The sequence below is a fragment of the Streptomyces sp. NPDC043685 genome, assembly GCF_056436585.1.
Map to the genome: position 1 here is coordinate 107,988 of NZ_JBWKCH010000009.1, position 110,630 is coordinate 218,617.

The window sequence follows — 110,630 nt, forward strand, 5'->3', positions numbered from 1 at the left end:
CCGGCCTGGTCATCGCCTTCGCGCAGGTCATCGTCGGCGTCCTGACGGTCCTGGGCTGCTGGCAGCGCGTCGCCGCCTGCCTGGGCGCGCTGCTGTCGGCCGCGCTGCTGGTCACGGTCAGCTGGAAGAGCGTCCCCGCCTACGAGACGCCCGACATCATCTACCTCGCCGCCTGGTCCCCGCTGATCATCGCCGGCGCCCCCGTGTACTCCGTCGACGGGCGGCTGGCCGGCAGCGCCTGGCGCCGTCTCGGCCCCCGCGCGGACATCTGGGACCTGCGGCGTTACGTGCTGCGCCGCGGCGCCCTCGTCACCGCCATCGCCACCGGCGTCACCCTGCTCGTCGGCTCGCTGCTCGGCGGTGCCGTCCGGGACGCCGACCGGGTCGTCGTCCCGGGCCCCGGCGAGGCCCCGCGCAACGAACTGCCCGGCTCCCCGCTCCCGGGCGAGCCCGGCAAGCGCAAGGAGAAGCGGACCCCGTCGGCGTCCTCCTCGCCCACCCAGGGCGCCACGGCCGGCTCCGCGAGCCCCAGTGCGGGCACCACGACCAGGCCCGATGCCACCCGCGACACCGGCACCGTCACCGGCGGCGGCTCCCCGAGCCAGACCCAGGGCACCGCGGGCCAGGCCCCGCCCCAGCAGTCCTCCCCGGCCGACCAGGCCCCGAGCACCACGACCGGCCCCACCTCCGGCGGCAGCACGGCGACGGGCGGCACGGGCTCGACCGGCGGCACGGGCGGCGGCGGCTCCTCCTCCACGGGCCGTCCGGGACTCGTGGGCGGCCTGCTGGGCTGACGGCCGGCCAGCACAACAGAAGGCCCCGCACCGGGAAGGTGCGGGGCCTTGTGCATGCGGAGGGGGACAGGGGCCTCAAGGGGCGCGGGGAACTGCGCGGCAAGCCACGACGAGCGGTCAGTCGCCGACGGGAAGCAGCCGGACGAGCGCTCGGCGCCGCGAACGCCGCCAGTTTCCAGGGCCTCAAGGGGCGCGGGGAACTGCGCGGCAAGCGACGACGAGCGGTCAGTCGCCGACGGGGCGGCAATCGGACGAGTGCTCAGCGCTGCGGACGCCGCCAGGGGCCTCAAGGGGCGCGGGGAACTGCGCGGCAAGCGACGACGAGCGGTCAGTCGCCGACGGGAAGCAACCGGACGAGCGCTCGGCGCCGCGAACGCCGCCAGTTCCTCGAAGGGAGGCAGGCCCTTAGCCACCGCACGACCGGCGGAGCTCTCAGCGTCCCAGCGCCGCCAGTTCCTTCGCGGCCTCGGTCAGGTCCTTCGCCGTGTCGATGGCCCGCCAGTACGACCCCTGCGGGATCGTGAACCCGGCCAGCCGCCGCTCACGGGCCAGATGCGGGAACGTCGTCCGCTCGTGGTCTCCCCGGTGCGGCAACAGCCCGGCGAACTCGGGGGAGAAGACGTACACGCCGGCGTTGATCTCGAACGTCGACGGCGGCGCCTCGATGAAGTCGGTGATGCGCCCGAACCCGTCGGTCCGCACCGCGCCCCACGGCAGCCGGGGCCGCGCCAGCGCCAGCGTCGCGAGGGCGTCCCGCTCGGCGTGGAAATCGGCCATGTCCCGCAGCGAGAACCGCGTCCAGATGTCCCCGTTCGTCGCGTACCAGGGCTGGTCGGGGTGCGGAAGGTGCGCCGCCGCGTACTTGAGGCCGCCGCCGCGCCCGAGGGGCTCCGGCTCGACGACCGTCGTGACGGAGACCGGCAGCTCGGCCGTCTCCAGCCACTTCTGCAGCACCTCGGCGAGATGGCCGCAGGAGACCACGACGTCCGTCACGCCCTCGTCGGCGAGCCAGGACAGCTGATGGCCGATGATCGGCGTCCCCGTCCCGGGGATCTCGACCATCGGCTTGGGCCGGTCGTCGGTGTACGGACGCAGCCGGGAGCCCTGGCCGCCGGCCAGAACGACGGCTTGAACGGGGCGGGACGCGGCGCTCGGATCGCTCATGGACACGAACTGTACGGGGCGTCCCGCCCGGGACGGCGGCCGACGACGGTTTCCGTCAGCCGTGAAGGACCTCCCACCCGGTGGCAGGGCGGTGTGCTCAGCTGTGCGCGGCGGCGACGCCGGTGGCGAAGGCGGTGTCGCACACCGGGCGCGCGTAGGACTGGGCGCGGGTCGGGCCGTAGACCCGGACGGCGGCCTGGCCGAGGGCGCGGGCGATGGACGCGCAGTGCTTCGCCAGCGAAGGGCGGCCGTTGACCGCCTGCTGGAGGTGGGTGAGGGCGACGCCCGGGTCCTCCTCCTGCAGTTCGGTCAGCAGCTTGTCGCGCAGGACGTCCTGGGGGGCGCGCTTGGCGGCCCGTGGCGTGCCCACGGAGGTGTCCGCGGCGGTGAGCACCGGGTCGGTGGAGTTCCCCGACCAGTTGACTCGGGTGACCGCGAGGGTCCCGGAGAGCACCAGGACGACGGGCAGGACGAAAGCGAGGGTGCGGCCGATCCGGCGGGCGGGGCCCCGGCCGCGTCGCGTCTGTTGGTTCATGGAGTGCTTCACGCGTGTGAGGGTAGCGCCCGGTAGTGGTTTGTAGACATTTAGTCACCGGTTCGGGGGATGAGAGAGTGCCACTTTCCGGGTAACGCGTTGACGCACACTGCTCGAAACGTCCGGTCTGCCGGGGTATTTGTCGACAACGGTGAGGGCCCCGCAGCATGCTGCGGGGCCCTGTTCGTCAACCTGGGTGAATCACCCGGGGTTGTGCGTGCGCGAGTTGATCAGTCGGACAGCCGCGCACCGGTCGACGTCGAGAACACGTGGGTCTCGCCGGAGCGGGGCACGACGTGCAGCTGGCTGCCCTTCTCCGGGACGTCACGGCCGTTGACGCGGACGACGAGGTCCTTGGAGTCGTCGCCGACCTTCGCGGTGCCGTAGACGTACGCGTCGGCGCCGAGCTCCTCGACGACGTTGACGGTGACGGCGAGGCCCTGCTCGACGTCCGACACCTCGAAGTGCTCGGGGCGGACGCCCACGGTGACGGTCTTGTCGGTGGCGGCGGCGATCGCGTCACGCTGCACCGGGACGACCGACTTGCCGAACTTCACGCCGCCGTCGGTGATCGGCACCTCGACGAGGTTCATCGCGGGGGAGCCGATGAAGCCGGCCACGAAGAGGTTGGCGGGCCTGTCGTACATGTTGCGCGGGGTGTCGATCTGCTGGAGCAGACCGTCCTTGAGGACCGCCACGCGGTCGCCCATCGTCATGGCCTCGACCTGGTCGTGGGTGACGTAGACGGTGGTGATGCCCAGGCGGCGCTGGAGCGAGGCGATCTGCGTACGCGTGGACACACGCAGCTTGGCGTCCAGGTTGGACAGCGGCTCGTCCATGAGGAACACCTGGGGCTCACGCACGATGGCGCGGCCCATGGCGACACGCTGGCGCTGACCGCCGGAGAGGGCCTTCGGCTTGCGGTCCAGGTACTCGGTGAGGTCGAGGATCTTCGCGGCCTCCTCGACCTTCTGCCGGATCTCCGCCTTGTTGACGCCGGCGATCTTGAGCGCGAAGCCCATGTTGTCGGCGACGGTCATGTGCGGGTAGAGCGCGTAGTTCTGGAACACCATGGCGATGTCCCGGTCCTTCGGCGGCAGGTGCGTGACGTCGCGGTCGCCGATGCGGATCGCGCCCGCGTTGACGTCCTCGAGCCCCGCGAGCATGCGGAGCGAGGTGGACTTGCCGCAGCCGGAGGGACCGACGAGGACGAGGAACTCGCCGTCCTCGATGTCGATCTCCAGCGCGTCGACGGCGGGCTTGGTGGAACCCGGGTAGATCCGGGTCGCCTTGTCGAACTGCACAGTGGCCATGGTGAATGAACCCCTTCTACCGGCAGGAACGTGCCGGACGATCCGAGTAGGAAGGTGGTGCCACGACGGTGTTCCGTTGTGGTGTAGTCCACGCGCGTGAACTGGCTCAGGACGGTACCTGGCGTTCACACGTCTGTCAGTAGTTCCGGGCCTGTGAACTTCGCGGAAATTTTCGAAGCGGCACACCTCGGGTCCGGTGGTCAGCGGGAGCACGCCTGCGCCACCTCGGGTCCGGTCGGTCAGGGGGAGCACGCCCGCCCGTACCGGTCCGCCAGTGCCGCGACCGCCCGGGCCACGGCCTGCCGAAGCCCGGGAGGGCCGAGCACCTCCGCCTCCGGGCCGAGCCGCAGCAGGTCGCCCACCGCCACCGCCTCCGACTCCACGGGCAGCTCCACCTCGACCCAGCCGTCCCCGTCGGGCGGGCCCGCTCCCTCCAGCGCCCGGGCGCCCGCCGCACCGAACTGCATGGGGAGCAGCCGCCGGGCGCGAGGGGAGATCCGCAGCCGTGCGGTGTCCTGGTGCAGGGCCGCCTCCAGACGCCGGGAGGACTCGGCCCAGTAGGCGGCCAGGTCGAAGCCCGCCGGCCGTTCGAAGACCTCCCCGGTCTCCTCCACGGCCAGCACACGCGACACCCGGTAGGTGCGTACGGCCTCCTCCGCCAGCGCGACCAGGTACCAGATGCCGCCCTTGAGGACGAGCCCCAGCGGCCGCACCTCCCGCTGTACCTCGCCGCGCCAGCGCCGGTAGTGCAGCAGCAGCGCCCGCCGCTCCCACACGGCCGCCGCCACCGCCTCCAGACACGGCACCGGATCGGCCTCCCGGAACCAGGCGGGCGCGTCCAGGTGGAACCGCTCCTGCACCCGCCGCGCCTGCCCGGCGAGCTCCGCCGGCAACGCCGCCTGCACCTTGAGCTGGGCGCTGGCCAGCACCGCCCCGAGCCCCAGGTCCCGCGCGGGCCCGGGCATCCCGGCGAGGAACAGCGAACCGGCCTCGGCGTCGGTCAGGCCGGTCAGCCGCGTCCGGTACCCGTCCATCAGCCGGTAGCCGCCCTCGGGCCCCCGGTCCGCGCACACCGGCACACCGGCCGCGCCCAGGGCCTCGACGTCCCGGTAGACCGTCCGCACCGACACCTCCAGCTCGGCGGCGAGCTCGGGGGCGGTCATCCGCCCGCGGTTCTGGAGCAGCAGGAGCAGGGAGAGGAGCCGGTCGGCGCGCATGGAGCCATTGTCACGGCGCATCCCGCCGTACCTGACAGGAGATGTCAGGTACGGAGTCCAGGCTGGTCGCGGACATCAGGCCGACCGAGAGGACCATCCATGCCCGGCACCACCGGCACCACCCGCACCACCACCACCGGTCACTTCACCTACGCCGACTGGCAGGAACGTGTGATCGGCCCCGGCGAGGACGCGAACCCGCGCCTCGCCCACGCCTCCGTCCGGAACACCTTCACCGGCGGCATCGAGGCGGCCGGGACCACCTGCGAGTACACGATCGTCTACGTCACCGCGAAGACCGGCTCCTTCACCGGCATGGAACTCCTCACCGGCCGCGTCGACGGCCGCGAGGGGAGCTTCGCGGTCGAGGAGCGGGGGTTCTTCGGCGAGGACGGAACCGTGCACTGCACCTTCGAGGTGGTGCCGGGCTCGGGCAGCGGCGGGCTGACCGGCATCCGGGGAGAGGGCGCCTTCACGGCACGGCACGGCGAGACGGCTGTGGAGTATCGGTTCGCCTACGAGGTGGAGTAGACGGCAGCCCGCACGGAACTTCGTGGCTCGGCGTGACGGGCTCTGTGTACAGTGGATCCGCCCTCGCCCGCGGCAACGCGGTACACGGCGCCCGCCTCCTTAGCTCAGCTGGCCAGAGCAACGCACTTGTAATGCGTAGGTCGTCGGTTCGAATCCGACAGGGGGCTCGGTTGAAACCCCAGGTCGGATCTGCTCTGACCTGGGGTTTGTCGTCAGCGGATCCGGCGGCGGCGCCGGGCGCGGGCCGCGCGGCTGTCGGCGGTCTCAGTTCTGGTCTCAGTGGGGCCCGGATCCGGGGCCGACAGAGGCGCCGGCGACGGTACGAAGAACTCGCCCATCCGCCGCATGGCGTCCTTCGAGAGATGCGACCGGCCCTTGACGTACCGCCGGGTCTGGCTGATCTGGGTGTGCCGCAGGATCTCCATGATCGTGGGCATGTCGACTCCCAGCTCGTTCAGGATCGTGCCGGCGGTGTGGCGGCTCCCGTCGTACAGGCGGCGGTCGTCGATCCCGGCCTCCTTGAGCAGCTCCTTGAACTCCTCGTAGTCGGCACGCGGGTCCAGCGGCCGGCCGTCCGGCCTCGCGAACACGACGTCGTGCTCCTGCCACAGCTCTCCGGCGGCTTGCCGTGCCGCTTCCTGCTGAGCCTTGTGGTCCTGCAGGAAGGGAATGAAGACGGGCGGGATCGGCACGGCGTTCCGGCTCTTCTTGGTCTTGGGCCGGGTGAAGGTGAGTCCGCCCCCTTTCCGCTGCGGGCAGGTGCTCGCGTGCTTGGTGCACGTCTTGGTGCACGGCTTCGGGCAGCCGCGCTTGTAGCTCTTGTGCGCGGTGCAGTCCGGCGGGCACGGCTCGAAGCGGTGCAGGCGTCCCCCGCAGGCGTGCGGGTCGGCGCAGCCGTGCCGCCACGTGAGCCGCTGTAGCTGCCACTCGGGGCGGAACAGCTCCGCTTCCAGGTCGACGTATGACCATCGCAGTCCGAGTGTCTCGCCCTGCCGGAATCCCATGCCGACGCCGACGATCCACCGCATGAAGCTGGGGCGCTTTGCTGCGGCTTCGAGAAAGGCTCGGGCCTCCTCTTTGGTGAAGGGGTTGGCCTCGATTTCGTCGATGCTCGGAGGGTCGACGAGCGTGGCGACGTTCTCAGCGACGATGCGACGACGGTGGGCGATCTTGAGGGCGCGCGACAGGATGCGGTGCACCTTGAGGACGTGCGAAGGGGCGTGGCCGGCGTCGAGCATGGCCCGGTACATCCGTTCCAGGTGCTCGGGCTGCAGCTTGTCGATGCGGTGCTTGCCGACGCCGGGGATGATGTCGTTCCGGGTCTTCGACCAGTAGTCGTCGAGCGAGCGCGGCTTGAGCTTCAGGCTGGCGATGTCGGTGAGGTAGGTCTCCATCCAGGCCGCGACGGTCGGCTTGCGGCCCGCTGCGGGGGCGCGGCCCTGGTCCCGCTGGCGCTCCAGCTCTCTCACCTTGCGCCTGACCTCGGCTTCGGTCCGGGCCCGGCGGTGGCGCCGGTCGGGGCTGCCGTCGCTCTTGACGCCCATCGTCACGCGGCCGTGCCACCAGCCATCGGCGCCGAAGTAGATGGACGATTCCATATTGGCCTTGCGGGGGCTCATGTGCTCCTCCATGCGGGAGGCGCCCCGAGCGGGATGCTCAGGGCGCCTCAGGGCTTGCGTGACTCAGTTGGGCAAGGGAGCGAGATTCGCTACGTACGCTTCGAGGTCCACGCGCCGTATCCGGCGGGTGCGGCCCAACTTGATGTACTTCAGGGAGCCGTCGGCCATCAGCTCGTAGACGGTGGATCGTCCGATGGCGAGCGCTTCGGCGGCTTCCTCGGGCTTGTACAGGAGGCGGTCGACGGGGGCGGTTATCGCGGTGCTCATCCGGGGTGTCTCCTCGGCAGGCGTCCAGGGACCTTCTGAGAGCCGCTACTTCCGCTACCGCCGCTACCGCGCAGGTCAGGGGCCTGCCGGGGTAGCGGGAAGGGGTAGCGGTAGCGGATGGGTAGCGGGGCGGTAGCGGCAACCGGGGTCGCTTGCCGCTACCGCGTTTGTGCTGGTCAGGCAGCGTTTTCGGTGCCCGGTAGCGGAGGTAGCGGACTTTCCGGGGGTGGGGGGCAGTAGCGGGCCCACGCGTCGGTGAGATCGGCGGCGTAATAGCCCTTCAGCACGCTCCCGCCCGTCTTGATGTTGCGGGACGTGATCGGCTCGTTGTCGACCGTCATGTACTCCGCGAGCATCTTGGACAGGCGCCTGTTGTCGAGCGGTTTGCCGTGGAGGTCGGCCCACGGGGCGTCGTCCAGGGCGTTGAGCCGGTCCAGGATGGCGACGGTGGGCAGGCGGTCGATGCCGACCATGACGTGGTCGCGCAGGTCGGTCAGCAGCCGCACGCCGAGACTGCCCTTGTCGTTGGCCTTCGACGCGGTGACCAGTTCCACGCAGGCAGCGCGGGCCCGCTCGGGCCACTCGTCCCCGGCGGCGTCGGCGACCGCGATGAGCGGTTCCCACACGTCGGCCGGCCGGTCGGTCACTCCGTCCGGCATGGTCGGCCACGCCCCCATGACGGCATCGCGGACCTGTTCCGCCCACGTGGCGAGCCGGTCACGGAGCTTGTGCCCCTCGGCCTCGTGGACGCGGGCCCGGAAGGGTTCGACCTTCTCGTTCCTGGCCCGGCGCCGCATGCGGATGATGACCGAACGGGACAGGATCGTGTCGGGCAGGGAGCCGAGACCGGCGACCGCGACCGCGCAGTACGAGGGGAACGCCTGCACGCTCTGCTGCCCACCGTCGCCGATGCACCGGTAGGTCACGCCGGTCCGGCGGTGCCCGGCATTCAGAAACCCGCGCAGTTCCTCGTTGTCGCCTGCCTTGGGACCGAAGACTGTGTCGATCTCATCGAACAGGATGGTCGGCTTGGCGGTGCCGGCGGATACGGACCGGAAGAGGGCGGCTGCGGAGGCGTTGACGGCTGTCATGGGCTGCGGGACGAGGGTCTCTACGATCTCCAGCGCGCGGGTCTTGCCCGAGCCCGGCTCGGGGGACAGGAACGCCAGCCGGGGGGTGGAGTCGAAACAGTCGAGCAGGTGGGCGTGGGCATCCCACAGGGTGACCGCCACGAACGCGGCGTCGGTGGGGAAGACGTTGAAACGGCGGTGGAAGTCTTCCACCTCCTCGAGCAGTGCGGCGCCGTCGATGGGCTCGGCGGTCATGCGGCGGCCCTCCCTTCGGGGGTTGCGGCGGGAGCTCCCGTGCAGCCGGACTTGTGGGCGTCGTACTCGGAGACCAGCGCGGCCACGGACTTCGGACCGGTGGCGCTGTCGGTCTGCCCGCAGTGGCAGACGTAGGCGGCGGTGGGGGTGTCGCCGTAGCGCTTGGACCAGCGGGCCCCGTCGTAGTGGTGGCGGTAGACCGGCGGGGCGTAGATGCGCAGGCCGGGTCGGGCCCGTGTGGGGTCGTCCGGGTCGGCGGTGTGCGGGTCAGAGCTTGTTCGGACGCCCTTGCGGGCGGCGCCCTTCGGCTCGCCCACGGCCGCCGTACCCACAGCCTGTGGAGCGGGGTACGGCCGGATGGGGCGGACTGTGGGGCAATCCAGGGCGGGGGGAGTCGGGGTCGTCATGCCGCCTCCCGTGGGGTGGCGTGGGCAATGACCCAGTCCAGAGCGCTGGCGATGGTGGTGCGGCACTCGGCCGGCGGCAGGCCGGTAGCCTCCCCCGCCGCCTGGATTGCCTGCTCCACCAGGTTCCGGGGGATGTCGCCCCATGCCACGAACCGCCCCACCTTGCAGGCGCTGCGGTGAAGGGTGTTGTTGCGGCCGTTCGGCCCGCCCTCCGTCGCGGCGGCAATGACGGCGCACTCACGTTCCAGGGCGACACGGGCTGCGCGGGTGCCGTCGTGGACCCGCACGGGCGCCGCGGCGGGCTTCAGCGGCTCGGTGAGCATCTCGGTGAGCCAGGCGGGCAGTTCGGCCAGGGGCGCGTCACAGACGACTTCGTAGGTGCCGTCGGGGGTGGTGCTGCCGGGGGCGACGATGTAGCCGCCCCAGGCACGGGTGTCGATGTGCGGCCCGAGACGGTTCGCACTGCACTTCAGCCGAACCCCAGCAGGGGCGGTGAAGTACAGGTGCTCCCCGCCGCGCGCGGTCCGCACCCGGTAGGTGGCGGGGAACATCTGGCCGGCGCGCTCGCAGAGCGCTTGCAACGAAGTGGCGCCGTTAGGCGCTCCTTCTGGTTCTTCGGGCTTGCACACGTCCAGGTCAACCACCAGCAGGCCGGCCGGACCGGTCGCGATTCCCACGTTGTACGGGCGCGTCGCCCAGGTGGCGTGGATCAGGTCGGGGTTGGTGGTGGCGCGCTGTTCCGGCTTGCGGTGCCCGCCCGCGCACCTGCCCGTCCGAGGGCAGTCTCGTTCGGCGTGCCCGGCCGGTCGCTTCGCGCGCGGATGCAGGGGGATGACCGGCCAGCCTCGCTCTGCGTTGGTGAGGGCGGAGGCGAGCAAGGGCAGGCAGGCCAGGTCGGCGGTCAGGATGCCGCTCACGCTGCCACCTCCGGGACCGGGGCGAGCATGGCCAGGGCGGCGCGGCCAATGTGCTCCGCGTAGGCGGGAGGGATGGCCTCGCACACGCCCCGGATGGTGGTGATCCACGGCGTGCCCATGGCCTCGGCTGCGGCGCGCTGCCAGGCCCGGGAGTGCCGGCCGCCGGTGATGGTCATGAACGGCCGCTCCGGGGTGGGCAGGTAGCCGTTGCGGATACACCGCGCGACGTGCGCCGGATGGGGCGGCGGCATGATGGGGAACGATGCCTCGAACAGTCGGTGGCGGTACATGCGCAGCCCGAACATCGGGCCGCACAACATCACCGGGTCGACCATCTGCGGGCGTGCGGCCTCCACGTTCTCCATCACGTAGGGGCGGCCGACGGCGCGCATCGCGGCGCGGGTGGGGGCGATCAGGTCGGGATAGGTCTTGTGGTTGTAGGCGTTGAGCGGCGTGTACGCCTGGCAGGGCGGGGAGCCGTGGACGAGGTCGTACTCGTGGCCGTGCGCGAGCAGGTACTCGATGGCGTCGCCGTGGACGAACGTGAACGGGTACTCCTCGCCGCAGTCGGCGTCGAGGTCGACGCCGACGACGTCGAAGCCGGCCTGGTGGTAGCCCATGGCCATGCCACCGCGGTGGCAGAACAGGTCCAGCACCCGGGGCCGTGGGAAAGCGTGTGGTGGGCGAATGGGGGTGGGGTGGGTCATGCTGGAGACCTCCATCAGGTCAGTCCCGTGACGGGTGGAGAAAGGGCGGCCGCCGTCTTGTGGTGAGGGGCGGCCGCCCACCAAAGGCCCCGGGCCTGCGCGTGACACGCGCACGCGGACGCCCGGTGCGCGGGGGATGTCCGGCTTATTCGGGGGGCGTTGTCAGTGGTGCCCGATACGTTGATCACGAGCGTGCGCGCGTGTGTGTCCGTGCTCGCTCGGGTGTCGTTCGGTGTGTCCTATGGGAGGGCTTGATGACGGCGTGGCTGGTCTTGGCGAAGGCCGGGAGCAAGCGAATCAGTGAGGGCTACGACGACAGCCCCGCCACCCACTACAGCTGGGACAGCACCGTCCCCAATCACGCGACCTTGAAGGTCGGTGACGTGATCGCTCTGTGGGACAGCGTCGAGCTGCTGGGCCTGTCCGTGATCGAGGCCATCGAGGTCGGCCAGGGCGAGAAGGAGACCCCGTACTGCGTCAAGTGCGGCAAGGCGGACGTGGCCGAACGGAAGAAGAAGCTGCCCCGCTTCGTGTGTTGGAACCAGGACTGCAAGCATGAGGACGACAAGGCCGGGTGGAAGACCAAGCAGGTAACCACCTACCGCAGCCAGCACGAAGCCGGATGGGTCGACGCCCGCGGCACCCTGACCGCCCCGGAGTTGCGGGCCCTGTGCGTGCAGCAGGCCTCGCAGAACTCCCTGCGGGAACTGCGCTGGGACGACTTCCACCACGCCCTCACCCACGGCGGCGCGCCCCTGCCGCTGCGGGTCGTCGACACCGCCCGGCAGGTGATCGCCGAAGGCCACGGCACGGCCACCATCCGGGTCCGCAAGGGACAGCCCGCCTTCCGCAAGCACCTGCTGGAAGTGTTCGGCGAGGTGTGCGCGTTCACCGGCCCCGCGCCGGTCCAGGCGCTGGAGGCCGCGCACCTGTACAGCTACGCGGCCAACGGCAAGCACCACAAGGGCGGCGGCCTGCTGCTCCGCCGCGACCTGCACCGTCTCTTCGACCTCGGGCTGATCGCCGTCAGCCCGAAGACCAAGACTCTGCACCTCGCCGACGAGCTGAAGACGTACCCGGACTACGCCAAGCTGGACGGGGCCTCGCTCACTGTGTCGGTGACGGCCGACCACACCAAGTGGCTGACCAAGCACTGGGACATGCACCGTCCGGGAGTGCCGGTTGCGGCGATTCCCGGGCAGGGAAGCCAGCAGATGAGCGTCGCCTAGGCAGGAGGCTCAGCTGCGGAAGTGGTTGCGCTTGATCACGGCCTTGCGGATGTTGACCGTGGTCCCGCCGCAGCGGCTGCTCGCGCTGAACACCTGCACGGCGATCCAGCCGCCGAAGACGACGGCGGCGAGGGTGATGAGCTGGGTGACGAAGGCGGTCAGGGCCGCGATGAACGACGTGAGCAGCAGCAGCCCGCCGCACACGGCGAGGAACCCCACGCCCCCGAGGGCGACGTTCACCGCCGTGCGGGAGACCGGCGACTTCGTCGTGACAGGTTCAAGCTGGACGGGGTGGACGGCGTAGCCGGTGACGACACGGCCGTCGGGCAGGACGATGCTCGCTACGGTCGGGATGTGTCCCGGGTGTGGCAGCGGCGGGGCCGCCGTGCCGGGGGTGTAGGGGATAAGCGGTATGGGCTGGTGGACTTCGATCGGCGTGGGCTGTTCGGGGTGGGTCATGGGTGCCCCTTCGGGGAGGCTACGGGCCCGCGCCGGTGGGTGGCGCGGCCCGTTCGGGTGAGGTGTTAGGCAGGTGTCAGAGCGGTGTTACGAGAGGCTGTGAGGGCGCGTAACACCGTTTCTGCCTAGGGGTTTGGGTGTTAGGGGCCGTAACACCGTTACGGGTGTTAGGGCGTGTCAGGCGGCGGCGAGGATGGGGACGATGCGCCACCGGCCGGTGGTGTTCGTCGGCTCCAGCCGGCCGTCGATGGCGGCTTCCTTCAGGCGCAGGGAGACCCAGGAGCGGGAGAGCTGGTTGCGGTCGCACCAGTCGGTGAAGTCGACCGGGCCCACGATCATCTGGCCGTTGTGCTCGAACTCCTCCAGCGCCTGGGCGAACAGCTCCCGTGCTTCCTCCGGGGAGGGCTTGCGACCGGTCTCCTGCCCGAAGATCGGCGCATCGTCGCCCTGCTCGGGCTCGGGCAGGTCGGCTTCGGGGTCGATGTCCGCGTCCTCGGGGTCCACGTGCCTGCCGTGGGGCATGTCGTCCTCCTGCTGCACGACGGTGAGCTGAGGCGTGCTCGCCGCTTCGGCGGCGCGGCTGGTGTAGGCGTTGCCGGCGATGCACACCGCAGCGCCGGCGGTGACCGGGTCCGCGATGGCGCCGTTGGCCAGGGCCCACGCCGCCAGCTGCTCCATCAGCGCGGTGGCGCGGTGGGTAAAGGCCCGGGTGCGACCCGGGGAGGCGTAGCGGTCCTCGTCGATGCCAGGGCTGACGAGGTAGCAGTAGCCGGGGCGCCGGTTGCCCCACGCTCCAGGGTGCGCGCCGGCGTCGATGACCGACTCGGGGAGGCTGAACCCCTCGTCGCGGGGGTCGCAGCCCAGAGCGATCACGGACGGCAACGAGGCGCGGGTGCTGGTGGACATCTGGTCGTACGAGGGACGCTGAAGGGAGACGATCAAGGAGATACCCGCGGAGCGGGCTTCCTGAGCGATCCCGGTGAACGCGTCGTCCCCCAGCGCACGCAGGGTGTTGGCGGCCTCCTCCATCCACGCGACCAGGAACGGCATCCCCTCACAGCCACAGGCACGGCCGCCGGGCCGGCAGGAGTGAGCCGGGTCGTTCTGCGTCTGTGCGCAGGACGGGACCCACTGCCGGTAGTGGTGGGCTCCCAGCCACCTGGTCCGGGCCGGAATCGCCGCTTGCAGGGCCTCCACCATCAGCTCGGTGGGGGCTCCACCCTCGACGGCCCAGTCGATGCCGGGCAGCAGCGGGCGGAAATCCTGAAACGCCTTGGGGTCCGACAGCCACAGGATCACATCCGTGCGGGACAGGATCTCGGTTTGGAGGTTCAGGGCGGTGTCGCCCTTGCCGGATCCGGTGCCACCGGCCACGAGGACGTGGGTGGAGTTGCGCTTTGCTTCCGGGTCGCCGGGCAGCCACAGCAGCATCGGGGCGCCGTCGTCGTAGCGGCCGATGACCAGCGGATCAGCGATCGAGCCACCCAGGTTCGACGGCCCGTCCCACTCCACCACGTCCGCCAGCATGTCCTCGGGGACGATGACCAGGTCGCCGCGGCGAGAGGAGTTGGGGTCGGGCCGGTAGCGCACGGCGGAGGTGGGCAGGTCCAGGGCGGAGGCGATCCGGCCCAGGGCCTTGGACACGTCGTCGTTGGTCTGCTCACCGGCCTCCACCGCGAGCGGGGCGGTGACCCGGTTGCGCTCCACCTTGGCGTTGCCGATCTGCGCCCGCGCCAGGCCGACCTTCTCCAGCAGGCCCTTGTCGCCGTTCTGGCCGGCGGGGTCGTCGTTGCGGCGCAGGATCATGCGGATGTTCCACGACAGCGCCACCACAGGGGCGCCCATCAGGTACAGGTCGGGCAGCGGGCCCGCGGTGGGTCCGGCCAGGCACGCGGCCGTGGTCCAGGCCGACGCCGCGGCCACGGTGATGGCGGAGTGTAGGCGCCGCTGTTGGGTGGTGGACTTGCCCATCCACCACGTGGCGCCGGTGAGCCCGACGGAGGCGAGGGTCAGGCCGACCCCGGCCGCCGCGCTCTCGGCCCACTGGAGGCTGCCGAGCCCGCCGGCGATGCCGATACCGGCCGCGGCCACCCATGGCGGCAGGTGCGGCATGGCCCGCTGGACGAGGTAGGCGCCGATGCTGCCCCCGCCACCCTCACCGGGGAGCAGGCCGGAACCGGTGTACTGGGCGACCATCCCGTTGTCGAGAAAGTCGGTGTGCCGCACGCGGCGGCCGGAGCTGTTCCTTGCCATGGCAGGCGACCTTCCTTACTGCTGGGCCCAGTTCATGACCGGCTGTTGCGGCTTGCGGGCGCGGTGACGGACGCGGTTGATCTCCTCCTCGAACTCTTGCTGGAAGGTCGAGTAGCAGGCGGCGGCGTTCTTCGCTGCGTCCCGCAGATCATCCGCGGCGCGCTGCATCTTCCGCGTCACCTTCGCGGCGCGGATCCGCGATCCGAACGGCCGTCCCTCGGGGTCCGGCACGGCCGCGAGCACGCCCTTGAGGATCTCGGCACCCATCGCCACCTCGATGGACAGCGTCACCGCGGCAGCCCGCAGGGTGTTGCAGTAGTTCCGCACCTGCGCCGGAGAGGTGAACTCCGGCGCAGGCAGCAGCGATTCGGCGTGCGCGCGGCGCCCAGCGGAGCTGCCGGCCTGCTTGGTGTTGTTCACGGTGACGTTGATCGGCGGGACGATCGAGCCGCCCAGCGCCCCGACGAACCCGCCAGCCGCGGCGCCGGCGTTGGCGAACTTGCCGGTCTTGGGGTCGTTCACGGGCCCGCGCGCACGCCGGCCGTGGGTGTTCTGCGCCATCAGACGATGTCTCCTCGGGTCAGCGGGACGGGCGGATGATGAGCCAGGCGGTCTGCGCGGCGATCAGGATGAGCAGCCACAGCAGCACGAGCGGTCCGGCGAGCGGGCCGAACCCGGCGGCCAGCGCCAGCCACACCGCGGCGAGCGTGGCGAGCGCGGTCAGGCCGATGCGCCAAGCGAGCGCGGCGGCGCGGGCCGGGCGGCGGCGCTGCATGACCAGCACCCACCCCACCGGTGCGGCCGCCACGGGGGCGATGACAAGGGAGGACCACCAGGCGATCAGGTGCAGCAGCCCGGCCACCAGGAACGCGAGCACGGACAGGCCGGTGGGAGCGAGGGCGCTGCGGAACGTCCACAGGCCGCGGCCCACAAAGCCGAGCGCTTCGCGGGTCAGGGACGGACGCTCGGGGACGACGATCACGAACGGGTCGGCGCCGCGGCGGCCACGCTGGCGGGGGATGCGGACGGTGTGGATGCCCGCGGCCGTCTTCACGGTGCGGGTGCGGGTACGGCTGGACACAGCGAAACTCCCAGGTCGAAGGGGTTCAGGCGGCGCGCTGTTCTTCGGCGGCCAGGCACCGGCCGCACATACCGTGCGAAGTGGGGATGCAGTAGCCGACGTCGAGCCGGCAGCGCGGACAGGTACGCCGGGCGGCGTTGGCTTTGGCCAGGGCCGCCCAGCGGGCCGGGGTCATCGCACGTACCGGCTTCGCGGCGTCGATGCGGTAGAGGTAGGCGACCAGCGGGCCCCGCCGTCGGCGGGGCCGTTCGATCTGTGCCGCCACCTCCTGACCACCCGGGCGCAGCCCGAGGGCGCGGAGCTGGCGGCGGGTGGCCAGGCCGTCCGGGGCGAGCCGCCACCGGTAGACGGGGATGGTGCCCATCACCGGCCTGCGATGGCGAGTTCAGCGCGACCGCGGGCTGCGGGGTCGCGGTGTTCGGCGTAGCGGTGGGAGACCCAGCCGACCGACCAGCCGCACAGCTCCGCCGCCTGCCGCACCGACAGGCCCGACGCGAACCCGGCGGCCACGATTCGGCGCGCCTCATCCTCTGGCAGCTTTACCTCCGCGGGGCCGCGCTCCAGCAGCGCGGCGCGTTCACGCTCGGCCCGCTCCTCGCCTTCACGGCGTTCACGCTCCGCCCGCTCGGCACGCTCGCGGCGCTCGGCCTCGGCCCGCTCCCGAGCCTGCTGTTCACGGTGCAGCCGCTCCTGCTCAAGCTGTTCACGCTCGCGTTCACGGCGTTCACGAGCCTCTCGCTCGGCAGCCTCCGCCCGCTCCCGGGCCTCACGCTCCTCGCGCCGCTGCCGCTCCTCGCGCTCGGCCTGCTCGCGCGCCAAGCGGGCTTCGTGTTCACGCTGTTCACGCGCCAGCATGGCGGCGTGCTCGCGCTCCTCGCGGGCCTCGGCTCGGGCCTGCGCGGCCCGTTCCCGGGCTGCCTGCTCGCGCCGCTCCCGCTCGGCCTGCTGCTGGGTTTCCAAAGCCGCCACTGCGGAGGCGATGGCCCGGCGGTAGGCCAGGCTGGTCTCCGCCGTGACGATCAGCAGCAGCGGCGCCACCGCATGGACAGCCACGCCGACCAGGTCCTTCTTCAAGGCTGAGTCGGCCGTGTTGAGCGCGAGGGTCATCAGGCCGGTCATCCACCGCAGCGTGATGGGCCAGCGTCCGCCGTGCCCGCCCAGGCGGGCCAGCACGTCATCGAGCTTGACCACGATGACCACCGCGGCATCCACCACCAGGGGCAGGATCGGTGCCGTCCAGTCCCATTCCTCGGCCGTGTGCTTGGCCATCAGCGGCGTCACGGTAAGGATCGAGTACAGCATTGCGCCGGACACGATCAGCCACGTGCCGCCCGACAGGGCGCGTTCTGCTGAACGGGTCTGAACGCTGTTCACGCCGCCCCCTCGATCGGCTTCGGGGTGGGCATCTGAGCGCGGCGGAAGCCGTTGGAGGCGGGGTTGTAGATGAACGCCTCACACCGCCACTTGAACGCGGAGGCCGGGTGTTCACCGCAGGGCTTCCACACGTGGTCCGCCGGCATGCCGTGCGTGGCGGTGTCGGCGTGGGCCTCCTCGCGGGTCGCGTAGATGGTGTGCGGCTCGCCGTAGTGCAGCAGCACCGTCAGGGTGCGTCCCTCCAGCGACTCGCCCTCACGCTCCTGCCGGAGCCGGCGGATCTCGATGTCCCGCAGCAGCAACTCCTGCTGCGCGGCGGACAGCTCCTCCATCGCACGGGCCAGGAGTGCGCCCACCTCGGCCGTGGTCGCTTCCGCCCGCTCCGCGCGGTCGGTGACGGCGTACAGCTCGCGGACGTGCCGGCCGAACACCTCGTTCGCCGCGGCGCTGGTCTGCCGTGCCTGCGCAACGGCGGCACGAGCCTCGTTCTGAAGCCGGGCAATGCGGGCCCCGGTGACGATGCGGATCACGCGGCACCGCCCGTCTGCTCGGCCAGGCCGTTGACGAGGTCGCGGTGCGCGGCCAGCACGCGCCGGCGGGCCCGGCGGATGCGCCGCTCGTCCAGCACGGTCGGGGTCCGGTCGATGACGACGATCTGCGCGTCCAGCAGCTCCATCTCCGCACGGATCACGGGCATCTCCGCCGCGATGGCGTCCAGCTCCGCATCCGTCGGTTCCGCCCAGTCGGCGAACGCGGTAACAGCGTCCTGAACAGTGACGATGTGGTTCATGGGTCGTGGTCTCCCTAGCAGGTGAAACGGCCCGAACGCGGCTCCCGGGTGGCACCCCGGGAGCCGCTCGCCGTTGAAGTCGGTAGATCCGGCTCCCCACGCCCCGCCCGTACGGCCCCCGCCACGTGCGCGGGCTCGGACGGACGAGGGAGGCAACCGGCCGCAGCTTTATCCGCTGCGATGGCAGGAAGAGGCGGACCAGATGGGGCGCGAGCGCATGTTCCGCTCACAGGCCGGGATACAGCAGCGGCGCCCGCCGGCCGGTCCATCGCGGGGGCGCCGAGAGTCTTCGTCGATGCACTGGAATGCCTCTCAGGCGAGATCAACAGGGGTGAATCACTGCAAGGGGGACCACGTCCCCACCCTCCGGCCGTTGCTCGCGGTCGCCGGGCCACCTCGCCAGTACGGGCCGGAGCCCTGTTCTGCCTGGCCTTCAGCGGGATTGCAGCGTCCCCGCCTTCTGCGCATGCGGCATGAAGCCGCCTCCCGACCGAGGTGTTGCGTTCGGTCGATGCAGTACCTGTTTTACAGGTACTGCATATGGGTCCGTCAAGGGCACCGACGGAACCTTTGGTTTTCGCGCCGGGACTTCCTGGCGCACATTCAGGATCGCTGCAGGTCAGGGGAGTTGGTTACCCCGCACCTAGACAGCTAGCGGCCTTCTGGCTACGGTCAAGAAGTCCCTAGAAGTCCCTACGGGGGTGCAGATGTCGAACGAGCGCTTACGGTCCGCCCTCCTCGCCCGCGGCATGACCGTGCAGAGCCTCGCCGAGGAGATCGGCGTCATCCCGAAGACGGTCGAACGCTGGATCACGCAGGGCAAGGTCCCGTACCGGCGTCATCAGTACGCAACGGCGGCGGCGCTGAACGTCGACGTCACGACGCTGTGGGATGACAGCCGAGCTGTTGAGAGCGCAGCGGACCTGACCAAAGCCGAAATCGTGGCTGTCTACCCCCATCGGCACGTCGTGCCGTCAACCCTCTGGCGTCAGATGTGCGAGCGCGCCACGGAGCGCATCGACATCCTCGTGTACGCCGGCATCTACCTGGCAGAGGACCCGCTCTTCTTCTCGACCTTGAAGGAGAAGGCTGAGAGCGGTGTCCGCATCCGGGTTCTCATGGGTGATCCAGAGTGCGAAGCCGTCATCCGACGCGGCATCGACGAAGGGCACCGCATCATGGATGGCAAGATCCGAAACGCGCTGGTCAACTACCGCCCGCTGTTCACCAGCCACCCCGAGATCGCCTTCCGCCTGCACGACACGGTGCTCTACAACTCGATCTACCGCGCTGATGACGAGATGTTGGCCAACACGCACGTGTATGGCATCGGGGCCTACATGGCGCCCGTGTTCCACCTGCGGCGACTCCCCGGAGCTGGTCTGTTCGACACCTTCGCCAATAGCGTTCAGCAGACCTGGGAAGGCGCCAGGCCAGTAACAGAACGCGACTTCACGGGAGCTTGAGCATGGGACGCATCGACTACTTGCACGACCCGGACGCCCCGCCGGCTAACTCGGTCGTGCCGTCCGTCGTCGCGTTCGTGCAGAACGACGCGGGACAGGTGCTGATGATTCAGCGCTCCGACAACGGGCGCTGGGCACTGCCCGGTGGTGGTCACGACGTGGGGGAGTCGATCAGCGACACCGTTGTGCGCGAAGTCTGGGAAGAGACGGGGATCAAGGCCGAAGTCGTCAACATGTCCGGGATCTACACGGACCCTGGGCACGTGATGCAGTACGACGACGGCGAGGTGCGCCAGCAGTTCAGCATCTGCTTCCGCGCGCGGCCGGTCGGTGGTGAGCTCCGTACGAGCAACGAAACGACTCAGGTCCGCTGGGTCGACCCAGCGGACCTGACGACGTTGGACGTGCACCCTACGATGCGGTTGCGGATCGAGCACGCCATGGACCGGGCGCGCACGACTCCCTACATCGGCTGACGCTTGGCCGCGGCGACCCGATCGAGTACGCGGGACGTGCAGGCGAGGATCTCCGGTTCGGCCCGGCGGATGAACTGCCCGATCAGGCTGTCCGGCCCGTACCGGCCGGCGATCTCGTTGATCCGGTCGATGGGGTTCGTGGACGTGCCGTCCGGCGTGGTGTTCATGTCGCAGTAGCAGAGCGCGTCGTTCAGGTGCGCGCTCTCGCGCGGGAACTCGCCCTCCAACTCCTCGCGCATGCCGCGCGCTTCCGCTTCCATCCAGGCGCAGGAGTGGTGGGCGACCAGGTTGATGACGCGGTTGTCGGCGCCGGCCACGTCCCGGAGGTAGCGGGCCCCGTCCAGCGGGTGAAAGCCCGTCTTGGCCAGGTCCGGCGCGTAGCCGATGTCATGCAGGACCGCCGCGGCCTCCAGGAGATCGGCATCCTGGTCGAGTACGAGCGCGATCGTGCGAGCCCTCTCGGCGACTCCGAGGCAGTGCTTCCACCGCCGTGGCAGCGGCTCGGCAAGCAGTGACTCAGCCAGCGGATAGGCCCACTCCGTCAACTTCGGCAAGCTACGAACGCTCCTCTCGCGTCGGCACAGCGCGGACCGTCCGCACCCTGCCCTGTCCACCCCCTGCCAGCACGCCAGCACTCTCCAACTTCTCCAGTGCCTTCGCCACCGTGGGACGTGAGACCCCGAACCGGTCGGCCAGCGCGGAGGCGCTCGGGAAGGCTTCCCCCACTTCGAGCCCTTCAGCCGTGATGATGTCGGCGAGCCGCTGATCGAGCGGACGTCGGTCGACTTGCGTACCCGCGCGCACGACGCGCCACCGTCCGCCCGGGGCCGGTTCGGCCACACCTTCCTGCCTCAGCACAGCGAACGCCCGGAGCGCGACACCGCGCGAGACGTTGTGATCGCTCATGACCGCAGCTAGGGACGGGAGCTCCGTCATCTCCTGGTTCGTCTCGATCCGTGTTCTCAGCGCGTCGGCGACCTTCAGGAAAGTCCCCCGAGGGTTGGCCTGCTGCGACACTCGCCCTCCTTCTCCGTTCCCTGCCAATCGGTACCAGCCTCGCATGCCGCGCCCAGCCCGGAGGTGGCTATGTCCTCCTGAGCAGCCTGGCCCGTCAAGCCCGCTGCCCCGAGGTCTACGGGAACAGTGACACGCAAAGGCCTTGGCCTGATGGATGGCGGGATAGCGGCACTGTAGGTCGCCGTGGTCGAACTTGTGAGGGGAGGCAGGGGGCGGGAATCCTCATGCGGGCCCCGCGGTGGCTCGAAGCAGGCACAAACCCTTCAGGGAGCGGCACTCCCCGACGTGGCATAGCCCCTTAAACTGAAACCGCTGGACGCACGGCCCTGTCAGTTTGCGCCAGGGGTGTTTCGTGTGTTTCCAGGGCCTGGACGTCTTCTTTGGGGAATTGCGACGGCTGGGGATCGGCGCGGCTCCGTTACGTCCTGGTCAGCTACATCAATGAGCATACCAAAAAGCCAAATCAGGCGGACGGCGCGCAACGCGGCCAGAAGGAGTGCTGCTTCGACTAGCCAACCTGTGGCTCCGGGGCTTTTGTTTGTATCGAAGATCAAGGCAATCAGGCATACCCCAGTGACGACCAGCATGGATGATAATACCCCAGCCCAGTTGCGTCGTAGGCTTGTGCCGAATCGGCGTCGGATTTCGAGCATCCTTCTGCCGCTCGCCGTAGCGTATTGGCTGATTGCGGCAGTGCCGAAACCGCCAATCAATGCAGACGCGGAGGCGGCGGTTGTGTAGATATCTTTTCGGCGGTCCGCTGTGATTGTGGTGAAAAGTGCCTCGGTAGCGCTCACGCGGCAGTACATAAGATGGGTGACCAATAACACTGCGACTGCGAGCCAGTCGATCCCGGGTCGTTCGCCCCATAGATCGCGTATACGCCGTGCGAGGACACTCAAAGACGCCATGTGGCTACCCCCCTGGACTGAGGCTTGCCACTGTAGACCTAGCCACTGACAGCGCCTCGGAGGTCGCTCATGTGCTCCTGGGCAGCTTCGAGGATCGCCTCCACTGCTGCGGTGTACCTCGGACGCGCGTCTTCGCTGCTGCGTACCTCTACGCGCTTTTTCGCGGTCACGTGGTGTTTGAGGAAGTCGAGTGGTTCCTCTTTGACGTGGCCATCATCGGTGGGGAGGGTGACTAGCGCTCTCGCGCGTTCGATACCGCTCGGACCGATAAGGTAGCCCAACTCGGACATGAAATGCATGGCGTCTTCTTGGAGGCGCCTGTGTCCTCGGGCGCGAGAGGTGGCTTGCCCTCGCTTCGGCACTTCGACCTTGAAAGTGATGCGATGGTCTGGGTAACGGTCTCCCGCCTGCTTGAACCCGAAGATAGAAGAGCTTTCGGGTGGCATGAACGCCGGGTTGGGGCGGAAGGTGAACTCGAAGTTGTGAACCGCTTTCGCGTTCTGGAGTTTCGTCCACACGTCTTGACTGATTACGGGCCAAAGTGCGATCTCTTCAGCGGCTAATCCGCAGGCGTTCATCCATCGCTGGATGGCTGTGGCACGAGGAGATGCCTGGCTGCTGCCCATCATTCCAATAATGTTTGAATGCTCCAGGAAGCAGACTGTTGTCGTGTCCACGAATCCTCGATTGCCGTCAAGGCGCAGGTCTTCGATATGGCCGTGGTCAAGGTCAACGGTTTGAAGTTCGCCGGACCCGATTCGTCCAACTAGCAAGTGCATAGCGCCTGACGAAAACACTGACTCGCCGATGTATCGGTCGCCATCGGGCGTGACAAACTTGCGCTCCTCGTACGGTTTAGCTGACATCTCTTCGAGCGCCCTTTGCCAGGGCACCTCATCCATACGCGGGTTGTAGTCGTCCTTGGCCCGTACCACTTCATAGAAGTAGACAGTCCTGACACGCCTTGCTGTCACGAAGCCCCCCTCGCACTGCACAGATCGGGAAGGTGATGTTATCGCCTGCGCGCCGCACTGATCGGTGCATGTGTCAACTCTGTGACACTCCGAAGGTCGTCAGGTGGTGCGCCTCTAGCATCGCGCTACGGGAACGAGGGCGAAGCCGACGACATCACACCGTTGAGCCGGGCACCGTGCCGGTGATGGCAGCGGTGCCCGGCTTACGTGTTCGCCCCTTACTCGTGGCGGATCGCCCGCCGTGAGCCATCCGGGTCGTTGCCGGACGACCTCCGAAAAGCCCTGCGCACCTTTCGCCACTCCCGGGCCAAATCCGGGAGCTGGCGCAGGAAACCGACGAGCAGGATGACGAAGAGAGCCAGGAGGCTGAAACCTTCGATGATGAATTTAGTGACTGAGTTCCAGTCCACTGAGCCGAATGCTTGCACGATCGTCCTCATAGTGGGGCCGCAGCCCCATCATGAAGGGCTAAGCGGCAGTGGCCATGACTTCCTGCTGGGGAGTCGGCCGAGGGGAGGGTGCCCCTGGGACAATCGGGGAGGCGAGCCCTAGTACGCCGCAGGGTGAAGTGTCGTTCGGAGGGACGCAGCCTAGGAATCCGTATTGAGAGCTGACGCGCTGATTAAGAGCACGCTGAGCGGCAGCCTTGATGCCGCGGACCGTGCTCTCGGCTCGCCCAAGAGCCTCAAGGGCTTGGTGACGCTCGACCGGCGAGAGGTGTCGCACGGACAGCCAGGAATCCCACAGATCGCGGAGTACCTGCTGTCCAATGCTGGCGAAGGCGACGCCCCAGTCATCCCTCAGCAACGCGATAGGGGAGGGGCGCGGGTCGAGCCCGTAAATGATCCCGGATGTTACGGAGGGGAGCCGGGTGTCTCGCTCAGCGCCAGCGAGCAGGTCCTCCGTGAGTTTTACGGCGGCCTGCGAATCGTCGGTGACGAGGCGAGTGAGATCTTTGATCGCTGCGAGGATGTGGTCAGCTCGAAGCGTGACCTGCAAGTGCCGACTCGCGCGACCGAGTCCCGTGTAGTTGGACGTCGCCGTCAGGCCAGCATGCCCAAGCCCACCGGGCGTTGAGACTGAGTCCTGTTCGTGCGACATGGCCACAGACTAGTCCACTGGCAGGCCCGGCGTCTTGGTGTCGCGCGGACAGCCTGACGACACGAATAGGTCTCAGACGTGGTCTCAGTAACTCCTCAGCTTGGGGGAGTCCGTTGGCGTCCGTCGACGTACGTCAGGAGCGATGACCTCGCCCTTGCCTCACCGGACGGACTGCACCGGATGCCCTCGGAACAAGATCCGACAACTTGTAATGCGTAGGTCGTCGGTTCGAATCCGACAGGGGGCTCTGCTGAAACCCCAGGTCGGACCCTTCCGACCTGGGGTTTCGTCGTGAGGTGGGGGAGGGGGTGCGGTCAGTCGTGGGTCGGGCTCGTGCGGTTGATGCGGACGATGTCGCCGGGGCGCAGCAGCTCGTAGCACCATTTCGCGTCCGCCGAGCGCAGTCCGATCCAGCCCTGTGTGACGTCGCGCTCGCCGGGGGCCTGCTCGTTGAAGGACAGGGCGACGAGGTAGTTGGTCGTGCCGTCGGCGGCCCGCAGTTCGACCACCCAGCGCAGGGCGATGTCGTACTCGTCGCCCAGCCCGACCGTCCCGGCCGTCATGCGCCGTTGGGCGTACTTGGCGACGACGGTCATCCGGCCGGTCGGCGTGGGGTGCTGCGCGGTGCCGCCGGACACGGGCAACCGGCGTCCGGACAGGGCGAGTTCGTGCTGCGTGAGGTCGATCGTCGCCGTGGCCTTCGCCCGGTGCGGCCGGGGCGGTGACGGCTGGAGCGGCGCGCTGGCGCTCGCCGCGGCGGGGGGCGCCGGGCGGGTGCCGTCGTCGGTGAACGCCATGGCCAGGCCCCCGGCGAGGGTCAGTGCGACGGCGGCGGCCCCGCCCGCGTAGGCCGCACGGCGCCGGCGTCCACGGCGGTCGGCAAGCCGCCTGATCTCCTGCCCCGGCACGTGCGGGGGGACCCGGTGACGGTCGGCGACGTCGTGCAGCAGGTCGGTGAGGTCATCGGACACGGTCGCCCTCCTTCTCACCGCTGTCGTTTCGCAGGCCGGTCCGCTCGGGGGCGAGATGCACGGCGAGCGCGGCCCTGCCGCGTGACAGGCGGGCCTTCACCGTACCCACGGCCGCGCCGGTCTCGGAGGCTACCTGCTCCACGCTCAGGTCGCACAGGTGGTGCAGGACGATCGCGGTGCGCTGGGCCTGCGGCAGCCGGCGCAGGGCCTGGACCAGCGCGGCGTGCTCCGGGCCGGGCCCGGGGACATGCTCGGGGGGCGCGTTGTGACGTACCAGTTCCAGCCAGCGCCGGGCACGGCGCCAGCGGCTGATCGCGAGCCGTACCGCCACCGTGCGCACCCACGCTTCCGGCGCCTCGTCGGCCAGCATCTCGCGCCGCCGGTCCCAGGCGCGCACGAACGCCTCCTGGACTACGTCCTGCGCCTCCGCCAGATCCCCGGTCACGGCGTAGACCTGCCCGACCAGCCGTGGGAAGGCGGAGGCGTAGAAGATGTCGAACTCCTCCTCCGTCATGGCCCGTTCGCCCCCGTGTGGTCCTCGCCCCGAAGTCCCGCGAAAAAAGAGTTCGCATCCGCTGCAACCCGGCTGCCCTGCCGTGCGTACAGGTGGCGTACATGGAAACACAACGAGAGGGTTGCGCGTGATCACGGGGGAAGAGCGTGGCCGGGCCGGGTGGACCGCATCCGTATGGGCGGTCATCACCGTCTGCGTCATGGGGGCCGTGACGGCGTGTTCGGGGCCGGTCGCCTCGGACGCCACGGCCCGGCAGGACGCGAGGACGGGCACCGCGGCCCCGTCGCCGGACACGGCCAAAGCGCCCGAACGGCCGGAGCCCGAGGCGCTGCGGACCGCGCGCCTCAACGTCCGGGACGGGCAGGTCGTGGGGGTGGGCATGCCGCTGTCGGTGACCTTCGCCCGGCCGGTCCCGCCGGCCGAACGAGCCCGGGTGGAGCGGGCCTTGAAGGTTCGTACCGCGCCCGCGGCGGCCGGGGCGTGGAGCTGGGTGAAGGACCGGAACCTGCCGGAGGGGCAGCGGATCGACTACCGGCCCCGCGCGTTCCACCGACCGGGCACGGACATCACCGTGCGCGTCGGCTCGCGGCTGACGCGCCATGTCACCGTCGGGCGCTCGCTGGTCGCCACGGTCGACGTCCGCCGTCATGAGATGACGGTCGTCACCGCCTCCGGTGAGCGTCGTGTCCCGATCACCGCGGGCGCACCGGGCATGGACACCTGGAACGGCACGATGGTGGTGTCCGACAAGCAGCGCAGGGTGTGGATGGACTCCCGGACCGTCGGCTACGGCGACGCCTACAAGGGCTACTACGACTACGCGGTCCATCTGACGGCCTCGGGCACCTACCTTCACCAGAACGCCAAGGCCGACACCTACGCGGGCCGCGGCAACGTCACCCACGGCTGCATAGGCCTGGCCACCGACGGCACGGCGCGCCGTTTCTACGAGCAGGTGATCCCCGGCGACGTCATACGGGTCGTCGGTTCCAAGGAGACCGTCGCGCCCGGCAACGGGTACGGGGACTGGAACCTGTCGTGGGAGCAGTGGCGGGCCGGAAGTGCCCTGACCTAGGGCCTCCCACCTGCCCTGGCGCCCCTTCCCTCACCTGACCGCGTGTCACACATGACCGCACGGCGAGGACGCCGTCCCGCCGGGACAGCGCCTCGAAGACAACGGAGGAGACAGACAACGATGCAGCGCCTTACGTCACGTTCGAAGACCGGGCTCATGACTGCGGCGGCCGCCGCCGCGGTCCTGGTGGCGGCCGGTACGGCCGCTCCCGCGGTCGCCGCGCCGGCCCAGCGGGCCGAGGCCGTGAGTGTCCAGTCCCAGACGGTCACCACCTGGATCAACGGCAACGTACGGATCGGGCCGGCGACGGGTTACCGGATCGCCTACACCGTCGCGCCGAACCAGAGCCTGAGCGCCGAGTGCTGGCTCGTGGGCGGCTTCGTCAGCGCCAACGGCGTCCACCACGACAAGTGGGTGCTCCTGTCGGACGGCAACTACATCTGGGGCGGGCTGCTCCAGGGCAACGAGGTGGGCAACGTCTCCAGGCCCTGTTTCTGAGGGCAGCACCGGACCGGCAGCGTGCCGCGGCACGACGAGGGGGTATCGCGGCACGCTGCCCCTCGCCCTCCCCGGTCAGGCGCCGTGGACGCGCAGACGGCGGGCGATGTCCAGCTGGTCGTCATCGAGGGGGCGGCCGTCCTCGATGTCCCACAGGGCGTTCTGGAGGAGGCGGCCCAGGGTCCAGGCGCGGGCGCGGGGGCGGTCCAGGGCGAGGATGTCGGTCATGGCGTCGAAGCGCCAGAGGACGTCGTCGGGGTCGTAGCGGTTGTCGAGGGCGGGCCACAGCTCGAAGCCGGGGTCGCCGGCGAGCGGCTTGGGGTCGATCGCGAGCCAGGGGGCACGGCCCGAGGCCAGGACGTTCTCGTCGTGGAGGTCCCAGTGCAGGAGCCGGTCGCCCGGTTCGCCGACGACCTCGCGCACGGCGGCGGCGCAGTCGGCGACGAGGCGGCGGACCCCGGGGTCGGGGATGCGGCCGAGGGCCCAGGGGGTCCGGTCGAGCATGGCCCGGGCGATGTCACCGAGGCGGCGCAGGCCGGGCGGGGCCGGGAAGGACGTCAGGTGGGCCAGGAGCTCGGCGATGGTGACGACGGCCCGGTGCGGGTCCGGCTCCCGGGACAGCATGCGGGTCTCGTCGAGGCGCTCCAGCAGCATGGTGCAGGTGGGCTCGTGATGGTCGAGGAGGCGTACGGCTCCGTCGCCGTCCCAGACGCGCAGCGCGACCGGTTCGCCCTCGCTCTCCTCGTCGAGGATCTGGAGCTTGAGGACCGCCGGGGTGCCGTCGGCGGTCCGGACGACCGGGAGGACCAGGGCGGAGACGCCGTGCATCGGGGGGCCGTCGGGTTCGAGGGCCCAGTGGTCGAGGAAGCGGGCCGTCCGCTCGGGCAGTCCCGCGATGAAGGCGCGGCCCGCCTCACCGTTGAACTTCTCCTGTGATTCCGCCAGTTCCCGGGGAATGTCGATCACCCGCGGCACGGTAGCGGGGCGGGCCGGGGCGGGTCATGCGAATTTCGCCCTCGCCCAGGGCCGCCACGCCCTCAGGCCTCCGCGCATGACGCCGACGGCCCACCGGACGCCGACGGCTCGCCAGATGTCGACGACCGACCAGACGCCGACGGCCCGCCAGTCGCCGACGGCTCACCAGATGTCGACGACCCACAAGACGCCGACGGCGCACGGCGTGGTCGTCGCCCTCATGGCTCCAGAACCACCTTTCCGATCGTGCGGCGGGACTCCAGCGCCCGGTGCGCGGCCGCGGCCTCGGAGAGCGGGAAGCGCTGTACGGCCGGGGTCAGCCGGCCCGCCGCCGCCTCGGTGAGGGCGCGCAGTTCGAGGGTGCGCAGAGGGTCGGGTCCGCCGGCCTTCCCCAGCATCACCGGGCCGAGGACCTGCTCGGAGACGCCGTCGACGAGGTAGGGGCCGCCGTCCTTGATGCCCTCGCCGGACCAGCCGAAGACGATGTGTCTGCCGCCCGGGCCGAGGAGGGCGACGGCCTCGCGGGCGACGTCGCCGCCGACGCCGTCGAAGACGACGGTCGCGCTCCGGCCGCCGAGGTGGGCCCGGACCTTGGACGGCCAGGCGGGGTCCTTGTAGTCGACGGCGAGGTCGGCGCCGCCGGCCTGCACACGGGCGGTCTTCTCCGGCCCTCCCGCGAGGCCGACGACGGTCGCGCCGGCGTGGTGGGCGTACTGCACGAGCAGGGTGCCGATGCCTCCGGCGGCGGCCGGCACGACCACCACGGAGTCGGGGCCGAGGTCGGCGAACTGGAGGATGCCCATCGCCGTACGGCCTGTGCCGATCATGGCGACGGCCTCGGCGAAGTCCAGGTTGCCGGGGATCTCGTGCAGGCGCTCGACCTCGGTGACGGCCAGTTCGGCGTAGCCGCCGGGGACGAAGCCGAGGTGGGCGACCACCTGCTTGCCGAGCCACAGCCCGGCGACGCCCTCGCCCAGGGCGTCCACGACACCGGCGACCTCCCGGCCGGGGACGGTGGGCAGCGGTGTCGGCTCGGCCGCCGGTCCGCCCCGCATCCCCTCGCGCAGGGCGGCGTCCAGGAGGTGGACGCCCGCCGCGCGTACGGCGATCCGGACCTGGCCGGGACCGGGCCGGGGGTCCTCGACCTGCTCGTAGGTGAGGTTCTCGGGCGGGCCGAAGGCGTGCAGGCGCACGGCGTACATGGCAGCTCCTCTGGTGGGGCGTTCGGTGCGACCAGCTTTCAACCTCAAGCATGCTTGAGGTCAAGCTCCCGTCGGCCGAAGGCCAGGGACACGGCCGTCAGGGCGCTGTTGAAGGAGACCTCCGACAGCACACCGGGAGCCGCGACCTGGTCGCCGGCGAGGTAGACGCCGTCGCCCCGGTCCACGGCCGGGCGGTCCCGCCAGCTGGTGCCGGGCGGATCGACCGCGCCCGTACGGCCGCTCGCCACCGCCTCGCGCCGCCAGGTGACGCGCTCGCGCCAGCCCGGGAAGCCCAGGTCGAGCAGTTGCTCGGCGCGGGCGGTGCCGTCGGCCTTGGACTCGTGCGGGGCGAGGGGGAGCTGTCCCTGGATCAGCTGTTCGCCGGCCGGGGCGAGGGTGCGGTCCTGGGCGGTGAAGCGCTCCAGCCAGCCGGGCGCGTCCAGGTCGGAGATGACGAAGGGGTCCCCGCGCCGGGTGCGCACGGCCAGGTCGACGAGGGCGGTGCGGCCGCTCGGCCAGGTCAGGGAGTCGTCGCCGAGCAGGCGGCGGGCGGCGTCGAGGGAGGTGGCGACGACGACGGGCGTGCCGGTGGGGAGCGTGTCGACGCGGGACAGGGTCTCCATCCGCACGCCCAGGTTCCAGGCACGGGCGGCCATCCGGTCGATGAGGCCGGCCCACCCGCCGCGCGGGTAGTGCGCCTCGGGCGGCAGCTTGGTGGCGCGGCGCAGCCGTTCCTGCACGAACGCGGCCGACAGCGACCCGGGGTCGTGGTGGAACAGGGCGACCGCGGAGTAGTGGGCGGCGGCCCGGGCCCCCTCCTCGCCCGCGATGCCGGTCGCCCAGGTCAGGAAGTCGGCGTCCACGGGCGCCTGCCGGACCGTCCGGCGCAGCAGCTTCAGCATCGGGAAGGGCGGGGTGCGGCGCAGCACGCCCCGGTGCCGCAGCCGGAGCCGGGCCGCCTCCAGGGGCGGGAGCGGGGCGAGCGGCCCGATGAGGTCGCGTTGCTTGAGCCAGGCCCAGTGCGGGCCGCCGTTGTAGAGGGCGTGGGGGCCCTCGTTCGTGCGGTAGGGGCCCTCGGCGGTGCGCGCCCGGCCGCCGAGGGTGTGGTGGGCCTCGTGGAGGGTGACCTTGGCGCCTGCCTCGGCGGCGGTGATGGCCGCGGTCAGGCCGGCGAAGCCACCGCCGATGACGGTGATGCGGTGCATGGGTGGGAATCTCCCTCGGGTCGGGGTCGCCTTCTGCACGTACGACCGATCCGGGGCGCCGGAATGTGACATGGCCGGTGTTCTCGCAGCTCGGGGCCGGTTGTCAGTGGCCGGGTGCAGCATGGGGGCATGGCGAGGAGAGCGGCGGGCGGTACGGGTGTGAAGGGCGCGCGGCGACCGGAGGTGCGGCTGCCGGTGCTGGAGCCGTACGAGGGCGCCGCGCTGGAGCCGGACGGGGACTACGACGGGCTGGACTTCCGGGAGGCGGACCTCTCCGGTCAGGACGGCTCGGGCGCCCGCGTCATGGACTGCGCCCTGACCGGCTGCGCGCTGGACGAGTCCCGGCTGCGGCACGCGCGTGTCCTGGACTCGGTCCTCACCGGAGTCCGGGGGGTGGGCACGGACCTCGCCGAGGCGACCCTGCGGGATGTGGAGCTGGTGGACGCGCGGCTCGGCGGACCGCAGCTGCACGGGGCGGTGCTGGAGCGGGTGCTGATCCGCGGCGGCAAGATCGATTATCTGAATCTGCGCACGGCCCGGCTCAGGGACGTCGTCTTCGAGGGCTGCGTCCTGGTCGAGCCGGATTTCGGCGGGGCCCGTCTGGAGCGGGTGGAGTTCGTGGACTGCGCGGTGAAGGGCGCCGACTTCCACGCGGCGACCCTGGCGGACGTCGACCTGCGGGGCGCCACCTCCCTGGAGATCAGCGGTGGGCTCGACCGGCTGTCGGGGGCGGTGATCAGCCCGGCCCAGCTGCTGGATCTGGCGCCGGTGCTGGCGGCGCAGTGGGGGATCCGCGTGGAGGGCTGAGACCCGCCGCCCGGCACCTCGGCAGCGCTCAGGCCTCGTACCAGCCCGGCGAGCCGGTCCCCTCCGCCGGGTCGTAGGACCGGTGCAGCGCGATGAGGGCGTTGACCAGGCGCGGGTCCAGCTCGTGCCGCAGCATCCGGTAGTCCTCGGCCACCGCGCGGAAGACGAGGTGGGCGTTGCGGGAGGAGTCCCGCCAGATGATGCCCCGGGGCGGGCGGAAGCCGAGGTCGGCCTCCGCCATCAGGACCCACAGCAGGAACAGCAGGCGCAGGGGCAGTCCCAGGGGCCACCACAGGGCCCACCACACCAGACGGCCCGCGTAACCGTGGAGGACGGGTCCGGCGGCAGGCTCCACGGTCCAGCGCTCGCGTCCCCAGCGGAAGGCGCGGCGCCGCCGGAAGGTGATCCGTCCGAGCGGGGCGCCCCGGGGATCCAGGACGTGGTAGACCGCCGGGCGCCCGCTCAGCCGGGTGCCCAGGGGCTGCCGCGTGACCACGCGGGCGACCGGTGTGCCGTCCTCGGCGCGCAGCTGGAAGGCCCGCAGCGAGCGGAGCCGGTCCGGGGCCGGAGCGTCGGGGTCGCGGCAGAGCCGGACGGACGTGCCCCGCCCCGCGCCGTCGTCGCCGACCACGGCCGGGGGGTGCACCTTGTGGTTCAGGTCGTACGTCACGCGCCCCGTGGTCATGCTCCCGCTCTCCCCGTGTCAGGTACTGAACACCGGTGATGGTGTCACCGCGGTCGCCCGGTGCCTCAGGAGACCCGGGGGAAGCGGGCCTGGAGGGTCCAGATCGCCGGGTTCTCCGCGAGGTCGTCGTGCAGGTCGGTGAGGTCGGCGATCAGGTCGTGCAGGAAGTCCCGTGCCTCGCGGCGCAGTTCGGCGTGGGAGACGGTCAGGGCGGGTTCCTCCGGGCGCATCCAGTCGGCCTCGATGTCCACCCACCCGAAGCGGCGCTCGAAGAGCATCCGGTCCGTCGACTCGGTGAAGTCCAGCTCGGCGCGCTGCGGCCGGGACGCCCTGGAGCCCGCCGGATCCCGGTCGATGCGTTCCACGATGTCGCACAGGGCCCACGCGAAGTCGAGCACCGGCACCCATCCCCAGGCTGTGGACACCTCGTGATCGGTCTTGGTGTCCGCCAGATAGACGTCCCCGCAGAACAGGTCGTGGCGCAGGGCCCGGACGTCCGCGCGGCGGTAGTCGGTCTGCGGCGGGTCGGGGAAGCGGTTGGAGAGGGCGTAGCCGATGTCGAGCACGGAGGTGATGGTGTCACGTGATCGTAGGATCACGGTCGTGGCCCGTTCTGTACGTCTTGTCCCCGTCCTGCTGGCCTCGGCCCTGGCCGCCACCGCCTGCGGCGGCGGAGTGCACGGCACCCCCGGCGGCTCCGGCGTCCGCGACCCCTACTTCCCGAAGGCCGGCAACGGCGGCTACGACGTCACCCACTACGGCCTGCGCCTCGCCTACGACCCCGGCGCCCACCACCTCACCGGCACGGCCACCCTCACCGCCCGTGCCACCCAGGACCTGTCCGCCTTCGACCTCGACTTCCTCGGCATGGAGGTCGAGAGGGTCACCGTCGGCCGCGAGGTGGCCCGCTGGAACCGCGCCGGGCAGGAGCTCACCGTCCGGCCGCACGACGACATCGACCGGGACGAGACGTTCCGGGTGACCGTCCGCTACTCCGGAGCCCCCGAGACCGTCACCGACCCGGACGGCTCCCGGGAGGGCTGGCTGCGCACCGCCGACGGGGCGCTCGCGCTCGGCGAGCCGACGGGGTCGATGGCCTGGTTCCCCGGCAACCACCACCCCTCCGACAAGGCGGCGTACGACCTGACGGTCACCGTGCCGCGGGGCCTGCGGGCCGTGTCCAACGGGGAGCTGCGCGGCGAGAGGACCGAGCGGGGGCGTACGACGTTCGTGTGGCACTGCGGTGAGCCGATGGCCGGCTACCTCGCCACGCTAGCGATCGGCCGCTTCGACGTCGGCCGCTCCGCAGCCGGGGACCTGCCCGTGTACACGGCCGTCGACCCGGCCGAGGCGGCGGCGAGCCGGCCCGTGCTGAAGAGGATCCCGGAGGTGCTGCGGTGGGCGGAGCGGCGGTTCGGTCCGTACCCCTTCTCCTCCACCGGGGCGATCGTCGACCACGCCGCCGAGGTCGGCTACGCGCTGGAGACCCAGACCCGGCCGGTGTTCCCGGGGGCGCCCGATCTCACGCTCCTCGTGCACGAGTTCGCCCACCAGTGGTACGGCGACTCCGTCACGCCCGAGAGCTGGCGGGACATGTGGCTCAACGAGGGCTTCGCGACGTACGCGGAGTGGCTGTGGGAGGAGGACCACGGCGGGCGGAGCGCGCAGGAGACCTTCGACGCCCTGTACTCCGGCGCCCACTTCGACACCGAGGAGGCCGGGGAGGAGATCTGGGAGTTCCCTCCGGCGGACCCGCCGAGCGCCGCGCGGATCTCCGACCCGCCCGTGTACTGGCGGGGGGCGATGGTGCTGCACAAGGTGCGGCAGGCCGTCGGGGACGACCGGTTCTTCTCGATCCTCAAGGGATGGGCGGCGACGTACCGGTACGGCAACGCCGGCACGGCCGACTTCACGGCGTTCGCCGAGAAGCAGGCGCCCGGCGCGGACTTGCGGCCGGTCTGGGACGAGTGGCTGTACGGGGACGGCAAGCCGGAGCGGGCCTGAGGCCTACGGCGTGGACAGGTCCTTGCGCAGCACCGAGCAGGGGCGCCGCCGCAGCAGATCCTCACGGTGGTCGATGACCCGGTAACCCAGCGCCGTCCAGAAGGCCGAGGCCGTGTGGTTGCCGTCCAGGACGGCCAGACGCACCCCGGTGCGGCCGGCCGCGCGGAAGCGGTCCTCCACGAGGGTGGCCAGACGGCGGCCGTGGCCCTGGCCGTGCAGGTTCGCGTCGACCATCAGCAGGCCGATCCAGGGGTCCGGATCGGCGGGGTCGGGGTGGTGGGCGAGGGTGACGGCGATGCCGATCAGGCGGCCGAAACCGCGGGCGAGCAGGATCTCGGTGCCGGGGTGTTCCCGTTCCTCCGCCAGGGCGGCCGCGACCTGCTCGGGGCGGATGTCCTTCGGATCGGGGAAGTCGCCGCCGAGGGTGTGGAACGCGTGGTTGGAGGCGTAGAGGGCGGTCAGCTCCGCGAGGAGGTCGTCGCCCAGGGGGCCGGGGGGCAGGGGGTCGAGGATCACGTGGGGAACGTATCCCGGGGTGGGGCGGATAGCGGCGCGCCGTGGGGGCTCGGGAGCTCGGGAGCTCTGTGCGGTGCGGGCCGGTGGTGGCTTGCCGCGCGGTTCCGCGCCCCTGCGGGAGGAGCCCCCGGGCCGGATGTCCGGCCCGGGGGCTCCTCCCTGCGCTCAGGCGTCCGTCAGACGTTGACGCCGAAGTCCTGGGCGATGCCCACCAGGCCCGAGGCGTAGCCCTGGCCGACCGCGCGGAACTTCCACTCCGCGCCGTTGCGGTACAGCTCGCCGAAGACCATGGCCGTCTCGGTCGCCGCGTCCTCCGACAGGTCGTAGCGGGCGATCTCGGCGCCGCCGGCCTGGTTGACGATGCGGATGTAGGCGTTGCGGACCTGGCCGAAGTTCTGGCTGCGGTTCTCCGCGTCGTAGATCGAGACCGGGAAGACGATCTTGTCGATGTCGGCCGGGAGGGCGGCGAGGTTGACGTTGATCGCCTCGTCGTCGCCGGCGCCCTCACCCGTGCGGTTGTCGCCGGTGTGGACGATGGAGTTGTCCGGCGTCTGCTTGTTGTTGAAGAACACGAAGTGGGCGTCCGAGTAGACCTTGCCCTGCGTGTTGACCGCGATCGCCGAGGCGTCGAGGTCGAAGTCCGTGCCGGTGGTGGTGCGGACGTCCCAGCCGAGGCCCACGGTGACGGCGGTCAGGCCCGGAGCCTCCTTGGTGAGCGAGACGTTGCCACCCTTGGACAGGCTTACAGCCATTGTTGGGAGTCCCTTCCCTCGTTTTACATGCGGCGAAGAAGCTGCGGCACCGAAGCTACCGCTACCCCCATGAACGTGGAGAGGGGTACGCGAGGTTCCAGGTCCTTTACTTTCTTTACTCGCCGTTATTGGGATGACGTGGACGGGACAGAAGCGGGAACATGGACGGCATGTCCGGTCACCACGTCATCCGCGGCTCCGTCTCCCTGCCCGAGGCCGAGCTCATGTGGCGTTTCTCGCGGTCGTCGGGGCCGGGTGGGCAGCACGTCAACACCAGCGACTCGAAGGTCGAGCTGAGCTTCGACCTGGCGAAGACCGAGGCGCTGCCCGCGGTGTGGAAGCAGCGGGCCCTGGAGCGGCTGGCCGGGCGCCTGGTCGACGGGGTCGTCACCGTGCGGTCCTCGGAACACCGCTCCCAGTGGCGCAACCGCGAGGCCGCCGCCGTACGCCTCGCCGCACTCCTGGCGGAGGCCACCGCACCCCCGCCCAAACCCCGCAAGCCCACCCGGATCCCCCGGGGCATCAACGAGCGGCGGCTGCGCCAGAAGAAGCAGCGCTCGGAGACCAAGCAGGGGCGCTCCCCGCGGAACTGGGGCTAGGCGCGCTAGACCAGCGTCAGCACGCCCACGGTCTGGCCTCCGCTCTGCTCCCCGTTCGTGCGGAAGCCGAGTCCCAGGTAGAACCGTTCCGGGCCGTCGGGGCCCGGGTGCCAGGTGACGTAGAGCTCTTCGCTGCCGCGCCGGCGCAGTTCGGCCGCCACGGCCTCGACGGCGAAGCGGCCGTAGCCCTTGCCCTGCTCCCCGGCCGCGATGTTCAGCCGCCACAGGCCCGAGCGGCGGACGCTGCCGTCCTCGAACCAGTCGATGTCGAGGCAGGCCATGAGGAAGCCGACCGGGCGGTCGCCGTCGACGATCAGGCGGGGCCAGGCGACGCCGGGATGGACGTAGGCCTCGGCGAGCGACTTCACCACGGGGGCGACGGCGTGTTCCTGGTCGGGGCGGACGTGGATGCCGAGGGCGGCGTCGAGGTTCGCGGGAGTGATCTCCTCGAGGCGGAGGCCGGTCGTCGTCATGCGCGCACCCTAGGCGGGCGGCTCGGCGCCCGGCCAGCGATTTCCTCAGCCCGACCGCCTCAGCCCAAGTGCCGGTACCTGCCGTGGAAATACGTCAGAGGGCCGCCCTGCGCGCTGGGGACGGAGGCGGTCAGGACACGGCCGATGACCAGGGTGTGGTCGCCGGCGGGCACCCGCTGCTCGGTGCGGCACTCCAGGACGGCCAGGGCGCCGCCGACCAGCGGGGCGTGGGTGTACTCGCCGCGGGTGTAGGGGATGTCGGCGAACAGCAGGCGGTCGCTGACGCGGCCCTTCATCGCGAAACGGCCCGCGATGTGCCGCTGGCTCTCGGAGAGCACCGAGACCGCCCACAGCTCCTGCTCCTCCAGCAGCTCGTCCATGCGGGAGCCCTCACGCAGGCTGACCAGCACCAGGGGTGGGTCCAGGGACACCGACATGAAGGCCGTCGCCGTCATGCCCACGTCCTCGACGTCCGGCGCCGAGGGGTCGCCCGGGTCGAGCGAGGGCTCCTGCGCGGTCACCAGGACCACACCCGAGGCCAGCCGGGACATGGCGGCGCGGAACTCGTCGTTGCTCACCCCCTCAGCATGCCCGGCGGCGGGCGACGGAAGGACCGGGGACGTGGCAGCGGGAGTGTTCGGCACACGGCAACGCTAATCGCCGCTTCCCGCGCACCGCATCGGACTCCCGCCCGATCACGGTCTTAGGACTCCCGACCGACGTCAAAGGGTCCGCAGACGGGCGTGACGGAAATACATGTGCGCAACCTGACAAAGTTTGCGTTCGGTAGCCGCACGTGAAGAACGCAGAAACTCCACTCAATTGTTCAGCTTTGCCTGTGACTTGAGTCACAAGGGGCAGGAATTGTTGACCCTGTGTACCGAGTGGGCAGCGCGCTGTGATTCAGTGGCGGGGAAGCTGCCAGGACCGTACGCCGATGAGAACCCTTGATTCTTGATTCGCTGCGAGGTACTCGGGGGGAGGGCGAGCATGGAGACCGAGTCGGAGCCCTACGTCCGTCTTGCGTCCCTGCGACAACTGCACCAGGTCATGGCCGACATGAACACGGCCCGCAGCCTGGCGGACACACTGCAGACGGTCGCGGAGGGCGTCGTCGCGGCCCTCGGGTACGAGCTGGCGTGCGTGAACCTCGTCCGGCCGGACGGCGACCTCGTCGTCGCCGCCTTCGCCGGGAACCCCGCCGCCGAGGCCCTCATCACCGGCCGGGTCGGCTCGCGTGACTCCTGGGAGCGCCGCCTCGGCATGGGCGAGCACTGGGGCGACCTGGTGTTCATACCGCACACCGAGGGCTGGGTCCTCGACGACGACGACGTCCCGCAGTGGTACACCGACGGCCCCGCCCCCCGCTTCGAGGACGAGTGGCACCCGGCCGACCGGCTCTTCGCCCCCATGTACGCACCCGCCCCGAAGGGCAGCGGTACGTGCGGCGAGTTGATCGGCGTGCTCTCCGTGGACCGGCCGCGCAACGGCCGCCGACCCGGAGCGTGGGGCCGTGAGGCGCTGCAGATGTACGCCTTCCAGGCCGCCATCGCGATCAGCAACGCCCGGCTCCGGGCCAACATGCAGCGGGCGCTCGTCCGTCTGGAGCGCGAGCAGCAGGCGCTGCGGGCGAGCGAGGAGAGCTTCAGGCAGGCCTTCGAGTACGCCCCGTCCGGCATGGCCATCGCCGAGATGGGCGGCGACCAGCACGGCCGGATCCTGCGCACCAACGACGCCCTGTGCCGGCTGCTGGGCCGCCCCGCGTCCGCGATGCGCCGCTACTCCTTCTCCGACCTGGTCCACCCCGAGGACATAGGCACCCTGCTGCGCACCTCGGCGGAGGGCGGGCGCGCGGAGCTGCGCCTGGGCCGCCGCGACGGCACGTACGTGTGGGTGTCGCTGCGCAACAGCGTCGTCGCGGACGCCGCCGACGGGCCGCGCTTCCTCCTCACCCACGTCGAGGACATCGAGGAGCGCAAGCGCCGCGAGCTCCAGCTCGCCCACCGGGCCTCGCACGACTCGCTCACCGGCCTGCCGAACTCCGCGGAGCTGCGCTCCCGGCTGTCCGCCCGGCTCTGTCAACGCGCGTCGTCCCCGCACGCCGCCGCCGAGTCCGTCGACGCGGCCTACGGCCATCCCGCCTTCGACGTGGTCGGCCCCGGCTTCGACTTCCGGCAGGGCGCCGAACCGTACGACGCCTACGACCACCATGTGCACACCGTCGCCCCGGACGGGGACCACGACGACGGCACCAAGGGCCTCGCGGTGCTCTTCTGCGACCTCGACGGCTTCAAGTCGATCAACGACCGCTTCGGGCACAACGCGGGTGACGCGGTGCTCATCGAGGTCGCCCGGCGGCTGAGCAACGGCGTCCGCGACGGCGACACGGTCGCGCGGCTCGGGGGTGACGAGTTCGTCATCCTCGCCGACGGGCTCGGGCGGGCCGACGCCCAGGACCTCGCGGTCCGGCTGCGCAACGAGATCATCCAGCCCATCCGCGCCGAGGGGCGGGCCGTCCGGGTGGGCGCGAGCTTCGGCATCGGATGGGCACACTGTGGAATGACGGCGGACGAAGTGTTGAAATCCGCTGACGAGCGGATGTACGTCGAGAAACGATCTCGTCCCAAACAACACAGACGCGCCGGGTGAAGCCCTGGTCAGTGAGTTGATGCGGTCTGAGTCACCCGTTTGGGTCTCTGGGAGCGGGTAGGCTCGCTTACTCACCCGTGTACCGCATGCACCGCACCTGACTGAGGAGACCAAGGGATGACGCCCGGCAACAACGGCGCGAGCACGCCCGAGGACGACGACCCGTTCGGCTATCTCTACGCCGACGGGCAGGCCAACGGAGCCCAGCCGCCGTCCGGGGGCTACGGCTACCCGAACTCGGTCAACCGGGTGCGGGCGGTCGGCACGCGTCCCTACGGCCAGCAGCAGCCGCAGGCCGCTCAGACCGCGCCCTACGGGCAGGTCCCGCAGCAGCAGGGTGCGTACAGCCGGCCGAACGCGCACTACGCGGCGCCGGAGACGCTGCCCGGCGGTGCCACGACCGCGCAGCAGCAGCTGCCGGGCGCGGGAGGTGGCGGCCGGGGTGGCCGTGGGCCGAATCACAAGGGCCTGCTGATCGGCGCGATCGCGGTGGTCGCCGCGGTCGTCATCGGCATCGGCGTGGCCATGCTGGGCGGCGACAAGGACAAGGACAAGGCGTCCGACGAGGTGGGCACCTCCCCGACCCAGTCCCAGGAATCCAAGCCGAGCCCTTCGAAGAGCCAGGCTGCCGGGGAGAGCGCGGCGGAGCTGCCCACGACCGACGCCAAGGCGCTGCGTCTCGGCGGTGCCGCGACCCTCGCCCAGGACGTCAAGGGCGCCCAGTCCGACGGCGGCATCTACGTGGGCAACCTCAACCAGGTCGGCTCCTCCGTCACCTGGACCGTCAACGGTGTCCCCAAGGGCGGTGCCTACACCCTCTTCGCCCGCTACAGCGCGGTCGACGAGGACCAGGAGATGACGCTCACCGTCAACGGCAAGCCGTTCGGCGACAAGCTCAACCTGGGCAACTTCACGCACACCTCGGACGGCGACTTCGCCAAGGGCTGGACGAAGACCTACGCCTGGCCGACCCTCAACAAGGGCACCAACACGATCACCGTGTCCTGCCAGGACGGCGACAAGTGCAACGTCCTCCTGGACCAGCTGTGGCTGAAGGCGGGCCAGGTCAAGGACTGAGCCGGTCTAGGCCGCGCTGACCTCTCCCGAAACCGTCACCCTGCCCAGCAACTCCTCGTACACCCCCCGGTCGAACTCCCCCGCCACCGGTGCCCGCACCGACGCCGCCGCGAGGGCTGTCGCCCGGGTCAGGTGGGCCGGCCAGGGGAGGTGGTCCACCCAGCCGGACAGCAGGCCCGCCACCACCGCGTCGCCCGCGCCCGTCGGGTTGCCTCGTGCGGGGGTCGGTGGGGTGGCTCGCCAGTGGCCCTCGGGGGTGGCTGCGAGGAGGCCGTCCGGGCCGAGGGAGGCGACCACCGTGTGGGCGCCGCGGCGGCGGGCGTCCTGGGTGGCGCGCAGGGGCTCGTGGGAGCCGGTCAGTTCCGCGAGTTCGTCGGCGTTCGGCTTGATGATGTCCGGGCGGGCCGCGACGCCCCGGCGCAGCGGTTCGCCGCTGGTGTCCAGCAGGACCGGGACCGCGAAGGAGCGGGCCGTGCGGACCAGGCCCGCGTACGCGCCCACCGGGACGCCCGGCGGCAGGCTGCCGCACAGGGCCACCGCCGAGGCCGTGGGGAGCAGGTCCTCGTAGGCCTCCTGGAAGGCCGACCATTCGGAGGGCAGGACCGTCGGGCCCGGTTCGTTCAGCTGGGTGGTGTCGCCGGTGCGCTCGTCGACCACGGCTATGGTGCGGCGGGTCGCCCCGGAGATCGGCACGAGCGCGTCCACGACGCCCGGCACCGCCGCGAGCTTCTCCCGCACGACCCGGCCCGTCGCCCCGCCCGTGAATCCCGTCACCGTCACCTCGTGCCCGAGCGCCGCGAGCACCCGGGCCACGTTGACACCCTTGCCGCCGGGGCGTTCCGTCACCTCGGTGACGCGGTGGGAGGCGTGCGGCCTGAGGGACGGTACGCGGTAGGTGATGTCGAGAGCGGTGTTCAGCGTGACCGTGAGGATCACCTGGGCCGACCTCCCCCGATGTGCTTGCCGACGTGAACGTGCAGGAAGCACGATCATGCCAAAGAGACGGCGGTCGGCCCAGTCCTGGAGTCGGCCACCGTCCGCCGACTGCGGGACGCATCAGCCCAGTTGGGGAGGGACCACCCATTCGCCCCGGCGCATGACGCCCTTCAGCTCGTACGCGGAGTCGACGAGCAGCAGGTCGGCGTACTTCCCGGGCTCCAGTGAGCCGATCGTGTCGGCCATGCCGAGCAGCCGGGCCGGGGTGGCGGACAGGGCCGTCACCGCGTCCTCGACGGACAGGCCGTCGACCGTGACCGCTCGCTTGAACGCGCGGTCCAGGGTGAGCGTCGAGCCGGCGATCGTGCCGTCCTCCAGCAGACGGGCCACGCCGTCCGCGACCTCCACCTCCAGCGGGCCCAGCCAGTAGCGTCCGTCGCCGAAACCGGCCGCGTCCATCGCGTCCGTGATGAAGGCGACCCGGTCCGCGCCCGCGTGGTGGAACGCCAGCCGGAGCGCGGCGGGGTGCAGGTGCGTGCCGTCGTTGATCAGCTCGACCGTGATCCGGTCGTCCTCCAGGAGGGCCGTGATCGGGCCGGGGGAGCGGTGACCGAGCGGGGGCATCGCGTTGAAGAGGTGCGTGGCGACGGTGGCGCCCGCGTCGATGGCCTCCACCGTCTGCTCGTAGGTGGCGTCCGTGTGGCCGATCGCCGCGATCACGCCGTGGTCGGTGAGCAGGCGTACGGAGTCGAGGCCGCCGGGCAGTTCGGTGGCCAGGGTGACCATCGCCGCCCGGCCCCGGGCCGCGTCGATCAGCTCGCGGACGTCCGCGGGGTGCGGGTCGCGCAGCAGGGCCTCGGAGTGGGCGCCCTTGCGGCACGGGGAGATGAACGGGCCCTCGAAGTGCACACCGGCGATCTCGCCCTGCTCCGCCAGCTCGCTCAGCAGGCCGGCGCGCCGCGTGAGGGAGTCCATGTCGCCGGTGACGGTGGAGGCGACCAGGGTGGTCGTGCCGTGCAGGCGGTGGGTGTGGATGCCCTTGAGGATGTCGTCGACCGTGCCGGAGGTGAAGGAGGCTCCGCCGCCGCCGTGGTTGTGCAGGTCGACGAAGCCGGGGATGACGTAGTGGCCGGTCGCATCGATGACGTGGGCGTTCTCGGGGGCGGTGGCGGTGATGCGGGTGCCGTCGATCACCAGACGGCCGTCTTCGACTGGTCCTGTGGGGAGTACCACGGTCGCGCCGGTGAGGACCGTGGGCTGTCCGGCCGTCGCGGGGTGCGGGTGCGTCGGGGTCGGTCGCGCAGTTCCCCGCGCCCCTGAGTCGGCTGCCATCAGGGCGTTACCTCCATGCGGTCGGTCGATGCCAGAAGATCCCAGGCCAGCAGGCCCGCGCCGAGACAACCCGCGCTGTCACCCAGGGCCGCCGGGACGAGTGACGGCTGTTTCTGAAAGGTGATCCGCTGCCGGATGGCCTCCCTCAGCGGCGTGAACAGGGTTTCCCCCGCTTCCGCGAGGCCACCGCCGATGATCAGAGTGCGGGGATCCAGCAGCGTCAGGGCCGTGACCAGGCCGTCGGCCAGGGCGGCCACGGCCTCCTGCCAGACGGCGGCCGCCCTGGGGTCTTCGGAGTCCACCGCCTTCGCGCAGTCCGCCGCGTCCGCGCCCGGGTCGCCCGAGGCCGCCGCCCAGGCCTCGCTCACGGCGGCGGCGGAGGCGAAGCGCTCCAGGCAGCCGTGCTGCCCGCACGGGCAGGGCGCGCCGCCGGGGCGTACGACGATGTGGCCGATCTCGCCCGCGAAGCCGTGCGCGCCCGCCTCGACGCGGCCGTCGACACCGATGGCGCCCGCGATGCCGGTGCCCAGGGCCACGAACAGGAACCGGTCCGCGCCCCGGCCCGCGCCGACCCGCCCCTCGGCGAGGCCGCCGGTGCGCACGTCGTGCCCGAGGGCGACCGGGACGCCCAGCCGCTCGGCCAGCAGGGCGCGCAGCGGGACGTCGCGCCAGCCGAGGTTGGCGGCGTAGACGGCGACGCCGTCCGCCTCGTCGACGATGCCGGGGACGGCCACGCCCGCGGCGGACGCGGGCGTGCCGAAGTGCTCGGTGCCGTGGGCGCGCAGCTCGGCGGCGAAGTCGAGGATGCCCGCGACGACGGCGTCCGGTCCCTGGGCGCGTTTGGTGGCCCGGCGGGCCCGGTGCAGCACCCGGCCCCCCGGCCCGGCCAACGCGGCCTTCATTCCGGTGCCGCCCACGTCCAGGGCGATGACATGTCTCACGGGGAACAGTGTGACCCGGGGACCCGCAAGAGGTCTAGTCCACTTACGTGGTGTAGACCTTGTTCCGCATATCGAAATGTTTTGGCGGCGGTTTCGCCGGGGTTGGGGAAGAACAGCAGTGCAGCGGCGGCGGATGGCAGGAACGATCGCGGTGGTGTCCGCACTGGGCATGACGGCGGTTCTCGGCGGCTGCGGAGTCACGGGCGGCTCGGCCGACGTGACCCTGAAGCTGGTCGCCGCCGACTACGGCGACAGTGCGGCCAACAGCTCGAAGAAGTACTGGGACAAGCTGGTCGAGGAGTACGAGGCCGACCACCCGGACGTCCGGATCGACGTCAGCGTCTACTCCTGGAACGACGTCGACCGCAAGGTCAGGGAGATGGTCGCCGCCGGTGACCCGCCGGACATGGCGCAGATCGGCGCGTACGCGGACTACGCCGCTCAGGACCAGCTCTACAAGGCCGACGACCTGCTCTCCATACGCGCCCAGGCCGACTTCAACGGGCAGCTGGCCTCCGCGGGCCAGGTGATGGGTGTGCAGTACGGCATGCCGTTCGCCGCCTCCACGCGGGTCCTCTTCTACAACAAGACCCTCTTCGCCAAGGCCGGCATCACCCCGCCCAAGTCCTGGGACGACCTGGCCGAGGACGCCGAGGCACTCAAGGCCAAGGGGGTGAAGTACCCCTACGCGCTGCCCCTGGGACCCGAGGAGGCACAGGCCGAGACGATGCAGTGGATGCTCAGCGGCGGGGGCGGCTACACCGACGGCGTCGACAGCTACGGCATCGACTCCCCGGAGAACATCGACACCTTCTCCTGGCTGAAGAACGACCTGGTCGGCAAGGACCTGACCGGGCCGGTCGCGCCCGGCGGGCTGAACCGGGCCGCGGCGTTCGCCGCCTTCGCCAGGGGCGAGGTCGGCATGCTCAACGGCCATCCCTCGCTGATGAAGACGGCCGAGAAGAACGGCGTGGAATTCGGGATGGTGCCCACGCCCGGCAAGGACGGCCCGAGCCGGTCCACCCTCGGCGTCTCCGACTGGATGACGGCGTTCCGCAAGAACGGGCACCGCGACCAGGTGGGCGAGTTCCTCGACTTCGTCTACAGCGAGAAGAACGTGCTGGCCTTCTCCCGCGAGTACGACCTGCTGCCGGTCACCACCTCCGCCTCCACCACCATGGCCTCCTCGGACGAGGACAAGCACCTCAGGCCGTTCCTGGAGGAACTGCCGGCCTCCGAGCTCTACCCGGTCGGCAAGACGTCCTGGGCCGACGTCAGCGCCCAGGTCAAGCAGCAGATCGGCAAGGCCGTCACGTCCGGCGGCAGCCCCTCGGGCGTCCTGGGCCACCTCCAGGCGGCGGCGGTGCGGGCCGAGAGCGCGGAGTAGCCCCGCTGTCGGTGGCAGGCGTTACGGTGCCGTGCATGGACGAGGACACGGGTGAGCGGGAGCTCGGGCGCAGGGAGCGGGACATCCTCGCGCTCGAACGCCGCGGTTTCTCCGGGCCCGGTGTGAAGGAGCGGGCCATACGGGAGGAGCTGGGGCTCGCCCCCGTGCGCTACTACCAGCTTCTCAACGCCCTGCTGGACGACGCTCGGGCGCTGGCGCATGATCCGGTGACGGTGAACCGGCTGCGGCGGGTTCGGGAGCGGCGTCGGTCCGAGCGGTGAGGGTGGGGGCTTCGGGCCGTCGTGCGGGTGCGGGTGCGCCGTGGTTGTTCGCGCAGGTCCCCGCGCCCCTGGGGGGGCGTTGCCCTTCAGCCGATCGAATGCGCCAGCGCGGCCAGCAGCTCCACGACACCCTCCGGGCCGTCCACCACCACGTCCGCCCGCTCCCTGAGTTCGGTCACCTCGTCGCTGCCGCTGCACACCAGCAGGCCCGGGGTGCCGTCCACGCGCAGGGCGTCCACGGCGGCGTAGGCGGGCAGGTCGCCCAGGTCGTCACCGCCGTAGAGGACGGAGCCGGCGCCGATCTCGCGGGCGAACGCGCTCAGGGCGACGCCCTTGTCCACGCCGGGCGGGCGCAGTTCCAGGACCAGGCGGCCGGGCTCGACGATCAGTCCGTGCCGGGTCGCCAGGTCGGTCAGCGGCGCGCGCAGGGCGTCGAAGGCGGCCTGCGGGTCGGCGGCCCGGCGGGTGTGCACGGCCACGGCCCGGCCCTTGTCCTCGACCCAGGTCCCGCTGCCTTCCAGCAGCCCGGGCAGCTCGACGCGGACGGCGTCGACGCCGGGGTGCGGGCCGGGCGCGGTCACCTCGCCGCTGCGGGCGTCCCACCGCTCGGCGCCGTAATGCCCGAGGACCACGAGGTGCTCCAGGCCCGGCGCGCCCGCGAAACCGCCGTTGCGCACCGCGACCTCGGCCGGCCGGCCGGTGATCACGGCGATGGCGGCGACCTTCGGGGCGAGCGCCGCCAGTGTGCCCAGCGCCCGCGGATGGGCCCGGGCCAGCTCGGGGTCGGCCACGATCGGCGCGAGCGTCCCGTCGAAGTCCAGGGCGATCAGCGCCTTGCCGGGATCGGCGAGCAGGGCGGCGAGCCCGTCCCGCCCGGCTGCCGTGTCCGGCGTGGGCAACGCGTTCGCGCTCATCGCCGCTCAGCCCCTCAACGCGTCGAGCTGGTCCAGGAACCACTGCGCCGGTGGCAGTGCCGTCGCCGCCGCGGCCAGGCGCTTGCTGCGTTCGGCGCGTTCGTCCGGGCGCATCGACAGCGCCTCGTGCAGGGCCGCCGCCGTGCCCGTCACGTCGTAGGGGTTCACCGTGATCGCGTCCTCGCCGAGCTCCTCGTGCGCCCCGGCCTCCCGGGACAGCACCAGCGCGCAGCCCGCGTCGGAGACCACCGGGACCTCCTTGGCGACCAGGTTCATGCCGTCGCGGATGGGGTTGACGAGGGCCACGTCCGCCAAGCGGTAGGCGGCCAGCGAGCGGGCGAAGTCGTCCTTGACGTGCAGCACGACCGGGGTCCAGCCCGGCGTCCCGTACTCGGCGTTGATCTCGTCGGCCAGCCGCCGCACCTCGGCCGTGTAGTTCCGGTACACCGCGAGGTCCTGCCGCGAGGGGTAGGCGAAGGCCACGTGCGCGACGCGCTCGCGCCACTCGGGGTGGTCCGCCAGCAGCTGCCGGTACGCCAGCAGCCCGCGCACGATGTTCTTCGACAGCTCGGTGCGGTCGACCCGGACGATGGTGCGGCGGCCCTCGCCGATCTCCCGGCGCAGCGCGGCCATCCGCTCCTCGACGTCCGGTTCGTGGGATCGGGCGCGCAGGAAATCGGCGTCGGCGCCCAGCCCGTGCACCCCGACCCGGGTGCCGCCGAGCCCGCCCGCGAACCGCTCGGCACACGCGGTGAACGCCTGCGCCCAGCGCTCGGTGAGGAAGCCCAGCCGGTCCGCGCCCAGCATGCCGCGCAGCACCTGCCCGGCCACGTCGTCCGGCAGCATCCGGAAGTATTCCGGCGGCGCCCACGGCGTGTGCGAGAAGTGCCCGATGCGCAGGTCCGGCCGCAGCTCGCGGAGCATGCCCGGCACCAGCGTCAGGTGGTAGTCCTGCACCACGACCGCCGCGCCCCGCGCCGCCTCCTCGGCCAGCGCCTCGGCGAAGGCCCGGTTGTACGTCTCGTAGGACGCCCACTGCCGCCGGAACTCCGCGTCGAAGACCGGCTCCAGGGGCGTCTGGTAGAGCATGTGGTGCACGAACCACAGGACCGAGTTGGCGATGCCGTTGTACGCGTCGGCGTGCACGTCGGCCGGGATGTCCAGCATCCGCACGCCGTCCTCTCCGACCCCGCGCCGCACCGCCTCGCGGTCGCCGTCGGACAACGCCGAGCACACCCACAGCGCGTCCGCGTCCGAGCCGATCGCGGAGAGCCCGGAGACCAGTCCGCCGCCGCCCCGTTTGGCGTCCAGCGAGCCGTCCTCACCCACCGTGTACGAGACGGGACCCCGGTTGGAGGCCACCAGCACCTGCGCAGCACCGTACGTTGAAGCCATAGACCTCAACCTAGCCCGGCCCGGAAACGCTCAAACGTACGGATCTTCCGGGCCCGGCCGAAAACGGCCCGGTCAGGCCGCCCTGCGCGCCCGGTACTCGGCGATCTCCGCCATGGGCGGACGCTCCTCGGTGTCCACGGAGTAGGTGCGCGGCGCGAAGCCGTCCCGGCTCCGCTCGAACTGCGTCAGGGACGGCCGGATCAGATGCCCGCGGGCCAGTCGCAGCTGGGCCGTGCGGTAGATCGCGGCGGCCATCCGGCCCAGCGCCTGCCCGTCCTGGTGCCGGTGCTTGCGCACCCCCACGTCCACCTGGGCGAGGGCGTCCAGGCCCGCCAGGTGCAGGGCGTCGACCAGCATGCCCAGCTCCACGCCGTAGCCGACGGGGAAGGGCAGCTGCTCCAGCAGGGAGCGGCGGGCCGCGTACTCGCCGCCGAGCGGCTGCACGAAGCCGGCCAGCTGCGGCCAGTGCATGTTGAGCAGCGGGCGCGCCATCAGCTCGGTGACCCGGCCGCCCTGCCCGGAGGCGCCGTCCAGCGGACGGTCGTACATGGCCTTCACCAGGGCCACGTCCGGCTCCGTGAGCAGCGGTCCGACGATCCCGGAGACGAAGTCGGACGAGAAGTCCCTCAGGTCCGCGTCGACGAAACAGACCACGTCCCCCCGGGTGACCAGCAGCGAGCGCCACAGCACCTCGCCCTTGCCGGGGACGGCGGGCAGGCGCGGGAGTATCGCGTCCCGGTGCACCACCCGCGCGCCCGCGGCGGCGGCCACCTCGGACGTGCGGTCGGTGGAGCCCGAGTCGACGACCACCAGTTCGTCGACGAGCGGGACCTGCCGCATCAGGTCGTGGCGGATGACGGCGACGATGTCACCGACGGTCGCCTCCTCGTTGAGCGCGGGCAGCACCACGCTGACCGTCTGGCCCGTGCGCTGCTTGGCGGCCAGGATCTGGTGGAGCGGACGATCGTTCGCGGACCAGGAACGGGTGCTCAGCCAGCGCTCGACTTCTTCCAGCACCGTGGCGGCTCCTCTGCGTGCTCTCGGCGGGACGGACAATGATCCATCTCGCGGTTCGGACGGCTATCTCAACTGTCCTGGTCGTCGGTTACAGTCTTGAACAACGCGGATGACCATCGCATGTCCGGGGTCACCCGCCGCCTACAACCACATACAGCTCATCCAGAGGGGCAGAGGGAAACGGCCCGATGAAGCCCCGGCAACCCTCCAGTCGGTACTCGTAGGTCACTGTCGACCGCGTCGCGAGGCTCCCGGCTAGGGAAGGTGCCAAATCCGTCTCACGGCGAAACGCGTCGTGAGGAAGATGAGGAAGGGCCTCGCCTCACATGGCTGTGCAGACTGTTGCAAGCACCACTGACTCCACCGTAGACCTCGGTCCCGCCGCCGCGCTGAGCTGCCGCGAGTGCGGTCACCGCGTGCCCCTCGGCCCGGTCTTCGCCTGCGAGGAGTGTTTCGGCCCGCTGGAGATCGCCTACGACTTCTCGGCCTACGACACCGAAGAGCTCCGCAAGCGCATCGAAGCGGGTCCCGCGAACATCTGGCGCTACGCCCCGCTGCTGCCGGTCCCGGCCGACGTGGCGGACAAGCCGAACATCAACCCGGGCTGGACCAAGCTCGTCAAGGCCGACAACCTCGCCCGCGCGCTGGGCGTCGACGCCGGCAAGCTCTTCGTCAAGGACGACTCCGGCAACCCGACGCACTCCTTCAAGGACCGGGTCGTAGCCCAGGCCCTGGAGGCCGCCCGCGCCTTCGGCTTCACCACCCTCTCCTGCTCCTCGACGGGCAACCTCGCCGGTGCGGTGGGCGCCGCCGCGGCCCGCGCCGGCTTCCGCTCCTGCGTGTTCATCCCGCACGACCTGGAGCAGGGCAAGGTCGTCATGGCGGCGGTCTACGGCGGCGAGCTCGTCGGCATCGAGGGCAATTACGACGACGTGAACCGCTTCTGCTCCGAGCTGATCGGCGACCCGGCCGGCGAGGGCTGGGGCTTCGTCAACGTCAACCTCCGGCCGTACTACGCCGAGGGCTCCAAGACGCTGGCGTACGAGATCTGCGAGCAGCTCGGCTGGCGGCTGCCGGACCAGCTCGTGGTGCCGATCGCCTCCGGCTCGCAGCTGACGAAGATCGACAAGGGGCTCCAGGAGCTGATCAAGCTCGGTCTGGTCGAGGACAAGCCGTACAAGATCTTCGGCGCGCAGGCGCTCGGCTGTTCGCCGGTGTCCACGGCGTTCAAGGCCGGGCACGACGTGGTGCGCCCGCAGAAGCCGGACACCATCGCCAAGTCCCTGGCCATCGGCAACCCGGCGGACGGGCCCTACGTGCTGGACATCGCGCGGCGGACCGGTGGTGCGGTGGAGGACGTGGACGACGAGCAGGTCGTCGAGGCGATCAAGCTGCTCGCGCGGACCGAGGGGATCTTCGCGGAGACCGCCGGTGGTGTGACGGTGGGTGTCGCCAAGAAGCTGATCGAGAGCGGGCTGCTGGATCCGTCGAAGACGACGGTGGTGCTCAACACCGGGGACGGTCTCAAGACGCTGGACGCGGTGGCGGGGACGGGGCTGACCGCGACCATTCGTCCCAGCCTGGAGTCGTTCCGGGAAGCGGGCCTCGTCTGACCGTCGTTCGCTGCGGGCCGGTGGGGGCCGGTCGCGCAGTTCCCCGCGCCCCCGAGGGCGCGCCCCAGCCGTAGCTCACAAAGAACCGGAGGACATGTCCGATGAGCGTCACCGTTCGGATCCCCACCATCCTGCGTACCTACACCGGCGGTCAGGCCGAGGTGTCCGCCGACGGCGGGACCCTCGGCGAGGTCATCGCCGATCTGGAGAAGAACCACACCGGGATCGCCGCCCGCGTGCTGGACGACCAGGGCAAGCTGCGCCGGTTCGTCAACGTCTACGTGAACGACGACGACGTGCGGTTCGAGCAGGGGCTGGAGACGGCCACGCCCGACGGTGCCGGAGTGTCGATCATTCCCGCCGTCGCCGGCGGCTGAACCGGTCGGACGGCCCGATTATTACCTTCGGTAACGGCCGTCACCGAGAGTTCATCGAATTGCCCCTTCCGTGAGAGAAGCGGAAGGGGCAATTCTGTGTGGTTGAGCGGGGTACAGTTGGGGAACACGATCCCGGTCCCTTGATCGGAACCCTGAATTCCTGCCGCGAGCCCGACAAGATGTAGCCAAAGTGTGCGCGTCTTTCGCGGCTTTTGTTCTTTTTGTGTGGCCCGACTTGACCCGAATTCAGGCGAATTCTCCCTACATTCCGGACCCTGCGCGTCCAGAATTCTCGTCCGATTGACCTGTTGCAGAGGGCAGTTGGACAGATACATTCGGCCGCGGTCGACGCGTTCCGGCGCACGCCCCCAACCGTGGGGGGTGAGGTCTGACCCGGATCCGCGAAGTGTGGATCTGTGCAAGGGCCAGTAATAGGGGAGTTAGGCATGGCTCAGGGCACCGTCAAGTGGTTCAACGCGGAGAAGGGGTACGGCTTCATCGCGGTCGACGGTGGTGCGGATGTTTTCGTCCACTACAGCGCGATTCAGATGGACGGCTACCGCACCCTTGAAGAGGGCCAGCGGGTCGAGTTCGAGATCTCGCAGGGCCAGAAGGGACCGCAGGCCGACATGGTTCGCGTCTCTGCCTGAACGCGCACCACGACCACCGCTCAAGCGACCGGTCTTCTCAGAAGGGCCCGTACCCCCCGGGGTGCGGGCCCTTCGGCCTGTTCGCACGCCCTGCCGAGCCGTGTTCGCGGGCGGCTGACGCCCCGGCCCAGTCCCCGGGAGGCGCTTGCACTCGCAGGGGTCGAGTGCTAATCATTGCGTTAGCACTCTGAAGGTGAGAGTGACAACGTAAGGACCGGGTCGGTGAGGCCCACGGACCGGATGGGGCAAGGAACCAACCGGTCGGGGCCGTCCGTCGCGGGCGCGGGCGCGGTCCGAAGTAATCACCCCCAGTCCTGGAGGGACCACTTCACATGGCCAAGATCATCGCGTTCGACGAGGAGGCGCGGCGCGGCCTCGAGCGCGGCATGAACCAGCTCGCGGACGCCGTCAAGGTGACGCTCGGCCCCAAGGGCCGCAACGTCGTCCTCGAGAAGAAGTGGGGCGCGCCCACGATCACCAACGATGGTGTCTCCATCGCCAAGGAGATCGAGCTCGAGGACCCGTACGAGAAGATCGGCGCCGAGCTGGTCAAGGAAGTCGCCAAGAAGACGGACGACGTCGCCGGTGACGGTACGACCACCGCGACCGTGCTCGCCCAGGCCCTGGTCAAGGAGGGTCTGCGCAACGTAGCCGCCGGCGCCAACCCGATGGCCCTCAAGCGGGGCATCGAGCGTGCCGTCGAGGCCGTCTCCGCCGCCCTGCTGGAGCAGGCGAAGGACGTCGAGACCAAGGAGCAGATCGCCTCCACGGCCTCCATCTCCGCCGCCGACACCCAGATCGGCGAGCTCATCGCCGAGGCCATGGACAAGGTCGGCAAGGAAGGCGTCATCACCGTCGAGGAGTCCCAGACCTTCGGTCTGGAGCTGGAGCTCACCGAGGGTATGCGCTTCGACAAGGGCTACATCTCGGCGTACTTCGCCACCGACATGGAGCGTATGGAGGCCGTCCTCGACGACCCGTACATCCTGATCGCGAACTCCAAGATCTCCAACGTCAAGGACCTGCTCCCGCTCCTGGAGAAGGTCATGCAGTCGGGCAAGCCGCTGCTGATCATCGCCGAGGACGTCGAGGGCGAGGCCCTGTCGACGCTGGTCGTCAACAAGATCCGCGGCACCTTCAAGTCCGTCGCCGTCAAGGCCCCGGGCTTCGGCGACCGCCGCAAGGCCATGCTGCAGGACATCGGCATCCTCACCGGCGGCGAGGTGATCTCCGAGGAGGTCGGCCTCAAGCTGGAGAACGCCACGCTCGACCTGCTGGGCAAGGCCCGCAAGGTCGTCATCACCAAGGACGAGACCACCATCGTCGACGGTGCCGGCTCCGCCGACCAGGTCCAGGGTCGCGTGAACCAGATCCGCGCCGAGATCGAGAACAGCGACTCGGACTACGACCGCGAGAAGCTCCAGGAGCGCCTGGCGAAGCTCGCCGGCGGTGTCGCGGTCATCAAGGCCGGTGCCGCCACCGAGGTGGAGCTCAAGGAGCGCAAGCACCGCATCGAGGACGCCGTGCGCAACGCCAAGGCGGCCGTCGAGGAGGGCATCGTCGCCGGTGGTGGCGTGGCCCTGCTCCAGGCCTCCTCGGTCTTCGAGAAGCTGGACCTCGAGGGTGACGAGCAGACCGGCGCCAACGCCGTGAAGCTGGCCCTGGAGGCCCCGCTCAAGCAGATCGCCGTCAACGGTGGCCTCGAGGGTGGCGTCATCGTCGAGAAGGTGCGCAACCTGCCCGTCGGCCACGGCCTGAACGCCGCGACCGGTGAGTACGTCGACATGATCGCCGAGGGCATCATCGACCCGGCGAAGGTGACGCGCTCCGCGCTGCAGAACGCCGCGTCGATCGCCGCGCTGTTCCTCACCACCGAGGCCGTCATCGCCGACAAGCCGGAGAAGGCCGCCGCGCCGGCCGGCGGCGGCATGCCGGGCGGTGACATGGACTTCTGATCGACCTGACGGTTGATCAACGTCCTGACGAGGGCGGCACTCCCTGTTCCGACAGGGGGTGCCGCCCTCTGGCGTGTCCGGGGTGCGGTCCCTGTGGTGTGTCCGGGGTGCGGCCGATGGTGTGTCCGGGCGCGGCCGGTGGTGTGAGCGGGGTCACGCCGGGGGCGGGATGGCCGGGCCGCGCGGGGTGGTTGACGCCTGTGTCCCATGCGTATGCACATACCGTCCGGTACCCCCAAGGGAGCCCCCACGTGACCGTCGCCGCCTCCGCTTCCCGCGCCGCCGCCATCCTGTCCCGGCCCGTATCGCTGGGCGGTCTGACCGTCCCGAACCGGATCGCGATGGCGCCGATGACCCGCATGTTCTCCCCGGGCGGTGTGCCCGGTGAGGACGTCGTCTCGTACTACGCGCGCCGCGCCGCCGCCGGGGTCGGCCTGATCGTCACCGAGGGCACCTACGTCGGCCACGAGTCGGCCGGGCAGAGCGACAGCGTGCCGCGCTTCCACGGCGACGAGCAGCTCGCGGGCTGGGCGAAGGTCGCCGACGCGGTGCACGCCGCGGGCGGCACGATCGTGCCGCAGCTGTGGCACATCGGCATGGTCCGCAACCAGGGCGAGCCGCCCGTCGCCGACGCCCCCGCCGTCGGCCCCTCCGGCCTGCGCATCGGCGCGACGGAGCCCACCGGCAAGGCCATGACGCAGGCCGACATCGACGCCGTCATCGGCGCGTTCGCCGAGGCCGCTGCCGCGGCCGAGCGCATCGGCTTCGACGGTGTGGAGATCCACGGCGCCCACGGCTACCTGCTGGACCAGTTCCTCTGGGAGGGCACCAACCGCCGCACCGACGCCTACGGCGGCGACCGGGTCGCCCGCGCCAAGTTCTCGGAGGAGATCGTCGCGGCCGTCCGCGAGACCGTCTCCGCCGACTTCCCCATCATCTTCCGCTACTCCCAGTGGAAGCAGGAGGCCTACCGCGCCCGCCTCGCCGAGACCCCCGAGGAGCTGGAGTCCATCCTGACCCCGCTCGCGGCGGCCGGTGTGGACGCCTTCCACGCCTCCACTCGCCGCTACTGGGTCCCCGAGTTCGAGGACTCCGACCTCAACCTGGCCGGCTGGACCAAGAAGCTCACCGGCAAGCCCACCATCACCGTCGGCTCGGTCGGCCTGGACGGAGACTTCCTCAAGTCCTTCCAGGGCCAGGGCGCCGAGGTCGGCGACCTCGACAACCTCCTGGACCGCTTCGAGCGCGACGAGTTCGACCTGGTCGCCGTCGGCCGCGCCCTGCTCCAGGACCCCGAGTGGGCCCGCAAGGTGCTCGACGGCCGCTTCGAGGACCTGGTGCCCTACGACCCGGCGGCGCTGAAGACCCTCAGCTGACCCGCCTCCTCACGGGGTGCCTGGATCTGCTCGCGCCGGTCGAGGAGACTGACCGGACGCTTGTTCGCCGGCCCCCGTGAGGAGATCCCCAGATGACGACGACCGACTCCCGCCCCTCGGCGGACGGCCCGTCCGAGCAGCCCGGCCCGGTGGTGCGCACCACCGCCGGAGCGGTACGCGGACGGAGGGAAGAAGGCCTCGCCGTCTTCCGTGGCATCCCCTTCGCCGCACCCCCGGTGGGCGAGGCCCGCTTCCAGGCGCCGCGCCCCGCCCCCGCCTGGGACGGCATACGCGAGGCGTACGCCTTCGGCCCGCCGCCCCCGCAGGACCTCGGTCTGATGGGCGGCCCGGGTCTGATCGACGTGCCCCAGGGCGACGACTGGCTCACGGTCAACGTGTGGACCCCCGAGCCCGACCCGGACGCGCGCCGCCCGGTGATGGTGTGGATCTACGGCGGTGCCTACAAGCTCGGCCACTCCGGCAGCCCCGGCTACGACGCCCGGCGCATCGCGGCCGACGGCGACCTCGTGGTCGTGTCCCTCAACTACCGCGTCGGCATGGAGGGGTTCGCGCACATCGAGGGCGCGCCCGCCAACCGCGGCCTGCTCGACCAGGTGGCCGCGCTGGAGTGGGTGCGGGAGAACATCGAGTCCTTCGGCGGCGACCCCGCGCGGGTGACGGTCTTCGGCGAGTCGGCCGGGGCCGGTTCCATCGCCTCCCTGCTCTCCATGCCGCGCGCGGCCGGACTGTTCCGGCGGGCGATCGCGCAGAGCGTGCCGGGCACGTTCTTCTCCGACGCCCTGGCCCGGGACATCGGCAGGGCCCTCGCCGCGGAGCTGGGCCTGCGTCCCACGGTCGCCGACCTGTCGACGATCGCTCCGCGCAAGCTGACCTCGGCGGGCGAGACGCTCGGCCCGAAGATGCCCCAGCACATCGACCGCTGGGGCCAGGCGGCACCGACGGTCACACCGTTCTCGCCGGTCGTCGACGGTGAGGTGCTGCCGGCCACGCCCTGGCAGGCGCTGGCGGCCGGTTCGGCGAGGGACGTCGACCTCCTCGTCGGCCACAACCGCGACGAGTACCGCCTCTTCATCGCCATGGCGGGCCAGCTGGGCCGGATCACCGACGAGCGGGCGGCCTCGGCCCTGCGTCTGTTCGCCCCCGGACCCGACGGCGAACAGGCCTACCGCGCCGCCTTCCCCGACGCCTCCGCGAGCGAGCTCTACGAACGCGTCCAGACGGACTGGCTGTTCAGCATGCCCTCCCTGCACCTGGCCGAGGCCCAGCGCGCGGGCGGCGGCAGCGCGCACCTCTACGAACTGACCTGGCCGGCCCCGGGCAACGGCGGCGCGCTCGGCGCCTGCCACGGCCTGGACATCCCGCTGCTGTTCGGCACGTACGGGGCGGACCTGGGGCTGCTGCTGTTCGCGGGCGCGGAGCCGTCCACCGAGGCGCTCTCGCTGTCCTCCCGCTTCCGCGCGTCCTGGACGTCCTTCGCGAGGTCGGGGGACCCGGGCTGGCCGGCGTACGACGAGCGGCGGCTGACGCGGGTGCTGGACGCGGAGCCGGTGGTCACCGCCTACCCGGAGGAGCGGTCCCGGCGGATCTGGGAGGCATACGCGTTCTCGCCTCTGCCGCTGCTGTAGGGCCTACAGGTTGCCCATCGGCTCGATGTCGATCCGCAGGGGCGTCCCCCACACCCGCAGCACCTCGTAGTCGGTGAACTCGTGCACCAGCCGGTACGCCATGGCCGCCCGGGGCGCTTTGCGCTGAGCGGCGATGAACAGCTCCGCCTCGCGGCGGTCCCGGCGCGGGGTGCCGCACAGCTGCCAGGTCTGGCCGTTCCACAGCTCCGCCAGCCAGCGCTGCTGGGGCTGCGGGCGGTCGCCGCGCACGCCGTAGCGGGACTGGACGGGTTCGGTGGGCTGGTGCTGGGGCGCGGGCCCGTTGAACTCGTTCCGGCGGGCGGCCCTGCGGCGGGTCTCGCACAGCAGGCACCGGTCGGGGGCGCTCTCGTCGACCGGGCCGGTGGGGTGCTCGGGGCAGCGCGTGGTCGGGGCCGCGGTGCTGACGCTGTCCTCCAGCAGGTCCAGGGCACGCTTCAGGTCGGCCTTGACCTCGTGCAGTTTGGCGTCCGGGGTGTCGGAGCCGAGGGCTTCCCCGTGCTCACCGAGGAGACGGAGGGCACGGCCTAGGGCGGTGAGCTGGGCGTGGTTCATGGGTCCATTGTCGTCAGTCGGCGTAGTCGTGGCGTCGTCGGGACATCGCCGCGCGGATCCCGGCCGCGTGGGCGTGGACCGTGGGGGCGGACAGGGGTGCGGGGGGTCGCGCGGGGGCGCGCTCGCCCCGGCAGGCGCTGCAACGCCCCCCTGGCAGGGTTTCCGGACGCCCGGGGGTGCCGCAGTTCGCGCACTCCAGGATCCGTAGGGGTGGGCGTGGGGCGGGCCGGGGTGGAAGTTTGCCGGTCAGGCGGGTGCGGACGAGGGCGGCGGGGTGGTGCACGGGCGTCGGCAGGCCGGCGGTGAGGGCCCGCAGTACGTCGTCCTCCGCGGCGCCCCGCGCGAACCACTCCGTCACGAGTGGGGCGAGGGCCGCGCAGTCCGCCTCGGAGAGGGACAGGACGGGGGCGGTGCGACCGAGGGCGGCCAGGAGGATGTGGGCGCGGGAGCGGGTGGGGCGTGCTGCCCGCGGCCGCGGTGCGTCGCCGCGGGTGAAGGCGGCCCACCAGTCGTCGTCCCGGGCTGTGCGGGTGAACCACGTTCGGGTGATCCAGCGGGAGCTTCCGTCGTCGGCCGTCACACACTCCCGGCCCCGCCGCAGGTGCCCCGCCTGCTGGAGGCGGTTGAGGGCCGTGCCGAGGGCGCACTGCCCGTAGGGGAGCTGCTTGGCCAGCGTCTTCACGGAGATGTCGGCGCCGTCGGGGAGCCGGTCCAGGTAGGCGGCGATGGCGGCTTCGCGGGGTGGGAGATGGGCGAAGTCGTGGCTCTTGCCGGGGAGTTGGTCGGGGGCGGTGCGTTTGCCGTAGCCGGGGTTGGCCATGGGGTGCGCGCACGGGGTGGCAGCACTAAGCTGGGCGTCAGCCATGGGACCGAAATGTTCCTTCGATCTCGTTGGTTAAGCCCCCGCAGGTGTTGGCGCACCGGGCGGGGGCTGTTGCTTGTCCAGGAACGGTAGAGGTACGTGACTGTCCGTGGCAAGCCGGACGCGTGGCGTCAACTCTCCGGGTGGGAGGGTGGGTTGAGACCCTCCTCCCTTTCCTTGAAAAGAGGGCTCGAAGCCCGGGTCCCGAAGCTCGGGCCGTGAGGCGGGTCGATCGGGAGCCGACGTCACGGTGACGAATTGGTGTCGGGCAGGTGTACAACCATTCGTCGCTCATCGCCGTCGAACTGGCGTATCGCGCATACAGCGGCGTACGCCCCACCGCACGCCTTTCCGCCAGACCCGTCCTTTCACCAGAGGAAGCTGGTTCATGACGTTCCGTTGGCTGTGCGGTGTCCTGCGTGTGCGCGGGAAGACCGATCTTTTCCTCGTGTTCCTGTTCGCCGCCGGCTTCGCCGCCCTCCCCGTGTTCGCGCTGCTCCCGTCGCTGTGGGGGTTCGTTGCCGCCTCGGCCGTGACGTACGCCGCGGACGAGGTCCTGCACACCCGCGCTCCCGCCTTCGTGCGGCGGCTGGCCGCGCTCCAGCTGACCCGCACGATGCGGTTCGCCGTGCGGACGGTGATGCTGCTCGCGCTGGCCGAGCGGATGGACGCGCCGGAGGCCGTGCTGGTGGCCGGACTGGCCGTGTTCGCCGCCCACTTCACCCTGGTGATCCTGTACACGGCGGTGCACCACGCCATCCGGCGGCGGCGCACGCTGCCGGTCGTGGTGCGCAACCTCGACATGAGCGGGGCGGGCATCCCGCAGTCGCCCCCCGCTCTGCTCTACCGGCGTTTCCTGCGCAAGCTGCTGCACCTGGACCTGCCGGCCCATGCCGGACTGCTCGCCGCGCTGGCGGCCGGGACGTGGCAGCCCGCGGGCATCGGCTTCGCCCTCACCGCCGGGCTGACGGTCGCGGCCGTCCTGGCGCTGCTCGGGCAGCTGCGCCGGGCCCGCCGGATGCCGTCGGGGGACGAGGTCATCGCCGAGGTGAACCGCCAACTGGCCATGTACCGGCCGGAGGTGGCGCTGTACTTCAGTTTCGCGTCCGTGTCCCGGGACTTCATGTACCAGGTCAACATGTGGATCGAGACCCTGGAGCAGCTCGACCGGCGGCCGCTGATCATCCTCAGGGAGCGGGCCTCGTTCCGTTACCTCAGTCGTACGTCGATCCCGGTCGTGTGCGTCCCGAAGGCCGACGACGTGGCGCAGTTGGAGCTGCCCGAGCTGCGGGTCGTGCTCTACCCGGGCAACGCGGGCAAGAACGTGCACATGCTGCGCGTCGCCGAGGCCAAGCACGTCTTCATCGGGCACGGCGACAGCGACAAGCTCGCCAGCAGCAACCGCGTGAGCAAGGTGTACGACGAGATCTGGGTGGCCGGGCGGGCCGGACGCGACCGCTACCAGCGGGTGCGGCACGCCATCAGCGACTCGGCGATCGTCGAGGTCGGCCGCCCGCAGCTGTCGTCGATCCGGCTGCACACCGACCACGTGCCGGGGCCGCTGCCGACCGTGCTGTACGCCCCGACCTGGGAGGGCTGGAGCGACGACGACTGCCACACGTCGCTGATCCCGATGGGCGTGACGCTGATCGAGAAGCTGCTCGCCGAGAACGTCCGGGTCCTCTACAAGCCGCATCCCCTCACCGGCAAGCGCTCGCGCGCCGCGGCCGAGGCGGACCGGGCGATCCGGGAGCTGCTGCGCGCCGACAACGAGCGGCGGGGCGCCCAGGAGGCCGAGGCCGCGATCGCCGCCGCCCGGCCGCGGCTCACGGAGATCCAGGCCCGGCTCGGCGAACTGTCCGGGCGGCTCGCCGGTGACGACGCCCAGCAGACCCGCGAGGCCCGCCCGGCCGGCCAGGACGGGGAGGCCGAGTGGCACGAGCTGCGTGCCGAGTGGCACCGGCTGTTCTGGCAGAGCCGGGGCCCGCTCGGGCACCAGGTGATCGTCAAGCAACTGCCCACGCTGTACGAGTGCTTCAACCAGGCCGACATCCTCGTCAGCGATGTGTCGTCCGTGGTCGCGGACTTCGTGGCGAGCCTCAAGCCGTACGTGCTGACCAATGCGAACGACCTGCCCGACGAGGAGTTCCGTGCCGCCTACACCACGGCGGGTGGCGCCTACCTCCTCGACCGTGACTGCGCGCGGCTGCCGGAGATCCTGCGCTCGGTCCGCGAACCCCGGCACGACCCGATGGCACCCGAGCGCCGGGTCCTGAAGGAATACGTCCTGGGCCCGGACCGCCCCACCTCGATGGAGCGCTTCAACGCGGCGGTCGACGCCCTCGCGGCCAAGGCGACGGAAGAGCGGGCCGAGCGCCTCGGCGAGGGGCGGGGGGCGGTCGCCGAGCTCATCGGCTGAGCGGTCCGGGAACGCCGTCCCCTTCCGGCGAGTCGATGCCTCGCGCCCGTTGGATATCGTGACGGGCGCAATCGAACGGGCGAACTGGCAGGGGGTTCGCGGACATGGGCGCGTCCGGGACGGCTGTGGCCGCCGACGGCACCGGCGGCACCGGTGGGACCGGCGGGGCCGAGACCTCGCGGGCGGGGCTGCCCGGCGGGCGCAGGGCGGCCGGTGCCGTGCTGTGGGCCCTGCTGGTGCCCGCCCTGCTGCTGCTCGGTTCCGCGATCGGGCAGTGGGTGACCTGGCTCGGGGTCGTCGTCGTCCTGACGGTCATCGCGGTCGCCGCCTGGCGCGTCGGCGGTGTCTGGCACCGGGCCGGGGCGGCGACGCTCGTCTCCTTCGGCGGGTTCGCGCTGATGCTGTTCGCCGGGCCCGCCGTGTACGAGGCGTACATGACGACGGTGGGACAGCCCGTCGACGCCGTGGTGACCCGGGTGGCCGACCGGGACCAGCGGCGCGGACCGGACCTGTTCTGCACGATCCGGGAGCTCGGCGGGGACCGCAGGACGTACGAGGTGTCCCAGCGGGAGAACTGCTTCGGCCAGGCCGGGCCCGGCGACCGCGTCGAGATCCGCGAGGATCCGCTCGGGTTGCTCGACCCGAGGCTGCCCGACAGCCCCGACCAGCGGAACACCACCGAGATCACCCTCGCCGCCACCGCGGCACTGACCGTGCTCGTCGCCGGAGGCACGCTGTACGGCGGTCTGCGCCGCCGGGGGTGAGCCCGGGTCGCCCCTGCCGGGCCGGGGGGGGGGGCGGTGCCGCCGGGGCTGGGGAGTCAGCCGGCCGCCGCCAGGGCCGCCCGCAGGTGGCCGTCGGACGCCGCCAGGAGCTTGGCCGCCGTCGGGCCGTCCACGCCGGCCAGGATGGTCAGGATCGCGTGCTTCACCTCGCCGTCCGTCGCGGTGAGGGCCTCCTCGATCTCCTTGTCCTGTGCGCCGGTGGCGAGGGCCACGATGCGGTGGGAGCGGGCGCGCAGCTTGTCGTTCGAGGCGCGGACGTCGACCATCAGGTTCCCGTACGTCTTGCCCAGCCGGATCATCGTGATCGTGGAGAGCATGTTCAGGACGAGCTTCTGGGCCGTGCCGGCCTTCAGCCGGGTGGAACCGGTGAGGAGTTCGGGGCCCACGACGATCTCGATGCCGTGGTCGGCGGCGGCCGCGAGCGGGCTGCCGGGGTTGCAGGCGAGGCCGACGGTCAGGGAGCCGCGGGCGCGGGCGTGCTCGACCGCGCCGATGGCGTACGGGGTGCGGCCGGAGGCGGAGATGCCGACCACCGTGTCGTCGGGGGTGAGGGCGAGGCGCTCCAGGTCCGCCCGGGCCAGTTCCCGGGAGTCCTCCGCGCCCTCGACCGAGGTGATCAGGGCGTCCGGGCCGCCCGCGATCAGGCCGACGACCCGGGAGGGGTCGGTGTTGAAGGTGGGCGGGCACTCGGAGGCGTCCAGGACGCCCATCCGGCCCGCCGTGCCCGCGCCGGCGTAGACCAGGCGGCCACCGCGCGCCATCCGGTCCGCGACGGCGTCGATCGCGGCGGCGATCAGGGGCAGCCGGGCCGCGACCGCCGCGGCCACGGTGGCGTCCTCGCCGTTCATCAGCCGCGCGATGTCCAGGGTGGGCAGCCGGTCGATGTCCGCGAGGTCCGGCCGGAAGGCCTCGGTGGTCAGGGACTCCAGCTCGGTCCTGAGGTCACGGGGGTCGGAGGTGGAGGTCATGAACGGCTCTTTCCGTGTCTTTCCGGGCGGGGCGGGGCGGCTGCCTCAGGAACGATGCCGGTGGGCCAGTGCCTCGTACGACGCCGAGAGCGCCGGCGCCGCCGTCTCGTACGTCCGCTGCGCCACCCCCACGAACAGGCAGTCCACCACGAGGAGCTGGCCGGTGCGGGACGACATGGCCGCCGGACGCAGCTCGCTCTCCCGGGCGGTGGACGTCGTCAGGACGTGGTCGGCGTACTGCGTCACCGGGCCGTCGGGGCGGCCGGTGATCGCCACCGTCGTCGCCCCGCGTTCGAAGGCGACCCGCAGCGGCTCGATGACGTCCCCGGTCGACCCGGAGTGCGTGATGGCGATGGCGACATCGCCCGCGCGCAGTTGCACGGCGTTGGTGACGGCGAGGTGCGGGTCGCTGTGGGCGTGTGCCATCAGCCCTATGCGCAGCAGCTTCTGCGTGAGGTCCTGGGCGACCAGGCCGGACGCGCCGACGCCGTACACATCGGTGCGGCGGGACGCGGTCAGCGCGGTGACGGCCGCGCCCAGCTGGACGGTGTCGAGGCCGGCGGCCGTGTCGGCGAGGGTCTGCTGCTCGTCGTAGGCGAGCTTGGCGACCACGTCGGCGATCGGGTCGTCCACCGCGATGTCCGTGGTGATGGCCGGGGCGCGGCCCGACTGCTGCTGGGCGGCGAGGCCGGCCAGGGCCAGGCGCAGGTCCCGATAACCCGGATAGCCCAGCAGGCGGGCGGTGCGTACGACGGTCGCCTCGCTGGTGCCGGTGAGTTCGGCGAGGCCGGTGACCGTGAGGGCCGCGCAGCCGGCCGGGTCGCCCGCGACGGCCTCGGCGACGCGCTGCATGGAACGCGTCATCGACGGGCCCAGGGTGCGGACCTTGGCCGCGAGGGCGGCCGGGGCGGGCGGGGCGCCGCTCGCTCCCGGGGGGCCGCCACGCTCACGGGCGAAAATTTCCTTCACGTCTCGGGTCACGCTTGAAAGATATTTTCGGCGCGGCGTTCGGGTCAAGAGTGCGCACAATGGGTGCATGGATCCCATCAGCCCCCTGGAGCAGGCGCTGCACGCCGCACGCGCCCTCGTGCTGGCCGACCTCGTGGCGGGACGCGTCGCCGACGCGGACGTCGTCTCCCTGGTCGAGGAGTCCGTCAAGCAGCGGCGGTGGTGGGTCGAGCAGTGGCCCGAGGGTGCACGGTACGTGGCCGGACTGGTCGCGCAGGACGTGCAGGACGCCCTGCTGGAGCGGTACGGCCGCTGGCCGCTGTGTCCGGTCTGCGTCACCGGCGGGCCGCACGCGCTGGACGTGGAACCGGAGTTGGGGCCCGACCCGCACTGGGTGTGCGGCGAGGCGGGTGTGAAGGTCGCCGCCGTGGGGTCGCTGGGCGAGGCCCTCGGCGGTCCGGCGTCCTCGTGAGGCCCTGGTGACGATCTACATCGACCCGCCGACCTGGCCCGGCCACGGCCGTCTGTGGTCCCACCTCGTCAGCGACGTCTCCTACGAGGAACTGCACACCTTCGCCGAGCGCCTCGGCGTGCCACGCCGTGCGTTCGAGCGCGACCACTACGACATCCCCGACGGGCGGTACGCCGACGCGGTGCGGGCCGGGGCCGTGGAGGTCAGCAGCCGCGAGGTGGTCCGGCTGCTGCACGCGGCGGGGCTGCGGCGGCCCAAGGGGCGCTATGACTCGCGGGGTTCGCGCAGCTCGTAGGTCAGCAGCTCGGGGTCCTCGGCGACCTGGGTGAACCCGGCCCGGGCGAGCACGTTCTGCGACGGCAGATTGTCCCGCTCGACGTTCGCGACCACGGTCCGCGCCTCGTCCCGGTCCAGCGCCCAGGACGACAGCGCGCGCAGCGCCTCGGTGGCGTAGCCGTGACCACGGGCGCCCTCGACCAGGTCGTAGCCGACCTCGACCCGGCCCGTCTCGTCCGGGACGCTGTGGAACCCCATGGCGCCGATCGCGCGGCCGTCCTCGCGCCGGACCAGCACGTACATGCCCCACTCGGGCCGGTGGACGCCGTCCTCGTACTGCTTGTACACCAGTCCGGCACCGACCCGGGTGCCCTCGACCGGGCCGCCCTCGATCCAGGCGAAGCCGCCGTCCCCGACCGTGGACAGGTCGGTGGCCGCCGCCGGTGTGACGCCCTGGAGGGTGAGCCGCTCGGTGCCGATCACGAGGTTGTTGTTCCACCGCCATCCGGTGACGGGCGGGCGCCCGGGCAGCTCGGCGCGGCCGGTGGCCCACAGCAGGGTCGACCACGGGGTGGGTCCCGGCTGGACGTGCGGGAAGATCCGGGAGAGCACGAAGTCGCACAGCTCGGGCGCCGGTTCGTAGGACAGGCCGAGCCCCTCGGCGATGTCGTGCGTGTGCAGCAGCACCTCGGTGACACCCATGGCGGCGAACCCCTCACGGTTCGCGCTGCGGAACGGGTAGGGGTGGAAGGCCCGCACCTCGCGCGGGGCGGTGCGGACCGCGGCGGCGAGCAGGGCGCCCATCGTGCCGATCACCCGCAGCGCGCCCGCGTTGCCGGTCCCCTCCTCCAGCGACATCTCGAACGGCGAGTACCCGTCCTGCTCCCGCCCCGCGAGCTGCCCCGCGTACGCGATGAGGTCCTCGGCGATGTGCACCGCGGTCTCCCGGCAGCTCCACTCCAGCCGCCCGGCCCGCGCCCCTTCCCAGTCCCGCTCGACGACGGCCCCCAACAGCCCCACGCACTCGGCGACCGCCTGCTCCACCTGTTCCGCACCCGTTGTCCGCATGGGGGGCAGGCTACGAGGGCGTGAGGGCAGGGGGCGACGGGTTTTCCTGGCCGGGGAACCAGTCCTCGATCTCGTGACGCATGCCGAGCTCGGTGGCTTTGAAGGCGGCAGCTCGGAGGGTTGTGGCAGCCGACATGGCTACGACGGCCAAGGTGACCAGGGAGAGCGGAGGGTCGTCGGGACGGGTGGTGGGGGAGTGCGTTTTGGTTGTCAGCGACCGGTACAGGTCCGTTCCCAGTTCGCGCTCTCTGAGCCAGGCGTCGGAGGGGGGCACGAGGTCGTAACCGAAGGCGGCGAGGATCCCGGCGGCTCCGTCACCTACCGCTGCCACGACTGCGGGCGACAGCGGACCGTACGAGGCGGGGTCGCGGAACGGCCCGTAGGTGAAATGAGTGCTGTCGGAGTAACCGGTCGCGGAGAGGGCCTCGGCAGAAACGGAACAGCGATAGCCCCACTCGGTGTAGTGGGAGATCGCCTCTGCCAGCGGGATACCTGCCCTTTGGGCGCTGCGAGCGACTTCGTCAAGGCGCAGAGGACGGTTGGGGTTCAGCTTGACGTTACCGTTGACAAGTCTGGTCTGAACCGGGGACGGCAACTGCTCTTCGGTGTCGGGGACCGTCTCCACTGTGTAGCCGAGCTCCCTCAGCCGCGCTGCGACCGTTTCGACGGGCCTGTGAAGGCGGCGGGCGACGGCGGTCATGTAGAGGAGTGAAACTTCCTGGTCCACCCAAGGCCGCTGCGCTTGGTAGCGGAGGAGGGACCGGTCGTCCTCCGTGGGTTCCGGGATCTCCGCAAGGTTGCCGGGCATCATGAACCCCAGCCCGGACAGGAGATCCGCGATGCGGAGCACCGTCGTGTCTGTTTCATGAGCCAGCGAGACCAGTTGGGCCCGACAGACGTGCAGGGCCTCCTCCGGGGACGGCGGTGTGGCGTACGACAACCACAGGCGCGTGAGGATGCGTCGCTCCTCGGCGCTCCAGTGCTCCCGGACCGGGTGGTCGGTCGGTACGAGGAAGCCCAGTTCCCGAAGTCGCTGCGCGGCCTGAGTGGTGGAGCATCCGCGGTTCATCGCACTGAAGCAGATCTGGGGCCCGGACAGTGCAGAGCCGGGAGTCAGCCATCCGCCAAAGCTGCCCACCTTCCGCAGCAGCGGCAGATCCTCGTATCCGGCGGCGAAGCCGGCCAACGGCTCGACCTCATAGCCCAGAGCAATCAGCCGGCCGGCGATTTCGGCAGGCGGGCGTTCGACCCTGGCACTCAACTGGAAGACGTCAGCCACGCTCAGCGGCCGGGCGGGGTCGCGCCAGTCCATGAGGCTTCCCAGGGTCCTCACCGCATCTCGCCACAGAGGCTGCTGCCTTCGCCACTCCCTGAACGAGATGTCCCACCGGCTGAGGCTGGTCGTCAGCAGCCGCATATCCGATGGCCTGGCGCGCAGCTCGTCGGATGGATACGACCCTCCAAGCATGACTGCGCCCCCGAGGCCAGCCCTGTAGAGCGCACGAAGCCGCCAACACAGCACCGAGGGAGGGATGTTGTAAAAATAGCGTGCGATCTCCGGTCGGCACCCCTCCGGGTAGGCGCCGGTCACCAGGGGAGCCAGATCGTCATCAGCGGGGAAGTAACCGATCTCGCCGAAAGGTACAGAAGCACCTGCGATCGGCCACCTCAAATCTGCATCCTGGGCATGCTCGGTCACGAGGTCCCCGAACCACAAGGCGTACATACTGACTTCGTTGAGCCAGGCCGCATTCGGAAGGGCGAGACCAGGGCGCGCCACGCTAGGCGCGACGGCGGTCATCAGACCCCTCACATAATGGTGATCGAAGGAGCGAACCTTCTTGCGGTCCACGGTGAGGACCGGCGCGTGCTCACCGTGCAGATTCACGACGATGCCATGGGGGAACCGGTGCTGCGTCTGGAAGGCCGGGTCCGACTCCGTCAGCAGGCCGTCCGACAGGACGATGCCGCTGTGGTCGATCCACCACAGATCAGGAGAGCCGGACGCGATGCACACGGGGTCCTCGTGGAGACGCCCGGGCTCAAGCTTGCCGATCTCGATTCCGAGCCCCTGGAGAGACAACTCCCCCGGCACCCACTCGTGCCCCCGGGATCCGTGCACTGCCGACGTCCGATACGGCGCCACCCATAGCAGCCTCTGCAACGCGTCCACGCAGGACACATGTTTGCCCTGCCGCGACAGCAACAGCCGTACCGTCGTTCCCGGCTCGGTCCCTTCTCCCAAGTCCTCCACCCGGAACAGATTTCCCGGCCCCGCGATCGTCACCTGAAGCAAACGCCCGGGCCTGCCGTCGCGCCCCATGCGGCAGGTACGGACCACGATCTCGTCGGCCAGCATGAAGTAGCTCAGGACGCCGATGCCGAAACGGGAGTTGGGGTACAGCCTGAGCTTGGGCTCCGGGAGTTCGCTCCAGGCGACCTGTTCCTCGATGTACTCGGGCAGGTCGACGAAGCGGGTGCCGCCCTGGGAGAAGACACTGCCGAGCTCGGTTATGCCCATGCCGATGCCGTTGTCACGGCACTCCAGATAGGGGCGGCCGTCGGAGCCGACGCCCTGGGCGAACTCGATCCGGCCCTCGAAGGGACCCGCAGCCTGCCCGGTGCGCTGGAGATACTGCGTGCGGCAGTCCCGATAGCGCAGCGCATCCAGAGCGTTCTGGTACAGCTCGCGGACCGCCAACTCGCGATCGCCGTAGAGCTGTTCGCCCATGAGGAGTTCCTGGACGCGGTCCTCGGCGAGTTGGAAGCGGATGCCGTCGGAGAACTGGTCGGGCGTGTTGCCGTCGAGGCGCACCCGGCTGCCGTCGGCGTAGGGCGGAAGCCCGCCGAGCGTGGCCAGGGCGGGACTGTCGCCCCGGTTGATCTCCCGGAGCAGGACGTCCACGCGGGCGGCGTGCTCCCGCAGGGCGATCTGGACGGCCGGGTGGGTGCACACCGCGTTCAGGGAGCGTCCGACACCGGAGTGGCGCCAGTCGGAGCGGCGCACGGTGGTCAGGAGTTCACCCAGGTCGACGCTGTCGTAGATGCCGATGTGCTCCACGACGATCTCGGGCAGGTCGATGGGGTCCACCGCCATCGCGGAGGCGCCTTTGATCAGGGCGGAGACCAGGGGGACACGTACTTCGTGCTCATCACCGGTGGCGGCGGCGATGACATCGTGCTCCTCGTGGGACGTGGCACCCACAGGGCGGGCAACGGCCTGGCGTACCGAGAACGGTGCCGTGCGGTGCTCCTTCAGCAGCCGCATCAGGCGGTCCGCGGAGAGTGCATCAGCCACCCAGGGCGGTTGGTCCGAGCCGCCCGTCACCTCCCCGAGGAGGGACTTGAGCGCCTCCGCCGCGTACAACTCCGGCTGCTGGATCAGCCAGCGGTGGAACAGCCACCAGCGGATCTGCTCCACGGAGTCGCGGGCCGTCGGCTTGTCGTGCAGGGTGAGCAGTCGCCGCTTGAGCCGTGGGAAGCCCTGGCCGAACTTGCGGAAGCGAGTATGGTCCGGGCCGGTGGCGCAGCCGTCCGTGCCGAGCACGCCGGCGCGCTGTGCGGCCTCCTGGGTCCAGAAGGTCTGCTCGACCAGGGGCAGCAGGACCGCCAGCGCGGCCTCGGTCGGTGACAGCTCGGTGCCCTCGGTCAGCCGGCCGCTGAGGAAGCCCAGCCTGTCGTGGGCGCGCCGGGACAGTTCGGCGTCGTGCCAGGGGTCGTCGCGCAGGGAGTGCACAGCGTTCTCGTACGCCGTGGCAAGGCGGGACGCCAGGGCTGCGCAGGTCTCCTGGAGGTGGCGGCGGGCGGGGCCGTCCGGGGTGCGCTGCCAGATCGGATGCCGTTCGGCCGAACGGATCCAGGGGTGTGCCTCGGTGCGCCGGTCGGGACCCGGCAGTAGCGGGAAGTCCTCGCCGCCCGGAGCGGCCGCGGTCTCCGTGACGACGGTGACCTGCTGCGGTGGGCGCACCTTGCCGTAGGCGCGGTGCAGTTCCTCGACCCGCGCCTGCACCTTCGCGGCGAACTCGCGCAGCCGCAGGGCGTGGGGGTCCCCCGCGATCGTGTCCGCGAGGGCACGGGAGAAGAGGCTGAACGACTCGCCCGGTTGCGTACCGGGGTCGAAGCCCGGCCGGACCGTCTCCTGCTCGCCGACGAACAGGGCCAGTTGGGGTGCCGTGCAGGCGTGCACGTACGCCACCTTGCGCCGCAGCGCGTTGGCGACCTTGCGCCGGGGCCACGGCTGCACTCCGGGCGGCGCCGCCATGGTGTCGCGGTCGATGCCCTCGCGGCAGGCGTCGACGAGGAAGACGACATGAGTCGCCGGGGAGTCCTCCAGTTCCCGTTCCCAGCCGATCTCGATGCAACTCTCGGCGAACACCCCGACGTCGAACGTGGCGTCCTCCGGGATCAAGAAGTCCTTGCCCTCGAAGTGCTGCCCGTGCCCGCTGAGCAGGATCAGCAGCGTGTCACCCCGGCCGGCGTCGCGCAGAAAACCGCGGATGCGCCCATTGACTGTGTTGGGCGTGATGCCGCGTTTGCTCTCGACGATCTCCGCGGCCTGGAAACCGCGCTCCAGGAGCACGTCCCGGATCCGCTGCAGGTCGTCGCGGACGAACGGCAGGTCCTGGATACGCGGGTCGTCGTACTCGCTCGCCCCGATGAGCAGGGCCTTGTGCTGGGACATGCGCGGCGGGGTCAGGCGGGACGGACGGATTCGGCCCCCGCGGTCGCCGCCGCTGTGTTCCGACTTGCTGCGCTGCCGCTCATGCCGTCCCCCTGCCTCTCGGCCGTTCGTCGGACAACTTTAGTTCAAGGAACGCTTGTTGCGTCCCCTGCGAAAGGAGCTAGGAAGGCCGCTTGAAGACCAGCGTCAGTCCGCGGGTGCCCTGCACCTGACCAGTGCCCAGGAGCTGGATGCCGCCGCTCGCGGTGACCTGGAAGGACAGCTGGGCCTCGGCGAGTGGCAGGGTGCCACCCTGGGCCGCGGCGTCCTCGAAGAGCTGCTGGAGGGCGTCGACGGTCTCCGCGAGGTTCTTGCGCAGGGGACCGAGCGGGACGGACCGCAGGGCGGGCTCCCCACCGCCGAACAGGCCCATCGAGTCGTCGTCGCCCTCCTCGGTGACGGTCACCCAGAACGGCAGACTCGGCTCGATGACCTCGGGTTCGCTGGTGTGGTCCATCCGTGTTCCCTCCTGTGGCGCGGTGGGGCCAACCCTAGAGCTCGGTGGCCGGCCGGGAGGGCGAATCCTCGAGCAGCTCCAGCTCCGACCGCAGGTTGTGGCGGGCCGTCGCCTCCCACTCGGCGGCGCCGTACGGCGTCCTGAACAGGCGGGGGAGAGCCAGCAGTTGCCGCAGGATCGCGGAGCGGCCCTCGCGGAAGGCGTCGTTGGGGACGAAGTGGTACTCCTCGCGGACCGCGGTCGTGTACGCCGCGTACGCCGACGGGGGCGAGGCGAGGATCGCGAGGTCGGCGTCGCACAGGACCTGGCCGTCGGGGTCGTCGTCCGCCGGGTCGTGCGTGACCGTGAGGCGGACCAGGCGGGCCACTTCGGCCGTCTTCGCCTCGGGAACACCGGCTTCCGGCAGGGCGCGTTCGGCCAGGCGGGCCGAGCGCTCCTCGTTCTCGGAGCGGTCGGGAAGGTAGACCGCGTCGTGGAACCAGGCGGCCAGCCGGACCACGTCCGGGTCGTGCGCGTACCGCTCCAGTTCGTCGACGCGGTCGAGGACCGCGGTGAGGTGCCCGACCGTGTGGTAGCGGCGCTGGGGTTCCTGCCAGCGGGCGAGCAGGTTGTCGGCGTACGGCGCCGGGTCCGGTCCGCCGGCCGGGCCCCGGGCCGCCTCCAGGGCGCGGGCGAAACGGATGCGCAGGAAGTCGAGATCGGCCATGGGGGCATTCTCCCGCCGAGCCGGGCCCTGCGCCTGCCACGGCACTAGCGTGGGGGCATGACGACTCCTGCTGATGTGCATGACGTACGGGACCCCGAGCAGCCCGGGCGGCTGCTGACGATCGAGCGTGACGCGCTGATCCCGCTGCTGCGCGGCCGGACCGGGGAGGACTTCGCGCGGCCCGTCGCCGCGTGTCCGGGCTGGACGGTGCGGGACGTGCTGGCGCACTGCTCCGCCGCGCTGACGCGGGTGGCGGAGGGCCGGTTCGAGGAGGGCGTGTTCTCGCCCGAGTCCAACGACCGGGACATCGCCGAGCGGGCCGGCTGGAGCGACGCCCGGGTCGTCGACGAGCTGGAGCGGGGGATGAGCGAGGCCGGGGCCGTGATCGCCGGGGCCGGCGGGAAGCTGGACGGTCTCGCCCTGGGGGAGTGGGTGCACGCCGGTGACGTCCGCGAGGCTCTCGGGGAACCGGGGGCATACGGCGGGGCTGGGCTGCCGGACGCCCTCGCGCTGCTCGCCCGGATCACCCGCGAGCGGGGGCACGTGCCGCTGCACGCCGACCTCGACGACCTGGACGAGCCGCTGCGGCTGGGGGAGAGCGGCGGGGAACGGCCCCCGGGCCGGTTCATCGGGGACGCGCCGACCCTCGTACGGCTGTACACGGGACGGCCGGTCGACGAGGCGGCGGCGTTCGAGCTGGCCGGGGTGGAGGCGAAGGAGCTGAACATCTTCGGCTGAGGCGCGGCCGGGGGCTTGGGGTCCGGCGGGAGTGGGCAGCGTAGTCTTGATTGGACTAGACCTGTCGCAACCGTCAGGCGTCCGTACGCCGACGCCGTGCCGTCGAAGGGGCCCCATGAGCAAGCGTGCAGTCCTGGAGGTGATCGCCCTCGGCGTCGAGGACGCGGTCGCCGCCCAGGCGGGAGGCGCGGACCGCCTCGAGCTGGTCACCGACATGGCGGCCGACGGGCTCACCCCGTCGGCCGTCACCGTCGCCGGGATCCGCCGGGCGGTCGACCTCTCCCTGCGGGTGATGCTGCGGCTCGCCGACGGGTTCGCTGCGGGCGACGTCGACCGGCTGGTGCGGGTGGCCGGACAGCTGCGGGAGGCCGGGGCCGAGGAGTTCGTGCTGGGGTTCCTCGACGCCGGGGGTGTGGTCGATCTGGCGGCCGTGGAGCGCGTGGTGGCGGTTCTGGACGGCTGCCCGTGGACCTTCCACCGGGCCATCGACCGGGCCGCGGACCGGGACGCCCTGCGCAAGCAGCTGGACGGGATGCCGGGCTTGGACACGTACCTGACGGCCGGGGCTTCGGGCGGGGTCGACGAGGGACTGCCTGTTCTGCTCGCGGAGGCCGGACGGGCCGGGGAGCCGGGGTACGCGCAGCAGTTGCTGGTGGGGGGCGGGCTGCGCCTGGAGCATGTGCCGGTGCTGCTCAAGGCCGGGGTCGACGGCTTTCACATCGGCGGGGCGGCCCGCCCGGGGGGCTGGGACGAGCCGGTGTCCGCCGCGGCGGTGGCGCAGTGGCGGGCGGTGTTGGACGGGGCCTGAGGGATGCCCGGCGCGGGGGCCGGCCGGGCCGGTGGGTCCGCAGCCCGGCGGAGCGGGGTGGCTCGCCGGGCTCGCCGGGTGGGCCGCGGTGGGCGCGGTCTGGGTGGACGTGCGGGCGGCCCGGGCGGGGATCCCCGGCGGGCGCCGCCGCGCCCACCCGCCGCGCGGACCTGCCGCGCCCACCCGCCGTGCGAACCCGCCGCACCCACCCGTGCCGCCCCCGGCGGCACACATGCCCGCCGCTAAGCGGCCAATTGCGGCGGCAGCGGAGCCGTGTGGGTGACCGTCAGGCCCGACACCGCTCGCGTGAGCGCCACGTACAGGCGGCGCAGGCCCGTGCGTTCGTCCGGCTCGCCGTCGACCACCGCCCGAGGTTCGTCCAGGACGACGTAGTCGTACTCCAGGCCCTTGGCCAAGGACGCCGGGACCAGGGTCAGTCGGGTGTCCTGGGTGGTCTCCTCACCCGGGCCGAGGTACGGGATTCCGGCCTCCTCCAGCGCCTCGGCGAGTTCCGGGACGCGGGCGTCCGCCGCGATCAGGCCTGTCGAGCCCTCGTGGCGCAGCAGTTCGCGGCATGCCTCGACCACGTCCTTCGGGCCGGAGACCGGCCGCACCTCGAAGTGGCCCGGGTTCTCGCGGATCGACTCCACCGGGGTCAGGCCCGGGGCGATGTGCGGGAGCAGACGGGAGGCGTAGGTGATGACGTCCGTGGGGACGCGGAAACCGGCCGTCAGCTCCTCCACCAGCGCCTCCGGCTTGCCCAGGTGGGTCAGCGCCTCCTGCCAGCCGCGCGTCGCCCACGGCGTCGTGCCCTGTGCCAGGTCGCCGAGGACGGTGGCGCTGCCGGTCGTGCAGCGGCGGCCGACCGCCCGGTACTGCATGGGGGAGAGGTCCTGCGCCTCGTCGAGGACGACATGCCCGAGGGAGTGCGTGCGCTGGATCAGGTCGGTGGCCTCGTCGATCAGGACGGCGTCCGCCGCCGACCACTTGGCCGACTTCACGCTCCGCGCCGGCTTCGCCCGGAGGATCGCCTTCTGTTCGTCCTCGTCGAGGATCCCCTCGGCGTGCACCGCGAGGAACTCCGCGTCCGACAGCAGCCGCAGCACCAGCTTCGCCGGGTCGACCGCCGGCCAGATGGCCTTCACCGCCGCTTTGACCGCGCTGTTGCGGGCCACCGCGTCCTGCACCCGGTCGTCCGGCGCCTCACCCGACCGTTCCATCTGCACCAGCACGGCGTGCGCGATGCGCTGCGGCAGGGCCTCGCGGGCGGCGCCGTAGCGGATGTCACGGTCGAGCAACTCGCGGACGAGCTGCTCCAGTTCGTACGCCGGGATCCGCCAGCGGCGGGAGCCGCGCACGACCACGACCGGCTCGGTCGGCATCGTGACGTGCGCGTAGAGGGCCCGGCGCAGCACCTGCGCCAGCCGGGCGTCGCCCTTGACGACGGCGGCCCGCGCGTCGTCCGTGCCCTTGATCTCGACGTGGGCGACGAGGTCGTCGACGGTCGCCTGCTGGACGGTCAACTCGCCCAGCGCGGGCAGGACCTGCTCGATGTAGTGGAGGAAGGACCGGTTCGGTCCGATGACCAGGGTGCCGGTGCGGGCGAGCCGCTCGCGGTGGGCGTAGAGGAGGTAGGCGACCCGGTGCAGGCCGACGGCGGTCTTCCCGGTGCCGGGGCCCCCTTGCACGCACACCGTGCCGGAGAGGCCGGAGCGGACGATCTCGTCCTGCTCCGGCTGGATCGTCGCGACGATGTCCCGCATCGGGCCGACGCGCGGCCGTTCGATCTCCTGCTGGAGCAGCTTGCTGGTGCGGGCCGCCTCGGTGGGGTCCGACAGGTGCTCGTCCTCGTACGCCGTGATGTCGCCGCGGGTGTAGCCGAAGCGGCGGCGCAGGGCGACGTCCATCGGGTCCTTCTTGGAGGCCCGGTAGAACGGCTGCGAGACGGGTGCGCGCCAGTCGATGACCATGGGGTCGCCGTCGTGGTCGTGCACGTGCCGCCGCCCGATGTAGAAGCGCTCCCCCCGCGCCCCCTCGGCCTGCTCGCCCCCCGGCGCGTGCAGGTAGTCGAGCCGGCCGAAGAACAGCGGGGTGTCGCTGAGGTCGGCCAGGGACTTGATGCGCTCCTCGATCTGGCGGGCCAGCACCTCGGCGTTGACCCAGTTCGCGGTGACGTCGGTGATGTCGAGGGCCTCGACATCCTCGCGCATGGCACGCAGGGCGGAACGGGACGCGGAGAGGTGGGAGCGCTCACGGGAGAGCGGATCGTCGACGTGCGTGGACAAGGGGGTGCCTCCGGAGGGACCTGCTGAGCAGTGGCGATGAGGTGCCGGCCGGTTTCCGTCCGGTCGGCGGCGCTCCGTGAGGGAGGCGGGCACGAGCGGTAGATCTTAGAGGAGCGGGGCCGCCGTCCGCGAACGGTTTTTCCGTCCCCTAGGGGACGGGCCCCCTCCTCCTCGGGGGAAGCGGTCGGCCCAGCGGCGTACCCGCAGGGCCGTGAGGTTCGGTCCCGAGACCGACGCGGGCCTTATGGACCGAAACGCACCATGGAGACATGAGCGCAGCAACCATCCACCCCGCCCCGGCACCGGGCCGCCCGCCCGGCGCCACCGCCGTGACGGGCAGCCACCGTCACCGCCTCGGCGATGCCCTGCGCGCCGTCAAGGTCTTCGCGGGCGCCGCCTTCGACGTGATCGTCCTCGGTCAGTACGGAGAGGAGGTCGGCGTGGTCCGCCGCCCCCGGTGAGCGGACCCGCGGGTCTCAGCTCTCCGCCAGCAGCTCGTCCGCGTCCATGATCCGGTACGCGTAGCCCTGCTCCGCCAGGAAGCGCTGGCGGTGGGCGGCGAAGTCCTGGTCGATGGTGTCCCGGGCGACCACGGAGTAGAAGTGCGCCTGGTGGCCGTCCGCCTTGGGCCGCAGCACCCGGCCCAGACGCTGCGCCTCCTCCTGCCGGGAGCCGAAGGTGCCCGAGACCTGGATGGCGACCGTCGCCTCCGGCAGGTCGATCGAGAAGTTCGCGACCTTGGACACCACGAGCACGCTGATCTCGCCCTCGCGGAAGGCGTCGAAGAGCTTCTCCCGCTGCGCGTTGGACGTCTCGCCCTTGATCACGGGCGCCCCGAGGTGCTCACCGAGTTCGTCGAGCTGGTCGATGTACTGGCCGATGACGAGGATCTGCTGCCCGGCGAAGCGGCGGACGATCGCCTCCGTGACCTTCCGCTTGGTCGCGGTCGTCGCGCAGAAGCGGTACTTCTCCTCCGCCTCGGCCGTCGCGTACGCGAGCCGCTCGGAGTCGGTGAGGTTGACCCGGACCTCGACGCAGTCGGCGGGCGCGATGTAGCCCTGCGCCTCGATCTCCTTCCACGGCGCGTCGAACCGCTTGGGCCCGATCAGGGAGAACACGTCCGACTCCCGGCCGTCCTCACGGACCAGGGTGGCGGTCAGACCGAGCCGCCGCCGGGCCTGGAGGTCGGCGGTGAACTTGAACACCGGCGCGGGCAGCAGGTGCACCTCGTCGTAGACGATCAGCCCCCAGTCCCGCGAGTCGAACAGCTCCAGGTGCGGGTAGACGCCCTTCCGCCGGGTCGTCAGCACCTGGTACGTGGCGATCGTGACCGGCCGGATCTCCTTGCGCGTCCCGCTGTACTCGCCGATCTCCTCCTCGGTGAGCGAGGTCCGCTTCACCAGCTCGTGCTTCCACTGCCGGGCGGAGACGGTGTTGGTGACGAGGATGAGGGTGGTCGACTTCGCCTGGGCCATCGAACCGGCCCCGACCAGCGTCTTCCCGGCGCCGCAGGGCAGCACGACGACGCCCGACCCGCCGTGCCAGAAGTTCTCCACGGCCTGCTTCTGGTACGGCCGCAGCGCCCAGCCGTCCTCGGCCAGCTCGATCGGGTGCGCCTCGCCGTCGACGTACCCGGCGAGGTCCTCGGCCGGCCAGCCCAGCTTCAGCAGCGTCTGCTTGATCTGGCCGCGCTCGGAGGGGTGCACGGCGACCGTGTCCGGGTCGATGCGGGCGCCGACCAGCGGCGTGACCCGCTTCGACCTGAGGATCTCCTCCAGCACCGGACGGTCGGTGGTGGTCAGGACCAGGCCGTGCGTGGGGTGCTTGGAGAGGGTGAGACGGCCGTAGCGGTCCATCGTCTCGGCGATGTCCACGAGCAGCGCGTGCGGCACCGGGTAGCGGCTGTACTTCACCAGTGCGTCGACGACCTGCTCGGCGTCGTGGCCGGCCGCGCGCGCGTTCCACAGGCCCAGCGGGGTCACGCGGTAGGTGTGGATGTGCTCCGGCGCCCGCTCCAGTTCCGCGAACGGGGCGATGACCCGACGGCAGTCGTCGGCCTGCTCGTGGTCGACTTCCAGGAGCAGGGTCTTGTCGGACTGGACGATCAGCGGACCATTCACGCGCGGCACCCTTTCTGTGGCCGGAGGGCTCGGACGGCTCGACAGCGCGACGCCTCGGCCAAACGTCCAGTGTGCCTGATCGACCGCGTCAGGTGGTGTGATCTGCGCGTCCGGTCGTACTGAATGCCTATTCATTCCAACGTGTGGTGTGAATTCAGTTTTTCCGTTCCGGCCCCGAAGAATGGCGAAGGTGCAGAACCCGACGACCACCACGCTCGGATACGCCCTGTTCGCCACCCGCTGGCTCCAGGCCCCGCTGTACTTCGGGCTCGTGGCCGCCCAGGGCGTCTACGTCTACAAGTTCTTCAAGGAGCTCTGGACCTTAATCCAGATGTGCGTGAGCGGGCACGCGACCGAGACGTACGTGATGCTCGCGGTGCTGAAGCTGGTCGACGTCGTCATGATCGCCAACCTGCTGATCATGGTGATCGTCGGAGGCTACGAGACGTTCGTCTCGCGCATCGGCCTCCAGGGCCACCGTGACCAGCCGGAATGGCTGTCGCACGTCAACTCCAACGTGCTGAAGGTCAAGCTCGCCACGGCGATCGTGGGCATCTCCTCGGTACACCTGCTCCAGATGTTCGTGGACGTCCACCACACCTCCCACCACGCCCTGCTGTGGGGGACGGTGATCCACATGGCGTTCATCGCCTCGGCGGCGATCCTCGCCTACATGTCGGGCCCGATGGTCGCCCAGGCGGACCGCGGCCACACCGACCGCCCGCAGTCCGACCGCCCGCAGTCCGGGCACGCGCAGGCTGGGCACGCACAGATCGGGCCCGCACAGATCGGGTCCGCCCCGGTCGGGCCCGCACAGTCCGGGCCCGCGCAGTCCGGACCGGCACCGGTCAGGGACGCACCGGCCGGGCCCGCACCGACCGAGTACGTACCGGCCGGGCCCGCGCGGATCCCGGAGCAGGAGGAGAGCGACCGTGGGGACCGCCGGCGGGGCCGGCCGGAAGCCGGGGCCTCGGTGGTCGCACCGGCCGTCCCCCGGCAGCCCGACCCGGACGTCGACGCCGAGGCCCGGATCCGTGCCGCCGGCTTCCCCGCCCGCAAGCTGCTGGAGGACTTCGACCAGCGGCACCCCCGGGACTTCGACGCGGACGCCGTAGCCCGGCTCGGCAAGGCGGAGTTCGTCGCCGCCCGGCGCAACGTGGTCTTCGTCGGGCCGCCCGGCACCGGCAAGACCCATCTGGCCATCGCCCTGGGCGTCCGCGCCTGCCAGGCCGGACACCGGGTGCTGTTCGCGACGGCCGCCGAGTGGACCGCCCGGCTCTCCGGCGCCCGGGCCGCCGGACGGCTCGACGAGGAGCTCGCCGCTCTCGACGATCACCCCCTCCTGATCGTCGACGAGGTCGGCTACACGCCCCTCGACGCGACGGCCGCCGGCCTGTTCTACCGGCTCGTCGCCCACCGCTACGAGCGGGCCTCGCTGATCGTGACCAGCGACCGCCCGCTCGGCCGCTGGGACGAGGTCCTCGGCCCGTCGGCCCCGGCGATGACGGACCGCCTCGCCCACCACGCCGACCTCGTACGGCTGGACGGCGACAGCTACCGGACCCGCCGGGCTACGTCAGCGTGGGCAGACTGACGTTCTGGATCAACGGGCCCTCGATGGTGACCCCCTCGGTGACCAGCGGCTCCGCGCCGACGACCGGGAGGGGGAGCGGCGGTGCGGGGGCCGCGGCGGCACCGGGCCCGAGCATCCCCACGAGCGCGGCGGCACAGACGGCGACGACGGAGAGCTTCACCTGCATGGGGGCGACGGCCTTTCACGGGATGAGGGGCGGGGCATGCCACGGGCCGGCCCGGGGGACGCCGGAGCCGGCCCGGCGAGGGCGCGGGAGGGGATCAGATCTGCGGTGTCTCGAGGACCAGACCGGCGACGTCGATGCTCACCGCGGAGGCCGGGGTGGCGAGCCCACCGAACGTCATGAGGGCGGCGGTGGCGAGGACGGCGGCGACTCGACGGACAGCGCGCATGTCGGGGGCTTCCTTTCGGCTGAGCTCACAAGGACACCCGGTGGCTGCCCCCGCCCGCACGGCCTGATGCGGCACGCCCGGCAAGGTCGCCCGAGCGTGGGACATCCCGGCGTGGCGTGCATGAACGCCCGCCCACACCCGAACGGGTGACATCGCCCGGGGCGGCCGTCACGCGTCGTCGGCGAGCTCCGCGACCCCGGTGATCCGGTGCAGCGGATAGGTGCGGACCTCGTCCGCGGTGTGGTCGTACGCCGTGACGAAACCGCCCTCGACCCGGATCGGGGCGATCAGCCGCTGGCTGGCGGCGCCCTCGGCGTTGACGTAGCCGATCCACAGGGCCTCGCCGGTGAGGACGGCGGCCTGCACGGTGGCGAGGGTCTCGGCGGCGCCGGTGCGGGGCAGCTCGCCGTCGGCCGCGGGGGCCGCGCCGGGCTTGCGCGGGGTGGTGGAGGCGAGGTCGCCGGCCCGGATGGCGCGCAGCGCCGCGGCCAGGAGGGTGTCGTCGGGGACCGGCGGGCCGTCCGGGACCGGCTCGGGAGCGGTGCGGGGCGGGGTGCGATGCGCCAGGGCGCGGGTGATCAGCACATCGCCCTCGGCGGACTCGGCCGCGGGCGCGAACCCCATCGCCCGCAGCCCTTCCAGCAGCCCGGACGGGTCGGTCCGCGCGGCCAGCACGGTCGGCGCGAGCCGGCGCAGCCCGAGCCCCGCGGCCCGTTTGTCGGCGAGGATCTCGTTGAGCACCGCGTCGTCGTCGCAGCGCACGTACGCCGAGGCCGCCCCGACCCGCAGGTGCCCGTGCCGGCGGGCCACGTCGTCGATCAGGTACGCGAGCGGCTGCGGCACCGGCGTGCGGGAGTGCGTGGTGAGGAAGGCGTGCAGGTCGGAGGCGGTCTGCCCGGCGTCGAGCGCCCGCCGCACCGAGCCGGGCGTGAACCGGTAGACGGTGGCACCGCCCTTGGACTCCACGTCCGCCAGGACGCCCAGCATGTCCGCGAGGGGCCGTTGCAGGGGCCCGGGCGCCACCGCCGTCAGGTCGGCCTGGAGCAGCACGTGGTCCAGCGGCTCGGGCAGCAGCGGCGCGAGCAGCCGGGCCGCGGCGGCGGAGGCGACGGCCTGCTCGGCCGGGCCGAGGGGAGCGAGCCGGGCGGGGCGGTGATGGTGGTGGACGGGCAGCTTGTCCCCCGGCCCGGAGGGCTCCGCCTCAGGGCCCGGCGCGGGGGCGGCGGGCGCGCCGAGCAGAGCCCGGCCCTGCGCCGACAGCGCGCCCCGGCCCGTGACGCCCAGCGACTCCGCCTCCGACAGGGCCCACTCGGCGAGCCGGCCGCGCAGGTCGTCCTCGCGCCGGTCACCGCGCAGAGGCCGCTCCCAGCGCAGCCGGGCCAGCACCGACCCCGCGGCCGGGGCGGCACCCTCCGGCAGCCCGGCCAGCAGCGCCAGCACCCGGTGCCGCACCTCGGGCGCGGCCGAGCGGTCCAGACCCGGCCCGAGCGCCGACAACGTGCGGTCCTTCGCGTCCCGTCCGCCCACGAGACCGGCCGTGCGGGTCGCCGCGAGCCAGGCCGTGACCAGCCGCGACCAGCGCTCGGCGGCGGGCAGTTCGCGCCACTCGTCGTAGGCCGGGGTGGCCGCGTACCGCTCGTCGGCCTCGCCGTCCGAGGCGATGAGGCCCGCCGCGTAGGCCAGTTCCACCCAGAACGCCGCGACCGGCTCCGGCACGTCCAGGGCGACGGCGGTCCGTTTCAGGTCCCGCACGCTCAGCCCACCGGCGCGCAGCACCGCCGGCCCGCCCTCGTCCCAGTCCTTCAGCAGCTCCTCGACGGTCGCCAGCGCGGTGTACGCCTGTCCCGCCGCGGCGCTGTCCACAACCTGTGGACGATGAACGGCCGCCACCTCGACCACCGGCGGCACCGGCTCGGGCGTCCGGTGCGCCAGGCCCCGCCGCAGGTGCAGGGCGACCTCGCGCGGCAGGACGACCGTCCCGGGCGCCGTCGGCAGCAGCAGCCCGCGGTCCAGCAGCCAGCGCAGCCGGGGCGCCGGATCGGCCGTGACCTGCCCGTACGGCGGCCCCCACACCAGGCGTTCCAGCACGTCGAGGGAGTCGGCCGGGGCACCGTCGAGCAGCGCGGCCATCCGGACCCGGTCCCCGAACAGACCCGCCAGGGCGCTCACCGCGGACACCGAGTCGTGCGTGGAGGGCAGTCCGGCGGCCGTGACGATCGCCTGGATCCGCCCCGGGGACATCCCGGCGGTGGCCTCCTGGACCGTCGGGCCGAGGCCGGTCGGCGAGGGACGCTGCGGGGAGGGGGCCAGCAGCTCACGCGCCGTGCGGACCAGGCGCAGCCGGTCGTCGCCGCCCCACACCAGGGCCTGCTCGCGCAGCACGTCCACGGCGTGCGGCAGGGCCGTGACGACGGCCGGGTCGGGGTCGTCCCCGGCCATCAGGCCGAGCAGTTCGCCGTAGGTCGCCGGGTCCGGTGCCACGGCCAGCGCCTCCGCGGTCTGGAGGGCGAACCGGTCCAGCCGTTCCAGGGCCCGCACCACCGAGGCGCGGGTGCCGGCGCGGGTCGCGAGCTGGGTGAGGTCGGTGGGGACGGGCGTGATGAGATCCGGGCGGCTGCGCAGGAGCGCGCCCAGCGAAGCGTCGCCCCGCGCGCGGAGCTCTTCCGCGAGGGAGCGGGGGGCCGGGGGCCTGTCCTCGGTGCTCATCCGGTCCACGGTAGCGGGTCGCCTCCCCGGGCAGGGCCGACAGCGCACGGCCCCGTCCCCGAACGCGGGACGGGGTTTTGGCCGCTGAGCGGGCACTCGCGGTACCGTCGTGCGACGGCGTCACGCAACGCACCCGCCCCGGAGGGGACTTCGTGGGGATTGAGAGCGACCAGGTCGTTTACGAGTATCTGAGCCGCGTCGGTGACGTGGCCCAGCAGCGGCAGTTGTCGTCGGCCACCCGGATGCGCCTGGTCGCGGATCTGCGCAACGAGATCGACAAGCGCCGGGCGAAGGCCACCGTCGACTCGCCCGCCGCCGTCCGCCGCATCCTCTCCCGCCTGGGCAGCCCCGACGACGTGGTGACCGCGGCGGCGGGCGGCACGCCCGATGAGCCGTACGGCGCCGCGCCCGCCCCCGTCCAGCCCGCCTCCGTCCCGGTGCAGCGCGACGCGGAGCCGCAGGAACGGGCGAGGGGCGTCAGGCGCCGCGTCGTACCGGGTCCCCGTCCGGCACGGCGGGCCGAGGAGCCGCACCCCGCGCCTTCCGACGGCCCGGCCCCGCCGCATCTGGCCGCCGGGCACGAGCTCGGCGACAGCGCGGTCCGGCCCGACTGGTGGCGGGTGGACAGCGGCCCCTTCGGCGTGGGCGACGAGGTGCCGGGGTTCGTCGGTGGTGTGGAGCTGCCCGACCTGCTGAAGCCGCCGGCGCCGCGCAAGCCGGAGACGGAGAAGCCGGCCGCCGCCGAAACGGTCCCGGTCGAGGCGGCCGAGGTGGCCGAGGTGACCGGGAAGGGCAGCCGCCGCCGCCTCCCGGGTCTTCCCGCCGGGAACTGGAGCAACCCGCTCCTCCTGGCCGCCGCCGCACTCCTCGTCGCCGGTGCCGTGCTCGGCAATTGGTTCGTCCTGCTGCTCGGCTGGCTCATCGCCTACGCGTCCCGCCGCCTGAGCCAGGCCGAGACGAAGTGGGCGGTCGTGATCCTGCCGGGCCTGTCCGTGGCGGGCGGCCTGGTGTGGCTGTGGGGCCGCATGAACGGCCGCTGGGGCACCCCGATCGCCGAGGGCCAGCTGAACGCCGCGGTGGCGCAGACCTGGCCGTGGGTGGTGCGGGCGGCGGCGGTGGCGTCGGCGCTGTTCCTGGTGTGGCGTTCACAGCGGTCGCGCTAGGGCCTGTCGTTTGGATCAGGCCGGCCGAGAGTGACTGCGCCTTTCGGCCGACCCGAGCCCCGCGACGCCGGCATGATCCAAACGACAGGCCCTACACCGTCACCGGCGGGTGCCCGCCGGTCACACCGGCTGGGCACAATGGCCCATATGGCCTTCACGACCCCGCCCGCGCCCACCGTCGGCTTCGACCTCGACATGACCCTCATCGACTCCCGTCCCGGCATCCGCGCCTGCTACCGGGCGCTGTCCGAGCGGACGGGGACGTACGTCGACGCCGACCTGGCGGTCACGCGGCTCGGGCCGCCGCTGGCCGACGAGCTGATCAACTGGTTTCCGGCCGAGGAGGTCGCGGCCGTGGCGGACCTGTACCGGGAGATGTACCCGGCGATCGCCATCGCCGCGACCCCCGCGATGACGGGCGCCCGGGAGGCCATCGCGGCCGTACGGGAGGCCGGTGGACGCGCGATCGTCGTCACCGCCAAGTACGAGCCCAACGCCAAACTGCACCTGGCCCACCTCGGCATCGAGCCCGACGCCGTCATCGGCGACCTGTGGGCCGAGCAGAAGGCCGAGGCCCTGCGCGAGCACGAGGCGGGCGTGTACGTCGGCGACCACGTCGGGGACGTGCGCGGCGCCCGGGCCGCCGGGGCGCTGTCGGTCGCGGTGGCCACCGGGCCCTGCCCCGCGGAGGAACTGCGTCGAGCGGGCGCGGACGTCGTCCTCGCCGACCTGACCCAATTCCCGGGGTGGCTTTCGGACTACCGTCCCGCGCGCGCCTGACGCCGGCCCGCCGCCACGGAACGCAGCACTCCCGCTCCGGCCATCAGGAATCCGACCGCCATGAGCATGCTCAATCCGAACATGTACGTCGGAAAGGGCTCCGTTCTGAGCAGCAACGGGGCGACCGTGACCAGTGTGGCCAGGGCGCCGATGAAGAACACGAGGGCTCCGGCACGGACCAGACGGTCACCGGGAGCGGCGGAATTCGTTTGGGTTTTGTCACGCACCCGACCAGGGTAGTTCCCAGCGCGAAGGAACAACCGGGTGACGTCTTGTCACCGGCTGCAAGAGCATTAGCCTGGGTACCGGCGGGTCCGTACGACCCGCCCGAGTGCTATCAAGAGCCGTTTCCAGAAGCAGTTTTCCGACGAGTACGAGGACGAGGACAGACGTGCCCACCGGCAAAGTCAAGTGGTTCAACAGCGAGAAGGGCTTCGGCTTTCTCTCCCGCGACGACGGCGGTGACGTCTTCGTCCATTCCTCGGTCCTCCCCGCCGGAGTCGAGACACTCAAGCCGGGTCAGCGCGTGGAGTTCGGTGTCGTCGCCGGACAGCGCGGCGACCAGGCGCTGTCCCTGACGATCCTGGACCCCACCCCGTCCGTCGCCGCCGCGACCCGCAAGAAGCCGGACGAGCTGGCGTCCATCGTGCAGGATCTGACGACTCTCCTGGAGAACATCACGCCGATGCTGGAGCGGGGCCGCTACCCCGAGAAGACCGCGGGCAAGAAGATCGCCGGCCTGCTGCGCGCGGTCGCCGACCAGCTGGACGTCTGAGCCTCAGGGAAAACGCAGCGCGTCGGGGCCGAGGGGCGGCAGGAGCCCCTCGGCTGCCGCGCGGGTCAGCAGGCCGCGTACGGCCGCGTACCCGTCCTCGCCGAGGTCGGCGGTGAACTCGTTGACGTACAGCCCGATGTGCTGGTCGGCGACGGCCGGGTCCATCTCCTGGGCGTGTTCCATGACGTAGGGCCGGGAGGCCTCGGGGTCGTCCCAGGCGGCGCGCACCGACGTCCGGATGGAGTCGGCCAGCAGCCGCAGCCTCTGCTCGCCCAGCGACCGCTTGGCGATGATCGCGCCCAGCGGGATCGGCAGCCCGGTGGTGTTCTCCCAGTGCTCGCCCATGTCGGCGAGCCGGTGCAGCCCGTAGTCGCGGTAGGTGAAGCGCGCCTCGTGGATCACGAGTCCCGCGTCGACCTTCCCGTCCCGCACGGCCGGCATGATCTCGTGGAACGGCATGACGACGATCTCGCCGACCCCGCCGGCCACGGTGTCCGCGGCCCACAGCCGGAACAGCAGATAGGCGGTGGACCGCTCACTGGGCACCGCGACGGTCCGCCCGGTGAGTCCCCCGAGCTCTCGGCTTCGCTCGGGCAGGGAGGTGCCCCCACCGCCCGCCTCCCGCGTCAGCACCAGCGGCCCGCAGCCCCGGCCCAGCGCGCCCCCGCAGGGCAGCAGGGCGTAGTCGTCGAGGACGTAGGGCAGCACCGCGTACGACACCTTCAGCACGTCGAACTCGCCGCGCTCGGCCATGCCGTTGGTGAGGTCGATGTCGGCGAAGGTCACGTCGAGGGCGGGGGCCCCGGGGACGCGGCCGTGGGCGAGGGCGTCGAAGACGAACGTGTCGTTCGGGCAGGGCGAGTACGCGATCTGCAACTGCTCAACTGTCATACCGGTTCCAACTCTCCAGTACGGGCGCGAGCTTCCCGAACCCCTCGGTCAGGGCGGCCAGGGCGTCCGGGATGCGCCAGGCGGCACGGTCCCTCGGCCCGACGGGGTTGGAGATCGCCCGGACCTCCAGCACGGGTACCCCGTGCGCGGCGGCGGCCTCGGCGACGCCGAAACCCTCCATCGCCTCGGCGAGGGCGCCGGGGTGCCGTTCCCGCAGCGCGGCGGCCCTGGCGGCCGTGCCGGTCACGGTCGACACGGTGAGCACGGACCCGGTCGGTGCCCCGGTGGCGCCGGCGGCCCGCCGGACGAGGTCCGCGGGCGGCTGATGGCGGACGGTCCCGAAGCCGAGCTCCGTGACCGGCACGAACCCGTCCTCGGTCTCGGCCCCCAGATCGGCCGCGACGATCTCGTCGGCGATCACGAGCGACCCGACGGCCGCCTCGGGCTGGAATCCGCCCCCGATCCCGGCGGACACCACGAGGGCGTAGGGCTCGTCCTTCAGGGCGGCGGTGGTGAGGGCGGTGGCGGTGGCGGCGGCCGCGAGAGCGGGCCCGACCCCCACCGTGATCACCTCGATGCCGCTGTCGCCGGGAAAGCCCCGCGCCACCGCGTCCCTCTCCACGGGGACAGCGGTGGCGACGAGTACCCGGCCGAGCCCGGCGGCAGTGATCAGGCGTCCTTCTTCAGCTTGAAGTTCCACAGGCCGGACGGGTCCTTGTCGCCCTCCTTGATGGACACCAGCGTCGAGTTGCCCTGCGCGCCGTACTGGGCGTTGAAGAACACGCTGCCCGGAATGGTGCGGTAGGTCTTCTTGCTGGAGTCGGTCAGCGGCTGACCGTTCATCAGGATCGTCCAGCCCTTGTCGGCGATCTCGGGGTCGACACCGAAGCGCACCGTCTCGTCGGGGTCGACGGAGATGCTCTTGATGCCCTTGTTCTTGAGGCATCCGGCGAGGTCGGACGGCTTCAGGGCGTCGCCCTCGCCGCCGCAGGTGGCCCCGGTGTTCACCGAGTCGCTGCCCACGGTGACCGTGGCCATCGGCGTCGGCTTGTCACAGGCCGACAGGACGAGCAGTCCGGCGGATACGACACCGGCGGCGGCGACGGCGCGGCGGCGTCGCACAGCGGATTGCAACGTGTTCATGGGCGAAGGCTATCGGGCCTGCGCTCCGCACCGCCCACGCGGGGTACGGCTCCCTGGGAGATCCATCAGAAGGGCCCTACGCGACCCGCGGCCGCCCGGGGCTGCCGCGCCGGGCCGAGTCGATCAGCCCCCGTACGGTCGCCAGCCATCCGGCGCCCACGATCGCGGCGCCCACCGCCAGCCCGGCCGTGCCGTTGAGCGGCATCACGATGCCCACCGCCCCGCCCAGCACCCAGCTCATCTGCAGCAGCGTCTCGGAGCGGGCGAAGGCCGACGTGCGGACGAGTTCGGGCACGTCTCGCTGGATCAGCGCGTCCAGGGAGAGCTTGGCCAGGGCCTGGGCGAACCCGGCGATCGCGGCCAGAGAGGCCACCAGGACCGCGCCGAAGAACACCGCGGCCGTGATCGCCGCGCCGGCCACACCCGCCACGACCGTCACGATGATGATCTCCGGGGCCCGGGAGCGCAGCCACGCCCCGACGGCCGTACCGAGCGCGTTGCCGACGCCCGCCGACACGCCCACGATCCCCAGGGACACGGCGGCGCTCTGGCCGGAGACCGGGTGTTCGCGCAGCAGGAACGCCAGGAAGAAGATCAGGAACCCGGTCAGGCAGCGGATGGCGGCGTTGGCCGCCAGGGCGTGGGTGACGGCCGGGCCGACCGTGCGCAGCCCCGGCCGCTTGACCGGCTGCCGGTGCGGTCCGTGCAGGTGCTGCTCGTCCGACGCCAGCAGGGCGCGGTCCTCGCCCTTGGCGGAGTCGACCTTCGGCGGCAGCGTGAACGACAGGATCGTCCCCGCCACGAAGAGCACGAAGGCGCCGTAGAGGGGCCAGCGCGGCCCGATCTGCTGGAGTCCGGCGCCGATGGGCGCGGCGACGCCGGTGGCGAGGAGACCGCCGAGTGTGACCCGCGAGTTGGCTTTGACCAGGGAGAAGCGTGGTGGCAGCAGCCGGGGCACGACGGCGCTTCTGACCACGCCGTAGGCCTTGGAGGAGACGAGGACGCCGAGTGCGGCCGGGTACAGCTCCAGGCCGCCGCTGACGACCGCACCGGACAGGACGAGCGCGAGCAGCGCCCGGGCCAGCATCGCCCCGGCCATCGCGGCGCGACGGCCGTGCGGGAGGCGGTCGAGCAGGGGGCCGATGACGGGCGCGAGGAGGGTGAAGGGCGCCATGGTGATGGCGAGGTACAGGGCGACGCGGCCGCGGGCCTCGTCGGTGGGCACGGAGAAGAACACCGTGGAGGCCAGGGCGACGGTGATCATGACGTCGCCGGCGCCGTTCACCCCGTGCAGTTCGATCAGCTTGCCGAGGCCGGACTCGCCGGCGCCGTGCGCGTGGGTGGCCTTGCGGATGCCGCGGGCGGGGCCGGTCACCGGGAAGTGCAGGGCACGGCCGATCGCGCGGAAGGAGCCGCCCACACGGCCCGGTCCGTTCGGTCGGCTGTTTCCCTTGACCCCTTTCGACCCACCGGTCCCGGTGGCGCCCGGGGGTGTCTTCGCGGCTGCCACGACGTCATAGTGCCCCGATAAGGCCGTGGGTAGTGCCATTACCGCTTGTATAGGGCCTGTGGGGTGACGGTCCGGGGCGGCGGGCCCGTGGTCCGGTGGAGGACGCAAGGGGACCGTCGGTGTACGCGAAGTGGGGCGGAAGGGTAGCGTGCGTATCTCAGCCATCCCGCAAAATGGATGAAGGACGTCGACGCGGTCCCCCGGTCCGCTCCGTCCGCCCCCGCGCCGGGAGTGGCGCACCCGCGACGGCGTATGGAGAGAAGCGATACCTGTGAGCGCAGCGACAACGCGAAGCCGCACCCCTGACCGCCTGTGCGCCGAGGCCGTCGACCTCGCCCGCACCGCAGCCGAGGAGGCCGCCGCGCCGGGAATCGTCGGGGAACACGTGGGACTGGTCTCCGAGGGGGACCGCGTGGTGACCCACTTCTTCGAGTGCCGTGAACTCGGCTACCGGGGCTGGCGCTGGGCCGTGACGGTGGCCCGGGCGTCCCGGGCGAAGATCGTCACGGTGGACGAGGCGGCCCTGCTGCCCGGTCCGGACGCGGTGCTGGCGCCCGAGTGGGTGCCGTGGAGCGAGCGGCTGCGCCCCGGCGACATGGGGCCGGGTGATCTGCTGCCCACCGACGCCGAGGACCTTCGCCTGGAGCCGGGCTACTCGGGCGAGGACGAGCCGGCGCCGGCGTCGCCCGTGTCGCACGAGATGGCCGACCTGGTTGAGGCGGAGGACGCGGACCTCACCGCCGGTTCCCCCTCCGGCTTCACGTCCGTTCCGCTGCGCGGTTCGATCCCGGCGGTCGCCGAGGAACTGGGCATGCGGCGGGCCCGCGTGCTGTCCCGCTACGGCCTGCACAGCGCCGCCGACCGCTGGGAGGAGGCGTTCGGCCCCAAGACGCCCATGGCCCAGGCGGCCCCGGCGGCCTGTGTCAGCTGCGGCTTCCTCGTCCCCATCGGCGGCTCCCTGGGCCAGGCCTTCGGTGCCTGCGCCAACGAGTTCTCCCCGGCCGACGGCCGGCTGGTCTCCCTCGCCTACGGCTGCGGGGGCCACTCCGAGGCCGCGGTCATGCCCCGGCCGCCCCAGCCGGCCGCCCCGGTCATCGACGAGACCCGGGTCGACCCCTTCCCGCTGCGCCCGTCCTCGGACTCGGGGTCGGTGACGCCGACGGCGGACGACGACACGGAGGACCTGGGGCACTCGTAGCGGCCGGACGCACACACGTCCCGCACATCACCGCCCGCCGGGGTCACCCGCGCCGGGCGGGCGCACGCCGTCCGCTTCCCAGGCGGTACCTTCTCCTCACGTCCACGAGGAGAAGGAACGGAACGTGAGCAGCAAGTTCGTGCGGCCCGCCGCCGAGGGGGCCGATCCGTTCGGTACCGCCCGACTGCGGCGCGGTGTTCTCGACGCCTGGGCCACCAGCCCCGCCCGGTTCCGTGAGGACGCCAACGCCGAGGAGGACCTGGTCCTCGGCGGCTACCGGGACCGGCTCGTCGTGGAACTCGCCCAGAACGCGGCCGACGCGGCGGCCCGGGCCGGGACGCCTGGCCGGTTGCGGCTCACGCTGCGTGACGGGGTGCTGGTCGCCGCCAACACCGGTGCCCCGCTGGACGCGGCCGGCGTCGAGTCGCTGTCCACCCTGCGGGCGTCGGCCAAGCGGGACTCGGGTGACACGTCCTCGGTGGGACGGTTCGGTGTCGGGTTCGCCGCCGTCCTGGCCGTCACCGACGAGCCCGCCGTCGTCGGCCGGCACGGCGGTGTGCGGTGGTCGCTCGCCGAGGCGAGGGCACTGGCCGCCGAGACCGCCCGGCACAGCCCCGGCCTCGGCGACGAGGTCCGGCGGCGGGACGGGCACGTGCCGCTGCTGCGGCTGCCGTACGCCGCCGAGGGCACCGCCCCCGCGCCGTACGACACCGCCGTCATCCTGCCGCTGCGGGACGCGGCCGCCGCCGATCTCGCCGAGCGGCTCCTGCGGGCCGTCGACGACGCCCTGCTGCTCACCCTCCCCGGGCTCGAGGAGCTGGTCGTCGAGATCGGCGGGGAGAGCCCGCGGACCCTCACCCGCCGCACCGACGGGCCCTTCACCGTCGTCGACGACTCCGCCAAGGGCGTCACCCACTGGCGCACCGCCGTCGCGCACGGCCCCCTCACCCCCGACCTCCTCGCGGACCGGCCGGTCGAGGAACGGCTGCGGCCGCACTGGTCCGTCACCTGGGCCGTGCCCGTCGACAGCGACGGCAGCCCGGCCCGGCCCCGCACCAGCCCGGTGGTGCACGCGCCCACCCCCAGTGAGGAGCCGCTGGGTGTGCCGGCCCTGCTCATCGCCTCGTTCCCGCTGGACTCCACCCGCCGGCACGCCGCCCCCGGCCCGCTGACCGACTTCTTGGTCCAGCGCGCGGCCGACGCCTACGCCGAACTCCTCGGGGACTGGCGGCCCGTCACGTCCGGGATCATCGACCTCGTGCCCGGCCCGCTCGGCAAGGGCGAACTGGACGGCGCCCTGCGCCAGGCGATCCTGGACCGGCTGCCGCGGACCTCCTTCCTGCCGCCGGCCCTGCCTCCCCGCGAGGGGGATGATCTGCCCGAGTCCCTGCGGCCCAGGGACGCCGAGGTCGTCGAGGGCGCGGGCGCGGACACCGTGCGGGTGCTCGCCGAGGTGCTGCCCACCCTGCTGCCCGCCGGTCTCGAGCGTCGCGCCGAGCTGCGGACCCTGGGCGTCGCCCGGGTCCCGCTGACCGACGCGATCGACCGGCTGGCCGGACTGGAGAAGGAACCGGGCTGGTGGCGGCGGCTCTACGACAGCCTGGCCGGGATCGACCCGGAGCGGTTGTCGGGGCTTCCGGTGCCGCTGGCGGACGGCCGGACGACCATCGGGCCCCGGCAGGTTCTGCTGCCCGGCGCGGACACCGCCCGGATCGATCCCGAGGTGCTGGCCCGGCTCGGCCTGAAGGTCGCCCACCCGGACGCCGCCCACCCGATCCTGGAGAAGCTCGGCGCGCTGCCCGCGACACCCCGGGCCGTCCTCACCACCCCGCAGGTGCGGGCCGCCGTCGCCGCGTCCCTGGACGACGAGGGCGGCGTGAACTGGGAGGAGGACGTCCTCGACGCCGACGAACTGGCCGACACGGTGCTCGCCCTGGTGCGGGACGCCGGTCTCGAGCCCGGTGACGAGCCCTGGCTCGGCGCGCTCGCCCTGCCCGACGAGGACGGCGAACCGGCCCCGGCCTGCGAGCTGGTCCACCCCGGCGGCCCCTTCGCCCAGGTCATGCGCGAGGGCGAACTCGCCTTCGTGGACGCCGAACTGGCCGCCAAGTGGGGCGAGCAGCCGCTGGCCGCCTGCGGGGTCCTGGTGGACTTCGCGGTCGTCCGCGCCACCGACGTCGTCCTGGACCCGGACGAACTGGAGCCCCGCGAGGGGGACTTCGCCGAGCCGGACGACGCGGGTCTGCTGGACGCCGTCGACGTGTGGTGCGAGGACGTCCTCGACCGCTTCCCGGACAGCCCGGTGCCGCCGGTCGCCACCGAGATCGTCGCCGTACGGGATCTGGACCTGGTCGACGAGGACAAGTGGGCGCAGGCGCTCGCGCTGTTGTCCCGGCCGCCGCTCAGGGACGCGATCGTGCAGCCCGTGCGGATCCTGCTGCCGGACGGGACCCACGAGGTCGTCCGGCCCTACACCGCCTGGTGGCTGCGCGGGAACCCGGTGCTCGACGGCCGCCGCCCGGCCGGACTGCGCTCCGCCGGGGGTGACCCGCTGCTGCGCGGCCTGTACGACGAGGCCGACGCGACCGGGTTCGAGGACGAGCAGGTGCTGCGGGCGCTGGGCGTGCGGACGTCCGTCGCCGCGCTGCTGGACGAGCCCGGCGGCGCCGCCGAACTGCTCGACCGGCTCGCCGACCCCGGGCGTGAGGTGACGGGTGCTCAACTGCACGCGCTGTACGGGGCGCTGGCGGATCTGGACCCCGAGCAGGTGACCCTGCCGGACGACCTGCGGGCGGTCGTCGACGGCCGGGTGGAGGTCGTGGACGCGGCGGACGCCGTGGTGTGCGACTCGCCCGACCTGCTGCCGTTCACCGAGGGTGTCCCGCTGCTGCCCGTACGGCCGTCACGCGCCGCCGAACTGGCCGAACTGTTCCAGGTGCGGCGCCTGAGCGAGTCCGTGACCGGGCAGGTCACCTCCGAGGGCACCGAGCACGAGGTACCGGAGCCCGTGCGGGCGCTGCTCGGCGGGCGGACCCCGTCCTCCTACGTCGAGCACGACGAACTCGTCGTCGACGGCGTGGAGATCGACTGGCGGCTCACCGACGACGGCGTGCTGCACGCGGCCACGCTGGAAGGGGTCGCGGCGGGGCTCGCCTGGGCGGCGGGGCAGTGGCCGCGCAGGTTCGAGGTGGCGGCGCTGCTGGAAGACCCGTCACGGACCGAGGAGTTGGCGCGGGACCGCTGGTTCGACTGATCCGGTGGTGACGTTCGACTGTCGGTGAACGGTTCCGCAAGCCACGGGTGACTTCGTCGACGTGCAGGAGGAGCGCCCTTCCTGCGGCCGGCCCGGCATCGTCGGCCGGCCCGGCCGCCGATCGGCTACTCGTTGAAGAGTGCCGAGTAGGCAGCGGGCCCGCCCCCGTCCCACTGCAGCTGCATCTGGTAGCTGCTCGGCCAGTTGTCCACGTTCCAACCGTCCTTGTCGCAGCCAGCGTCACCGCCATCGGTGAGCATCAGAAGAATCCGTCCGGTGTCTGAGTTCTTCAGGTCACCGGTCACGCCGTGGCCGTCCGCGTTGGTGTCACAGACTTCGAACATGTCTCCGTCGTCGTGGAACACCATCTTCCCGCGGTTGGGAAGGTTGAGCGTGATGTCCGTCGTGAGAATCTGGGACTCTGCGGCGAAGGCCGGCGTCGTGACGCCGCCGAGAGTTGCCGCAAGCGCCGCGCTCGCCACAGCGATGCGGGAGAAAGACTTCACCATTGGATTCCTTTCGTCTGCGGGCCGCACTCGCGGCCGGCAACCTGATCTCTTGAGTCAACCCGCTGCCGGAAAGACCCGCCCGGCATCTCGTCCCGTGAGATGCCGGGCGAACCGGCCCCCTTCTCCCCGCCACGCCGAGATGGGGAGAGATCTTCCATTACTCGTTGAACCATCCCGAGATCACGGGGTCGCCGCCCCCGTCCCACCAGAGCCACATGCTGTACTCCTCACCGAGATGGTTTCCGACGTTGTAGCCCTTCTTGTCACAACCCGCGTCGCCGCCATCGGTGACCTCGATCATGGTGGGGAACCCCGAAGCGTTCTTTCTGAGCTGCCCTGTGACGCCGTGGCCGTCAGCCCTGGTGTCACATACCACGAACATGTCGCCGTCATCGATGTACGTCATCGTGCCCCGGCCATCGGGGAGCGAGATCTTCTTGTCGGTGTCCTGAACGCCGGATTCCGCAGCCATGGCCGGCGCCGATGCGCCGACGACTACGGCGGCGATCGCGGCGCTGGCGATGGCAAAACTTCCGAGATGCTTGATCATTTGCGGTCGCTTTCTTGGGAGCCGTGACGATGTGATGGGTGAGATTTACTCGCTGAACGATGGCGACATCACAGAGGGGCCACCGCCCATCCAGGCGAGTTCCATGTAGTAGGACTTGCCCCACGAGATGTCATAGCCGCCCTTGTCGCAGCCGGCGTCGCCGCCGTCAGTGAGGTAGAGAACCGTCTTGTCGCCCTCGAGCAGCTGGCCTTCCACTCCCTGGCCGTCGGCTTTTGTGTCGCACACCTCGAACATGTCGCCGTCGTCGTAGAAGGTCATACGACCGTGGTCGTTGCTGATGGTCTTGTTGGTAATGCGCACTTGGGTGTCGCTTGCCATGGCGGGGGCTGCGATTCCGGTAAGCAGCACGGCGGCGGATCCGGCAACAGCGAGGCGTGCGAGAGCTATGCGCATGTGTATCTCTTTTCTCGTAGAGATTGCGGAACACACGAGGCGGGCTCCGTCGAGGTAGCTGACCATATGGCAGCGTGATCGTTAGGTAAAGCACTTTTTCCGGGAAGACGCACCGTGTTTATGGGACGGAGTGTGACGCGATTGAGGTTCCCTTGAGGTGCCCCGAACGTCGACCGTTATTTATCTGGCAATAAGGGGCACCGCGCTGCCACTCTGTGTGCACGAAGCCTCCACATGGTGATCTGCGCCACACCCATGACACGTTTTCCCGCGCCGCCGCGGGGCTCGTCATGCGAGTGGCCGGCTTCTTCCGGACGGCTCTGCGACCCCAGAGTGACCGTCTCCTACGGTCTTCAACCCCTAGAAGCGGGTGGTGAGTTGCGGCCGACCCTCCCGCATGGCCGATCGAGGCGGGGAGGCGGCGGCCCGGATCGTGAGAGTGACGCAGGTCACTGCGTGGAGGCCTCGTGCACGCAGAGTGGCAGGCCTGTGCCCCTTATTGCCAGAAAAACAACAGTCGATCCTCTGGGCACCTCAAGGGAACCTCAATCGCGTCACACTCCGTCCCATAAACACGGTGCGCCTTCCCGGAAAAAGTGCTTTACCTAACGATCACGCTGCCATATGGTCAGCTACCTCGACGGAGCCCGCCTCGTGTGTTCCGCAATCTCTACGAGAAAAGAGATACACATGCGCATAACCCTCGCACGCCTCGCTGTGGCCGGATCCGCTGTCGCCGCAGTGTTCGCAGGGACCGCAGTCCCCGCCATGGCCGGCGAAGCCCGTGTGATGGATACGAACAAGACCATCAGCAACGACCACGGTTACATGACCTACCTCGATGACGGCGACATGTTCGTGGTGTGCGACACGAAGGCCGACGGTCACGGAATGACTGGCATCGTCCAGAATCCGAAGGCGATCCCCTTGGACAAGCTGGTCATCACCGATGGAGGCGATTCCGGCTGCGACAAGGACGGCATCGATATCACGAATTCGTCCGACTACCGGATGAAGCTGACGTGGGACGGCGGCGGTCTCTCCGTCTACTCCGAGTGGTTCAACGAGTGAGTCGTTCTGTTTTCCATGTGGCCCTGCGTCTGCCTGCATGCCTTCATGGATGAATGAAAGATCGCCTGTCGCCCCGGCCAAGGGGTGCTCACCTGCGAGGTGCACCTGTGAAATCCGACCCACAGAGCCGCGAGAAGCTGATGACTCAGAAAACTCATGAGCAGAAACAGCGGAGAACTCGCGCTCTGATAGCCGTCGGGGCCGCTGTGTCGCTCGTCGCAGGAGGCACCGTCATAGCCCTGGTTGCGGGTGGCGGCGAGCCGGAGTCGAACGCTGTGAAGCCGCCCAGCGCGTTGCGCGTACTGGCCAGGCCGGAGCAATCGCCACCGCAGGACCTGATTGCGGCAGGAGGAGTCGCCGTATCCGGCTACCACACGGCGAAGATCGCGAAAGAGGCGGACGGTGATGCCGCCGTCACCTACACGTGGAGCCTGTACAACGCGGCCGCCAAGCGCTATCAGAAGACCGACTGGGCCTGGGTGGATGTCGCCCCCGGCATGCGGACTGCGGCCGTCCTGGAGCGCGACCTGCCCGCCGATCGAATCGGCATGCTGAACATGGCCACAGGCAAGGTCCAGCGCTGGATCAAGGTGGACAAGGGGATCGGTGGCGTTCAGTTCTCGCCCGACGGAAAGTTTCTGGTTGCGACCACGTACAGCCTCAATCCTGATGGTCTCTTCAAGGACGCGTCCTATCGGTTGAACCGCAAGAAGGTTCCGGGACCGAAGCCGAGCCGCACCGGCTTCTACGTCATCGATCTCGCGACGGACAAGGCCAGTTTCTCCGCCTTGCCGCCGAGGAAGGACGGGCCCGGTGTCTACGGGGGTGCGGGACGCCAGGATCTCCGTTGGAGTTCTGACGGAAAACTGCTGTGGGAGCCCGCGGCCAACAAGGCCGGCAAGGTCTACTACAACGAGCACGCTCACAAGAGTGCGGTTCCCGAACGGGAGGCATCGTTGCCCTCCCCGGGCGGCGTTCTCTCTCCGGACGGAGCGCACATCACCGGATCCTTCGCAGGTGAAGACGGGCAGATCGTCTCCGAGGTCCTGGACGCGAAGACCGGCAAGCGATCCGCGCTCGTACCCGGACAGCAACTGCTCGCCTGGGCGGATGACGACCACCTCATCGCGTGGAGGTGTGACCCCGAGCAGTGTGAGCCAGGTAAGGGCGAGTTCCGCAACCGGCTGCTCCTGGTGGGACTCAACGGAGAGGACACGATCCCCCTGTCCGGTTTCCGGCAGGCGAAGCTGCGCGATGAGAACCGCTGGACGCCGATACTGAGCGATCGGTGACGAACATCAGCCGCGCTCTCTCGCGGTCGACCCCGCGCAGCCACCGGTAGAACCGCGATGCGTCACCGGCCTGCCTGCACTGCCTCGGTCCTCGCACCCGGCATGCGGCGGTCCACCCACCTCCACAGGAGTTCCAGGGCGGCCGCCGCCACCGCCGCGATGCCGACGGCGGTCCACGGCATCGTCACCACCACCAGCTTCAGCGCGAAGAAGTGCTGCAACCACGGCACGACCAGCACCAGCAGGGGCGACACGCCACCAGGTGTAGGGGCGGGCGATGATGGCCAGGCTCACCGACGACGGCGTGCTGCACGCGGCCACGCTGGAAGGGGTCGCGGCGGGGCTCGCCTGGGCGGCGGGGCAGTGGCCGCGCAGGTTCGAGGTGGCGGCGCTGCTGGAAGACCCGTCATGGACCGAGGAGTTGGCTCGGAACCGCTGGTTCGACTGATCCGGTGAGGTGTACGACCGCTGGTGAAAACTCCCGCACATTTTTTTCACTTGTCGTACAACCATGCGCACTGCTGGGCTATCTGATCACGTGAGTCAACAGACTCCACGATCACTTGGGCCCCGAGAGCCGACGACGAGCACCGGGGCCCCTCTCCACCTGGAGAACGCATGCGTATCCGAGCCACCGTGGCCGCCGTCACCGGCGCCCTGGCCCTTTCCGCCCTCGCCGTGCCCGCCGCGCAGGCGCAGGACCACACGCCGAGCCTCGCCTCGCTGGTCCCTTCCACCAAGGCCACGCCGTTCACCGCCGCCGCCCCCGCGGACGAGACGGTCGGCGACACCAAGATCACCGGCGTCACCGTCAACGGCGGCAAGAACGTCGTGGTCGGCACGACCGTCAAGAAGTCCTTCACCGTCTCCGTGACGGCCACCGACCCGACGGGCATCTACGACGCCTACCCGGTCCTGTGGCACGGTTCGGACCCCGACAACGCCGACGGCGTCATCACCCCGGACAACCTGGACGACGAGCAGGTCGGCAGCTGCTCGCACTCCAGCGCCACCACCGCGACCTGCAAGGTCACGCTCGTGGCCGACCCGCAGACGAACATCTACGCCAACCTGCTGGCCGGCACCTGGAAGGTGTGGGTCGGCGCCGTCGGCAACGACGGCGACTACGTCATCCGTGACGCCTACAAGACCACCAAGGTCCAGCGCGCCTCCAAGCTGACGGTCAACGCCTCGCCCGAGCCGGTGGCGAAGGGCAAGACCATCACCGTCACCGGCAAGCTCTCCCGCGCCAACTGGGACGACCTCCAGTACCACGGCTACACCGGCCAGTCGGTGAAGCTCCAGTTCCGCAAGAAGAGCGCCAGCACCTACACCACGGTGAAGACCATCACGTCCAACTCCACGGGCGAGCTGAAGACCACCGTCAAGGCCTCGGCGGACGGCTACTTCCGCTACTCCTTCGCGGGCACCTCGACCACCCCGGCCATCAACGCCACGGGTGACTTCGTCGACGTGCGGTAACACCGCCCGCAGCGAGCGTCCACGCGACCACACCGCCGGTCCCGGAGCCATACCGGGGTCGGCGGTGCCGTCTGGACCGCGGGCATATGCCAAGCGTTCGTCAAACATTGCGGATGTGACGGCAAAACCAGGGCCGCGCCCTACAACCCCGGGCGGGGCTCGTGGATCTGATCACGCGAGTCAACAGACTCCGCGATCACTTCTCCCCCTGGGGAAACACATGCACATCCGAGCCACCGTGGCCGCCGTCTCCGGCGCCCTGGCCCTCTCCGCCCTCGTCGTCCCGGCCGCGCAGGCCGCCGACGCCCCGTCCGGCAAGCAGGCGTTCAGCTCCGCCTCGGCCGACGCGGGCACGGGCACCACCGCGTCGACCCTCGATGTCACCTTCTCCGACATGAAGGTGAACAGCGGCAAGAACATAGTCGTCGGCACCACCAACGTGGTGAGCGTGCCGGTCACCTTCACCGTGACCCACGCCGCGGACCTCGACACCAGCAGCGACCACTTCGCCACGGGCCCGCTGATCTACCACGGCTCCTCGCTCGACACGGCCGACAACGTCCTGATCAGCGACGACCCGGCCACCTGCACCGCCGCCTCGTCGACGGTCCTCGACTGCAAGGGCGTCATCAGCATCCGCCCGGCCGACGGCGACCTGTTCAACTCCGACGCCGGCACCTGGAACGCCGGTGCCCTCGCCGTCACCAGCGACGGCGCCGAGAAGGAGCAGGGCGGCCTGGGCACCACCAAGGTGCAGCGCTACTCCAAGCTGACGGTCAACGCCGGTCCCGAGCCCGTCTCCAAGGGCAAGACCATCACCTCCACCGGCAAGCTGTCGCGCGCCAACTGGGAGGACAACGCCTACCACGGCTACACCAACCAGCCGGTCAAGCTCCAGTTCCGCAAGGCGGGCACCAGCACGTACACCACGGTCAAGACGGTGTACTCCGACTCGTACGGCAACGTGAAGGCCACCGCCACCGCCCAGTACGACGGCTACTGGCGCTTCAGCTTCGCCGGCACGACGACCACCCCGGCCGTCAACGCCACGGGCGACTACGTCGACGTGAAGTAAGGCGCCCCAAGGGCGCGCGGGGAACCGCGCGGCCGGCTACGACGGGCGCTAAGCGGGAAAGCGGCGGTCCACCCACCTCCACAGGAGTTCGAGGGCGGCCGCCGCCACCGCCGCGATGCCGACGGCGGTCCACGGCATCGTCACCCCCACCAGCCTCAACGCGAAGAAGTGCTGCAACCACGGCACGACCAGCACCAGCAGGAACGCCCCGGCCATCGACGCGACCAGGGCGACACGCCACCAGGTGTAGGGGCGGGCGATGATGGCCAGCACCCACATCGAGACGAGGAACAGCGTGAGCGTCGCCGCGCTCGTCTCCGCGTCCAGCGCCCCCGCCCCCGTGTAGTGCTCCCGGGCGAGCAGATACGTCGCGAAGGTCGCCACCGCGGCCACGGCCCCGCCCGGGATCGCGTACCGCATGACCCGCCGGACGAAGTGCGGCTTCGCCCGCTCCTTGTTGGGCGCGAGCGCCAGGAAGAACGCCGGGATGCCGATGGTCAGCGTCGACAGCAGCGTCAGATGGCGAGGCAGGAACGGGTACTCCACCTGCGAGCACACCACCAGCACGGCCAGCAGCACCGAGTAGACCGTCTTGACGAGGAACAGCGTCGCCACCCGTGTGATGTTCCCGATGACCCGGCGCCCCTCGGCGACCACCGACGGCAGCGTCGCGAAGCTGTTGTTCAGCAGCACGATCTGCGCGACCGCCCGGGTCGCCTCGGAGCCGGAGCCCATCGCCACACCGATGTCGGCGTCCTTCAGGGCGAGCACGTCGTTCACCCCGTCACCGGTCATCGCGACCGTGTGCCCGCGGGACTGCAGAGCCCCCACCATGTCCCGCTTCTGCTGCGGGGTGACCCGCCCGAACACCGTGCCGCCGTCCAGGGCGGCGGCCATGCCCTCCCGCTCGGCCGGCAGCCGGCGCGCGTCCACGGTGGTGCCGGACAGCCCGAGCTTGGCGGCGACCGCCCCGACCGACACGGCGTTGTCGCCGGAGATGACCTTCGCCCGGACCTCCTGGTCGGAGAAGTAGCGCAGCGTGTCCGCTGCGTCCGGCCGCAGCCGCTGCTCCAGCACGACCAGGGCGGTGGGCCTCGCCCCCTTCGCCACGTCGGGATCGTCCAGGTCCCGCGCGACCCGGGCGAGCAGCAGCACCCTGAGGCCCTGCTCGTTCAGCCGCCCGGTCTCGGCCAGGGCCGGATCGTCCTCGGCCAGCAGCACGTCGGGCGCGCCCAGCAGCCAGCGGCTCGACCGGCCGTCGCCCTCGCTGAACGCGGCGCCGCTGTACTTGCGGGCCGAGGAGAACGGCAGCGCCTCGGTGCAGCGCCACTCCTCGACGGCCGGGTAGGTGTCGATGATCGCCTTCAGGGAGGCGTTCGGCCGCGGGTCCGACGCTCCGAGCGCTCCGAGCACCTTGCGCACATGGGTCTCGTCGGCGCCCTGGAGCGGACGCAGCTCGGTGACGTCCATGCCGCCCTCGGTGAGGGTGCCGGTCTTGTCGAGGCAGACGGTGTCGACCCGGGCCAGCCCCTCGATCGCGGGCAGCTCCTGCACCAGGCACTGCTTGCGGCCCAGCCGGACCACCCCGATGGCGAAGGCGACCGAGGTGAGCAGGACCAGCCCCTCGGGGACCATCGGGACGATGCCGCCGACCGTGCGGGCGACGGAGTCGTCGAAGGCGTTCTCCTTGACGACCAGCTGGCTGATGATCAGGCCGATCGCGGTCGGCACCATCATCCAGGTGACGTACTTGAGGATCGTGGAGATGCCCGAGCGCAGTTCGGACTGGACGAGGGTGAAGCGCGAGGCCTCCTCGGCGAGCTGGGCGGCGTAGGCCTCCCGGCCGACCTTCGTGGCCTGGAAGGCGCCGCCGCCCGCGACCACGAAGCTGCCGGACATGACGTGGTCGCCCGGGTGCTTGACGACCGGGTCGGCCTCGCCGGTGAGCAGCGACTCGTCGATCTCCAGGCCGTCGGCCTCGACACAGACCCCGTCGACGACGACCTTGTCCCCGGGCCCGATCTCGATCAGGTCGTCCAGCACGATCTCCGAGGTGCTGACCGGCCGGGCCGTGCCGTCCCGGCGTACGGTCGGCCGCACCTCGCCGATCAGCGCGAGCGAGTCCAGGGTCTTCTTCGCCCGCCACTCCTGGACGATCCCGATCCCGGTGTTCGCGAGGATCACGAACCCGAAGAGGCTGTCCTGGATCGGCGCGACCACCAGCATGATCAGCCACAGCACGCCGATGATCGCGTTGAAGCGGGTGAAGACGTTCGCGCGGACGATGTCGGCGGTGGAGCGGCTGCTGCGCACCGGCACGTCGTTGACCTGGCCGCGCTCCACCCGTTCGGCGACCTGAGCGCCGGTCAGGCCGATCTCGCGGGAGGTGACCGTCGCCGGCCGCGCGGAGTCGGGCCGGGCACCCGCGTCGAGATGCGTCATGCATTCGACGGTACGTGCGGTTTTGCCGCTTCACCCGCTGAATGCGGCGAAGATCCGACCTGGGGAGGAGGGACTTCGTGCCGTGGTCGTACGGCAGTTGTGCGGCGCGGGACTCCGGTCCCACGCCGCGCCGTGCGCCCCGGACTCAGCCCGCCCGGCGGGCGGTCAGCAGCAGGTACTCCCACTCCAGGACCGTCCTGCCCGCGCCCTGGCCGAGATCGCCGTCGCGGGCGAGGTCCACCAGGGCGGCGTCCAGGGCGGCGGCCTGTTCGGGCTCGCCGGCGATGTTCTTGTAGACGCTGATGGTCGGGCCGTAGCGCTCCTTGAAGTAGTCCCGGAACGCCTCGGGCGTCTCGAAGCGGTCGACCCGGACCGTGCGGCGCTCGGCGCGGACGTCCGTGACCCGGTCGCCGAGGAGGGCGCGCACATGGTCCTCGTCCCCCCACAACGGGGGCGGCTGCGCTCCGGGCGGAGGCGGGGGCGCGTACGGCTTCATCGCGGCGAACATCCGGCCGATGAAGCCCTGGGGCGTCCAGCTCAGCAGCCCGAGGGTGCCGCCCGGGCGGCAGACCCGGACGAGTTCGTCGGCGGCCTGCTGGTGGTGCGGTGCGAACATGACGCCCACGCAGGACAGCACGGTGTCGAACTCCGCGTCGGCGAAGGGCAGGGCCTCGGCGTCGGCCTCCTGCCAGGCCAGGCGCGCGCCCTGCTTCTCGGCCACCGCCCGGCCCGCCTCGAACAGCTCCGGCGTCAGGTCGGAGGCGACCACGTCCGCGCCGGCCAGGGCCGCCGGGATCGCGGCGTTGCCGGATCCGGCGCCCACGTCCAGCACCCGCAGTCCGGAGCGCACCCCGCACGCCTCGACCAGGATCGCACCCAGCTCCGGGATGACCTCGGCGGCCAGGGACGGGTAGTCGCCCTGGGCCCACATCGCCCGGTGCCTGGACTTCAGGACACGGTCGGTCTCGGCCGCGCTGTTCGGCATCGTCATCGCTGCGCTCCTCACCGGTCGGGCGGCGGTCGCGCGCCGACGGTTTCGAGCGTGTCGCCGCCTTCTACGAGCGTAGGGAGGGGGCGTGGGCGTGTCTCGCCGGAAGACGGACAGAAGGCGCCTACTCGGCGGAGGGCGTCGTCATCCCCTCCGCGGCGGACGCCCGCTTGATCGCGGCGTCGCGCCTGCGGACGTACCAGACGCCGATCAGTCCCAGCCCGCCGCCGGCCAGGCAGGTCCACACCCACCAGGTGTGGCCGTGGTCGTCGAACCAGCCGTAGAAGGGGAGCTGCACCAGGAAGAGGACGAACCACAGGGTCGTGAGGCCGGTGATGGTGGCGACCACGGGGCCCTCCAGGGGCTCCGGCGCCTCGTGTCGGGGGGTCCACTTCGCCATGGGGGACAGCTTACGAGGCGATCGGGTCTACGCGCGGAGATGGCCGACCGAGGCTTTATATGTTCATACTGAAACGGTTTATGTCTGACCACTTCTCATCGTAGGAAACACCAAACACATGTCCTCCTCGGCTCCCGCCAAGGTCCCCGCCCCTGAAACGCCGGGAGCCGGGCCCACGAACGGCGCACTAGACCGATACTTCCGGATCTCCGAGCGGGGCAGCACCCTGTCCCGCGAGGTCCGGGGCGGTCTCGCCACCTTCTTCGCGATGGCCTACATCATCGTGCTGAACCCGATCATCCTCGGCAGCGCCAAGGACATGTACGGTCACCAGCTCGACAACGGCCAGCTGGTCACCGCGACGGCCCTCACCGCCGCGCTCACGACCCTCCTCATGGGCGTCATCGGCAACGTGCCGATCGCGCTGGCCGCGGGCCTCGGCGTGAACTCCGTCGTCGCCCTCCAGCTCGCCCCGCGCATGTCCTGGCCGGACGCGATGGGCATGGTGGTCCTCGCCGGCTTCGTGGTCATGCTGCTGGTCGCCACCGGGCTGCGCGAGCGCGTCATGAACGCCGTGCCCCACGGGCTGCGCAAGGCCATCTCCATCGGCATCGGCCTGTTCATCATGCTGATCGGGCTGGTCGACGCGGGCTTCGTCTCGCGGATCCCGGACGTCGCCCGGACCACCGTCCCGCTCCAGCTCGGCGGCGACGGTCACCTGAACGGCTGGCCGGTGCTCGTCTTCGTCCTGGGCGTCCTGCTGACCCTCGCGCTGATCGTGCGCAAGGTCTCCGGCGCGATACTGATCTCCATCGTCGCCATGACGGTCCTCGCGGTCGTCATCAACGCGGTGGCGAAGGTGCCGAGCTGGGGCCTGACCACGCCGAAGTGGCCCGGCAACCCGGTCGCCAGCCCCGACTTCGGGCTGGTCGGGCAGGTCAGCCTGTTCGGCGGCTTCGGCAAGGTCGGCGTGCTGACCGGGGTGCTGTTCGTCTTCACCGTGCTGCTGTCGTGCTTCTTCGACGCGATGGGCACGATCATGGGCGTCTCCGACGAGGCGAAGCTGACGGACGCGCAGGGGCAGATGCCCGGCATCAACAAGGTGCTGTTCGTCGACGGCCTCGCGGTCGCCGCCGGCGGCGCCAGCTCCTCCTCCGCGACGACCGCCTTCGTCGAGTCCACGGCCGGGGTCGGCGAGGGTGCCCGGACGGGGCTGGCGAACGTCGTCACCGGCGGTCTCTTCGCCGTCGCCCTCTTCCTGACGCCCATCGCCACGATGGTCCCGTCCCAGGCGGCCACGCCCGCGCTGGTCGCGGTCGGCTTCCTGATCATGGCCGGTTCGGTCAAGGAGATCGACTGGGCGGACCACACGATCGCCGTCCCGGCCTTCGTGACGATGCTGATGATGCCGTTCACCTACTCGATCACCAACGGCATCGGCATGGGCTTCCTCACCTTCGTGGTGCTGCGGCTGGCGGCCGGGCGGGGCCGGGAGGTGCCGGTGGCGATGTACGTGGTGGCGGCGGTGTTCGCCTTCTACTACCTGATGCCGGCGCTGGGTCTGACCTGATCCGGATCCTCGTCGCCGGAGTCGGGTGAGCCGTAGAACCGCTCCGTCTCCTCGACGGCGGCCTGGAAACGCTGGTCGAAGTCATCTCGAATGAGCGTCCGGACGACATAGTCCTGGACGCTCATTCCCCTTTTCGCGGCATGGTGCCTGAGCCGTTCGAGCAGGTCGTGGTCTATTCGCAGGCTGAGCACACTGGTCCCCATGGCCATGAGGGTCCCGGCACCGTTCGGTGCGGTGGGGCGCGTTCACCCGTCGTGTCACCCATATGAGTGATGTCACGGTTCAGTGGCGGGCGTCACGGACCGTGCGACGCGTGACGACTGGTCTTTAGCGAGAGTAATGAGTTACGCTAAAGAACATGCCGGACCTCACCCATGGCGACGACGTAGCCGCCGTGAACTCCCTCCGCTCCGCCGTGATGCGGCTGTCCCGTCGGCTCAAGCATCAGCGGGTCGACGAATCGCTCAGCCCCACCGAGATGTCGGTGCTGGGCACCCTGTCCCTGTGCGGCAGGGCCACACCGGGCGAGCTCGCCCGCAAGGAGCACGTCCAGCCGCCGTCGATGACCCGCATCGTGGCGCTGCTGGAGGCCAAGGGCCTGGTCCGGCTGGAGCCGCACCCCGAGGACCGGCGCCAGAAGGTCGTCACACGCACCGAGCAGGCCGAGGCCATGCTCGAGGAGAGCCGCGCCAAGCGGAACGCGTTCCTGGCCACGCTGGTGGAGAACCTCGACGAGGACGAGTGGGCGAAACTGCGCGCCGCCGCCCCCGTGCTGGAGAAGCTCGCGCATCTGTAAGAAGCCGTTGCAAGGAGGCGACCCATTTGAGTTCGGGACCCGGAGCAGCTTCCGCCCCCGCACCTGACCCCCACGACTCCCCGCCCACCTCCGGCGCGCCCGCGCGCTCGTCCTCGATGTTCTCCTCCCTCAAGGTGAGGAACTACCGCCTGTTCTTCATGGGACAGGTCGTCTCCAACATCGGCACCTGGATGCAGCGCATCGCGCAGGACTGGCTGGTGCTCAGCCTCACCGGCTCCTCCGCCGCCGTCGGCATCACGACCGCGCTCCAGTTCCTGCCCATGCTGCTCTTCGGCCTCTACGGCGGCGTCCTCGTCGACCGGCTGCGCAAGCGGCCCGCGCTGCTCGTGACGCAGTCGGCGATGGCGCTCACCGCGATCGCCCTGGCCGTCCTCACCCTCACCGGGCACGTCCAGGTGTGGCACGTGTACGTCGCCGCCTTCGCGGTCGGCCTCGCGACCGTCGTCGACAACCCGGCCCGGCAGTCCTTCGTCTCCGAGCTGGTCGGCCCGGGGCAGCTGCAGAACGCGGTCAGCCTGAACTCGGCGAACTTCCAGTCGGCCCGCCTGGTCGGCCCCGCCGTCGCGGGCCTGCTCATCACCGGCGTCGGCACCGGCTACGCGTTCCTCTTCAACGGCCTGTCCTTCATCGCGCCGCTCACCGGCCTGCTGCTGATGCGCGCCCGCGAGCTGCACGTCGTGGAGCGCGCACCGCGCGGCAAGGGGCAGCTGCGGGAGGGCGTGCGGTACGTCACCGGCCGTCCGGAGCTGATCTGGCCGATCGTCCTGGTCGGCTTCGTCGGCACGTTCGCCTTCAACTTCCCCGTCTACCTGTCGGCCTTCGCGGACGACGTGTTCCACGGGGGTGCGGGCGCGTACAGCATGTTCAACACGCTGATGGCGGTCGGCTCGGTCGCGGGCGCCCTGCTAGCGGCGCGGCGGGGCACGGCCCGGCTGCGGCTGCTGATCGTGGCGGCCATGGCCTTCGGCGGGCTGGAGATCCTCGCGGCGACGACGCCCACGCTGTGGATGTTCGCGCTGCTCATGGTCCCGCTGGGCCTGTTCGGCATGACGGTCAACGTCACGACGAACACCAGCATCCAGATGTCCACCGACCCCGCCATGCGCGGCCGGGTCATGGCCCTCTACATGATGATCTTCCTGGGCGGGTCCCCGGTCGGCGCCCCGATCGTCGGCTGGATCACCGACACCTACGGTGCCCGGGTCGGCCTCGCGGCCGGAGGCGCGGTGGCGGCGCTCGCCGCGGCCGTCATCGGCCTGATCCTGGCCCGCGTCGGCAATCTGCGCCTGTCGGTGGGCTGGCACGGCGGGCATCCCCGGGTGCGGTTCGTGCCCCGCGAGCAGGATCAGCTGGCCCCGGCGGCGTAGGGCCCGATCAGTCCCGGGGGAACTCGCCGGTCTCGAGGACGAGCCCGACCACGGTCCCCGTCAGGTCGATCTCGTCCCCGAAGTCCAGACTCAGCTCGCCCCGGTACTCGCCGTCCTTGGGCTTGGTGTGCAGATGCCAGCGGCCGGTGTACGGATCCACGATCAGGTACACCGGCACACCGGCGGCGGCGTAGGCGTCCTTCTTGGGGCCGTAGTCGTTCGCCCCGGTCCTCCGGGAGATCACCTCGGCGACGAACTCGACGTCCTGGTAGCGCCACAGTCCCTTGGCGTTCTTGGCCGCTCCCTCCGCCATCACGGTGATGTCGGAGGCGAAGCCGTTGAGGTGGCCCGGGTAGTCGACACGGACGTCGGACTTCACGCGCTTGCGCGGGTACTTGGCGCGCAGCTGCTCGACGATGTTCGCGATGATGTCCCAGTGGACGTCCTGCTGAGGCGCCATGAAGATGTGCCCCCCGACGATCTCGACCCTGTAGCCCTCGGGGACGGGCATCATCTCCACCCACTCGAACATCATGTCGAGGGTGGGTTCGCCGCTGCTGTCGGCCATCTTGATCCTGCCTGCGAGGACGGTCACCGTGGTGGTCCATCCCGGCCGCGACCGGGGATGGCTCCGGCCGCGCGGTACAACGATACGCACGGTGACCTGGACACGCCCGGGCCGGAGACCGCCTACACCCTCCGGGCCAGCAACTGCCCCGGCCAGTCGTTCTCGCCGACCGTGAAGGCCTCGGTGCGGGTGAAGCCGTTGGCCTCGTAGTAGCGGACGAGCTTGCCGTCGTCCCCGGCGTAGCAGTCCACGCGGAGCAGGGAGATTCCGGCGCGGCGGGTCTCCTCGGCCGCGTGGGCCAGCAGGGCGCTGCCCACGCCGTGTCCCTCGAAGCGGCGGTCGGTGGCGAGCCAGTGGATGTAGCGCTCGGGTTCGCCGGGCTGCGGGAGGTGGGACAGGTAGGCGCCCGCCGAGCCGGTGAGGGTGAGGGTGCCGGCGGGGACGCCGTCCACGTCGGCCATGTACACGCTGCCCTCCGCCATGTGCCGGCGGACGGACTCCACCGTCTTCGGGCTCTGGGACAGGGGCCGTGTCCCCCACTGCCCCGTGCGCCCCTGGGAGACCAGCCACTCCACGCAGCTGTCGAGCATGCCGAGTATCGAGGGAATGTCGTCGGGCCCGCCGTCCCGGATGGTGATCCGCATGGGCTCATGGTGCCAGGCTGGACCCATGAGACTCTTCGCGGCCGTGCTGCCCCCCGACGAGGTGTGCCGTGAACTCGGCACCGTGGTCGACGAGTTGCGAGCGCTGCCCGGCGCCGACGGGATGCGCTGGACCGGCCGCCCCGGCTGGCACTTCACGCTCGCCTTCTACGGCGAGGTGGACGACGGCCTCGTCCCGGACCTGTCGGAGCGGCTGGAGCGGGCCGCGCGCCGCAGCGAGCCGTTCGCGCTGGCCGTGCGGGGCGGGGGACAGTTCGGGCACGGCAAGGCGCTGTGGGCCGGGGCCGAAGGGGATCTGCCGGCCCTGCGGCTGCTCGCCGAACGGGCCGAGGCGGCGGCGCGCAAGGCGGGGGTGCCGATGGGGGAGCACCGGCGGTACAAGGCGCATCTGACCGTGGCGCGGAGCCGGGAGACACGGGACGTGCGGCCTTGTCTCGACGTGCTCGCGGGATTCACCGGCCGGGCGTGGACCGTGCGGGAGCTCTGCCTGGTCCGCAGCAATCTGCCGGCCTCCGGGGTCCCGGGGGAGCAGCCCCGGTACGAGACGGTCGGGCGCTGGCCCCTCGGCGGCGCCGGTTAGGCTCGGTGCCGTGGACCCGAAAACCCGCAACCGGATCATGGCCGGTGTGCTCGTGCTGATGTTTCTCGTCGTCGCCCTGGCTTCCGTGCTGGGGAGGTAGGGCGGGGGACTGCGGACGGCCGTTTCTTCGGCTGCGGGCCGGTGGGGGCCGGTCGCGCAGTTCCCCGCGCCCCTGAGAGGCGACCTACCAGGCGAAGGCCTCCGGGCTCGGGCCCGGGCCCGGGAAGATCTCGTCCAGGCCGGTCAGGAGCTCCTCGGACAGCTCCAGCTCCGACGCGCGGACCGCGGAGGCGAGCTGCTCGGCGGTGCGCGGGCCGACGATCGGGCCGGTCACGCCGGGGCGGGTGAGCAGCCAGGCCAGGGTGGCCTCGCCGGGCTCGATGCCGTGCTTGTCGAGCAGGTCCTCGTAGGACTGGATCTGCGCCCGGGTGGCGGGGTCGCCCAGCGCGTCGGCCGCGCGGCCGGAGGCGCGGCGCCTGCCCTCGACCTCCTTCTTGAGGACACCGCCCAGCAGACCGCCGTGCAGCGGCGACCACGGGATCACGCCGAGGCCGTACTCCTGCGCGGCCGGGACGACCTCCATCTCCGCGCGCCGCTCGGCGAGCGCAGCCTCGTCATGGAGCGCACCCGCGCCGGACTCGACGCAGCCAAGGCGCAGGGGCGTACCGGCGGACGGCCGTCCGCCGTTAACGAGGACGTGCTGACCGTGGCCCGCGCGAGGAAGGCGAAGGGAGAGAGCGTCAGCGCCATCGCCAAGGCTCTGGGCGTCTCCCGGGCCACGCTGTACCGGCACCTCGGAGACGACTCCTGACGGCGGAACCTGATGCCCTTGCCTGGAGCGGACTCGAAGCAGTTGGCTTGTGGCCCATGAAGTACACCCAGCTCGGACGCACGGGACTCAAGGTCAGCCGACTCGTTCTCGGCACGATGAACTTCGGTCCGCAGACCGACGAATCAACCAGCCACGGCATCATGGACGCCGCTCTCGACGCGGGTCTGAACTTTCTGGATACGGCCAACGTCTATGGGTGGGGTGAGAACAAGGGCCGCACCGAGGAGATCATCGGAACCTGGTTCGCCCAGGGTGGCGGGCGGCGGGACAAGGTCGTCCTCGCCACCAAGGTGTACGGGAACATGGCGGGCGACGGGGACGTCTGGCCCAACCACGACAAGCTCTCCGCGGTGAACATCCGACGGGCCGTCGACGCCTCCCTCAAGCGGCTGCAGACCGACTACATCGACATCTACCAGTTCCATCACATCGACCGGTCGACCCCGTTCGAGGAGATCTGGCAGGCGATCGACGTCCTGGTCCAGCAGGGCAAGATCCTGTACGCGGGGTCGTCCAACTTCCCCGGCTACAAGATCGCCCAGGCAAACGAGACCGCCGCCCGGCGCGGCCGCATGGGCCTGGTCAGCGAGCAGTGCCTCTACAACCTCGCTGAGCGCCGCGCCGAGATGGAGGTCATCCCGGCCGCGCAGGACTACGGCCTCGGTGTCATCCCCTGGTCTCCGCTGCACGGAGGACTGCTCGGCGGCGTCCTCAAGAAGGAGGCCACACAGGGGCGCCGGGCGAGCGGGCGCGCTGCCGACGCGCTCAAGGACACCAAGACACGCGAGCAGATCCAGGCGTACGAGAACCTCCTCGACAAGCACGGCCTCGAGCCCGGTGAGGCGGCACTGGCCTGGCTGCTGACCCGCCCCGGCGTCACCGGCCCGATCGTCGGCCCTCGCACGCAGGAGCAGCTGGACTCGGCGCTGCGCGCCCTACAGTTGGAGCTGAGTGAGGAACTGCTGACGTCTCTGGACGAGATCTTCCCCGGTCCCGGACCGTCTCCCGAAGCCTTCGCATGGTGAGGTAGCGGGTCTGTGTCGGAGTCGTCGCCTTCTGCTTGCGTTCCAGGCGAGTGGGAGGCGGCGGCGTCGTCGTTTCCACTCGGGGTCCGCAGGAGCGGTGAGCGTCAGCGATGCGCTGCTGCGGAACCTGGCGTCAAAATCGCCGGTTGGCGAGTGCGCTCCAGGCAAGCACCCGTCTCGTCGAGCGGGCTTTCCCCACGTTTTCCCCACGGCCGTACCGCACCCGGAACCCGGGCCTGCCCAGGCCGGTTGAGGGGGCGGTCCTCCGGCCCGAACCGGGTGACAGCCTCAGCGAAGAGACACGGCCGACCTCCGGGCCCCCGGCCAAGATCGACCTGATCCGCGGCGACGCCCACGGCGGCGCTCCTCCACCCCGGCCGCCCTCGCGGGCTACCCGCTGATCACCGTGCCGGCGGGCTTCGCCTTCGGCCTGCCGGTGGGCCTGACGTTCATGGGGACGGCGTGGAGCGAGCCGACGCTGCTGCGGCTGGCGTACGCGTACGAGCAGGCGAGCGGGGTGCGCAGGGCGCCGACCTACCGGCCGGCCGACGTGGGGTTCTGAGGGGCGGCTACCCCTCGTACGGGCCGGCCAGGGCCCAGCCCTGGTGCATCGCCTCGGCGAAGGCCGCCGCGATCTTGTGTTCGCCGTCCGCGTTGGGGTGGGTGCCGTCGTAGGTGTCGGCGGCGATGTCGTACGACGGCGGGGGCGAGGCCAGGAGGACGGGGGAGCCGGGCTCGTCGAGGTCAGCGGCCGTCTTGGCGAGCAGTTCGTTGAAGCGGGTGACCTCGGTGGCGAAGGCCGCGTCCGACTGGGCGCGCACGTTCGGGGTGACCGGCAGCCACACCATGCCCACCCGCCGGTTCGCCGCCCGCGCCCCGGCCACGAAGGCCCGGACGTTCTCGGCGGTCTGCTCGGCGTTGGTGTAGAAGCCCAGGTCGATCAGGCCGAGGGAGACCAGGAGCACATCCGCCCGGCAGGAGCGCACCGCGTCGCCGATCAGCGGCGCCATGTGCTGCCAGCCCTCGCCCCAGCCGGCCAAGTGGGCGCGCGGGAAGTCCGGTTCGGCGTAGGCGTACGACACCGGGGCGTCGGCGGCCTTGTCGTAGAGCGTCTCGCGCGGGCCGACGAAGGTGAAGGGACCGTCGTGGGAACGGCACAGGTGCTGCCACAGCCGGTAGCGCCATGTGTGTTCGCCCGTGCTTCCGATCGTCATGGAGTCACCGACGGGCATGAACCTGAGCATCCGCTCATCATGGACGATCAGCCCGTCCGGCGGGGTGTGAGTCGGACCACGCCCGGTGGCCGGTCCCTCGATGATCCTCAGCGCGGTGAACCGCCGTTGAACCGCCGAGCGGGATGGCAGGCTTGGGGCATGCGCAGACCGTTCGCCCTCCTCGCCGCGGCCCTCCTCACGGGCGCCCTCGCCGTGCCCGCCTCCGCCGCCGACGGCGACGGCGACGGGAAGTTCACGATCAAGGACCCGCGCATCACGGAGTCCAGCGGTCTGGCGGCCTCGCGGCAGCACCCCGGCATCTACTGGACGCACAACGACAGCGACGACGGGGCGTACTTGTACGCCGTCGACGGCTCGACCGGCGAGACGGTCGCCACGATCACCATGTCCGG

General features: G+C 71.2%; 113 protein-coding genes, 1 tRNA gene, 2 pseudogenes and 1 riboswitch (2 of these 117 cut by a window edge). Of the genes and pseudogenes, 48 read left to right on the forward strand and 68 right to left on the reverse strand.

The features are described 5' to 3' along the window. Positions 1–794: the 3' portion of a DoxX family protein gene (locus tag AC0665_RS28130; RefSeq protein ID WP_478607571.1), read on the forward strand. Its footprint begins 907 nt before the window's first position; the window shows 794 of its 1,701 coding nt (coding positions 908–1,701); its start codon lies off the left edge, out of view; its stop codon occupies positions 792–794. A gap of 432 nt (positions 795–1,226) precedes the next feature. Here the strand turns inward: AC0665_RS28130 and AC0665_RS28135 are convergent, their stop codons facing one another. From AC0665_RS28135 to AC0665_RS28150, 4 genes are all read right to left on the reverse strand, one after another. Further along, positions 1,227–1,958 carry a nucleotidyltransferase family protein gene (locus AC0665_RS28135; RefSeq protein WP_351626508.1) on the reverse strand — a complete coding sequence of 244 codons (732 nt, stop codon included), beginning with the start codon at positions 1,956–1,958 and terminating at the stop codon, positions 1,227–1,229. A 97-nt stretch (positions 1,959–2,055) separates the two neighbouring features. After that, positions 2,056–2,505, reverse strand: coding sequence for a hypothetical protein (locus AC0665_RS28140; protein ID WP_468411936.1), 450 nt, complete (start codon positions 2,503–2,505; stop codon positions 2,056–2,058). Between the two features lie 218 nt (positions 2,506–2,723). After that, complete coding sequence (locus tag AC0665_RS28145; protein ID WP_468411934.1) at positions 2,724–3,806, reverse strand: ABC transporter ATP-binding protein; 1,083 nt, start codon at positions 3,804–3,806, stop codon at positions 2,724–2,726. A gap of 239 nt (positions 3,807–4,045) precedes the next feature. Beyond that, complete coding sequence (locus tag AC0665_RS28150; protein ID WP_478706020.1) at positions 4,046–5,023, reverse strand: helix-turn-helix transcriptional regulator; 978 nt, start codon at positions 5,021–5,023, stop codon at positions 4,046–4,048. Between the two features lie 99 nt (positions 5,024–5,122). On the opposite strand from AC0665_RS28150, the gene AC0665_RS28155 reads away from it, so the two are divergent. Both AC0665_RS28155 and AC0665_RS28160 read left to right on the forward strand, forming a co-directional pair. Next, complete coding sequence (locus AC0665_RS28155; RefSeq protein WP_478706021.1) at positions 5,123–5,554, forward strand: DUF3224 domain-containing protein; 432 nt, start codon at positions 5,123–5,125, stop codon at positions 5,552–5,554. A 93-nt stretch (positions 5,555–5,647) separates the two neighbouring features. Continuing rightward, positions 5,648–5,721 (forward strand) — tRNA-Thr (locus tag AC0665_RS28160). A 45-nt stretch (positions 5,722–5,766) separates the two neighbouring features. Here the strand turns inward: AC0665_RS28160 and AC0665_RS28165 are convergent. The 6 genes from AC0665_RS28165 to AC0665_RS28190 form a co-directional block, all read right to left on the reverse strand. Beyond that, a complete protein-coding gene (locus AC0665_RS28165; protein WP_478706022.1) occupies positions 5,767–7,173 on the reverse strand; it encodes a tyrosine-type recombinase/integrase in 1,407 nt (468 codons plus the stop codon). Positions 7,174–7,236: 63 nt separating this feature from the next. Beyond that, a complete protein-coding gene (locus tag AC0665_RS28170) occupies positions 7,237–7,440 on the reverse strand; it encodes a helix-turn-helix domain-containing protein (RefSeq protein WP_478706023.1) in 204 nt (67 codons plus the stop codon). Positions 7,441–7,616: 176 nt separating this feature from the next. After that, the gene (locus AC0665_RS28175; protein ID WP_478706024.1) at positions 7,617–8,765 is read right to left on the reverse strand and encodes a DUF3631 domain-containing protein; all 1,149 of its coding nucleotides are present in this window, start codon (positions 8,763–8,765) and stop codon (positions 7,617–7,619) included. Further along, positions 8,762–9,082 carry a hypothetical protein gene (locus AC0665_RS28180; RefSeq protein ID WP_478706025.1) on the reverse strand — a complete coding sequence of 107 codons (321 nt, stop codon included), beginning with the start codon at positions 9,080–9,082 and terminating at the stop codon, positions 8,762–8,764. The genes AC0665_RS28175 and AC0665_RS28180 overlap by 4 nt, the downstream gene beginning before the upstream one ends. Before the next feature lie 86 nt (positions 9,083–9,168). After that, positions 9,169–10,089, reverse strand: a complete 921-nt coding sequence (locus AC0665_RS28185) for a bifunctional DNA primase/polymerase (protein ID WP_478706026.1) — start codon at positions 10,087–10,089, stop codon at positions 9,169–9,171. Next, a complete protein-coding gene (locus tag AC0665_RS28190; protein WP_478706027.1) occupies positions 10,086–10,796 on the reverse strand; it encodes a DNA cytosine methyltransferase in 711 nt (236 codons plus the stop codon). The genes AC0665_RS28185 and AC0665_RS28190 overlap by 4 nt, the downstream gene beginning before the upstream one ends. Positions 10,797–11,050: 254 nt before the next feature. Between AC0665_RS28190 and AC0665_RS28195 the strand changes: the two genes are divergently transcribed. Then, the gene (locus AC0665_RS28195; RefSeq protein ID WP_478706028.1) at positions 11,051–12,025 is read left to right on the forward strand and encodes an HNH endonuclease; all 975 of its coding nucleotides are present in this window, start codon (positions 11,051–11,053) and stop codon (positions 12,023–12,025) included. 9 nt (positions 12,026–12,034) lie between these two features. Here AC0665_RS28195 and AC0665_RS28200 read toward each other — a convergent pair whose 3' ends face one another. The 8 genes from AC0665_RS28200 to AC0665_RS28235 form a co-directional block, all read right to left on the reverse strand. Then, the gene (locus tag AC0665_RS28200) at positions 12,035–12,484 is read right to left on the reverse strand and encodes a hypothetical protein (RefSeq protein WP_478706029.1); all 450 of its coding nucleotides are present in this window, start codon (positions 12,482–12,484) and stop codon (positions 12,035–12,037) included. Positions 12,485–12,661: 177 nt separating this feature from the next. Next, on the reverse strand, positions 12,662–14,680 hold the full coding sequence (gene traB, locus AC0665_RS28205) for a plasmid transfer protein TraB (protein WP_478706117.1): 2,019 nt from the start codon (positions 14,678–14,680) through the stop codon (positions 12,662–12,664). A 72-nt stretch (positions 14,681–14,752) separates the two neighbouring features. Further along, positions 14,753–15,298, reverse strand: a complete 546-nt coding sequence (gene traA / locus AC0665_RS28210; RefSeq protein ID WP_478706030.1) for a plasmid transfer protein TraA — start codon at positions 15,296–15,298, stop codon at positions 14,753–14,755. A gap of 19 nt (positions 15,299–15,317) precedes the next feature. Next, entirely contained in the window at positions 15,318–15,818 is a 501-nt protein-coding gene (locus tag AC0665_RS28215) for a hypothetical protein (protein WP_478706031.1), read from the reverse strand. Positions 15,819–15,843: 25 nt separating this feature from the next. Continuing rightward, positions 15,844–16,182 (reverse strand): RRQRL motif-containing zinc-binding protein, encoded by a 339-nt coding sequence (locus tag AC0665_RS28220; RefSeq protein ID WP_478706032.1) that lies wholly within the window; start codon positions 16,180–16,182, stop codon positions 15,844–15,846. Further along, positions 16,182–17,192 (reverse strand): DUF2637 domain-containing protein, encoded by a 1,011-nt coding sequence (locus AC0665_RS28225; RefSeq protein ID WP_478706033.1) that lies wholly within the window; start codon positions 17,190–17,192, stop codon positions 16,182–16,184. The genes AC0665_RS28220 and AC0665_RS28225 overlap by 1 nt, the downstream gene beginning before the upstream one ends. Next, a complete protein-coding gene (locus tag AC0665_RS28230; RefSeq protein ID WP_478706034.1) occupies positions 17,189–17,722 on the reverse strand; it encodes a hypothetical protein in 534 nt (177 codons plus the stop codon). Before AC0665_RS28230 ends, AC0665_RS28225 begins: the two co-directional genes overlap by 4 nt. Then, positions 17,719–17,982, reverse strand: coding sequence for a DUF6284 family protein (locus tag AC0665_RS28235; protein ID WP_478706035.1), 264 nt, complete (start codon positions 17,980–17,982; stop codon positions 17,719–17,721). Before AC0665_RS28235 ends, AC0665_RS28230 begins: the two co-directional genes overlap by 4 nt. 707 nt (positions 17,983–18,689) lie before the next feature. On the opposite strand from AC0665_RS28235, the gene AC0665_RS28240 reads away from it, so the two are divergent. Continuing rightward, on the forward strand, positions 18,690–19,448 hold the full coding sequence (locus tag AC0665_RS28240; protein ID WP_478706036.1) for an XRE family transcriptional regulator: 759 nt from the start codon (positions 18,690–18,692) through the stop codon (positions 19,446–19,448). Positions 19,449–19,450: 2 nt separating this feature from the next. After that, positions 19,451–19,924, forward strand: coding sequence for an NUDIX domain-containing protein (locus AC0665_RS28245; protein WP_189550232.1), 474 nt, complete (start codon positions 19,451–19,453; stop codon positions 19,922–19,924). Here AC0665_RS28245 and AC0665_RS28250 read toward each other — a convergent pair. From AC0665_RS28250 to AC0665_RS28260, 3 genes are all read right to left on the reverse strand, one after another. Further along, positions 19,912–20,478 carry an HD domain-containing protein gene (locus AC0665_RS28250; protein ID WP_478706037.1) on the reverse strand — a complete coding sequence of 189 codons (567 nt, stop codon included), beginning with the start codon at positions 20,476–20,478 and terminating at the stop codon, positions 19,912–19,914. The two genes, AC0665_RS28245 and AC0665_RS28250, sit on opposite strands and share 13 nt — an antisense overlap. Before the next feature lies 1 nt (position 20,479). Then, positions 20,480–20,941, reverse strand: coding sequence for a GntR family transcriptional regulator (locus tag AC0665_RS28255; RefSeq protein ID WP_478706038.1), 462 nt, complete (start codon positions 20,939–20,941; stop codon positions 20,480–20,482). 949 nt (positions 20,942–21,890) lie between these two features. Continuing rightward, the gene (locus AC0665_RS28260; RefSeq protein WP_478706039.1) at positions 21,891–22,826 is read right to left on the reverse strand and encodes a hypothetical protein; all 936 of its coding nucleotides are present in this window, start codon (positions 22,824–22,826) and stop codon (positions 21,891–21,893) included. 603 nt (positions 22,827–23,429) lie between these two features. Between AC0665_RS28260 and AC0665_RS28265 the strand changes: the two genes are divergently transcribed. Further along, positions 23,430–23,903, forward strand: coding sequence for a hypothetical protein (locus AC0665_RS28265; protein WP_478706040.1), 474 nt, complete (start codon positions 23,430–23,432; stop codon positions 23,901–23,903). Positions 23,904–24,241: 338 nt separating this feature from the next. On the opposite strand, the gene AC0665_RS28270 is transcribed toward AC0665_RS28265, so the two are convergent. Both AC0665_RS28270 and AC0665_RS28275 read right to left on the reverse strand, forming a co-directional pair. After that, positions 24,242–24,898 carry a L,D-transpeptidase gene (locus AC0665_RS28270; protein WP_478706041.1) on the reverse strand — a complete coding sequence of 219 codons (657 nt, stop codon included), beginning with the start codon at positions 24,896–24,898 and terminating at the stop codon, positions 24,242–24,244. After that, entirely contained in the window at positions 24,888–25,412 is a 525-nt protein-coding gene (locus AC0665_RS28275; RefSeq protein WP_468411875.1) for a SigE family RNA polymerase sigma factor, read from the reverse strand. Before AC0665_RS28275 ends, AC0665_RS28270 begins: the two co-directional genes overlap by 11 nt. Before the next feature lie 199 nt (positions 25,413–25,611). Between AC0665_RS28275 and AC0665_RS28280 the strand changes: the two genes are divergently transcribed. Together AC0665_RS28280 and AC0665_RS28285 are read left to right on the forward strand one after the other, a co-directional pair. Continuing rightward, on the forward strand, positions 25,612–26,487 hold the full coding sequence (locus AC0665_RS28280; RefSeq protein WP_478607581.1) for a L,D-transpeptidase: 876 nt from the start codon (positions 25,612–25,614) through the stop codon (positions 26,485–26,487). A 156-nt stretch (positions 26,488–26,643) separates the two neighbouring features. Then, positions 26,644–26,985 (forward strand): hypothetical protein, encoded by a 342-nt coding sequence (locus tag AC0665_RS28285; protein WP_468411871.1) that lies wholly within the window; start codon positions 26,644–26,646, stop codon positions 26,983–26,985. A gap of 75 nt (positions 26,986–27,060) precedes the next feature. Here the strand turns inward: AC0665_RS28285 and AC0665_RS28290 are convergent, their stop codons facing one another. The 3 genes from AC0665_RS28290 to AC0665_RS28300 all read right to left on the reverse strand — a co-directional run bounded on the left by AC0665_RS28290 (position 27,061) and on the right by AC0665_RS28300 (position 30,367). Next, positions 27,061–27,960, reverse strand: coding sequence for an aminoglycoside phosphotransferase family protein (locus AC0665_RS28290; RefSeq protein WP_478607584.1), 900 nt, complete (start codon positions 27,958–27,960; stop codon positions 27,061–27,063). A gap of 218 nt (positions 27,961–28,178) precedes the next feature. Next, entirely contained in the window at positions 28,179–29,162 is a 984-nt protein-coding gene (locus AC0665_RS28295; RefSeq protein ID WP_478706042.1) for a zinc-binding dehydrogenase, read from the reverse strand. Between the two features lie 44 nt (positions 29,163–29,206). Beyond that, on the reverse strand, positions 29,207–30,367 hold the full coding sequence (locus tag AC0665_RS28300) for an NAD(P)-binding protein (RefSeq protein ID WP_478706043.1): 1,161 nt from the start codon (positions 30,365–30,367) through the stop codon (positions 29,207–29,209). A 129-nt stretch (positions 30,368–30,496) separates the two neighbouring features. On the opposite strand from AC0665_RS28300, the gene AC0665_RS28305 reads away from it, so the two are divergent. Beyond that, on the forward strand, positions 30,497–31,174 hold the full coding sequence (locus AC0665_RS28305; RefSeq protein WP_478607592.1) for a pentapeptide repeat-containing protein: 678 nt from the start codon (positions 30,497–30,499) through the stop codon (positions 31,172–31,174). A 28-nt stretch (positions 31,175–31,202) separates the two neighbouring features. On the opposite strand, the gene AC0665_RS28310 is transcribed toward AC0665_RS28305, so the two are convergent. After that, positions 31,203–31,859: a hypothetical protein gene (locus tag AC0665_RS28310; protein ID WP_478607594.1), complete on the reverse strand. Its 657-nt coding sequence runs from the start codon at positions 31,857–31,859 to the stop codon at positions 31,203–31,205. Between the two features lie 65 nt (positions 31,860–31,924). Continuing rightward, positions 31,925–32,425, reverse strand: coding sequence for a hypothetical protein (locus AC0665_RS28315; protein WP_468411861.1), 501 nt, complete (start codon positions 32,423–32,425; stop codon positions 31,925–31,927). Between the two features lie 7 nt (positions 32,426–32,432). Here AC0665_RS28315 and AC0665_RS28320 point away from each other — a divergent pair, with 7 nt between their 5' ends. Beyond that, positions 32,433–33,863 carry a M1 family metallopeptidase gene (locus AC0665_RS28320; RefSeq protein ID WP_478607914.1) on the forward strand — a complete coding sequence of 477 codons (1,431 nt, stop codon included), beginning with the start codon at positions 32,433–32,435 and terminating at the stop codon, positions 33,861–33,863. A 3-nt stretch (positions 33,864–33,866) separates the two neighbouring features. Here the strand turns inward: AC0665_RS28320 and AC0665_RS28325 are convergent, their stop codons facing one another. Next, the gene (locus tag AC0665_RS28325; RefSeq protein ID WP_468411859.1) at positions 33,867–34,379 is read right to left on the reverse strand and encodes a GNAT family N-acetyltransferase; all 513 of its coding nucleotides are present in this window, start codon (positions 34,377–34,379) and stop codon (positions 33,867–33,869) included. A gap of 176 nt (positions 34,380–34,555) precedes the next feature. Further along, a complete protein-coding gene (locus AC0665_RS28330; protein WP_010035999.1) occupies positions 34,556–35,131 on the reverse strand; it encodes a TerD family protein in 576 nt (191 codons plus the stop codon). Between the two features lie 161 nt (positions 35,132–35,292). Between AC0665_RS28330 and arfB the strand changes: the two genes are divergently transcribed. Further along, on the forward strand, positions 35,293–35,730 hold the full coding sequence (arfB, locus tag AC0665_RS28335; RefSeq protein WP_468636126.1) for an alternative ribosome rescue aminoacyl-tRNA hydrolase ArfB: 438 nt from the start codon (positions 35,293–35,295) through the stop codon (positions 35,728–35,730). 5 nt (positions 35,731–35,735) lie between these two features. Here arfB and AC0665_RS28340 read toward each other — a convergent pair whose 3' ends face one another. Together AC0665_RS28340 and AC0665_RS28345 are read right to left on the reverse strand one after the other, a co-directional pair. Then, positions 35,736–36,203 carry a GNAT family N-acetyltransferase gene (locus AC0665_RS28340; protein WP_468411853.1) on the reverse strand — a complete coding sequence of 156 codons (468 nt, stop codon included), beginning with the start codon at positions 36,201–36,203 and terminating at the stop codon, positions 35,736–35,738. Between the two features lie 59 nt (positions 36,204–36,262). After that, positions 36,263–36,847: a flavin reductase family protein gene (locus tag AC0665_RS28345; protein ID WP_468411851.1), complete on the reverse strand. Its 585-nt coding sequence runs from the start codon at positions 36,845–36,847 to the stop codon at positions 36,263–36,265. A gap of 346 nt (positions 36,848–37,193) precedes the next feature. Between AC0665_RS28345 and cdgB the strand changes: the two genes are divergently transcribed. Beyond that, complete coding sequence (gene cdgB, locus AC0665_RS28350) at positions 37,194–38,852, forward strand: diguanylate cyclase CdgB (RefSeq protein ID WP_468411849.1); 1,659 nt, start codon at positions 37,194–37,196, stop codon at positions 38,850–38,852. Positions 38,853–38,969: 117 nt separating this feature from the next. After that, positions 38,970–39,929, forward strand: coding sequence for a carbohydrate-binding protein (locus AC0665_RS28355; RefSeq protein WP_478607598.1), 960 nt, complete (start codon positions 38,970–38,972; stop codon positions 39,927–39,929). Between the two features lie 6 nt (positions 39,930–39,935). Here the strand turns inward: AC0665_RS28355 and AC0665_RS28360 are convergent, their stop codons facing one another. The 3 genes from AC0665_RS28360 to AC0665_RS28370 all read right to left on the reverse strand — a co-directional run bounded on the left by AC0665_RS28360 (position 39,936) and on the right by AC0665_RS28370 (position 43,138). Continuing rightward, entirely contained in the window at positions 39,936–40,865 is a 930-nt protein-coding gene (locus tag AC0665_RS28360) for a 1-phosphofructokinase family hexose kinase (RefSeq protein WP_478509600.1), read from the reverse strand. A gap of 120 nt (positions 40,866–40,985) precedes the next feature. Beyond that, positions 40,986–42,197, reverse strand: coding sequence for an N-acetylglucosamine-6-phosphate deacetylase (gene nagA / locus AC0665_RS28365; RefSeq protein ID WP_478706044.1), 1,212 nt, complete (start codon positions 42,195–42,197; stop codon positions 40,986–40,988). Then, complete coding sequence (locus AC0665_RS28370; protein WP_478706045.1) at positions 42,197–43,138, reverse strand: ROK family protein; 942 nt, start codon at positions 43,136–43,138, stop codon at positions 42,197–42,199. Before AC0665_RS28370 ends, nagA begins: the two co-directional genes overlap by 1 nt. A gap of 133 nt (positions 43,139–43,271) precedes the next feature. On the opposite strand from AC0665_RS28370, the gene AC0665_RS28375 reads away from it, so the two are divergent. Together AC0665_RS28375 and AC0665_RS28380 are read left to right on the forward strand one after the other, a co-directional pair. Further along, complete coding sequence (locus tag AC0665_RS28375; protein WP_468411839.1) at positions 43,272–44,525, forward strand: extracellular solute-binding protein; 1,254 nt, start codon at positions 43,272–43,274, stop codon at positions 44,523–44,525. 35 nt (positions 44,526–44,560) lie between these two features. Then, a complete protein-coding gene (locus AC0665_RS28380) occupies positions 44,561–44,806 on the forward strand; it encodes a DUF3263 domain-containing protein (RefSeq protein WP_363119863.1) in 246 nt (81 codons plus the stop codon). A gap of 86 nt (positions 44,807–44,892) precedes the next feature. Here AC0665_RS28380 and otsB read toward each other — a convergent pair whose 3' ends face one another. The 3 genes from otsB to AC0665_RS28395 all read right to left on the reverse strand — a co-directional run bounded on the left by otsB (position 44,893) and on the right by AC0665_RS28395 (position 48,132). Then, complete coding sequence (gene otsB / locus AC0665_RS28385) at positions 44,893–45,720, reverse strand: trehalose-phosphatase (RefSeq protein ID WP_478607607.1); 828 nt, start codon at positions 45,718–45,720, stop codon at positions 44,893–44,895. A 6-nt stretch (positions 45,721–45,726) separates the two neighbouring features. Further along, positions 45,727–47,115 carry an alpha,alpha-trehalose-phosphate synthase (UDP-forming) gene (locus tag AC0665_RS28390; protein ID WP_478706046.1) on the reverse strand — a complete coding sequence of 463 codons (1,389 nt, stop codon included), beginning with the start codon at positions 47,113–47,115 and terminating at the stop codon, positions 45,727–45,729. 72 nt (positions 47,116–47,187) lie between these two features. After that, positions 47,188–48,132, reverse strand: a complete 945-nt coding sequence (locus AC0665_RS28395) for a glucosyl-3-phosphoglycerate synthase (protein ID WP_468411834.1) — start codon at positions 48,130–48,132, stop codon at positions 47,188–47,190. Between the two features lie 155 nt (positions 48,133–48,287). Beyond that, positions 48,288–48,443, forward strand: a riboswitch (SAM riboswitch). Positions 48,444–48,458: 15 nt separating this feature from the next. On the opposite strand from AC0665_RS28395, the gene thrC reads away from it, so the two are divergent. From thrC to AC0665_RS28425, 6 genes are all read left to right on the forward strand, one after another. Next, on the forward strand, positions 48,459–49,745 hold the full coding sequence (gene thrC, locus AC0665_RS28400) for a threonine synthase (RefSeq protein ID WP_478607610.1): 1,287 nt from the start codon (positions 48,459–48,461) through the stop codon (positions 49,743–49,745). Between the two features lie 101 nt (positions 49,746–49,846). Next, positions 49,847–50,122, forward strand: coding sequence for a MoaD/ThiS family protein (locus AC0665_RS28405; protein WP_031135858.1), 276 nt, complete (start codon positions 49,847–49,849; stop codon positions 50,120–50,122). Positions 50,123–50,568: 446 nt separating this feature from the next. Then, on the forward strand, positions 50,569–50,772 hold the full coding sequence (locus AC0665_RS28410) for a cold-shock protein (protein ID WP_010035953.1): 204 nt from the start codon (positions 50,569–50,571) through the stop codon (positions 50,770–50,772). A 332-nt stretch (positions 50,773–51,104) separates the two neighbouring features. Then, on the forward strand, positions 51,105–52,727 hold the full coding sequence (gene groL, locus AC0665_RS28415) for a chaperonin GroEL (RefSeq protein WP_107456813.1): 1,623 nt from the start codon (positions 51,105–51,107) through the stop codon (positions 52,725–52,727). Positions 52,728–52,978: 251 nt separating this feature from the next. After that, the gene (locus AC0665_RS28420) at positions 52,979–54,103 is read left to right on the forward strand and encodes an NADH:flavin oxidoreductase (protein ID WP_468411830.1); all 1,125 of its coding nucleotides are present in this window, start codon (positions 52,979–52,981) and stop codon (positions 54,101–54,103) included. A gap of 92 nt (positions 54,104–54,195) precedes the next feature. Then, positions 54,196–55,749: a carboxylesterase/lipase family protein gene (locus AC0665_RS28425; RefSeq protein WP_478607615.1), complete on the forward strand. Its 1,554-nt coding sequence runs from the start codon at positions 54,196–54,198 to the stop codon at positions 55,747–55,749. Between the two features lie 3 nt (positions 55,750–55,752). Here AC0665_RS28425 and AC0665_RS28430 read toward each other — a convergent pair whose 3' ends face one another. Continuing rightward, positions 55,753–56,322, reverse strand: a complete 570-nt coding sequence (locus tag AC0665_RS28430) for a hypothetical protein (protein ID WP_363119855.1) — start codon at positions 56,320–56,322, stop codon at positions 55,753–55,755. Between the two features lie 13 nt (positions 56,323–56,335). Next, entirely contained in the window at positions 56,336–57,187 is an 852-nt protein-coding gene (locus AC0665_RS28435) for a hypothetical protein (RefSeq protein WP_478509594.1), read from the reverse strand. 385 nt (positions 57,188–57,572) lie between these two features. Here AC0665_RS28435 and AC0665_RS28440 point away from each other — a divergent pair, with 385 nt between their 5' ends. Both AC0665_RS28440 and AC0665_RS28445 read left to right on the forward strand, forming a co-directional pair. Next, positions 57,573–59,603, forward strand: a complete 2,031-nt coding sequence (locus tag AC0665_RS28440) for a hypothetical protein (protein WP_478607617.1) — start codon at positions 57,573–57,575, stop codon at positions 59,601–59,603. Between the two features lie 104 nt (positions 59,604–59,707). Then, a complete protein-coding gene (locus AC0665_RS28445) occupies positions 59,708–60,367 on the forward strand; it encodes a hypothetical protein (RefSeq protein WP_478607620.1) in 660 nt (219 codons plus the stop codon). Positions 60,368–60,423: 56 nt separating this feature from the next. On the opposite strand, the gene murQ is transcribed toward AC0665_RS28445, so the two are convergent. Then, positions 60,424–61,356 carry an N-acetylmuramic acid 6-phosphate etherase gene (gene murQ / locus AC0665_RS28450; protein WP_468411822.1) on the reverse strand — a complete coding sequence of 311 codons (933 nt, stop codon included), beginning with the start codon at positions 61,354–61,356 and terminating at the stop codon, positions 60,424–60,426. A gap of 45 nt (positions 61,357–61,401) precedes the next feature. Beyond that, a complete protein-coding gene (locus tag AC0665_RS28455; protein ID WP_478607622.1) occupies positions 61,402–62,337 on the reverse strand; it encodes a MurR/RpiR family transcriptional regulator in 936 nt (311 codons plus the stop codon). Between the two features lie 55 nt (positions 62,338–62,392). Here AC0665_RS28455 and AC0665_RS28460 point away from each other — a divergent pair, with 55 nt between their 5' ends. Together AC0665_RS28460 and AC0665_RS28465 are read left to right on the forward strand one after the other, a co-directional pair. Further along, positions 62,393–62,776, forward strand: a complete 384-nt coding sequence (locus AC0665_RS28460) for a hypothetical protein (RefSeq protein ID WP_468411818.1) — start codon at positions 62,393–62,395, stop codon at positions 62,774–62,776. Between the two features lie 7 nt (positions 62,777–62,783). Next, positions 62,784–63,071, forward strand: a complete 288-nt coding sequence (locus AC0665_RS28465; RefSeq protein ID WP_468411816.1) for a DUF4031 domain-containing protein — start codon at positions 62,784–62,786, stop codon at positions 63,069–63,071. Here AC0665_RS28465 and AC0665_RS28470 read toward each other — a convergent pair. The 4 genes from AC0665_RS28470 to AC0665_RS28485 form a co-directional block, all read right to left on the reverse strand. Beyond that, complete coding sequence (locus tag AC0665_RS28470; protein WP_478607624.1) at positions 63,041–64,120, reverse strand: GNAT family N-acetyltransferase; 1,080 nt, start codon at positions 64,118–64,120, stop codon at positions 63,041–63,043. The genes AC0665_RS28465 and AC0665_RS28470 overlap by 31 nt on opposite strands. Before the next feature lie 10 nt (positions 64,121–64,130). Beyond that, positions 64,131–68,801 carry a caspase family protein gene (locus AC0665_RS28475; RefSeq protein WP_478607626.1) on the reverse strand — a complete coding sequence of 1,557 codons (4,671 nt, stop codon included), beginning with the start codon at positions 68,799–68,801 and terminating at the stop codon, positions 64,131–64,133. A gap of 160 nt (positions 68,802–68,961) precedes the next feature. Then, entirely contained in the window at positions 68,962–69,297 is a 336-nt protein-coding gene (locus AC0665_RS28480) for a Pepco domain-containing protein (protein ID WP_478607629.1), read from the reverse strand. 34 nt (positions 69,298–69,331) lie between these two features. Further along, positions 69,332–70,003, reverse strand: coding sequence for an HD domain-containing protein (locus AC0665_RS28485; protein WP_478607631.1), 672 nt, complete (start codon positions 70,001–70,003; stop codon positions 69,332–69,334). A gap of 57 nt (positions 70,004–70,060) precedes the next feature. Here AC0665_RS28485 and AC0665_RS28490 point away from each other — a divergent pair, with 57 nt between their 5' ends. Both AC0665_RS28490 and AC0665_RS28495 read left to right on the forward strand, forming a co-directional pair. Then, complete coding sequence (locus AC0665_RS28490) at positions 70,061–70,741, forward strand: maleylpyruvate isomerase family mycothiol-dependent enzyme (protein ID WP_478509589.1); 681 nt, start codon at positions 70,061–70,063, stop codon at positions 70,739–70,741. Positions 70,742–70,856: 115 nt separating this feature from the next. Next, positions 70,857–71,549, forward strand: a complete 693-nt coding sequence (locus AC0665_RS28495) for a copper homeostasis protein CutC (RefSeq protein WP_478607634.1) — start codon at positions 70,857–70,859, stop codon at positions 71,547–71,549. 242 nt (positions 71,550–71,791) lie between these two features. Here AC0665_RS28495 and AC0665_RS28500 read toward each other — a convergent pair whose 3' ends face one another. Next, positions 71,792–73,834: a HelD family protein gene (locus tag AC0665_RS28500; RefSeq protein ID WP_478607637.1), complete on the reverse strand. Its 2,043-nt coding sequence runs from the start codon at positions 73,832–73,834 to the stop codon at positions 71,792–71,794. 269 nt (positions 73,835–74,103) lie between these two features. Between AC0665_RS28500 and AC0665_RS28505 the strand changes: the two genes are divergently transcribed. After that, positions 74,104–74,295, forward strand: coding sequence for a hypothetical protein (locus tag AC0665_RS28505; RefSeq protein WP_366049986.1), 192 nt, complete (start codon positions 74,104–74,106; stop codon positions 74,293–74,295). 15 nt (positions 74,296–74,310) lie between these two features. Here the strand turns inward: AC0665_RS28505 and AC0665_RS28510 are convergent, their stop codons facing one another. Next, positions 74,311–75,954, reverse strand: a complete 1,644-nt coding sequence (locus AC0665_RS28510) for a DNA repair helicase XPB (protein WP_363119840.1) — start codon at positions 75,952–75,954, stop codon at positions 74,311–74,313. Between the two features lie 190 nt (positions 75,955–76,144). Here AC0665_RS28510 and istB point away from each other — a divergent pair, with 190 nt between their 5' ends. Next, positions 76,145–77,548, forward strand: coding sequence for an IS21-like element helper ATPase IstB (gene istB / locus AC0665_RS28515; RefSeq protein WP_478706047.1), 1,404 nt, complete (start codon positions 76,145–76,147; stop codon positions 77,546–77,548). Here the strand turns inward: istB and AC0665_RS28520 are convergent. The 3 genes from AC0665_RS28520 to AC0665_RS28530 form a co-directional block, all read right to left on the reverse strand. Next, the gene (locus tag AC0665_RS28520) at positions 77,526–77,714 is read right to left on the reverse strand and encodes a hypothetical protein (protein WP_468636170.1); all 189 of its coding nucleotides are present in this window, start codon (positions 77,712–77,714) and stop codon (positions 77,526–77,528) included. The genes istB and AC0665_RS28520 overlap by 23 nt on opposite strands. A gap of 94 nt (positions 77,715–77,808) precedes the next feature. Then, the gene (locus tag AC0665_RS28525) at positions 77,809–77,940 is read right to left on the reverse strand and encodes a hypothetical protein (RefSeq protein WP_267886819.1); all 132 of its coding nucleotides are present in this window, start codon (positions 77,938–77,940) and stop codon (positions 77,809–77,811) included. A 168-nt stretch (positions 77,941–78,108) separates the two neighbouring features. After that, positions 78,109–80,646 carry a helicase-associated domain-containing protein gene (locus tag AC0665_RS28530; RefSeq protein ID WP_478706048.1) on the reverse strand — a complete coding sequence of 846 codons (2,538 nt, stop codon included), beginning with the start codon at positions 80,644–80,646 and terminating at the stop codon, positions 78,109–78,111. Between the two features lie 152 nt (positions 80,647–80,798). Here AC0665_RS28530 and AC0665_RS28535 point away from each other — a divergent pair, with 152 nt between their 5' ends. Together AC0665_RS28535 and AC0665_RS28540 are read left to right on the forward strand one after the other, a co-directional pair. Next, the gene (locus AC0665_RS28535; RefSeq protein WP_478706049.1) at positions 80,799–81,809 is read left to right on the forward strand and encodes a hypothetical protein; all 1,011 of its coding nucleotides are present in this window, start codon (positions 80,799–80,801) and stop codon (positions 81,807–81,809) included. A gap of 147 nt (positions 81,810–81,956) precedes the next feature. Further along, positions 81,957–82,589, forward strand: coding sequence for an HAD family hydrolase (locus AC0665_RS28540; RefSeq protein ID WP_478706050.1), 633 nt, complete (start codon positions 81,957–81,959; stop codon positions 82,587–82,589). Here the strand turns inward: AC0665_RS28540 and AC0665_RS28545 are convergent. Further along, a complete protein-coding gene (locus AC0665_RS28545; protein ID WP_478706051.1) occupies positions 82,568–82,816 on the reverse strand; it encodes a hypothetical protein in 249 nt (82 codons plus the stop codon). The two genes, AC0665_RS28540 and AC0665_RS28545, sit on opposite strands and share 22 nt — an antisense overlap. A 164-nt stretch (positions 82,817–82,980) precedes the next feature. Between AC0665_RS28545 and AC0665_RS28550 the strand changes: the two genes are divergently transcribed. Beyond that, positions 82,981–83,364, forward strand: a complete 384-nt coding sequence (locus AC0665_RS28550; protein WP_010035896.1) for a cold-shock protein — start codon at positions 82,981–82,983, stop codon at positions 83,362–83,364. A 3-nt stretch (positions 83,365–83,367) separates the two neighbouring features. Here the strand turns inward: AC0665_RS28550 and AC0665_RS28555 are convergent, their stop codons facing one another. The 4 genes from AC0665_RS28555 to AC0665_RS28570 all read right to left on the reverse strand — a co-directional run bounded on the left by AC0665_RS28555 (position 83,368) and on the right by AC0665_RS28570 (position 86,908). Then, positions 83,368–84,255, reverse strand: a complete 888-nt coding sequence (locus AC0665_RS28555) for a 1,4-dihydroxy-6-naphthoate synthase (RefSeq protein WP_478607650.1) — start codon at positions 84,253–84,255, stop codon at positions 83,368–83,370. Next, positions 84,245–84,955 (reverse strand): futalosine hydrolase, encoded by a 711-nt coding sequence (locus tag AC0665_RS28560; RefSeq protein ID WP_478607652.1) that lies wholly within the window; start codon positions 84,953–84,955, stop codon positions 84,245–84,247. Before AC0665_RS28560 ends, AC0665_RS28555 begins: the two co-directional genes overlap by 11 nt. After that, a complete protein-coding gene (locus AC0665_RS28565; protein ID WP_468411787.1) occupies positions 84,925–85,398 on the reverse strand; it encodes a DUF2771 domain-containing protein in 474 nt (157 codons plus the stop codon). Before AC0665_RS28565 ends, AC0665_RS28560 begins: the two co-directional genes overlap by 31 nt. A 76-nt stretch (positions 85,399–85,474) precedes the next feature. After that, the gene (locus tag AC0665_RS28570) at positions 85,475–86,908 is read right to left on the reverse strand and encodes an MFS transporter (RefSeq protein WP_478706052.1); all 1,434 of its coding nucleotides are present in this window, start codon (positions 86,906–86,908) and stop codon (positions 85,475–85,477) included. A 271-nt stretch (positions 86,909–87,179) separates the two neighbouring features. Between AC0665_RS28570 and AC0665_RS28575 the strand changes: the two genes are divergently transcribed. Then, complete coding sequence (locus AC0665_RS28575) at positions 87,180–88,106, forward strand: DUF3027 domain-containing protein (RefSeq protein WP_478706053.1); 927 nt, start codon at positions 87,180–87,182, stop codon at positions 88,104–88,106. A 124-nt stretch (positions 88,107–88,230) separates the two neighbouring features. After that, the gene (locus AC0665_RS28580) at positions 88,231–91,359 is read left to right on the forward strand and encodes a sacsin N-terminal ATP-binding-like domain-containing protein (RefSeq protein WP_478706054.1); all 3,129 of its coding nucleotides are present in this window, start codon (positions 88,231–88,233) and stop codon (positions 91,357–91,359) included. Positions 91,360–91,484: 125 nt separating this feature from the next. On the opposite strand, the gene AC0665_RS28585 is transcribed toward AC0665_RS28580, so the two are convergent. From AC0665_RS28585 to AC0665_RS28595, 3 genes are all read right to left on the reverse strand, one after another. After that, positions 91,485–91,868 (reverse strand): hypothetical protein, encoded by a 384-nt coding sequence (locus AC0665_RS28585; protein WP_468636188.1) that lies wholly within the window; start codon positions 91,866–91,868, stop codon positions 91,485–91,487. A gap of 157 nt (positions 91,869–92,025) precedes the next feature. Beyond that, positions 92,026–92,418: a hypothetical protein gene (locus tag AC0665_RS28590; protein WP_478607661.1), complete on the reverse strand. Its 393-nt coding sequence runs from the start codon at positions 92,416–92,418 to the stop codon at positions 92,026–92,028. A 45-nt stretch (positions 92,419–92,463) separates the two neighbouring features. Next, entirely contained in the window at positions 92,464–92,832 is a 369-nt protein-coding gene (locus AC0665_RS28595) for a hypothetical protein (RefSeq protein ID WP_478607664.1), read from the reverse strand. A 690-nt stretch (positions 92,833–93,522) separates the two neighbouring features. Between AC0665_RS28595 and AC0665_RS28600 the strand changes: the two genes are divergently transcribed. Further along, positions 93,523–93,903 carry a hypothetical protein gene (locus AC0665_RS28600; RefSeq protein WP_478607667.1) on the forward strand — a complete coding sequence of 127 codons (381 nt, stop codon included), beginning with the start codon at positions 93,523–93,525 and terminating at the stop codon, positions 93,901–93,903. Positions 93,904–94,010: 107 nt separating this feature from the next. Further along, complete coding sequence (locus tag AC0665_RS28605) at positions 94,011–95,195, forward strand: hypothetical protein (RefSeq protein WP_478706055.1); 1,185 nt, start codon at positions 94,011–94,013, stop codon at positions 95,193–95,195. Between the two features lie 62 nt (positions 95,196–95,257). Here the strand turns inward: AC0665_RS28605 and AC0665_RS28610 are convergent. Further along, positions 95,258–95,489, reverse strand: a pseudogene (locus AC0665_RS28610) (hypothetical protein); the annotation flags it as partial. Between AC0665_RS28610 and AC0665_RS28615 the strand changes: the two are divergent. The 3 genes from AC0665_RS28615 to AC0665_RS28625 all read left to right on the forward strand — a co-directional run bounded on the left by AC0665_RS28615 (position 95,473) and on the right by AC0665_RS28625 (position 97,752). Next, the gene (locus AC0665_RS28615) at positions 95,473–95,643 is read left to right on the forward strand and encodes a hypothetical protein (protein ID WP_478706122.1); all 171 of its coding nucleotides are present in this window, start codon (positions 95,473–95,475) and stop codon (positions 95,641–95,643) included. The pseudogene AC0665_RS28610 and the gene AC0665_RS28615 sit on opposite strands and share 17 nt — an antisense overlap. A 170-nt stretch (positions 95,644–95,813) precedes the next feature. Then, a complete protein-coding gene (locus AC0665_RS28620) occupies positions 95,814–96,677 on the forward strand; it encodes a calcium-binding protein (RefSeq protein ID WP_478607672.1) in 864 nt (287 codons plus the stop codon). Between the two features lie 220 nt (positions 96,678–96,897). After that, on the forward strand, positions 96,898–97,752 hold the full coding sequence (locus AC0665_RS28625) for a hypothetical protein (protein WP_468636200.1): 855 nt from the start codon (positions 96,898–96,900) through the stop codon (positions 97,750–97,752). 48 nt (positions 97,753–97,800) lie between these two features. Here the strand turns inward: AC0665_RS28625 and AC0665_RS28630 are convergent, their stop codons facing one another. The 3 genes from AC0665_RS28630 to AC0665_RS28640 all read right to left on the reverse strand — a co-directional run bounded on the left by AC0665_RS28630 (position 97,801) and on the right by AC0665_RS28640 (position 101,582). After that, on the reverse strand, positions 97,801–100,194 hold the full coding sequence (locus AC0665_RS28630) for an HAD-IC family P-type ATPase (protein WP_478706056.1): 2,394 nt from the start codon (positions 100,192–100,194) through the stop codon (positions 97,801–97,803). Between the two features lie 145 nt (positions 100,195–100,339). Beyond that, positions 100,340–101,185, reverse strand: a complete 846-nt coding sequence (locus AC0665_RS28635) for a class I SAM-dependent methyltransferase (protein WP_478706057.1) — start codon at positions 101,183–101,185, stop codon at positions 100,340–100,342. A 121-nt stretch (positions 101,186–101,306) separates the two neighbouring features. Beyond that, entirely contained in the window at positions 101,307–101,582 is a 276-nt protein-coding gene (locus AC0665_RS28640; protein ID WP_478607678.1) for a DUF2530 domain-containing protein, read from the reverse strand. Positions 101,583–101,700: 118 nt separating this feature from the next. Here AC0665_RS28640 and AC0665_RS28645 point away from each other — a divergent pair, with 118 nt between their 5' ends. Further along, positions 101,701–103,152, forward strand: a complete 1,452-nt coding sequence (locus tag AC0665_RS28645; protein ID WP_478706058.1) for an NCS2 family permease — start codon at positions 101,701–101,703, stop codon at positions 103,150–103,152. Here the strand turns inward: AC0665_RS28645 and AC0665_RS28650 are convergent. Further along, on the reverse strand, positions 103,122–103,361 hold the full coding sequence (locus AC0665_RS28650) for a ribbon-helix-helix protein, CopG family (protein ID WP_142162634.1): 240 nt from the start codon (positions 103,359–103,361) through the stop codon (positions 103,122–103,124). The two genes, AC0665_RS28645 and AC0665_RS28650, sit on opposite strands and share 31 nt — an antisense overlap. A gap of 149 nt (positions 103,362–103,510) precedes the next feature. On the opposite strand from AC0665_RS28650, the gene AC0665_RS28655 reads away from it, so the two are divergent. Continuing rightward, positions 103,511–103,948, forward strand: coding sequence for a MarR family winged helix-turn-helix transcriptional regulator (locus AC0665_RS28655; RefSeq protein ID WP_031135926.1), 438 nt, complete (start codon positions 103,511–103,513; stop codon positions 103,946–103,948). A 26-nt stretch (positions 103,949–103,974) separates the two neighbouring features. Beyond that, the gene (locus tag AC0665_RS28660; protein WP_468411769.1) at positions 103,975–105,336 is read left to right on the forward strand and encodes an MFS transporter; all 1,362 of its coding nucleotides are present in this window, start codon (positions 103,975–103,977) and stop codon (positions 105,334–105,336) included. Positions 105,337–105,343: 7 nt separating this feature from the next. Here AC0665_RS28660 and AC0665_RS28665 read toward each other — a convergent pair whose 3' ends face one another. Together AC0665_RS28665 and AC0665_RS28670 are read right to left on the reverse strand one after the other, a co-directional pair. Continuing rightward, positions 105,344–105,931, reverse strand: coding sequence for a Uma2 family endonuclease (locus tag AC0665_RS28665; protein WP_478706059.1), 588 nt, complete (start codon positions 105,929–105,931; stop codon positions 105,344–105,346). Positions 105,932–106,026: 95 nt separating this feature from the next. After that, complete coding sequence (locus tag AC0665_RS28670) at positions 106,027–106,548, reverse strand: GNAT family N-acetyltransferase (protein WP_468411765.1); 522 nt, start codon at positions 106,546–106,548, stop codon at positions 106,027–106,029. A 25-nt stretch (positions 106,549–106,573) separates the two neighbouring features. Between AC0665_RS28670 and thpR the strand changes: the two genes are divergently transcribed. Then, the gene (gene thpR, locus AC0665_RS28675; protein WP_468636213.1) at positions 106,574–107,146 is read left to right on the forward strand and encodes an RNA 2',3'-cyclic phosphodiesterase; all 573 of its coding nucleotides are present in this window, start codon (positions 106,574–106,576) and stop codon (positions 107,144–107,146) included. Between the two features lie 184 nt (positions 107,147–107,330). Here the strand turns inward: thpR and AC0665_RS28680 are convergent. Then, a pseudogene (locus AC0665_RS28680) lies at positions 107,331–107,750 on the reverse strand (aldo/keto reductase); the annotation flags it as partial. Between the two features lie 12 nt (positions 107,751–107,762). On the opposite strand from AC0665_RS28680, the gene AC0665_RS28685 reads away from it, so the two are divergent. From AC0665_RS28685 to AC0665_RS28695, 3 genes are all read left to right on the forward strand, one after another. Beyond that, complete coding sequence (locus tag AC0665_RS28685) at positions 107,763–107,957, forward strand: helix-turn-helix domain-containing protein (protein ID WP_478607917.1); 195 nt, start codon at positions 107,763–107,765, stop codon at positions 107,955–107,957. Positions 107,958–108,013: 56 nt separating this feature from the next. Continuing rightward, complete coding sequence (locus AC0665_RS28690) at positions 108,014–109,003, forward strand: aldo/keto reductase (RefSeq protein ID WP_210988890.1); 990 nt, start codon at positions 108,014–108,016, stop codon at positions 109,001–109,003. A 406-nt stretch (positions 109,004–109,409) separates the two neighbouring features. Continuing rightward, entirely contained in the window at positions 109,410–109,565 is a 156-nt protein-coding gene (locus AC0665_RS28695) for a hypothetical protein (protein ID WP_478607691.1), read from the forward strand. Positions 109,566–109,572: 7 nt separating this feature from the next. Here AC0665_RS28695 and AC0665_RS28700 read toward each other — a convergent pair whose 3' ends face one another. Further along, positions 109,573–110,247 carry an SGNH/GDSL hydrolase family protein gene (locus tag AC0665_RS28700; protein WP_468636218.1) on the reverse strand — a complete coding sequence of 225 codons (675 nt, stop codon included), beginning with the start codon at positions 110,245–110,247 and terminating at the stop codon, positions 109,573–109,575. A gap of 129 nt (positions 110,248–110,376) precedes the next feature. Here AC0665_RS28700 and AC0665_RS28705 point away from each other — a divergent pair, with 129 nt between their 5' ends. After that, positions 110,377–110,630: the beginning of a thiol-disulfide oxidoreductase DCC family protein gene (locus tag AC0665_RS28705; protein ID WP_478706060.1), read on the forward strand. 730 nt of this gene lie beyond the right edge of the window; the window shows 254 of its 984 coding nt (coding positions 1–254); the start codon lies at positions 110,377–110,379; the stop codon falls past the right edge of the window.

What these genes read in the sequence shown, in the direction of transcription:
- AC0665_RS28135 (WP_351626508.1), bottom strand. Translation starts at nt 1,958, where the DNA reads ATGAGCGATCCGAGCGCCGCGTCCCGCCCCGTTCAAGCCGTCGTTCTG.
- AC0665_RS28145 (WP_468411934.1), bottom strand. Translation starts at nt 3,806, where the DNA reads ATGGCCACTGTGCAGTTCGACAAGGCGACCCGGATCTACCCGGGTTCC.
- AC0665_RS28150 (WP_478706020.1), bottom strand. Translation starts at nt 5,023, where the DNA reads ATGCGCGCCGACCGGCTCCTCTCCCTGCTCCTGCTGCTCCAGAACCGC.
- AC0665_RS28155 (WP_478706021.1), top strand. Translation starts at nt 5,123, where the DNA reads ATGCCCGGCACCACCGGCACCACCCGCACCACCACCACCGGTCACTTC.
- AC0665_RS28165 (WP_478706022.1), bottom strand. Translation starts at nt 7,173, where the DNA reads ATGAGCCCCCGCAAGGCCAATATGGAATCGTCCATCTACTTCGGCGCC.
- AC0665_RS28170 (WP_478706023.1), bottom strand. Translation starts at nt 7,440, where the DNA reads ATGAGCACCGCGATAACCGCCCCCGTCGACCGCCTCCTGTACAAGCCC.
- AC0665_RS28175 (WP_478706024.1), bottom strand. Translation starts at nt 8,765, where the DNA reads ATGACCGCCGAGCCCATCGACGGCGCCGCACTGCTCGAGGAGGTGGAA.
- AC0665_RS28190 (WP_478706027.1), bottom strand. Translation starts at nt 10,796, where the DNA reads ATGACCCACCCCACCCCCATTCGCCCACCACACGCTTTCCCACGGCCC.
- AC0665_RS28195 (WP_478706028.1), top strand. Translation starts at nt 11,051, where the DNA reads ATGACGGCGTGGCTGGTCTTGGCGAAGGCCGGGAGCAAGCGAATCAGT.
- AC0665_RS28200 (WP_478706029.1), bottom strand. Translation starts at nt 12,484, where the DNA reads ATGACCCACCCCGAACAGCCCACGCCGATCGAAGTCCACCAGCCCATA.
- traB (WP_478706117.1), bottom strand. Translation starts at nt 14,680, where the DNA reads ATGGTCGCCCAGTACACCGGTTCCGGCCTGCTCCCCGGTGAGGGTGGC.
- traA (WP_478706030.1), bottom strand. Translation starts at nt 15,298, where the DNA reads ATGGCGCAGAACACCCACGGCCGGCGTGCGCGCGGGCCCGTGAACGAC.
- AC0665_RS28220 (WP_478706032.1), bottom strand. Translation starts at nt 16,182, where the DNA reads ATGGGCACCATCCCCGTCTACCGGTGGCGGCTCGCCCCGGACGGCCTG.
- AC0665_RS28235 (WP_478706035.1), bottom strand. Translation starts at nt 17,982, where the DNA reads ATGAACCACATCGTCACTGTTCAGGACGCTGTTACCGCGTTCGCCGAC.
- AC0665_RS28240 (WP_478706036.1), top strand. Translation starts at nt 18,690, where the DNA reads ATGTCGAACGAGCGCTTACGGTCCGCCCTCCTCGCCCGCGGCATGACC.
- AC0665_RS28245 (WP_189550232.1), top strand. Translation starts at nt 19,451, where the DNA reads ATGGGACGCATCGACTACTTGCACGACCCGGACGCCCCGCCGGCTAAC.
- AC0665_RS28275 (WP_468411875.1), bottom strand. Translation starts at nt 25,412, where the DNA reads ATGACGGAGGAGGAGTTCGACATCTTCTACGCCTCCGCCTTCCCACGG.
- AC0665_RS28280 (WP_478607581.1), top strand. Translation starts at nt 25,612, where the DNA reads ATGGGGGCCGTGACGGCGTGTTCGGGGCCGGTCGCCTCGGACGCCACG.
- AC0665_RS28285 (WP_468411871.1), top strand. Translation starts at nt 26,644, where the DNA reads ATGACTGCGGCGGCCGCCGCCGCGGTCCTGGTGGCGGCCGGTACGGCC.
- AC0665_RS28295 (WP_478706042.1), bottom strand. Translation starts at nt 29,162, where the DNA reads ATGTACGCCGTGCGCCTGCACGCCTTCGGCCCGCCCGAGAACCTCACC.
- AC0665_RS28300 (WP_478706043.1), bottom strand. Translation starts at nt 30,367, where the DNA reads ATGCACCGCATCACCGTCATCGGCGGTGGCTTCGCCGGCCTGACCGCG.
- AC0665_RS28305 (WP_478607592.1), top strand. Translation starts at nt 30,497, where the DNA reads ATGGCGAGGAGAGCGGCGGGCGGTACGGGTGTGAAGGGCGCGCGGCGA.
- AC0665_RS28310 (WP_478607594.1), bottom strand. Translation starts at nt 31,859, where the DNA reads ATGACCACGGGGCGCGTGACGTACGACCTGAACCACAAGGTGCACCCC.
- AC0665_RS28320 (WP_478607914.1), top strand. Translation starts at nt 32,433, where the DNA reads ATGGTGTCACGTGATCGTAGGATCACGGTCGTGGCCCGTTCTGTACGT.
- AC0665_RS28330 (WP_010035999.1), bottom strand. Translation starts at nt 35,131, where the DNA reads ATGGCTGTAAGCCTGTCCAAGGGTGGCAACGTCTCGCTCACCAAGGAG.
- arfB (WP_468636126.1), top strand. Translation starts at nt 35,293, where the DNA reads ATGGACGGCATGTCCGGTCACCACGTCATCCGCGGCTCCGTCTCCCTG.
- AC0665_RS28340 (WP_468411853.1), bottom strand. Translation starts at nt 36,203, where the DNA reads ATGACGACGACCGGCCTCCGCCTCGAGGAGATCACTCCCGCGAACCTC.
- cdgB (WP_468411849.1), top strand. Translation starts at nt 37,194, where the DNA reads ATGGAGACCGAGTCGGAGCCCTACGTCCGTCTTGCGTCCCTGCGACAA.
- AC0665_RS28355 (WP_478607598.1), top strand. Translation starts at nt 38,970, where the DNA reads ATGACGCCCGGCAACAACGGCGCGAGCACGCCCGAGGACGACGACCCG.
- nagA (WP_478706044.1), bottom strand. Translation starts at nt 42,197, where the DNA reads ATGGCAGCCGACTCAGGGGCGCGGGGAACTGCGCGACCGACCCCGACG.
- AC0665_RS28375 (WP_468411839.1), top strand. Translation starts at nt 43,272, where the DNA reads ATGGCAGGAACGATCGCGGTGGTGTCCGCACTGGGCATGACGGCGGTT.
- AC0665_RS28380 (WP_363119863.1), top strand. Translation starts at nt 44,561, where the DNA reads ATGGACGAGGACACGGGTGAGCGGGAGCTCGGGCGCAGGGAGCGGGAC.
- otsB (WP_478607607.1), bottom strand. Translation starts at nt 45,720, where the DNA reads ATGAGCGCGAACGCGTTGCCCACGCCGGACACGGCAGCCGGGCGGGAC.
- AC0665_RS28390 (WP_478706046.1), bottom strand. Translation starts at nt 47,115, where the DNA reads ATGGCTTCAACGTACGGTGCTGCGCAGGTGCTGGTGGCCTCCAACCGG.
- thrC (WP_478607610.1), top strand. Translation starts at nt 48,459, where the DNA reads ATGGCTGTGCAGACTGTTGCAAGCACCACTGACTCCACCGTAGACCTC.
- AC0665_RS28405 (WP_031135858.1), top strand. Translation starts at nt 49,847, where the DNA reads ATGAGCGTCACCGTTCGGATCCCCACCATCCTGCGTACCTACACCGGC.
- AC0665_RS28410 (WP_010035953.1), top strand. Translation starts at nt 50,569, where the DNA reads ATGGCTCAGGGCACCGTCAAGTGGTTCAACGCGGAGAAGGGGTACGGC.
- groL (WP_107456813.1), top strand. Translation starts at nt 51,105, where the DNA reads ATGGCCAAGATCATCGCGTTCGACGAGGAGGCGCGGCGCGGCCTCGAG.
- AC0665_RS28425 (WP_478607615.1), top strand. Translation starts at nt 54,196, where the DNA reads ATGACGACGACCGACTCCCGCCCCTCGGCGGACGGCCCGTCCGAGCAG.
- AC0665_RS28430 (WP_363119855.1), bottom strand. Translation starts at nt 56,322, where the DNA reads ATGAACCACGCCCAGCTCACCGCCCTAGGCCGTGCCCTCCGTCTCCTC.
- AC0665_RS28435 (WP_478509594.1), bottom strand. Translation starts at nt 57,187, where the DNA reads ATGGCTGACGCCCAGCTTAGTGCTGCCACCCCGTGCGCGCACCCCATG.
- AC0665_RS28440 (WP_478607617.1), top strand. Translation starts at nt 57,573, where the DNA reads ATGACGTTCCGTTGGCTGTGCGGTGTCCTGCGTGTGCGCGGGAAGACC.
- AC0665_RS28445 (WP_478607620.1), top strand. Translation starts at nt 59,708, where the DNA reads ATGGGCGCGTCCGGGACGGCTGTGGCCGCCGACGGCACCGGCGGCACC.
- murQ (WP_468411822.1), bottom strand. Translation starts at nt 61,356, where the DNA reads ATGACCTCCACCTCCGACCCCCGTGACCTCAGGACCGAGCTGGAGTCC.
- AC0665_RS28460 (WP_468411818.1), top strand. Translation starts at nt 62,393, where the DNA reads ATGGATCCCATCAGCCCCCTGGAGCAGGCGCTGCACGCCGCACGCGCC.
- AC0665_RS28470 (WP_478607624.1), bottom strand. Translation starts at nt 64,120, where the DNA reads ATGCGGACAACGGGTGCGGAACAGGTGGAGCAGGCGGTCGCCGAGTGC.
- AC0665_RS28475 (WP_478607626.1), bottom strand. Translation starts at nt 68,801, where the DNA reads ATGTCCCAGCACAAGGCCCTGCTCATCGGGGCGAGCGAGTACGACGAC.
- AC0665_RS28480 (WP_478607629.1), bottom strand. Translation starts at nt 69,297, where the DNA reads ATGGACCACACCAGCGAACCCGAGGTCATCGAGCCGAGTCTGCCGTTC.
- AC0665_RS28485 (WP_478607631.1), bottom strand. Translation starts at nt 70,003, where the DNA reads ATGGCCGATCTCGACTTCCTGCGCATCCGTTTCGCCCGCGCCCTGGAG.
- AC0665_RS28490 (WP_478509589.1), top strand. Translation starts at nt 70,061, where the DNA reads ATGACGACTCCTGCTGATGTGCATGACGTACGGGACCCCGAGCAGCCC.
- AC0665_RS28495 (WP_478607634.1), top strand. Translation starts at nt 70,857, where the DNA reads ATGAGCAAGCGTGCAGTCCTGGAGGTGATCGCCCTCGGCGTCGAGGAC.
- AC0665_RS28505 (WP_366049986.1), top strand. Translation starts at nt 74,104, where the DNA reads ATGAGCGCAGCAACCATCCACCCCGCCCCGGCACCGGGCCGCCCGCCC.
- AC0665_RS28520 (WP_468636170.1), bottom strand. Translation starts at nt 77,714, where the DNA reads ATGCAGGTGAAGCTCTCCGTCGTCGCCGTCTGTGCCGCCGCGCTCGTG.
- AC0665_RS28525 (WP_267886819.1), bottom strand. Translation starts at nt 77,940, where the DNA reads ATGCGCGCTGTCCGTCGAGTCGCCGCCGTCCTCGCCACCGCCGCCCTC.
- AC0665_RS28530 (WP_478706048.1), bottom strand. Translation starts at nt 80,646, where the DNA reads ATGAGCACCGAGGACAGGCCCCCGGCCCCCCGCTCCCTCGCGGAAGAG.
- AC0665_RS28540 (WP_478706050.1), top strand. Translation starts at nt 81,957, where the DNA reads ATGGCCTTCACGACCCCGCCCGCGCCCACCGTCGGCTTCGACCTCGAC.
- AC0665_RS28555 (WP_478607650.1), bottom strand. Translation starts at nt 84,255, where the DNA reads ATGACAGTTGAGCAGTTGCAGATCGCGTACTCGCCCTGCCCGAACGAC.
- AC0665_RS28565 (WP_468411787.1), bottom strand. Translation starts at nt 85,398, where the DNA reads ATGAACACGTTGCAATCCGCTGTGCGACGCCGCCGCGCCGTCGCCGCC.
- AC0665_RS28585 (WP_468636188.1), bottom strand. Translation starts at nt 91,868, where the DNA reads ATGGTGAAGTCTTTCTCCCGCATCGCTGTGGCGAGCGCGGCGCTTGCG.
- AC0665_RS28590 (WP_478607661.1), bottom strand. Translation starts at nt 92,418, where the DNA reads ATGATCAAGCATCTCGGAAGTTTTGCCATCGCCAGCGCCGCGATCGCC.
- AC0665_RS28595 (WP_478607664.1), bottom strand. Translation starts at nt 92,832, where the DNA reads ATGCGCATAGCTCTCGCACGCCTCGCTGTTGCCGGATCCGCCGCCGTG.
- AC0665_RS28600 (WP_478607667.1), top strand. Translation starts at nt 93,523, where the DNA reads ATGCGCATAACCCTCGCACGCCTCGCTGTGGCCGGATCCGCTGTCGCC.
- AC0665_RS28615 (WP_478706122.1), top strand. Translation starts at nt 95,473, where the DNA reads ATGATGGCCAGGCTCACCGACGACGGCGTGCTGCACGCGGCCACGCTG.
- AC0665_RS28620 (WP_478607672.1), top strand. Translation starts at nt 95,814, where the DNA reads ATGCGTATCCGAGCCACCGTGGCCGCCGTCACCGGCGCCCTGGCCCTT.
- AC0665_RS28625 (WP_468636200.1), top strand. Translation starts at nt 96,898, where the DNA reads ATGCACATCCGAGCCACCGTGGCCGCCGTCTCCGGCGCCCTGGCCCTC.
- AC0665_RS28630 (WP_478706056.1), bottom strand. Translation starts at nt 100,194, where the DNA reads ATGACGCATCTCGACGCGGGTGCCCGGCCCGACTCCGCGCGGCCGGCG.
- AC0665_RS28635 (WP_478706057.1), bottom strand. Translation starts at nt 101,185, where the DNA reads ATGACGATGCCGAACAGCGCGGCCGAGACCGACCGTGTCCTGAAGTCC.
- AC0665_RS28640 (WP_478607678.1), bottom strand. Translation starts at nt 101,582, where the DNA reads ATGGCGAAGTGGACCCCCCGACACGAGGCGCCGGAGCCCCTGGAGGGC.
- AC0665_RS28645 (WP_478706058.1), top strand. Translation starts at nt 101,701, where the DNA reads ATGTCCTCCTCGGCTCCCGCCAAGGTCCCCGCCCCTGAAACGCCGGGA.
- AC0665_RS28650 (WP_142162634.1), bottom strand. Translation starts at nt 103,361, where the DNA reads ATGGCCATGGGGACCAGTGTGCTCAGCCTGCGAATAGACCACGACCTG.
- AC0665_RS28655 (WP_031135926.1), top strand. Translation starts at nt 103,511, where the DNA reads ATGCCGGACCTCACCCATGGCGACGACGTAGCCGCCGTGAACTCCCTC.
- AC0665_RS28670 (WP_468411765.1), bottom strand. Translation starts at nt 106,548, where the DNA reads ATGCGGATCACCATCCGGGACGGCGGGCCCGACGACATTCCCTCGATA.
- thpR (WP_468636213.1), top strand. Translation starts at nt 106,574, where the DNA reads ATGAGACTCTTCGCGGCCGTGCTGCCCCCCGACGAGGTGTGCCGTGAA.
- AC0665_RS28685 (WP_478607917.1), top strand. Translation starts at nt 107,763, where the DNA reads ATGGAGCGCACCCGCGCCGGACTCGACGCAGCCAAGGCGCAGGGGCGT.
- AC0665_RS28690 (WP_210988890.1), top strand. Translation starts at nt 108,014, where the DNA reads ATGAAGTACACCCAGCTCGGACGCACGGGACTCAAGGTCAGCCGACTC.
- AC0665_RS28700 (WP_468636218.1), bottom strand. Translation starts at nt 110,247, where the DNA reads ATGCTCAGGTTCATGCCCGTCGGTGACTCCATGACGATCGGAAGCACG.